A 115,343-nucleotide genomic window follows, 5' to 3' on the forward strand; every position below is an offset into this window, starting at 1 on the left:
GCTTTTCCAGCCACTTGTCATAAGGGGAGAGGGAAAAGGTTTTTTTCATCGTCGGCGGGTCGACCTGCAGTAGTTGTTTGAACCACTGCCAGTTCAAGGGCGACATCCTTTTCCCTCCTCACCGGCATTCCTCAGCGGTAGTTTTTGAGCATGACCTTTCCTCCTATGCACCTTTCTTTTGGTCAAGCTTGCTCTCGAACCCTACGCGTCACCCGGGTATGAAAAAAGCAAAGATGAAAAAAAGAACACCGGCCCCCTTTTTCGTGGGACCGGTGTTGCCGTTGTTCGCTTGCATTCTTTTCGTTTGTATACCCCTATCAGCGCAAGATCGCTTAGCCGTTCTTCTGCATGAACGCCTTCATGAAGTCCGCCAATGCCTGGCAGCCTTCGCGGGGCAAGGCGTTGTAAGTGGAGGCGCGCATGCCGCCGACGGAGCGGTGGCCTTTCAGGCCGATGAGGCCGGCTTTCGTCGCTTCGCTGGCGAAGGCCTTCTCCAGGTCCTCGTTGGGCAGGCGGAAGGTGATGTTCATGGTGGAGCGGCTGTCCTTGTCGGCATGGCCTTTGTAGTAGCCGTTGCTACCGTCGATGACGTCATAGATCAGGGCCGCTTTTTCCACGTTTTGCTTTTCCATGGCCGCCAGGCCGCCCTGGGCCTTGAGCCAGCGGAGGACCAGGTTGACCATGTAGACGGAGAAGCTGGGCGGTGTGTTGTAGAGAGAGTTGTTCTTGGCATGGATGTCATAACGGAGCATGGAGGGCAGCTTGGTGGAGGCCTTCTCGATCATGTCCTGGCGGATGATGACGACGGTGACGCCGGAGGGGCCGAGGTTTTTCTGGGCGCCGGCGTAGATGAGGGCGAACTTGTTGGCGTCAAAGGGCTTGCAGAGGATGTCGCTGGACATGTCGGCGATGAGGGGGATGTCGCCGAAGTCGGGGAAGCTCTGCCACTGGGTGCCGAAGATGGTGTTGTTCGAGGTCAGGTGTATGTAGGCCGGCGCCTCGCTCAACTGGATCTCGTCAGCCTTGGGGATGCGGACGTAGTTGCCTTCCTGAGTGGTGGCGGCCACATGGGTCTGGCCAAACTTTTGCGCTTCTTTCAGCGCCTTTTCGGACCAACTGCCGGTGAGGATGTAGTCAGCCGTCTGGCCGGCGCCGAGAAAGCTCATGGGCACCATGGCGAATTGGGTGCTGGCTCCGCCTTGGAGGAAGAGGACCCGGTAGTTGTCGCCCAGGCCGAGCAGTTCCTTCATATTGGCTTCCGCTTCGTTGTTGATGGCTTCATATTCTTTGGACCGGTGGCTGATCTCCATGACCGACATGCCGGTCCCTTTGTAGTTCAGCATTTCTCGTTGGGCTTCTTCGAGTACGGCCAGGGGCAGGGTGGCGGGGCCTGCGTTGAAGTTGAAGACGCGCTCCATTGTGGGTTAGCTCCTCTCGCTATGTGAAATTGGGGATAAACATTTTTATCTATTATAGCGTGTCCGTCCGTGGTATACAATGTTTGCGACACAAAAACGTTTTCCGGTCGAGTAAAAAACTTGCAGCCCTCAACTGTTGCTTTGCCACTTACTAATGAAGCTGCTGTTGTAACGGAGGGGCTTCCCCGGCGCGGCGTTTCGGTGATCACGATATGGGCTGAAACCGCTGATGCGATGGCCGCAACCGTTGAGACGCAATAAAAAACCCGCCCTGCGGATGGTCCGCAGAAACGGGAGGGAACAGGTTACGCCTTGCTTTGAACGGGCTCTCGCGCTGTCTCGACAAAGCGCAGGCTCGCGGCGTTCCATTCGAAGCGGACCTTTTCCTTCTCTACACTTTCCAGGTTGTACTGGGTGGGCATCTTCTTCGGATCGCCGGGGACTTTGTAGCGGGAGACGGTCCGGTCTACGACGATCACCCCTGGCCCCGGAACGGAGAAATGGTTTTCTTCCTTGACACGATGCCAGTAGATGCCGTCCGGCCGGTCCCAGGCGTCATGCCAGAAGTACTCGCTTTTCTGTACATGGGAAAAGACCTGCTGGAAGGCGTTGTTTTTATCGAGGCGGAAGATGCGTTTCCAGGTCGTCTCTTCGAAGCCGCCGGTCCGGTTATCATAGTATTCTTCTACGGAGATCCCCTTTTGGGCGATTCCGGGCAGGTCGACTGCCGACAGCCGGGTTACTGATGCAAGATCTTTGGATAGGCCGATCAGACGCCCGTCAGCTTTTTGCAGGCCTGCCAAGAATCCTTTGTTTTTGCCGGCGTTGATGCCGAGGATGATCTCCTCTCCGTCGAGGGGGGAGGCGTCGATCTCCAGTCGCAGGACACTGGTTGGGGTGAGTGTTTCCCAGCCTTTGGCCTGCAGGGCTCGCCGCACCAGTTCCCCTTCGTCGGGAAGCTGCTGAAAGTTGAAGGCCGGCAGGCTCGGTGCGTTGAGGAAGATATAGACGGCGGCGACGAGCAGGGTGACCAGGCCGAAAAACAGGGAGGACTTGCGGCGCAAGGCTATCACCTCCTTGAAAGTCCCTGTATATTATGCAGGCCCTTCAAAAGGGTGATTGCGCCAGCAGGGAGTCGCTTTGAAGTCCCATTGCAATTTTGGTAAAATGGTCTTGGCGTCCAGCCTGTCGCCGGCAGGGCGAGGGTGGGCGGAAAACTGGAAGGAGTATCATCATGCTTGTCGATTATCATGTTCACGCCATGGGCCATGGCACATCACGGCATACGGTTGAGGAGATTTCGGCCTATCTGGAGACGGCCCGGATGCGTGGCGTTGCTCAGGTGGGTTTTGCCGACCATGACCGCTACCTCGACGAATACGACGTCGACGCCATCCGTGAAGCAGCCCTGCAGTATCCGGACGTGCAGGTGCGGCTGGGGGTGGAGATCGATTATATCCGGAACGCCGATGCCGAGCTTCAGGCGATGACGTCTCGCTATCCCTTTGATTACGTCATTGGCTCGGTCCACAAGATCGAGGACTGGGATTTCGACTGCGTCGAGTTCATGGACCGCTATGACCGGTGGGAAATGGACGATCTCTACCGTACATACTTTGACCATGTGCGGGAAGTGGCAGAAAAGGGGCTCTTCAGCTTTATCGGGCACATGGATCTGATCAAGATCTTCAATTTCCGCAACAAACGTCCCATCGTGGAACTGGCCGAGGAGGCGCTCCAGGCGATTCGCAAGGCGGGACTGCCTTGCGAGATCAACACGAACGGCCTGAACAAGCCGGTCGCCGAGATGTATCCCCAGCGCGTCCTGCTGGAGCGCTGTTTTGAATTGGGCATCCCAATCATCCTCAGTTCAGACGCCCACTTCGCCCATGAGGTGGGCAGGGACCTGGACAAGGCCCGCGACCTGGCTTGGTCTGTGGGGTACCGGCAGGTGGCCACTTTCCACCGCCGCAAGTGTGTCATGGAGAACCTTTAATAAGGGAGAGCCTGCGAAGGTCGAAGGCTTATTAGACATTTGACATTCGGTTATTTCGCAAATAAACTGGCAGCCCCGATGACGCCTTTTTATGATATCGACGCAGCGCCGCATAACAACCGAAACCGGATGTCGTAAGGGAAATTCGACATAGGCGAGGTGGGGTACGTGCGCGTCTACATATCGGCCGATCTGGAAGGGGTGGCCGGGGTCGTATCGCCGGCCCAGTTGGTATCCGGACCAGCGTATGAGGAGGCCCGCCGCTGGATGACGGCCGAGGTGGCGGCGGCTGTCCGGGGCGCCCAGAGGGCCGGCGCTCGGCAGGTGGTTGTCAACGACGCCCATGAGGCGATGACCAACCTCCGCCTGGAGGACCTGCCGCCCGGCGTCGAGGTGATCAGCGGCAAGCCCAAGGCCCTGGGCATGATGTGCGCCATCGATGCAGGCTGGGATCTGGCCTTTTTGACCGGCTGCCATGCCCGGCAGGGCAGCGGCGGCCTGTTGAGCCATTCCTACAGCGCCTCCACAATCGCCCGATTGTGCCTGAACGGTCGCGAGGTGGGCGAGTTGGGCTTGAACATCTCCCTGGCCCTTGCCTGTAACGTGCCGGTGGGGCTGGTGACGGGTGATGCGGCGGCTGTGGCGGAGGCGCTGGAACTGTTCCCGGGGCTGCGGACTGTCGCCGTCAAGACAGCCTATGGACGCCAGGCGGCCCGCACGTTGACTCCAGGCGAGGCATGCTCACGCATTGAGGCGGCGGCGGGGGAAGCGGTGGCGGCGCCCTGTCAGTCTGATGAGATACGGCACTGGCAGCCGCAACCGCCCTATACGTTGGCGGTGGATTTTGCCTCCCCCGTCATGGCCGATGCCGTATCCTACATGCCCTTGACCCGGCGGGAGAGCCCCTGCCGGATCACGATGGAACAGGCTGAACTGCCGGCGCTGTTTCGCGCTTTTCAGGCCATGCTAACAATCGCCGGCGCCGTCGCGCGCTAATCATGTACAATCAATGGGGCGACGGAAGCGAGGTGCAACGGTGGAAGACCATATGATTCAACGGTTGCCGGCCGATGTGCTCGCCATCGGCGCCCATCCCGATGATGTGGAGTTGGGCGCCGGTGGGGCGGTGGCGCTGGCTGCCAGCCAGGGTTTGCAGGTGGTCATCGTCGACCTGACAGAGGGGGAAATGGCGTCGAGGGGAACAGTGGCGGAACGGCGCGCCGAGGCGAAGCAGGCGGCGGCAATCCTGGGCGTCCGCGAGCGCATCAACTGCCGTTGGGAAGACGGCGGCCTCGGCGATCCGGCCCAGTGGCAAAAACGGGTGGAAGAACTGGCTCATCTGGTCCGTCGTTTCCGGCCGAGGCTGGTGCTGGCGCCGGAGGGGCCGGACCGTCATCCCGACCACGAGGCGGCAGGACGTCTGGCGCGGGAGGCTGTCTTTTACAGCGGTCTCCAGAAGTACGGCGACCCGGACCTTGCGCCCTGGCGGCCCCGGCGTTTTCTGGCCTACCGCATCAATGGCTCTTTTGACGGCGCGGCTTCCTTCGGCGTTGACGTGAGCGCCCTCTATGACAGGAAACGGGCGGCCCTCGCAGCCTACCGGAGCCAGTTTTTCCGGGAACAGCCGGAAGCGCGCCAGGCCTTGCATATACCTGACCTTCCGGCCCTTCTGGAGGCGCGGGACCGATACCTGGGCGGGTTGCTCGGTGTTGCTTTCGCGGAGCCCTTTTACGGGGAAGGCCCCATCCGGATCGGGCGCATGGACGCCTTGTGGGAGTGAGGAAGCCATGAACATCGGCATCGTCTGTTACCCTTCCTATGGCGGCAGCGGCGTCGTCGCCTCGGAACTGGCCCGCCAACTGGGCCGGCGGGGCCACCGCGTCCATGTGTTTTCCTACGAGACGCCCTTTCGCCTGTCCCACTTCGAGGCGAACGTCTTCTTTCATGAGGTGGAGGCGCCCGATTACCCGCTCTTCCGCTTTCCGCCCTACCTGCTGGCGCTGTCTTCCAAGATCGTCGAGGTGGCCCGTGAGGCGGACTTGCAGGTGATTCACGCCCACTACGCCGTGCCTCATACGGCGGCAGCCTACCTGGCCAAGCAGATGCTGGCTGGCGAGCGCCGACTGCCGGTGCTGACGACAATGCACGGCACCGACATCACCCTCGTCGGCAACGATCCCCAGTTTTATGAGATCACCCGCTTTTCCCTGGAGGCGAGCGACGGTGTGACCGCTGTGTCGCGGAGCCTGGCCGAGGAATCGGCCGAGACCTTCCGTTTGCGCCGCCTTCCCCGGGTGATCCCCAATTTCGTCGACGCTGAGGAGTACCGTCCCCGCAACAACCCGGCCCTGCGCGCCCGCTTCGCCCGCCCCGATGAGAAGATCCTCCTGCACATCTCCAACATGCGGCCGGTCAAGCGGGTGGAGGATGTCATCCGCATTTTTGCCCGGGTCAATGGGCAGGCGCCGTGCCGGCTGCTCCTGGCCGGCGACGGTCCCGAACGGCTTGCTGCGTCCCACCTGGCCGAAGCGCTGGGCTTGCAGGAGCGCGTCTGCTTTTTGGGCCGCCAGGACAATGTGGCCGAGATCTTCCCCCTGGCCGACCTGTTCCTGCTGCCGTCGGCCAAGGAATCCTTCGGCCTGGTGGCCTTGGAGGCGATGGCCTGCCAGGTGCCGGTCATCGCCAGCGATACGGGCGGCCTGCCTGAGGTGATCGAAAAGGGTGTGACCGGCTACTTGGCGCCGGTGGGCGATGTGGAGACGATGGCGGGCTACGCCATCAGCCTGCTGACGGATGAACGGGAATATGCCGTCATGGCGCGGCAAGCCCGTGAAAGGGCGGTGAACCGTTTTCGGGCCGATCCGATCATCGATGCATACGAGGCCTATTACGGGGAAATCTTGAATACGCCTTGACAAGCTACCAAAAGCGAGTTAGGATAGATTCATACATAATAGTAATCATTACTGAAAATGGAGGTGACAACATGGCGATTTACAAATGCGCGAAGTGCGGCGAGGTCGTCGACAAGCGCTGCAAGCCTGGCAAATGCCCCAAGTGCGGCGCCCCCAAAGATGAACTGATCAAACAGGAAGGCCAGGCGTCGGGCGGGAAATGCTGCGGTTGATAAAAGACTCGTCCCGGAGGACAAGCGTTCATCCGGCGCAGGCACTACGCTTGTGCTTGATTGGACCAGCATCCCTTGGGTATACTTGAATAGTGAAGCAAGAGAAAAAGCAGGGAGTGTACCCTGCTTTTCTCATGAGGAGGGACCGGGAAATGGCAAAGGTTTATTTTGTCTCGCCGCGGGCCAAAGCAGGAAAAGGGCTCGTTGACAAGCTGCGCCGGTTGATCAAGGCGGCGGGAACGGTCGACTGCGCCGAAAAGGGTGACTTGGTGGCCGTCAAGATGCACTTCGGGGAGCGGGGAAACACGGCCACGATCAGGCCGCCTTTCGTCGGCGCCGTCGTGGAAGAGATCCGGCGCAAGGAAGCCCGCCCCTTTTTGACCGATTCGAACACCCTCTACCGGGGTTCGCGATCGAACGCTGTCGACCATATGGATACGGCCATGGAAAACGGCTATTCCTACGCGACGGTGAAGGCGCCTGTCATCATCGCCGACGGTTTGAACGGGAAAGAGTTCCGCAACGTTCCCATCCAGGGCAAACGCCTCAAGGAGGCCAAGATCGCCGCCATCCCCCTTGACGCTGACGCCATGATCGTGCTGAGCCACTTCAAGGGCCATGAGATGACCGGCTTCGGCGGCGCTATCAAGAACCTGGCCATGGGACTGGCCTCCCGCTCGGGCAAACTAGTGCAGCACCAGGACGTAAAGCCAGAGGTCAATGACAAGTGTAAGGTCTGCGGCAAGTGTGTCCACTGGTGCCCTGTCGACGCCATCACCCTCGGGGAACGGGCTGTCATCGCCGGGGAACGCTGCATCGGCTGCGGCGAGTGCACTGTCACCTGTCCCCATAAGGCCATCGCTGTCAACTGGAAGACCGACGTGGGCCTGTTGCAGGAGAAGATGGCCGAATACGCCTACGCCTCGGTGAAAGAAAAGCGGGAAAAAGGCAAGGTGACCTTCATCAACTTCGTTCTCGACGTGTCCCCGGAGTGTGACTGCTGCTCCTGGAGCGACGCGCCCATCGTGCCCGACATCGGCATCCTCGCCTCGGATGATCCCGTCGCCCTTGACCAGGCCTGCTACGATCTGGTCAACGAGGCGCCGGGCCTGCGCGATGGCCGGCTCGGCGACGCGGGGCAGGGCGAACCGGCCGCCGGTGTGGACAAGTTCCGCATCGTCCATCCCTCTGTCGATGGGACGATCCAACTCCGCCACGCCGAGGAGATGGGCTTGGGCAGCCGAACCTATGAACTGGTCCGGCTGGGGGAATAGGCGGTTGACAGTTGCGCCCCCTTTCGATATGATAATAGTAATAGATATCGAGATTGTTCTTACGTCCTCTTTCGAAGGGTGGGAATTGCCATGGGCGCCATCGGACCCCGTATGACACGACAAAAATCGCTCGTTTTGGAGATCGTTCAAGGCACGACCTGTCATCCGACTGCCGATTGGGTCTACCAGGAGGCGCGCCAGCAGATCCCTGACATCAGCCTCGGGACGGTGTACCGGAACCTCAACGCCCTGGTCCAGCAAGGTCTGATCCGTGAGATGACCTATGCCGGCGCCAGTTCCCGCTATGACGGCAATGTGGAGAATCATTATCACTTCGTCTGCGAGAACTGCCACCGCGTCTTTGATGTCTTCATGGATCCGCCGGAGCAATGGGCGCGGCGGGCCGAGGAGATCAGCGGCCATGAGATCAAGGGCCACCGGATGGAGTTTTTCGGACGCTGCGCCGAGTGCCGCAAATCGGCCGGCATGTGATGTCAATGAATTGTATAAAAACCGCCGGAGGATGCCCTCCGGCGGTTTTTTTCGCTTTTTCTGATATCTTCACTCATGCCAGGGCAATCCCTTGCTATAATGGAAAATGGTGATTTCAATCCATTGTGAGGAGGAAGATGCGATGGTCACGAGTCTGCCGGATCGGTACGGCGAGGACTATATCGGTGTGCTGGTCCGCGATCCCTACCACATCTTCATCTACTGGGAACTGACAGAAAACATGCGCAAACGAGTTTTACATAACTGGGGTCTTGGGGAGGATACGCCTTGCCGCTTGCGGATCGAGCGGGAGGACGGCAACCGCTGGGAGACAGCGTACACGGCCGAGCTGCCGCCAGGCGCTGAAAGTTGGTATGTGAACGGGGTAACCCCCGGGGAGATCTATCGAGCCCAGATCGGCCTGAAGGCCCCGGAGGGACAGTTTGTCGTCATCCTCGCCTCCACGGCTATTCACGTTCCGCCTGCGGGGCCGGCGAAAGGGCTTCCCGGCCGCGCCCTCGCCATCTCCGGCGGCATCCGGCCTGTTGCCTTAGAAGACATGGCGGAGGAGCAGGCAGATGGGCAGGACCGGGAAGACGGTCACGAGCAGGAGCGGGCGCCGCTCAGTTCCTTCTCCCTCTACCGGGGAGATAGCGAAAGGGGGCAATCGAGTGTCCGTTAAAGGGTATTGGGCGCTGGTCCTTCACGCTCACCTCCCCTATGTGCGGCATCCCGAAAAGCCGGAATACATGGAGGAGCGCTGGCTTTTCGAGGCCTTGACCGAGTGCTATCTGCCGCTCACTGAATCGTGGCTGCGCCTCCGCCGGGAGGAAGTCCCCTTTCAGGTGACCTTGTCGGTGACGCCCTCTCTGGCGGCCATGCTGACAGACAGCCTGCTGCAGGAGCGGTACTTGCGTTATCTCGGAAAAATGCTCGCCCTCGCCGATCAGGAGTTAGAGCGGACCCGGGATGGTCAGGACTTTGCGCCCCTATCCGCCATGTACAAGGAAAAACTGGAGGCCTGCCAGCGCCTCTTTCGCGATGAATGGAACTGCCGGATCACCGATGCCTGGAAGTCGCTGGCCCAGTCTGGCCATCTCGACCTGTGGACCTCGGCGGCCACCCACGCTTTCCTGCCTTACGCGTCGGAAGGGAGCTGGCGGCCCCAGATCCGGACGGGGGTTGAGCAGCACAAGGCCATCTTCGGTATGGCGCCTCACGGCTTCTGGCTGCCTGAGTGCGCCTACGCTCCCGGTGTGGAAAAAGTGCTTGCCCAGGAGGGGATCGGCTGCTTCGTCGTCGACAACGGCACCTTCCGGCGGGCGTTGCCTGAGCCGGCGGGCTTTTACCAGCCGCTGCAGATCGGCCATCAGGTGTCGGCCTTCGCCCGCGATCCAGAGACCTCTCACCAGGTCTGGGACAAAAAAAGCGGCTATCCCGGAGACTACGACTACCGCGAATTTTACCGTGACATCGGTTACGACCTGCCTTTTGAGGCGGTGGCGCCATACCTGGATACGGATGTGCCGTCTGATACGGGCTTCAAGTATTACCGCATCACCGGAAATACTGATCACAAGGAACCCTACCGGCGCGACTGGGCGATGGGCAAGGTCAACCTGCACGCCAGCAACTTCGTCCAAAACCGCTGCGCCCAGGTGGAGCACCTGAGCGGCGCGATGGCGGAACCGCCCATCGTCGTCTCCCCCTATGACGCCGAGCTTTTCGGCCACTGGTGGTACGAGGGCCCCGATTTTCTGGAGGCGGTGCTACGCCGGATGGCCTCGCCCGATTCCCCAGCGGCCGCCTCTACGCCGCGCCGCTACCGGGAGGCCCATGGCGCCGGACCGGCGGGGCGCATCGCCTTCAGCACCTGGGGCGAGGACGGCTTCGGCAAGGTGTGGCTCAGTGTGGGGAACGACTGGGTCTACCGGCACCTGCACCGGGCCGAAAAAGAGATGGTCGCACTGGCCCAGGCTTTTCCCAAAGCTGAAGGCGACATAGGGCGCGCCTTGAACCAGGCGGCGAGGGAACTGATGCTTGCCCAGTCGAGTGACTGGCCCTTCATCATGTATACAGGCACGACGGTGGAATACGTCACCCGCCGGTTCGAGGAGCACCTCCAACTGTTCTGGTCCTTGGCCCGCTCCCTTAGAGAGGGCAAGGTCGATCAGTCAGCCCTTGCCGAGGCGGAGTGGAAGCACCCGCTCTTCGGCGACATCGATTATCTTGATTATGTCAGCTTTAACCGTCCCCTCGCCGAGGCAGCCTCCGCCCAGGCAGTTCCTTTCATCAAGGGAGAACCGGTATGGATGTTGACCTGGGAATACCCGCCGCGGGTGGTGGGCGGACTGGGACGGGCCGTGGCCGACCTGAGCAAGGCCCTCGTCGCCCAGGGTGTGCCCGTAACCGTATTTACCTGCGCCGTCCCCGGTTGCGCCGACCGTGAAATCGTCGACGGCGTGACGATCATCCGCCTGCCTGTTCCAGGAGCGCCCCAGGAAGCCGGTTTCCTTGATTGGGTCTATCGCTTCAACATGGCACTCCTAGCCGGGGTGACGGCGGAAGCAAGTTCAGGACTGCCTTCGATCATCCACGCCCATGACTGGCTGGTCGGCCTAGCGGCCCGGGAGATCCGCAGTAAAACCAACGTTCCCCTGGCCGTCACGATCCACGCGACAGAGCACGGGCGCCAGCGCGGCCTCTGGAACGACTTGCAGCGCAGCATCCACCGGGCCGAAGCGGAACTGGTGTCCGCCGCCGACGGCCTGATCGCCTGTTCCGACTACATGACCCGCGAGGTCTCCCTCCTCTTCGACGCCCCTTGGACGGAGATCAGCACCATCGCCAACGGCGTCGATCCGGCCAATGTGGCGCCCCTTCCCGGCGAAGGCAAGCCCATCGAGGCCTTTTGCCAGCCCGGTGAAGAGCTTATCTTCCACGTGGGACGCCTGGTGACGGAAAAAGGCTCGCCGGTCCTGGTGGAGGCGATGCCGTCGGTGTTGCGTCGTCGCCCGCAGGCGCGCCTGGTCATCGCCGGCAAAGGCCCCTTGCTGGAGACCTTAAAGGAGCGGGCGGCTGAGTTGGGTGTCGGCGAAAAGATCACCTTTGCCGGTTTTGTCGATGACAGCACCCGCAACCGACTGCTCACTTCAGCCGATGTGGCTGTCTTCCCCAGCCTCTACGAACCCTTCGGCATCGTGGCGCTCGAAGCGATGGCGGCGGGAACGCCGGTCATCGTCGGCGATGCCGGCGGGCTCGGGGAGATCATCCGCCACGGTCAGAACGGTCTCAAGGTTCCGCCAGGCGACGCCGAGGCCTTGGCTGACGCCATCGTTCAGGTTCTTGCTGATCGCGATGGGGCAGCGGCCATGGTCCGCGAGGCCTTGCGGGAGGTCGACGAGCTCTACGGATGGGATACCATCGCCGAACAGACGGCTGCTCTCTACCGGCGAGCCACCGTCAAGCGGCTAACCTCCGGCGCTGTCAGTGAGGCAGAGGGCTAGGATTCCCGCGCCTTTCCAGAGGATTTCCGCCGCTCTGTGTCTAACTGGATGATACCGAGGGTCCCTTTATCATCGTAGGGGAAAGGCGGGTTCATGCCCGGTGGCCATTGGCGGCAATCGCAAAAAAAGCAACCCCTGGGGGGACAGGCCCCCCTTGGGGTCGGACATATTGGAACAATTACGGCAAGAGCGATCACCGGCGACCGAGGGAGCGCGCGCCATCGGCGCACCCCCCGGAACGCCTGAGTCAGCCATATCTGGCGATGCGGCATCCCCGGCGATCAGCCGCCGCAGGATGTTTTGGGGCGCCTTTGCGGCGGTGACCGCCGGCCTGGCAGGCTGGTTCGGCAGCCGCCAACTGAACGCCGAAAAACCGGTTCCTGTCGTGCTGCCAGCTGCGACGTTGCCGGAACGGCGGCTCGACCTCGGACGGATGCGCAGCCATGTGGTGCTGCTGGCGCAACCGGATTGGCAGGGACGCCTTGCCGGCGGCCGGGGTGCCCTTCAGGCCGGCGAGTATGTAGCCCAACTGTGGGAAAAGTGGGGAATCGAGCCAAGAGGGGAAGGGGGAACCTATTTCCAAACCTTCCCCGTTCCGTCGTTTTCCTTGTCGAATGTGAACGGCCGCATGCGCCTCCTGCCCCGGACCGGGGACGGGGGGACGGCCGATAACCTGATCGGGTTCATCCCCGGGCGGGATCCCCGGCTGCGCAACAAAGTCGTGGCCCTTTCGGCCCATTATGACCACCTGGGGGCCTGGGATGGGGCGCTGTACCCCGGCGCCAACGACAACGCCTCTGGGGTGGCCGTCTTGCTGGAGATCGCCTGCGCCGCCGTACAGACGCCGCCACGCTGCAGCCTCGCTTTTTTCTTGTTCTCCGGCGAAGAGGGCGGGCTGCTGGGGTCAAAACACTATGCGGAACACCCGACGATTCCGCTGGAGGATATGATCGGCCTGATCAACCTGGACACGGTCGGCAACGGCGATGAGCGCGATTTCATCTGTTGGATGCCTGATCAGTATCCCTGGCTGTCTTGCCTGGATGAAGCGGGTAAGGCGGCCGGGGTGCGGCTTTATCCCCAGGATCATGGCGGTCACAACAGCGATCACCAGCCCTTTGTCGACAAGGGGGTGGCTGCGATCACTGTGCTGTCGGCCACCTGGTTGGAGGGGAATCACACGCCCCAGGATGGTCTCAGCCTGATCCGTCCGGAGAAGTTGGCGCGGATCGCCGAGTGGAGTTGGCGGGCGATATACACTTTGGCCGAGACAGCGGGGAAAAGGGGCGGATAATAAATGGAACGCTATATGAAACAGATTCGCTTCGGCGCCTTCGGGGAAGCGGGGCAGCGTCGATTGGGCCAGTCGACGGCGCTGGTCGCCGGCGTGGGCGCCCTGGGGACTCATCTCGCCAACACCCTCGCCAGGGCCGGTGTGGGAAAACTGGTGCTGGTCGATCGCGATTTCGTCGAATTGTCGAACCTGCAGCGCCAGATCCTCTACGATGAAGCTGATGCAGCGGCCATGGTTCCCAAAGCGGTGGCGGCCAAGCAGAAGTTGCAAGCCATCAACAGTGAGATCCGGGTCGAAGCCATCGTGGCCGACATCCACTGGGCCAATCTGCCGCAACTGCTGGACGGGGTGGACCTTGTCCTCGACGGCAGCGACAATTTTGACCTGCGCTATCTGCTCAATGACGCCTGTGTGCAGGCAGGCATCCCCTGGATTTACGGCGGAGTAACGGGCGCCCACGGTATGGCCATGGTCGTCCGTCCCGGACGGGGGCCGTGCCTGCGCTGCTTAATCCCTTCACCGCCGCCGCCCGGATCGGCGCCCACCTGTGACATGGCCGGTATCCTGGCGCCGGCGATCCAGATGATCACGGCCTTTCAGGCCGTCGAGGCGATGAAGCTCCTGGCCGGACGGGAGGACGAACTCGCTGGCGGGCTCTTTTCCGTCGACCTCTGGAACAACCGCTATGACCTGATCGACCTGGCTGCGGCGCGCCGGGACGACTGCCCGGCCTGCGGCCGCGGGGATTTTCCCTTCCTCGCCGGCCGGGAGGAGATGCAGGCGACCCCGCTCTGCGGTTCCAATGCCGTCCAGATCACGCCGGCCCGGCCGGCCGAACTGGACCTGGAGATTATGTCGGAGCGCCTCTCGGGCGCCGGGAAGGTCGAGGTCACGCCCTACCTGCTCCGGTTTTCCTCGGCTGAAGGCGAGATGGTGCTCTTTCGCGACGGACGGGCGATGATCCGGGGGACGCAGGATCCGGTCAAGGCGAAGGCTGTTTACACGCGTTTCACCGGCGCGTAACCGTGGGCCGCGACAGCGCATATGGCATCGGCTCCGAACAAATCCGATGAATCACGGGTTGAAACGTAGGAATCATTTGCAACAAAGAATCAATCGCAAGCGACGGGGGAATGACGGTATTGGACTGGATTGTGGGGATCACGGGAGCAAGCGGCTCCATTTACGGCCTGCGGCTGATCGAGACGATGCAGGAATTAGGGATGTGTCCCCACCTCGTCGTTTCCGAGGCCGGTGAGCGCGTCCTGCGGGAAGAGACAGGCAAGTCCCTGGCCGAGGTCGCTGCGGGGTGCCGCCTTCATGACGTGCGAGATGTAGGGGCCGCCATCGCCTCCGGTTCCTTCCCGGCGGCAGGCATGATCGTCATCCCCTGTTCGATGCACACAGTGGCGGCCATGGCCCTCGGTCTCGCCGACAACCTGCTTACCCGTGCCGCTGATGTGACGCTGAAAGAGGGACGGCCGCTGATTGTCGTCCCCCGGGAGACGCCGCTGCACCTGATCCACCTGGAAAACCTGAGGCGCCTCGCCCAAGCGGGGGCGAGGATCGTTCCGGCCATGCCGGCTTTCTATCACCGGCCAACGACGATGATCGAATTGGTGGACTTCGTGGTGGGGAAGGTTCTGGATCAGGCTGGCATCACACACCAGTTATTCAAGCGATGGGGGGAGACGGAATAATCCCCCAAAATGCATAGGACTTGAGGGACCCCGGGCACAGGACCGGGGTCCTTTTTTCATCTTTACCCTAAATTTTTCCTCAAACAAGGCAGGAAAACCGGGCGATGCGTGGAATGAAGTGGTGTGCAGTGGTAGAAAAGTGGTTTAAAGTGGTGGGACACGCCGATGTTCATGGGGGAATACCAGCATGCCATCGATCCGAAAGGCCGGTTGTTTATGCCGGCCCGCTTGCGGGAGTCCCTGGGCGAGGCCTTTGTGGCCACCAAGGGGCTTGATGGTTGTTTGTTCGTATACCCCAAGGAAGAGTGGAAACGGCTCGAAGAAAAGCTGAAGGCGCTCCCCTTCACGCGGGCCGACGCCCGGGCTTTTCAACGGTTCTTCTTCTCCGGCGCCGGCGAATGTGAAGTGGACAAGCAGGGCAGAATACTGGTTCCCGCTCACCTGCGCGAACATGCGGCCTTGGAAAAAGACGTCGTCATTATCGGCGCCGGCGCTCGCGTGGAGATCTGGAGCCAGGAGCGCTGGAGAGAGTATAACGAGAAAGCGGCGCCATCCTATGAAGAGGTGGCGGAGAAACTGATCGACTTTGACCTGTAGGTTGACCGGGCCGGTTTTCGGCGACGGGTCGCCGATCACTGGACGGAGGTTGCCCTATGGTTTTTCATCACATCCCCGTGTTGTTGCATCAGGTGCTGGAGGTGTTGCAACCGCGCCCCGAGGGTGTCTACTTGGACGGAACGGTGGGTGGCGGCGGTCACAGCGCGGCAATATTGGAAAAGATATCGGGACGAGGGAGGTTGATCGGACTTGATCAGGACCCGACAGCCCTTGCGGCGGCCGGGCGCAACCTAGCCTCTTTCGGTGACCGGGTGACGCTGGTGCGGTCCAATTTCCGCCGCATCGGCGCTGTCGTCGCTGAACTGGGCCTCATGGGGAAGATCGACGGAATCCTGCTCGATATCGGCGTCTCCTCTCACCAACTGGATGAGGCGGAACGAGGGTTTACCTACCGGATGGATGCTCCCCTCGACATGCGGATGAACCCCGAGAGCGCGCTGACAGCGGCCAAATTGCTCAATGAAGCGCCAGAAGGGGAGATCGCTCGCATCCTCCGCGATTACGGCGAAGAGCGGTGGGCGAAACGGATCGCCCAGTTTATCGTGAAGCGCCGTGCCGAACAAGCCCTGGAGCGGACGGGCGAACTGGTCGATATCATCCGCGCCGCCATCCCGGCGGCGGCCCGCCAGGAAGGAGGGCACCCGGCGAAGCGGACCTTTCAGGCCCTGCGGATCGCTGTCAACGATGAACTCGGGGCGCTGGAAGAGGCGCTGCCTGCGGCTTTGGAGGCCCTTGCCCCGGGCGGCAGGTTGGCCGTGATCAGCTTCCACTCCCTGGAAGATCGGATCGTCAAGAACTTTTTTGCGGAACAGGCGAGAGGTTGCCTCTGTCCGCCGGACTTCCCTGTCTGCGCCTGTGGAAATCGGCCGAAGGTGAAGATCATCACCAGAAAACCGCTGGTCGGTTCCGACGAGGAGATGCAAGCAAACCCCCGCGCTCAGAGCGCCAAGCTGAGGGCGGCCGAGAAAATAGGATAAGAGGGTCTTCTAGAGGACGAGGAGGTTGCATAGGTTGAAACAAGCCACCGCCCGTGTGCTCGACCATTTCGAGGATGTACGGCCGGCATCGCCTCCGCCTGAAGCGCCGAAAGTCGTCCCGAAAGTGAAGGTCAGCGGAAAAAACAAGCGGCAGGTCATCACCGCCGCATTCTTGGTGATGGCCTGCGGGATCACTGTCGTTTCGCAGTATGCCGCCGTGGCCTTTGAGGCCAAGACGGTGAACCAGTTGCGCTCCGATCTGACGAAAGAGAAAAACGCCTTGGACCACCTGCGGGTAGATGTGAACCGGCTTAAATCGCTGGAGCGCGTGGAAACGGTGGCAATAAGTAAAATGGGCATGCAGAGGCCGAAATATGAAAAGGTGCTCGCCATCTCCGGAGCGACCGGGGCTGCCAAGGCGGGCGCGGCCGGGGCGACGCTCGCAGCGGCTAGCGTAAGCCAGGGGGCCGAGAAAACCGGTGAGGACAGAACACAAACTGCAGCGGCCGATCCGGAACAGGCGCCTGTCGGCGATAATCCCTTCGCTGCCGCCGTCACGCGCTTCTTTCAACGCATCACCTTTGGTATGCTCTGATCCGAGGCTCGAAAGCCCCCTTGCCCTTGGTGAGAAATTGATCCTATAATGGTAGGCGTGGAAGGTCGGGCCCGTGTGTCCAGGCGATTCCTCCCGGGATTGGCCTGGGAGGTTTTGGTTTTTATGGGAATAAGGGGAGGATAATGTGTTCGCCACACCGGTACAGGTGCGTAAACGAACGACACAGGTTTTCCTGTTTTTCACCGTACTGGTCGGCATCCTGATCCTGCGTCTCTTTTGGGTTCAGGTCGTCAACGGCGCCTTCTACTCAGCCAAGGCCGAGGAGGTTCGTCTGCGCGATCTGCCGGTGGAAGCAAAACGGGGAACCATTTACGATCGCAACATGAATTCGCTCGCCGTGTCGGTGAGCGTTGATTCTGTCGTCGCCAACCCGCGAGAGGTAAACGGCTCAGAACGGGGGAGGGAGATTGCCGCCGAACTGGCTCGCGTCCTCGAAATGGATCAGGAACGGGTGTTCAAGCTGATCACGCAGCCGGACGTGGGCTTTGTCTGGGTCAAACGGAAAGTCGAACCCGATAAGATCGAGCAACTGCGCAACTCGCCAGTCAAGCTGACAGGCATCGGCTACATCCCGGAAAGCAAGCGTTATTACGAAAAGGGCAAACTGGCCTCGCACATCCTGGGGATCACCGATACGGACGCCCGGGGCCTGGAAGGGCTTGAAATGCTCTTTGACCAAGACCTGCGCGGTCTGCCGGGCAAGCTGGTGGCCGAGTATGACGCCCGCAACCGCGAGATGCCCCAGGCCGAACACGCCTTCATTCGCCCCGTCGACGGGCACAGCCTCGTGCTGACCATCGATGAGACGGTCCAGTACATCGTAGAACGGGAACTGGATAAGCTCGAACGGGAACGAAAGCCCAAAGGCGCCACCGTCATCGTCATGGACGTGAAGACCGGCCGCATCCTGGGCATGTCGAACCGTCCCACCTATGATCCCAACGACCGGGGCAAGTATCCTGACGCCGCCCGCCGCAGCCGGGCGATCAGCGACGCCTATGAGCCTGGGTCCACCTTCAAGATTGTCACCGCCAGCGCCGCCCTGGAAGAGGGCGCTGTCAAGGAATCGGACCGCTTTTTTGACCCCGGATACGCGATCGTCGGCGACCGCCGCGTGCGCTGTTGGAAAGACGGCGGCCACGGCGCCCAGACCTTTACCGAGGTGGTTCAAAACTCCTGCAACCCAGGCTTCATTCAGATCGGCATGAATCTCGGCCTCCCCAAGTTTTACAACTACCTGAAGGCTTTCGGCTTCGGTCAGCCGACAGGGATCACCCTGAACGGGGAGGCGGCGGGCATCCTGGTGCCGGAGAAGACGGCCAAGCCGATCGACCTGGCCACCATGTCCATCGGTCAGGCTAACGCCGTCACACCGATCCAACTGATCACCGCTGTGTCGGCGGTGGCCAACGGCGGGAAACTGATGAAGCCCCAACTGGTCGAAAAGATACTCGACGCCCAGGGTTCGGTGATCAAGACCTTCGAGCCTGAGGTCGTCCGTCAGGTCGTATCCAAGGAGACGGCCGAAAAGGTCAACCTGATCCTGGAGAAGGTCGTATCCAAAGGGACGGGCATCAACGCCTATATTGAGGGTCACCGGGTGGGCGGCAAAACAGGCACGGCTCAGAAGATCAAGCCCGGCGGCGGCTACATGGAAGGCGAGTATGTGGCGTCTTTTGTCGGCATCGCCCCGGCCAATGATCCGGCCATCGCCTGTCTCGTTGTTGTCGATGCGCCGCAGGGAGAGCCCCATTTCGGTGGCCTGGTGGCGGCGCCCATCTTCAAGGCCGTCGTGGCCGATGTGCTGCGCCACCTGGGGATTCAACCTCAGGTCCTTCCCGCCGAGGTTCCGGCGGTCACTACAGACGGCGTGAAGGAAATCGCAGTCCCGCAGGTGACCGGTCTCAGCGAAGAGGAAGCGGAGCAGCGGGTGATGCGCGTCGGGCTGAGCGTAGCGACAGAAGGCTTCGGCGTCCGTGTCGTCAATCAGTCTCCCAAACCTGGCGAAAAGGTGGCGCCCCAGACCGCGGTAATTCTTTACCTGGGCGACGATGAAAAAGCTGCCCGGGCAGCGCCAGGAGAAGAAGTGATCTGCCCCGACGTGACGGGAAAAGGGATCAAACAGGCCGGCGATCTGTTGGCCAAAGCGGGTCTCTCCTTTGAACCGGTCGGGAGCGGTCTCGCGAAAGGGCAGAGCGTCAAGGGCGGCCGCAAGGTGCCGGTGGGCACGGTGGTTCGCGTCGAATTTGCGCCCGTCGACGAAAGCGGTCCCTAAGGGGTAGTCAGCGCGGAAACCCCTATGTATCAAAGGGCGCCGCGGTTGAAAATAAACTGTAATGGTAATGATTATTAACAACGAACAGAAATTGCATGACTTTCCGCCGGCCTTTCGCCGGCGGGAAGCTCTGTCGGTTGACGCTGATGGGCGTAAGGAGGGGAGCCCCCTTGGAACTGATACACTTGCTTGCAGATATTGAAGTATGCGACATTCGCCCTTCTGGGAACAGTGCAGCTGCGCCGCTCGCCGGCGCAGCTGGCGGCAATCCGTTTTTCGGACAGAAAATCTCGGGGCTCGCCTATGACTCCCGGCGGGTGCAGCCGGGTTTTCTCTTTTTTTGTGTACCCGGTCAAAAGACGGACGGCCACCGCTTTGCCGCTGATGCTGTCGGTCGCGGCGCTGCGGCCCTGGTGGTGGAACGCTATGTTGACGTCGATGCGCCCCAGATCCGTGTACCTTCGACGCGGAAAAGCATGGCTCAGGCTGCGCGTGTTTTTTATGGCAACCCGTCGGGCCGGATGCTGATGGTTGGGGTGACCGGCACGAACGGCAAGACGACGACGACCCACCTTGTGGAGGCGATTCTCACCGCCCAGGGGCGCCGGGTCGGATTGATCGGCACAAACGGCAACCGCCTGGGCGACAAGTCCTGGCCGGCGGAACATACGACGCCTGAATCGCTCGATCTGCAGGCTTTGCTGGCGGAGATGGCCGGCGAGGGCGCCGATGCGGCCGTCATGGAGGTATCCTCCCATGCCCTCGACCAACTGCGGGTGCTGGGCGTCGACTTCGATCTAGCCCTCTTCACCAATCTGACGCAGGACCACCTCGATTACCACGAGACACTGGAGCGGTACCGGGACGCGAAGGGGATCCTTTTTCGCGAACTTACAGGCGTGATGAAGGGCGCCAAAGAGGCGAATTCTTCGGGAGCGACTCCTGAAGCGACACCCCTGCAAGGGGGGCCGAAAAGGGCGATCATCAACGCTGATGATCCCAACGCCGGCTTTTTCATCGCTGCCAGCGCGGCGCCGGTGATCACCTATGGCATCGACGCTGATGCCATGATCAAAGGGCGCGACTGGACGGTCACACCGCAAGGCCTGACCTGTGATGTCCTTTACCCAGGCGGGGAGGTTCGCCTGAACCTGCAACTGACGGGACGATTCAACCTTTCGAATGCCCTGGCTGCTTTCGCTGCCGGCTGGGCCGCCGGGATCGACCCGGAGGCGATCGCCGCCGCTCTGGGCACGGTGACAGGCGTGGCAGGGCGGTTCGAGCGGATCGACCTGGGACAGCCTTTCAGTGTCATCGTCGACTACGCCCATACGCCTGACGGTTTGGAAAATGTGCTTGTTACCGCCCGGGCGCTGGCCCAAGGACGGGTGATCACCGTCTTCGGCTGCGGCGGAGACCGGGACCGGACAAAGCGCCCGAAGATGGGGGCGGTTGTGGCCCGCCTCAGCGATGTGGCGATCGTCACCTCTGACAACCCGCGCACAGAAGACCCCCAGCGGATCATCGAGGATATCCTGCCGGGCTTGGCGGATGGTGTTGATGTCCATGTCGAACCGGACCGGTCATCGGCCATCGCTCTGGCGCTGTCGCTGGCCCAGCCGGGTGATCTGGTGATGATCGCCGGCAAGGGTCATGAGACCTACCAGATCGTTGGCGCAAAAGTGCTCCCTTTCGATGATCGCCAGATCGCCCGCGAGCGGCTGAGGGGGATGGGCTATGATCGGCGTTGACCTTTCTCTCCTGGCTGAGTGGATGCTGGGAAAAGTCGAGGGCGAGGGAACAGCCCTCATCTCCGGCACAGCCGTTGTGGACAGCCGGAAGGTGGCGCCCGGGGATGTCTTTTTCGCCCTCCCTGGAGAAAAGGTCGACGGCCATGACTTTGTTCCGGCTGCTTTGGCGGCTGGCGCCGCCTGCGCCGTCGTCCGCCGAATGGACGATGGCTGGAAGGCGGCCCTCCGGCCGGGTCAGGGGCTGATCCTTGTCGACGACGGCTTGCAGGCGCTGCAGGACTGCGCCCGCCACTACCGAACGCAACTGGCCATCCCTGTCATCGCCGTCACCGGATCGACAGGCAAGACATCGACGAAGGACCTGCTGGCGGCGGCTGTCGGCGCACAATTGGATGTGATGAAAAGCCCCGGCAATTTTAATAATGAAATCGGTCTTCCGCTGACCCTGTTGGGGGTTCAGGAACACCACCAAGCGCTGATCGTGGAGATGGGGATGCGTGGCGAGGGGCAGATCGCCGCGCTCTGCCGCATCGCCCGCCCCGATGTGGGCCTTTTGACGAATATCGGCCCTGTTCACATGGAACTGCTCGGGAGCATGGAGGCCATTGGCCGCGCCAAGGGGGAATTGCTGCAGTCGCTTCCCGAAAAGGGGAAGGCGGTTGTTAACGGCGAGGATCGGCGGGTTGTGGCCGAGACACTGTCCAGCCGCTGCCCTGTCGTCTATGCCGGGACATCCCCGGAGGCGTTGGCCGATGGGCTCATCGCAGGCGGCCTGAATCCCGCCGAGCCGGTGCAGGCGATCTGGGCGACGGAGGTGGAACCCCTCGGCGAACAGGGTTCACGCGTGGCCGGCGCTTTCGGCGCCTTTATCCCTGAACAGGCTGCTGGGAATGGGGAGTCGACCTTTGAGTTTTTGCTGCCCCTGCCGGGGCGGCATCAGGTGTCTAACGCCCTCCTGGCGTTGGCCGCCGCCAGGGCCGTCGGGGTAGATCCTGCGGCGGCAGCCGGCGGATTGGCACAAGCCCGGCTCTCTTCGCTGCGCTGGGAGACGCGCCGTTTTGATTGCGCAGTCACCTTGATCAACGACGCCTACAACGCCAACCCTGCGGCCATGACGGCTGCTCTGACGACAGCCGCTGAATTGGCCGGACCGGGTCGCCTTGTCGCCGTACTGGGGGACATGTATGAACTGGGTCCCGAGGCGGCTGAATACCACCGGCAGGTGGGGCGCCAAGCTGCCAAACTGGGCGTAGGCCTGCTGGTTTCGGTGGGAACCCTCGGCGCCTGCATCACTGACGGCGCCATCGAAGCCGGCATGACGCCGGAACGGATTCGTCGCTTCGCCGACGCTGAAACAGCGGCTGCAGCGTTGCCGGGACAAGTGGAAGAAGACGATGTGATCCTGATCAAGGCATCCCGAGGCATGCGTTTGGAGCGAGTGGCCCATGCCCTCGCAGATACACTGGCGAATCGGCGCCGCTGAGGAGAACGTGAACCATGCAGAAAATGGTATGGGCCTTTATTGTCGCCGGCGCGGCCGGATTGTTGCTCGGTCCCTGGCTGATCCCCTACCTTCGCCGGCTGAAGTTCGGCCAGAGCATACGTGAGGAGGGGCCGAAAGGACATCAGCGCAAGGCGGGAACACCCACCATGGGGGGCGTCCTCTTTCTGATCGCCGTCCCTGTGGCCGTCCTTGCGACGGCCGGATTCACGCCTCTATCGGGAGTCCTCTTGCTGGGCCTGCTCGGCTTCGGGCTTATCGGTTTTATTGACGATTACATTAAAGTGGTGAAAAAGCGAAACCTCGGCTTGCGGGCTTGGCAGAAATTCACCGGCCAAATTATCTTGTCTCTGATTTTAATCTACAGCGTCGTCCATGGGATTGATCGGGGAACATCCCTGTACATACCGGGATTCGATGTCTGGTGGGATGCCGGGGCGCTCTACTACCCGCTGGCATTGCTCTTGATTGTGGGAACGACAAACGCCGTCAACCTGGCAGACGGTCTCGACGGGCTGGCGGCCGGCATGACCTTCTGGGTGGCCCTTGCCTTTGCTGCCATCGCATCGGCGGGGACATCCGATGTCACAGCCGCCTTCGCCGCCGCCCTCGCCGGCGGCTGCATCGGATTTTTGTTCTTCAACCACCATCCCGCCCGTATGTTTATGGGTGACACAGGCTCACTGGCCTTAGGCGGCGCCGTCGCCACACTGGCCCTGCTGACCCGGACAGAACTGATCCTCCCCGTACTCGGCGCCGTCTTCGTCGCCGAAACCCTCTCCGTGATCCTGCAGGTGGCCTCCTTCAAGCTAACAGGCAAACGCATCTTCCGGATGAGCCCCCTGCATCACCACTTCGAACTGGGCGGCTGGCACGAAACGAGCGTCGTCTACACCTTCTGGGCCGCCTCCCTCATCTCCGCCTTCCTCGGGGTACTGCTCGCGATGCCTATTCGTTTCTAAAAATCACCGCAAATGTTTCGTAGGGGTTGTTTGCTCCGTGAGCGGTTTGAGCGGAGCGGGATTAATAGTGTACCCCCAACCGCAATATCAAAAAACGATGTAGAACAAACCTTAAAGACGGTAACCCAGCAAAGCAACGAATCATCGCAAATGTTTCGTAGGGGTTGTTTGCTCTGTGAGCGGTTTGAGCGGAGCGGCGAAAAGTGAGCGAAGCCCGCGAAGCGTTAAGGGGCGCCACGGTTCACATGCAGAACAGCCCAGAGGTTTGGCGCCCCAGCGTAGCGGGCGTAGCGAACCGCCGCGCAGCTCTTAGCGAACGGAGCAAACAACCCCGAAGAGAAAGGATTGACACCCTTGACCAACCGCTGGCAAGACGGACGCAAAACACTGGTCGTAGGCGCCGGCAAAAGCGGCATCGCGGCCGCCCGCACACTGGCCCGTCTGGGCGCCTCCGTCACCCTTTGCGATACAAAAGCACTGGAAGACCTGTCATGTCGGAAAGAACTGGAGGCAGCCGGCGTGGCCCTTCACGGCGGCGGTTATCCGTCCCTTCGGGAAGGGGGCTACTGTGAAGTCGTCATGAGTCCCGGCGTTCCCCTGATCGTGCCCCCGGCGCGGGAAGCGCAGGAGCGGGGGATCGCCGTCACGGGGGAACTGGAGATCGCCTACCTTTTGTCTCCGGCGCCTTTCATCGCCATCACAGGCACCAACGGCAAGACGACGACAACCTCACTGGTGGGCGCCATCCTTAAGGCAGCAGGCTGGAACCCCTTTGTCGGGGGGAACATCGGCCAGCCGCTCGTGGAAGAGGCGCAGAACCTCACTGCTGATCGCTGGGTCGTGGCTGAGGTCTCCTCCTTCCAATTGGAGACGACCGATCAGTTTCATCCCCGCGCTTCCATGATCCTGAACATCACCCCTGACCATCTCGACCGTCACGGCGACATGGAAAACTACCGCGCCATCAAAGCGCGCATTTTCCGAAACCAGGGCGGCGACCGGGGGAACGAGGACATCACCGTCCTCAACTACGATGATCCACTGGTGCGAACACTGGCAGCCGACTGTCGGAGCCGGGTCCTTTGCTTCAGCCGGCTGCAGAAGATGGAGCATGGCGCTTACGTTGACGGCGGGATGATCCGTTTTGCTGGACCGGAGGGCGACATCCCCGTTGTCGCCGTCGACCGATTGCAGATCAAAGGCGCCCACAACGTGGAAAACGCCTTGGCCGCCTGCGCCGTCACCGTAGGCCTCGGCATTGCTCCCGCTGTGGTCGCCCAGGCGATGATTGATTTTCAGCCGGTCGAACACCGCATGGAGCCTGCCGGAACGGTGGCCGGCGTAGCCTATGTGAACGACTCGAAAGGGACGAATCCTGACGCTTCCATCAAAGCGATTGAATCGTACGACAGGCCGGTGATCCTGATCGCCGGAGGAAAGAACAAGGGCAGCGATTTCAGCGAACTGGCGGAGATCATCAAAAAACGGGTGAAGGCGGTTGTCCTTGTCGGCCAGGCAGCGCCGGTACTTGAAGCCGCTCTCCGGAAGGTCGGCGTCGAATCGATCAAGCCTGTAGACACCTTTGAAGCCACTGTTCTTGAAGCTGCGCGGATGGCCGAACCGGGGGATGTGGTCCTCTTGAGTCCGGCCTGCGCCAGTCTCGATATGTTCCCAAACTATGAGGTGCGGGGACAGGTATTTAAGGACCTTGTCCGGCAATTGGCCCAAGATCATGGGGACGAAAAGGATCAGCCGCCCTGCTGAAACAAAGCGGTGAGGCCGAAGCGGGCCGGCAGAATCTTGGTGATCGCCATTGAGGGGAGGAGAAAGCATGCGTCTAAAACCGAGGGCTCCCGATTTCACCATTTTTTTGGCCGTGATTCTCCTGCTCACATTCGGCATGATCATGGTGTTGAGCGCCAGTTCTGTCCGCGCCGCCTATGCCACCAACAATCCCTTTTACTTTTTCCAGCGGCAGGTCCTGTGGGCGCTGGCCGGGATTGTGGTCATGTTCGTGGTGGCGCGCATCGATTACCGGAGATTGGCGCCCTACAGCAAGCATTTCCTCATCTTCAGCATCCTCCTTTCTCTGGCCGTGTTCATTCCTGGCGTGGGGAAAAAGGTTCTGGGGGCGACTCGCTGGATAAACCTAGGGCCAGCCTCCTTTCAACCCTCCGAATTGTTGAAACTGTCGGTTATCATCTTTCTGTCACACAAGCTGTCCCAGAATCCGCATAAACTAGAAGACCTGAAAAGGGGTTTAGGGCCATATCTGCTCCTGATCGGGTTGATCGCTGGGCTGCTTCTCTTACAGCGCGATTTGGGAACGGCCATCGCCATCTGCGGCGCTATTTATTTGATGCTCTATGTGGGCGGCGCCAAGCCGCAACATATGCTTAGCCTGGGCTTCGCCGGCGTACTCGGGATCCTTGCCGCCGCCATCCTGGAACCCTACCGGATGCGACGACTCACTGGGTTTATCGATCCCTGGGCCGACCCGCTGGATTCAGGCTTTCACACCCTCCAGTCCCTCTTCGCCCTTGGATCGGGCGGGCTCTTCGGGGCGGGCATGGGTCAGAGCAAACAGAAGTATTTCTACCTGCCTGAACAACATACGGACTTCATTTTCGCGATTTTAGGCGAGGAATTGGGCTGGGTCGGCGTCGTCTGCGTGATCCTGCTCTTCTTCCTCCTCATCTGGCGCGGGATCCGGACGGCGGTGTCCTGTCCGGACGCTTTTGGCAGCCTCCTGGCCCTGGGTCTGACCGTCCAGGTGGGGCTGCAGGCGATCATCAACATGGGCGTCGTCAGCGGGCTCCTGCCAGTAACGGGCATCACACTGCCCTTCATCTCCTACGGTGGATCCTCCCTCGTCTTTTCCTTGATCGGCATCGGACTGTTGATCAACGTATCACGCTTTAGTCGATAACGGTGGTGGCAACATGAAGAATCAGGGGATGCATCGAAGAAAAAGAGTGTTTGTCGTCACCGGCGGGGGAACGGGAGGTCATATCTACCCGGCGCTGGCAATCGCCAGGGGCCTCCAGGAACGGTTTCCCGGTTCGACCATCCACTATGTCGGTGGAAAACGCGGATTGGAGAATACCATCGTTCCCCGGGAGGGCCTTCCCCTGACGACGGTACACTGCCGCGGCCTGGAACGCAGCCTCAGTTTGAGCAACCTGGCGGCCATCGGCGATACGGCCAGGGGGCTGGCCCAGTCGTACCGGTTGCTCCGGCGCCTCGGGGCTGATGCGGTCATCGGCACAGGCGGCTTTGTGGCCTTTCCGGTGGTCATGGCGGCCACCCTGGCCGGGATCCCGGCGCTGATTCATGAACAAAACGCCTTTCCCGGCGTGACGAACCGGCTCTTGGCGCCGCGAGCGGCTTCAGTCATGCTGACCTTTCCGGAGGCCGAAAAACGCCTGAAGGCAAAAAAGACGGTCGTTACCGGTCTTCCGATCCGGCCGGACATCCTTTCGGCGAAGCGGGAAGAAGGTCGCCGCTATTTCGGGCTGCCGGAGAGGTCGCAGGTTTTGCTGGCCGTGGGCGGCAGCCGGGGCGCCAAACGGTTGAACGAAGCCATGGTCTCCCTGGCTCGCCGGTGGGCCGGCGATCCCCGGCGGCAGGTCATCCACGTCACGGGGGAGGTCAATTACGAAGAGACGGTCGCCCAACTCAAGGCGGCCGGAATAAACTTGGATAAATGTGGAAACATTAATGTAATGCCATACCTGGATCGCATGGACTACGGGCTGGCCGCCTGCGACCTCTGCGTCGGCCGCGCCGGCGCCGCCTTCATCTCTGAGGTGACCGCCCGCGGTCTGCCGTCCATCCTGGTTCCCTATCCTCATGCGGCGGAAAACCATCAGGAGGCCAACGCCCGCAGTCTGGAAGCCGTCGGCGCCGCGCGGGTGATCATGGATCGCGAACTGGACGGCCAACGCCTGAGTGATACGGTGCAGGAGCTCTTGGAACAGCCGGACCGGATCGCGCAGATGGCAAAAGCGGCCAAAGGCGCCGGCAGGCCTGAGGCGTTAACGATGATACTCGATGAGATTTCGCGGGTGGTCATGTCCCGGAAGTAACCGGGACTTCTTTTTCACTCTTCATACGGACAAGCTCAGGAGCACTAGCGGGCAGGCTGCCATACTATGAAGCAGTCCCAGCCTGGCGGAAATACGGCAGCGATCAAGGTACAGTATTATCCCGGAAAGGAGCTGACAGATTGGTGTTGGCGAAGGGAACATGGTTGCATTTCATCGGCGTCGGCGGAACGGGCATGAGCGGCCTGGCCAGGGTGATGCTTCAACAGGGCTATAAGGTGAGCGGTTCTGATCTGGCCGATACAGCCGTCACACAGCGGCTTGTCAGCCAGGGCGCCAAGGTTTTTCAGGGACACCGGGAGGAGCACCTCCAACCGGGCGTCGATGTGGTCGTTGTGTCGACGGCGGTCAAAGCTGACAACCCGGAACTGCGCCTGGCAAGGGAGCGGAATCTGACGATCTGGCACAGGGCGGACCTGCTCGCCTGGTTGATGGAGCAAAAAAAGGGGATCGCCGTCGCTGGCGCCCACGGCAAAACGACGACGAGCGCCATGATCGGGCTGATGTTGGAACAGTGCGGTCTCGATCCAGCCATCATCGTCGGGGGAGAGATCCGGGAGATCGAGGGCAATGCCAAATGGGGTCAGGGCGATTTCATGGCCGCTGAGGCCGATGAGAGCGACCGTTCCTTCCTCAAGCTTTCCCCGTGGATGGCGGTGATCACCAACATTGAGGCGGACCATCTGGACCACTATCAATCCTTTGAGGCGATTGTGGAAGCTTTCTACCAGTTTACGGAGCGGGTGTCCGGCGACGGCATCCTGCTGCTCTGCGCCGATGACCCCCTCTTGCAGGAAATGGCGGAGAGGGTGACCACTCGCCGGGTGGTCACGTATGGTATGAAAGCAAGGGCCGATTATCGGGTTGTCGATCTGATTTGCACACCCGAAGGTTCGCAGGCGGACATCTTCCGCGGCGAAGAGCGGTTGGGCCGGCTTTTGCTTTCCGTTCCTGGGGAACACAACATCAGCAACGCCTTGGCGGCGGTGGCTTGCGCCGATCTGATCGGGGTTCCCTTTGCAGCCGCAGCCGCTGCTCTATCCCGTTTCGGGGGTGTTGGACGACGGTTCCAACGGATGGGGGAAGCCAAGGGTATTTCTGTCGTCGACGACTATGCCCACCATCCCACCGAGGTAAAGGCTACGCTGGCGGCGGCAAGGCAGACGCAACCGGGGCGGCTCGTCGCTGTTTTCCAGCCCCACCGGTATACACGCACGCGCGATCTCTACCGCGAGTTCGGCGAGGCTTTTGACGCCGCCGATGTAGTCGTCCTCAACGAGATCTATCCGGCCGGAGAAGCGCCCATTCCCGGTGTCTCATCTGGACTGATCATGGATGTCTATGAAAACCGATGCGGGCGCAAAGCCGTTTACGCGGCCGACAAGGAGGAACTCCTTCGCCGTCTGCAGGATCTTGTCAAGCCGGGTGATCTTGTGTTGACCATGGGGGCGGGCAACATCTGGATGGCCGGGCGTCAACTCCTAGAGGCACTGGAAGCCCGGCAGAGCGAGCAGGGGTAGAGGAAATGGGGCTGGAGGAAGGGACGATGGGGAACAGACAGGGCGCTTTGACCGATATGACGCAAATCACCAGAGACTTTCGCGGTCAATGGATGCAAAAGGAACCCATGTCCCGCCATACGACCTGGAAGATCGGCGGTCCGGCCGACCTGTTTGCCATGCCCGCCGATGAAGCCGATCTGGCCGGGTTGATCCGTGGTTGCCGCGAAAGGGAGATCCCATGGATGGTTGTGGGGAGCGGTTCCAACCTGCTCGTCGCCGACAATGGGATCCGGGGTGTTGTCATTCACCTGGGTCGCGCTTTTTCTGACAGACGTTTGGACGATTGCCGGTTGACGGCGGGGGGCGGCTGCGCGCTGTCTGGGCTGGCCCGGCTTGCCGTCAAAGCGGGTTTGCAGGGGTTGGAGTTTGCCTGCGGCATCCCGGCCTCTCTCGGCGGCGCTGTGGCGATGAACGCCGGCGCTCACGGCGGATCGATGGAGAACATCGTCCGGTGGGCCGACGTGATCGACGATGAGGGCCGGATTCGCCGGTATCAGGGGGAGGAAATGGACTTTGCCTACCGCCATTCCCGCCTGCAAGGGGAAAAGGCCATCGTGGTTCGCGTGGGAATGGAACTGCGATGGGGAGACCAGGAAGCCTTGGAGCGATGGATGGAGGAAAAGCTCACGCTGCGGAGGAAGTCGCAACCGCTCGACTTCCCCAATGCCGGCAGCGTCTTTCTCAATCCTCCCGGCAGCCTTTCGGCGGGCCGGTTGATCGATGAGGCCGGCATGAAGGGTTTCGCCATCGGAGGAGCTCAGGTGTCGGAGCGGCACGCCAATTTTATCGTCAATCGAGGGGGAGCGACGGCAGCCGATGTGCTCGCCCTGATCGATACCGTTCGTGCGAGAGTACTGGCAACCTGCGGCATCGAACTGAAATCAGAAGTTCGTGTCATCGGAGATTCGGGGGGGCAGGTTGATGGTTGGGGAACCGAGGATTCGCATCAAAGGGGGTAAGCCGCTTTTCGGAGAGGTGGCGATCAGCGGGGCAAAAAACGCTGTGCTGCCCATCCTGGCGGCTTCATTAATGTCGACGGGGGAGTGCCGGATCAAGGACGTGCCCCGGTTGACCGATGTGCAGATGATGATCGAGGTCCTAATCACGCTAGGCGCCCAGGTGTCCTGGGAAGGCGAAAGCCTGATCGTCGACGCGTCAGCAGTCGAGATTCGCGAGGTGTCCGCCGACCTGATGCGGCGCATGCGGGCCTCCAACCTCGTTCTGGGCCCGTTGCTCAGCCGTTTTCGAAAAGTGCGGATTTCTCATCCCGGCGGCTGTTCCATCGGCAGTCGCCCCATGGATCTGCACCTGAAAGGGTTGCAGAAGATGGGCGCCCGCTATCAGGAACGGCACGGGTTTTTTGAGGTGGAGACGGAACGGTTGCAGGGAACGGAGATCCATCTTGACTTTCCCAGTGTCGGCGCCACAGAGAACCTGATGATGGCTGCGTCCCTTGCAGAAGGGACGACGATCATCCGCAACGCGGCCAAAGAACCGGAGATCGTGGACCTGCAGAATTTCCTCAACGCCATGGGCGCCAGGGTCCGCGGCGCCGGTTTGGATATCATCCGCATCGACGGCGTGGAGCGCCTGGGTGGATGCGCGCACCAACTCATTCCCGACCGCATTGAGGCCGGAACCTTTATGGTGGCCGCCACCATCACCGGCGGCGATGTGACATTGACGAATGTGATCCCTGAGCATCTCGAACCAGTGACAGCGAAACTGCGGGAGACGGGCGCCCAGGTGATCGAGGAGGATGACCGGATCCGCGTCATCGCGCCCCGCCGCTGCCAGGCGGTAGACATCAAGACGTTGCCTTATCCCGGCTTTCCAACTGACATGCAGGCCCAGATGATGGCCCTGATGGCCGTCAGCGAGGGGACTTCGGTCATCTCGGAGACCATCTTTGAAAACCGCTTCAAGCATGTGGACGAATTGCGCCGCATGGGGGCGAATATCCGTCTCGAAGGGCGTGTGGGCATCGTCAAGGGTGTTCCCGGCCTGAGCGGCGCTGTCGTGGAATGCACCGATCTGCGGGCTGGGGCCGCTCTGGTCCTGGCCGGTCTCGCCGCCGAAAACGGGACAACGGTGGAAAAGATCTTTCACGTCGACCGGGGATACGATCGGTTGGTGGAGAAACTGTCGGGCCTGGGCGCAAGGATCACGCGGGAAGAGGGTTGACCAATGGCCCCGGTTTCTGCCGGGGCTTTTTCGTTTTTTCGTGAATAGGCCTTTGGACCTTGGACAGATGCAACGATTTTTGTTATAATGGTTTTATGGTAGTTTTTCCCACGGAGGGGGCTGACGAATGCGCCGGCAACGGGCCAGCGTGCTTGGATTCTTTTTTATTTCACTCTTCTTGCTGGCCGCTTACTATTTCCTGCACTCCCCCTACTTCGGTGTCTCCCAGGTGACGGTGACAGGCGTCAGCCTGCTCAAGGAAGAAGAGATCATCCGGTTGTCAGGAATCCAACCAGGGGAGAGCATCCTGCGCATTGACCGTGACCGCGTCCGCGAGCAGTTGCGTTTTCACCCTCAGGTGGAGGACGCGACCATTCAACGGAACTTGCCGTCGACGGTGCGGATCGAGATCCAGGAACGCAAGCCTGTCGCCGTGATCGGGCAGGCGGGAAGCTTCGCGTTGCTCGACCGGCAGGGGATCCTGCTGCGGAAGTTGGACAGCCTCTATGGCATCCCACTGCCGGTGATCACCGGCGTTCAGGCGCCCCTGAACGTGGGCCCGGGGCAGGTGGTAAACGCCGATGGTCTGGCATCGGGGCTGAAATTGTGTCAAGAGGTGCCGTCCACCCTTTTGGCGCGTATCGGCGAAATCCATGTGGCCAACAGCAGTCGTCTGATCTTATACACGACCGACAGCATTGAGGTTCGTTTCGGTCCCCCCGAGGAGATCGCCGCCAAGAGTCAGGTCTTGCTGGACATCCTGGATCAGTGGATGAAGAACGGCAGCGTGCCGAAACTCCACTATATCGACATCTCATCGGCAAAATCGCCTGTCGTCAAACCGAAAGAGGAGACGAAAAGTCCAGCAGGCGCCGTCAATTCGGCTGGCGCCCGTCCGGCAACGCGGTCTTCCGGAAAAACGGGAAACGCGGGCAACGTGCATTAACGGTCGAAGCGGTAAAATGTTTTAGAACTCTTTGGATGTAATAAAAAAAGCATGGCTAAAAAGAGGGAATCAAGGGTTTTTAGCGAAGATCTAGCGTCGATAAGATTAAATGCCAATATGTTAAGCAATACATAATGCTCGATTTCACTTAACTGTTACCGTACCCATATTTTCATACAAGCCTGCTTGAAGGAGGAACTCCCTGTGTTCGAACTGGATGTGGACTTGAATCCGCTTGCTGTGATTCGGGTCGTCGGTGTAGGTGGAGGCGGCAACAACGCCGTGAATCGAATGATCTCCCATGGGGTACGGGGTGTACAGTTTGTTTCCGTCAATACGGATGCCCAGGCGTTGCATCTTTCCCGGGCCGAAACGAAGATGCAGATCGGCTTGAAATTAACGAAAGGGCTTGGCGCCGGCGCCAATCCCGATATCGGCAAAAAGGCGGCTGAGGAAAGCCGGGAGGAACTGATCCATGCATTGAAGGGCGCCGACATGGTCTTTGTCACCGCAGGCATGGGCGGCGGCACAGGAACCGGCGCGGCCCCGGTGGTGGCCGAAGTGGCGCGTGAACTGGGCGCATTGACCGTCGGCGTCGTCACCCGTCCCTTCACCTTTGAGGGCCGCAAACGGGCCATGCAGGCCGAACGGGGCATCTCCGAACTCCGGGCGGCTGTGGACACCCTCATCGTCATCCCTAACGATCGGTTGCTGCAGGTTGTGGACAAGCATACGCCAATGAATGAAGCCTTCCGTTTGGCTGATGATATCCTGCGCCAAGGTGTTCAAGGGATCTCCGACCTGATCGCCGTGCCCGGCCTGATCAACCTGGACTTCGCCGATGTGAAGACGATCATGTCTGACACCGGGTCGGCATTGATGGGTGTGGGCTATGCTTCGGGAGAACACCGCGCCATTGACGCGGTCAAGAAGGCCATTTCGAGCCCCCTGCTGGAGACCTCCATCGAGGGCGCAAAGGGTGTTCTGATGAACATCACCGGCGGTATCAACCTGGGGATGCTCGAAGTCAACGAAGCGGCGGAGATCGTCACCGAAGTGGCTGATCCCGAAGCCAACATCATCTTCGGCGCTGTCATCGATGAATCGATGGAAGATGAGGTGCGGGTCACCGTCATCGCCACCGGGTTCGACCACCGCCATGCCCAACCGGCGCCCAAAGAGACCGCGCGGGTGACAGCTCCGGTGAAGGATAGATACACCCAACCAGTAGTTCAACAACCGACCATGGAAGTGAAACCGGTTCCGCTCGGCGATGACGTGGATATCCCCGTCTTCCTGCGCAAGTACCGCGGATAACCGATTATACGGGATAACGATTGAATTAGAGGATCCGGAAAGGCAGATAAGACCGCAACCCCTGCAGCATTACGCTGTGGGGGTTATTTTTTTGTCAATTGAGGTTCATAACGCAAAAAGTGACATTATTTGTTAAATGAATTCGTTATAATGGATTTGTGGTTTCCGAAACGGTGGTGGAAGCGGCGATGGGCGAACGGTTGATCATCTATTGGGATGTTCTCTGGCTGATCAATTTTGTCATGGATGTGATCCTCTTGGCAGTCTGCGGGACCGTCTTGCGGCTGCCAATTCACCCCCTCCGTCTGGCTGGCGCCGCCGCCTTCGGCGCCGCGCTTCCCCTCGGATTTTTGTGGATTTCCGCCGGACCGCTCATGGCATGGGTCGTCAAAACCGCTCTCGGCTGGCTGATGGTCCGGGCGGCTTTTCCGCTCAAGGGATGGCGCCAGACGTTCCAGGCCTGGTTGATCTTTTATCTGGGCGCTTGGCTGGCCGGCGGCATCATCTATTCGCTGGCGCCGCCCGGCGAGCCGACCGGCGCAGCCCCTTTTTGGATTCTGTTGCTGCTGGCCGGAGGGATGACGGCGGTCACCTTGTCCCTTTGGCGGCGAGCCCGTCAACAGGGCGCTTGGCAGGTCGAACTGACTGTATCCCTGCCGGGGGGGGTAGCCCGGATCCCAGCCCTCGTCGACAGCGGCAACCGGCTTGTCGATCCCCTCTCTCGTTCGCCGGTGATCGTCGTCGAGGAGGAGAGTGTCATCCCCCTTTTGCCGGAAGGATGGCAGGAGGGGGCTGTGGGAGCGGATTCCGGCCTTTGCCCGCGTTATATCCCCTTTGTGTCGGTCGGTAAAGCCGACGGGATGCTCCTGGGCATCCGTCCGCTGTCCGTGGAGGCGCGAAGGGATGACGGCAGAATCATCGCCTGTTCAGGGGCGATCATCGGTTTAACCCGGCAGCAGCTGGATCCGGCAGGTCGATACCGAGCGCTCGTTCCAGCTGCCTGGGATTGGTGAACAAGGGAGGGTATGGGATTGTGAGAGAATCTGCGGCCACAAGTTTTTCCGTCAAATCGGTGAAGCTCTTTTTTGAGACGGAACTGAGAAAGCTCCTGGAGCGGCTCAATCTCGTCCAGGAGGTTCATTACATCGGCTCCAGCGAGACCTTGCCGCCGCCGCTTTCCAATGATGAGGAGTACCGCCTCCTGGAGCAGTTGGAACAGGGCGATCTGACGGTCAAGTCCATTCTCATTGAACGAAACCTGCGCCTGGTGGTGTACATCGCCCGCAAGTTCGAGAATACGGGCGTAGGGATCGAGGACCTCGTCTCCATCGGCACCATCGGCCTGATCAAGGCCGTCAACACCTTCGATCCCCTGAAGAAGATCAAACTGGCCACCTACGCCTCGCGATGCATTGAAAACGAAATCCTCATGTACCTACGCCGCAACAACAAAACCCGCTCAGAGGTCTCCTTCGACGAACCGCTGAACATCGACTGGGACGGCAATGAATTGCTCTTGTCCGATGTGCTCGGAACGGAAAACGACATCATTTATAAGTCGATTGAAGAAGAGGTTGACCGCAAGCTGCTGCAGGCGGCCATGAGCAAGCTGACATCGCGGGAGCGGCGCATCGTGGAACTGCGTTTCGGCCTCCGGGACAGCCGGGAAAAGACCCAGAAGGAGGTCGCCGATATGCTCGGCATCTCCCAATCTTACATATCGCGCCTCGAAAAACGGATCATCAAGCGGCTGCGCAAAGAGATGAACCGGATGGAGTAAAGAAATCACCTCATGGAATTAAGGGGGTTGGGTAATCAGGGCGACAGTATAACCCGATAGGTGGGGGCAATACTAGAGAGGAAATATGCCGCCGTCGGGAGGGTTGCCCATGATGGTCAACAAGGTGGAAATCTGCGGCGTAAACACCTCCAAGCTGCCGGTGCTCACCAACGCCGAGATGCGAACCTTGTTTCAGGCCATGCAATCCGGTGAAACGTCTGCCCGGGAAAAACTGATCAGTGGCAATTTGCGTCTCGTGCTCAGTGTCATCCAACGTTTCACCAACCGTGGGGAATACGTGGATGACCTTTTTCAAGTCGGCTGTATCGGTTTGATGAAGGCGATTGACAACTTCGATCTGGGCCAGAACGTGAAATTCTCCACCTATGCCGTACCGATGATTATCGGTGAAATCCGCCGTTACCTCCGTGACAACAACCCCATCCGGGTCAGCCGGTCCCTGCGCGATATCGCCTACAAGGCGCTGCAGGTGCGGGATCATCTCGTCAATGAGCTCTCCCGGGAGCCGACGGTCACCGAGATCGCCGACGCCCTCGGCTTTCCGCGCGAAGAGGTCGTCTTTGCCCTGGACGCGATTCAGGAGCCCATCTCCCTCTTTGAACCGATCTACCATGACGGGGGCGACCCCATCTTTGTCATGGACCAGATCGGCGACGAGAAGAATCAGGACGCCCAGTGGCTGGAAGGGATCGCCGTCCGCGAGGCCTTGCGCCGGCTCAACGACCGGGAAAAACTGATCCTGACGCTGCGGTTTTTCGAGGGCAAGACCCAGATGGAGGTGGCCGACGAGATCGGCATCTCCCAGGCCCAGGTGTCACGGTTGGAAAAAGCGGCGCTGACACACATGCGCAAGCACGTCTGAAATATTCCTGGCGATTGGTGGAAAAAAGGTCACAGAAGGACCGCCTCCCTCATAGTATGTAGCACGAAAAGGGAGGTGGCAGACTGTGATCAAAATCTCGGACCTGCGCCTGCGGGATATCGTCAATATCCACGATGGGCGCCGGCTGGGAGTGATCAAGGATATCGACATCGATCCCGAGATGGGGAAGGTGAAGGCCATCGTGCTCCCGGGCCAGGGGCGCTTTATGAGCTTCTTCGGCCGCGGCGACGACATGGTTGTTCCCTGGGACCGGATCAAGAAGATCGGCGTCGATGTGATCCTTGTCGATGTCAGCCAGTTCGGGGATGGGCATTCGGAGTATGTCTAGCGGGGCAGCGTTCCACAGACAGTCCTATTGTGCAAGCGGGAGGTCGGAGCCGGAGGAGGTTCCGGCCTTTCGCTTTTCCCACGCTTGTCGGCAAATCGGGGTGTATTGGCTCCGGTCGCTAAGGGCTGCGCGGCTGTTCGCTGGGTCGCTGCGCGGGCGCGCCAAAGGCTCTGGGGTTTTTCTGCATGTCGATGGCGCGCTTATCCGCTTCGCGACCTGCGCTCACTACGCCGCTCCGCCCAAATCGCTCCCTGCGCCAATACACCCGGATTTACCCTTCGGCATACTGCGATAGCCATAAATGGGGGTGTAGCGCGGATCTTTATAAAAAACCCCAAGATCCTCTACGGCGAAGGGCTTTTGGAGCCCTTTTGCGTTTTTTATCGATTTAACTCCTTTGCTTTTTGCCGACTTTGGCGCTACAATAGGGCTCGCTGTCGAAGCAGGTGGAATTAGGAAACAACGCCCAAGCGCTGCTTTCGAAAGAAAAGACCTAAGGAATTATCTTGTCGAAAATAGGACCGATGCCCCACAAATCTGGAAAAATATACCTTGACCATACATATCTAGGGGTTCTATAATAAAACTGCTCCTAGATCTAGTGTCAGACGGGAGGGTGGATCATGCGGTGTTGCTACTGCGGCCATGGCGAATCGAAGGTTTTGGAGACGCGCAGCGCCGAGGAAGGCCGGGTGATTCGCCGCCGCCGGGAATGCATGGAGTGCAACCGGCGCTTCACCACCCTGGAACGGATCGAGGAGACGCCGCTGATCGTGCGCAAAAAGGGCGGTTCCCTTGAAGCCTTTGATCGCAACAAACTCCTGTCAGGGTTGTTGAAAGCCTGTGAGAAGCGGTCCATCCCCCTCGATACGCTGGAAGAACTGGTCACTACGGTGGAACGGGACCTGCGCAGCCAATATGACCGGGAGGTCCCAAGCCGGGAGATCGGGGAAATGCTGATGGCGCGCCTGCGCAACATTGATGAGGTCGCCTATGTGCGTTTTGCCTCCGTGTACCGCCAGTTCACCGATGTGGGCCGGTTCCTGGAGGAACTGGAAGGGCTGTTGAAGCGAAAGACCTGATGCGCAGACATAAGGGACAGTTGCCGTCCCTTTTAATACTAATAACACTGTGTCAATAGGGTTAAATCGGCGATTTCGATCTGGGAAAAAGTGTATGTTTCATGTGATCTGTTGAGGAGGAATCGGAATTGTTCAGCCAGATTCGCAAGCGTGACGGTCGTGTCGTAGAGTTTCATGAATCGAAGATCACCGACGCCATCTTCCGCGCCGCCAAGGCCGTGGGCGGGGAAGATAAGCAGATGGCCATGGAGTTGACCCTTGCCGTGCTGAAGGCGCTCAAGGGACGCTACAACGGCAACGTCTTCTCCGTGGAAGATGTCCAGGACATGGTGGAGAAGGTGCTCATCGAGAGCGGCCATGCCCGGACAGCGAAAGCGTACATAATCTATCGCAGTTCGCGGACCCGGATCCGCGATGCCAAGTCTGACCTGATGGACGCTGTTCAGGAGATCCTCAAGGAGACCAACCGGGAAAACGCCAACGTCTCCAACAGCCCCTCGGCCAAGGTGTTACAGATTTCCGAGGTGGCCTCGGTCAACTACTACCTGAACCGGGTCATCCCCGAGGATGAGGCGCTGGCCCATCGCGAGGGTGACATCTATATCCACGACCTGGCCTGGTACGGAAAGACGCTGACCTGCCTGCAGATCCCCCTTGGCCGGTTGCTTTCCGAGGGCTTTGACAACGGCCACGGCCACATCCGCTCCCCCAAGAGCATCAAAACGGCGGCGGCGCTGGCCGCCATCATCCTTCAGTCAAACCAGAACGATATGCACGGCGGCCAGTCCTTCGCCTATTTTGACCGCGACATGGCGCCCTATGTCAAGGCGGAGTACGCCCGCCAGGAAAAAGACCTGCGAGCCGCCCTAGCCGCGCTGGGTATCGAAGTGGACGAGGAGAAGCTGCAAGCGCTGGTCATGGAGCGCGTGGAGAACGAGACCTACCAGGCCATGGAGGGCTTTATCTACAACTTGAATACGATGCACAGCCGCGCCGGCGCTCAGGTGCCCTTTTCCTCGATCAACTTCGGCACCGACACCTCCTGGCAGGGCCGGATGATCACCCGCACCTTCCTGCTGGCCTACGAAAAGGGGCTGGGCAAGGGCGAAGCGCCCATCTTCCCCAACGTCTGTTTCAAGATCAAAAAAGGGATCAACTACGAGGCGGGCGATCCTAACTACGATCTTTTCCAACTGTCCATGCAGGTGGCCTGCAAGCGCCTTTTCCCCAATTTCGCCTTCCAGGACGCCTCCTTCAACCGGCCCTACAACGAACAGGGCGAGGAAGTGGCCTACATGGGCTGCCGCACCCGCGTCATGGGCAACATCAACGGCCCCGAGGTGACCGACGGCCGGGGAAACTTGTCTTTCACCAGCGTCAACCTGCCCCGTTTGGGCCTGCGCGCCGCCGGGAATGTGGACGCTTTCTGGCAAATCCTCGATGAGACCATCGATCTGGTTATCAAGCAGTTGCTCACCCGTTACGACGTGCAGAAGAACCTGCGCGTCAAGGACTTCCCTTTCCTCATGGGGCAGCGGTTGTACCTGGACAGCGAGAACCTGAACTGGAACGACCGGATCGAGCCGGTGATCAAACATGGCACCCTCTCCATGGGCTTCATCGGTCTGGCCGAGTGCCTTATCGCCTTGACCGGCAAGCACCACGGCGAATCGCCGGAGGCGCAGGACCTGGGCCTCAAAATCGTCCGTCACATGCGCCACCGGATGGAAGAGGCTTCTGCCAAGCATGGGCTGAACTTCTCCCTGCTGGCCACGCCGGCGGAAGGCCTTTCCGGCAAGTTTACGAAAAAGGACCGGGACAAGTTCGGCCTCATCGAAGGCGTCAACGACCGGGACTGGTACACCAACTCCTTCCACGTCCCCGTCGAGTACAAGATCAACGCCTTCGAGAAGATCGCCATCGAAGGCCCCTACCACCAGTACACCAACGCCGGCCACATCTCCTATGTGGAGCTGCCGTCGGCGCCGCAGCACAACCTGCAAGCCTTTGAAGCCCTCGTCAAGGCCATGTACGAGGCGGACATGGGCTACGCCGCCGTCAACTTCCCCGTTGATATCTGCAAGTCCTGTGGCTTTAACGGCGTCATCGACCGCGACAAGTGCCCAAAGTGCGGCAGCGACCGCATCTCCCGGGTGCGCCGCATCACCGGCTATCTTTCCACGCTGGACCATTTCAACGATGCCAAGAAGGCGGAGGAGTCGAACCGGCGGGTCCACTACTATCCGAAGTCGGATTGCTGCCATTGAGCAGCTGACCCATAGCGAACGCTAAACCTAAAACGCCGAGGCGACATAAGCCTTGGCGTTTTAGGTTTAGCGCGATGATGAACTTTGAATCAATCCGCTGATTTGATAATGAATGGGCGCCTGAGCAGTGCCGGGTGCGTGAGAAAAGGTGGGGGAATTATGCTGTTTAGAAAATATGGAAAGACCAACGAAATGGTATCTGTTTTGGGATTTGGGTGTATGCGGTTGCCGATTATCGACGGTGATCCAACGAAGATCGATGAATCTAAGGCATTACCGATGATGCGGTATGCAATTGATTCCGGGGTGAATTATGTCGATACGGCATATCCCTATCATGGAACTGGTTTCGCTCACGGTGGGTTACCGAGAACATCAGGGTGGCCCGAGAAGCCGAGGCGAATTCCTTAACGTCAAAAGAACGAGCAATCGTTGACGCAGTGAAGAAATCTTTCAAAGAAAAAGTAAAAATCAACTGTACGGCATGCGCGTACTGTTAAAGAACGTCAGTGAACAGTTTGAATAATCATAGGAAAGAACAAAGGCGGAGGCGCTAGTGAAAAGCGCTTCCGCCAAAATACACGTAATCGGTTCCTGTTTTCGTTTGTGGGTGAGGTCTGTAAACCAGCAAAGATGCGCTCCAGGGGAGTGGTGTATTCAAATAACCTAAAAGTCTGACCTCATTGTCGGAGGCGCAGGCAACCCCCCGAAGGGCGCCCCTGGCGCTGGTGTACCCGGACCCGCGTAGGGCGTCGGGGTGGGGAAACTGGTTAAGGGCAGATAGGTATTCCCGTCGAGCGGAATCAGCGCCTGGAGCGGCGGGCGGCCGCCGACCAGGCCGACGGCATAGACGGTCAGGAAGCGGTTGGGCAGCAGCCGCACATTGGGCACGGTCAGGACGACCTGGGTCGAACCGGCGGGGCGCACCTGCAGGGTATAGGTGCCGGGCGGAACAGGGATGTAGTCGGTGACTTGGCGGAAGGAGACGTTTCGGAACAGCACTGTGCCGTTGGGCAGAGTGATGTCCACAGCGGGGGCGTCGGGAGACAGGTGGCCGAAGCGGATATAGACCGTGTCGGGCCGGCGGGGCAGCCTCGGGTCGGCGATGGGCAGGAGGCTGAGGTTGGGGAGGACACCGACGGCGGCAGCGGTAATGATGGCGCGATCCGGGATATCGACGACGGCGCCGATGACCGGCGTCGTCCGGGTCCCTGTCGGAAAGACCTCGATCCGGTAACGACCGGGCAGGACAGGGAAGTACTGGGTGAAGCGACTGTAGGGGAGTCTCCGGATGATCAGGACGTCATTGGCATAGATGTCGACAGGCGGCGCGTTGGGAGCGGCATGGAGCACCCGGAGGTAGGCCCGGCCGTCGACCGACGCAGAGAATCCGTCGTGGGGGGATTGAAACGGATCATCATACACGTGTATGTCACCCTTTCCACCGATATGCGCGCATTCTATACTCATAGCCGTATGCGACGGTGGTGGAGAGGGTGAATTGCTTTGCGCGCCAGTTGCTTGCCGGTTGTGCAGCAGATTGCGCTAGCTGTGTACCTGGTTACGCGCCTGTTGTGTGTCGCCGGATCTCCTCTAAAAAGGCGTCGCCATACCGCTCCAACTTGGTCTCGCCGACGCCGCTGATGGCGCGCAGGGACATGCGGTCGAGGGGGAGCCGCTGGGACATCTCCCGAAGGGTGCTGTCGGGAAAGACGATGTAGGGCGGGACGCCGTCGCGGTCTGCGATCGTTTTGCGCAGGCGGCGGAGATGTTCGAAGAGGTCGCTGTCCGCCTCCAGCCGGCTGGCCCGCTTGCGCACCTTGAGGAAGACCTTTTCGCGGCCTTTCAAGACCGGGACGGCCTTTTCCAAGAGGCGCACCACAGGGAAGGCGCCTTCGGTCACGAAGAGGTAGCCCTCGGCGGTGAGGATGTTGATCATGTCGGTGATTTCTTTGATGGTGTACTCTTTCATCAGGCCGTAGGTGGACAGGCGTTCGAAACCGGTCTGGGCCAGCTTTTTGCTTTTCGACCCTTTGAGGACCTCGGCGACCAGGTTCATGCCGAAGCGCTCCTGCATGCGGACGATGCAGGAAAAAATCTTCTGGGCTTCTGTGGTGATGTCGACCGGTTCGGCATCGTCGGCGCAGGTGCTGCAGTTGCCGCATTCTTCCGGCGCTTCTTCCCCGAAGTAGTGGAGGATATGGCTGCGCAGGCAGCGCGGCGTGTGGCAGTAATCGATCATCGACTGGAGTTTTCGGTGCTCCATCGACTTGCGCTCCGGCGTCGCCTGGTTTTGTTCGATGAGGAACTTCTGGGTGTTGATGTCGCGGGCGCTGAATAGCAGGATGCACTCTGCCGGCTCGCCATCCCGCCCCGCCCGACCCGCCTCCTGGTAGTAGGATTCCATGTTCTTCGGCATGTTGTAGTGGATGACGAAGCGCACGTTCGATTTGTCGATGCCCATCCCGAAGGCGTTGGTGGCCACCATGATCCGGGTGTTGTCATAGAGGAAGGCGTCCTGGGCGCGCGCCCGTTCCATGTCCTCCAGCCCGGCGTGATACCGCCCGGCGCGAAAACCCTTGCGGACGAGGTATTCCTGGAGTTGGTCCGCTTCGCGGCGCGTGGCCGTATAGACAATGCCTGCTCTCTCCCGGTTCGCTTCTAGGTAGCGGATGAGGAAATCTTTTTTGTTTTCACCCCGGATGACGCGAAAAGAGAGGTTGGGGCGGTCGAAACCGGTGGCGAAGATCTGAGCCGCCTGCAGCCCCAGGTGCCGGATGATATCCTCTGTGACATATTCCGTGGCTGTGGCGGTAAAGGCCGCCACCCTCGGCCGGCGGGGATAGTCAGCGACCAGGGAGGCGATGGTGAGGTAACTGGGACGGAAGTCATGCCCCCATTGGGAAACGCAGTGGGCCTCATCGACGGCGATCAGAGAGACGGGCAGCCGCTGCAGCAGGTGGCGAAAGTGGGGGGATTCGAGCCGTTCCGGCGCCAGGTAGATCAGTTTGAAGTCGCCCCGGTTCATCCGCTGGATGCGCAGGTCTGCTTCATCGCTGTCGAGGGAACTGTTGATGAAGGTGGCGGCGATGCCAAGGTTCTGGAGGTTGTCCACCTGATCCTTCATCAGCGCGATCAGCGGAGAAATGACGACGGTCAGGCCCGGCAACAGCAGCGCCGGGATCTGGTAACAGATCGACTTGCCGCCGCCTGTCGGCATGATGCCCACCGTGTCACGACCGGCGAGCAGGCTCTCGATGATCTTTTCCTGGCCGGGCCGGAAGGCGTCATATCCGAAATGCCGCTTCAGCAATGTCCGGGCCTGTTGCAACATGCGAGTCACTCCATATCGGTGAGTGTCCATTAAAGGACATTCGTCTTTTTTCATGAACCTTTCATGAACCTTTATCGTTCTCTTTTTCGACACGATAGGCAGGTGCTCCTGCTTTCTGGAAATGAATGGGAAGAAGGAGTCTTGACGTTCCTCTCCCCCCATACTACACTTAAAGATATTTCCGAACCCTTGTGAAAAAGCGATGACGGAGTCTCTTCATCGGCTTTAAAAAAGGGCCTGGGTTTGCGGATGACAAAATGGAGTCGGTCAACATGCAGATTATCTTCGTCCGTCACGGGCAAACGGACGAAAACATCATACCGCTCGGGGCGCGCTTCACCATCGATACCTTTAATGCCATGATGGCCGGTTCCCCGTCGACGGTGCGGCTCAACGCGACAGGGATTCATCAGGTCGAGGCGGTGGCTCGCCGGCTGAAGCCGGTCCCGGTATTGGTGGCGAGTCATTTTCAGCGCGCCCAGGAGACGGCGGCCATCCTGGCAAAGTCCTGGGGCGCTGAGGTCGTCACCCTGGAAAGCCTGGGCGAGATCGTCCTGGCCAAATTCCCGGGGCGGGGCGCTCGACGTGAGATTCCTTTCTGGCTGCTCATCGCCATGACCGTCTGGCGTCACGCCTGGCCCTTTACAGAGGGAGAGGAGACGTTGTACCAGGCTTTCCGGCGCGCCCGGACTGCCTGGGCGCAGCTGCTGGAACTCGCGTCAGAGCGGGGTCCTATCGTCGTGATCTCCCACCAGGGCTTTTTGCGGATCCTCCTGTGGTATCTCCGGTTTCAACGCGGTTGCCGGGTGCGAAAAAAAGACCTGTCTAATGGAGGCGTCTCCATTGTGGAGGTGGAGGAAACGGCCAGGGGCGCAGGCAGCGACAGGGCATTTGAACCGGCAGGGGCAGGAACGATGCAAGGGCGTCGCTTCATGTTGCCGCAAGAGGAAGAACCGGCCGATGAAGCCGCTGCCGCGGTGGAAAACGTCGCGACGGTGGAAGCCATCGCTGTATTGGGCAGGGACCTGAGATGAACAGTTTGGCGGTGGCTGTGGGCGGTTTTCTGGGCGCGATGGCCCGCTTTTTGATGGGAACCTGGCTGACGCCCTTGACCGAACAGACCGGTTTCCCCTGGGGCACTTTGACGATCAACCTGTTGGGCGCTTTCGCGCTCGCCTTTTTTTTGACCCTGGCCCTGGAGCGGGTGAAGGTCAATCCGGCGATGCGAATCGGTTTTTCAACGGGGTTCCTTGGCGCTTTTACGACTTTTTCCACCTTCGCTTTGGAGAGCCTTCGCTTGCTGGAGGCGGGGCAAGCGCTTCTGGCAGCCGTCTACTTGCTGTCCAGCCTCACTTTGGGATTGAGCGTCACCGCGCTCGGCGTGCGCATCGCGCGCGCCGTCAAGGTGAAGGGGGCGGCTGCGCTGGAGGTGGAGCGATGACGATTTGGGCGTTCCTTTCGATCGGCGCCGGCGGCGCGCTCGGGGCGCTGGCGCGTTACGGCGTCGGGGTGGCCGTATCTAGACGGTCTTCGCTGGCCTATCCGCCGTCCACCTTCTTCATCAACATCGCTGGGGCCTTTTTGCTCGGACTGTCGGCGGCCCACGCGGCGCATAGCCCCGGCTCGGCTTGGGTCGAAAAATACGTCTTTCAGATCGGCTTTCTGGGCGCTTTCACCACCTTTTCCACCTTCACATTGGAGGCCTTCCGGATGATCGAGGACGGTGAATGGTTCCGTTGCGGCCTCTATGTCGGCGGCAGCGCCGTCATCGGGTTACTAGCCTGCGCTTTGGGCTATTACGCCCTATGACGAAGTGTTTTTAGCCCCGTCAGGTCCCGTTGATATTCTTTTGCAACAACTATCTTTACAGGCCGCCATTTCGCGATTAAGATAATAAGCGCAACCACTCAATTACATAGTCACGTTCACAGGTGCCCGTGAGGGAGAATAGGGAACCGGGTGAGAATCCCGGGCGGTCCCGCCGCTGTATGGGGGAGCCTGCTGCAAGATGCCACTTCGCGAGAGGGAAGGCGCAGCCGGTGAGGAACCCGAGCCAGAAGACCTGCCTGTGAACGGTCAAGGGTCTCTTTCCCGGCAAAGGAGACTCTTCGTGGGATGATGGCAAAGTCCCCGGATCCGTCTATGGATCCGGGGACTTTTTTTCTTGCCGGGCAGCCGGTGACGGCGAAGAAAAAAGGAGGCTGAACGGAGTGGAACTTACCCAGCGTGAAGCGGCCCTGCGGGGCCTGATCACACCGGCCATGGCCGAAGCGGCCGAGCGGGAGCAGGTGGAGGCCGAGGTGATCCGCCGCGGGCTGGCGGAGGGGACCATCGTCTTGCCCTTCAACCGCAGGCGGGCCGAGGGACGGCAGGCCGTCGCCTTTGGCAAGGGATTGCGCACCAAGGTCAGCGCGTCCATCGGGCTCCCCCTCGACGGCGGGTCGGAGTCGGAAGAGCGCAAGAAATTGGAGGTCGTGCTGGCAGCAGGGGCCGACGCGGTGCTCGACCTGTCCATCGGGGCCGGCGCCGACCGGGTGCGGGAACCGGATGCCCATCTGAGCGATTATTTGGCCCTCTTCCGTCGGCACGTGCTGTCCACCTCGACGAAACCTGTCGGGACGCTGCCCCAGTACGAGGTGTTCGCTTGCCGGCGCGGCGGAAAGGGAGGCGGCATCCTGGCGACGACCGTAGATGAAATGTTCGAAGCGATGGAGCGTCACGCCGCCGACGGCGTCGACTTCTTCGGCTTGCACTCGGCCATGACCTTGAAGGCGCTGGACCTGGCGCGGCGGCAGGGGCGCCTGACCCACATGGTCAGTTGGGCCGGCGCTTCTTTGGCCGGTTGGATGCTTTACCACGAACAGGAAAATCCCTTCTACCGCCACTTCGACCGGGTGCTGGACATCTGCCGGCGCTATGACGTGACCCTCAGCCTGGCTGACGGGCTGAGACCCGGCTCAGGGCACGATTCCCTCGACCGGGCGCAGGTGCAGGAGATGGTAATCCTAGGCGAGCAGGTCCGGGCGGCCCGTGACGCCGGTGTGCAGGTGATGGTCAAAGGCCCCGGCCATGCGCCCCTCCATCACTGCCGCGCGACGGTGCAGTTGCAGAAACAAATCTGCGAGGGAGCGCCTTACTTCATCTTCGGCCCCCTGGCCACCGACGCCGCCCCCGGATACGACCACATCACCTGCGCCATCGGCGCCGCCTTGGCCGCCTCCGCCGGCGCCGACTTGATCTGCTATGTCACACCGGCAGAACACGTCCGCTTCCCCACCGTCGAAGACGTCCGCACCGGCGTCATCGCCGCCCGCATCGCCGCCCATGCCGCCGACGTAGCAAAGGGGATCCCCGCCGCCGTCGAACGCGACGCCGCCCTTTCCCGAGCGCGAGGGTTGCGGGACCGGGTGACGGAGCGGAAGCTGGCGCTAGATCCGGATGCCCTGACGTCCACCGGCAGTGTTGACGCGGTGGACGCTCCTATCTCGGAGGAAGGCATTGAAGACGGAAAGGCTCCGAAGCAAGAGAGTGGCTGTCACGCTTGCGGTGATGGCTGTTCCCGCCGAGTGCTGGCGGAGTACTTCGGTGCTCCGATTGAGTACTGCTAGGCACATAAAGGATGCGAACAAAAAATGAGGGTATCTGAAAAAGGCTGACTGATAAAAAAGTCGACTGAAAAAAAGCGATTTGCCTGAGTGCTATTGCCATTTCACGAATAGGTAAGTCCTGGGTGTATTGGCGCAGCGAGCGGTTTGGGCGGAGCGGCGTGATGAGCGCAGGTTGCGGAGCGGAAAAGCGCGCCATGGACATGCAGAAAAGCCCTAGAGGTTTGGCGCGCCCGCGCAGCAACCCAGCGAACAGCCGCGGAGCCCTTAGCGAGCGGAGCCAATACACCCCGACTTACCGCAAATGCAACGTTGCGACTAACTTTTAGCAGCGACACTTCAATAGGCGATGTTAGCAAACCCAAGCCGAACATAACGAAGGAGGAACCCCCCATGACCAAACTGACCCAAGCCGAATTCGCCCGCAACGGCATCATCACCGCCCAGATGGAATACGTCGCCCGCCGCGAAAACGTCTCCCCCGAAACGATCCGCCGTGCTATCGCTGAAGGAACCATGGTCATCCTGGCCAACAACAGCCGCCCCAACGTGGATCCCGTCGCCATCGGCAAGGGCATCCGCACCAAGGTCAACGCATCGGTCGGCTCCTCGCCGGACCTGATGGAGAGCGAAGGCGAACTGGATAAGCTACGCGCCGCCGAGAAGGCCGGCGCCGACACGATCATGGACCTCTCCTCGGGCGGCGACATCGACGGTTTCCTGCGCCGCACCCTCGCCAGCACCCGCCTGCCTGTGGGCACCGTGCCCTTGTACCAGGTCGCCAAGGAAGCCATCGAGCGCTACGGCTCCGTCGTGGCCTTGACGGAGGAAGATATCTTCACTGCCATCGAAAAACACGCCGAGGCCGGTGTCGATTTCATGGCCTTGCACTGCGCCCTGAACATGGATGTCATCGAACGTTTGCGCCGCCAGGGGCGGGTGACGGACATCGTCTCCCGGGGAGGCGCCTTCATGACCGGGTGGATGCTCCACCATGGCAAGGAAAACCCGCTCTACGCCCGCTTCGACCGCGTGCTGGAGATCGCCAAACGCTATGACATCACCCTCTCCATCGGCGACGCCATCCGGCCCGGCGCCATCGCCGACTCCCTCGACCGCGCTCAGATCCAGGGACTGATCTTGGTAGGGGAACTGGTCCAACGAGCGCTGGAGGCCGGCGTCCAGGTGATGGTCGAAGGACCCGGACATGTGCCGGCCCACCATATCGCGACAACGATCCAGATGCAGAAACAACTCTGCCATCAGGTCCCTTACTTCGTCCTGGGCACACTGGTGACGGACATCGCCGCCGGCTACGACCATATCTCCTCTGCCATCGGAGCGACAATGGCCACCATGGCCGGCGCAGATTTTATCTGCTATGTCACCCCGGCGGAACACCTGCGGCTGCCGACGGCGGAGGATGTCCACCAGGGCGTCATCGCCGCCCGCATCGCCACCCATGCCGGCGACATCGCCAAGGGAATTCCCGGCGCCGCCGAATGGGATCTGGAAATGTCACGCGCCCGCAAGGCCCTGGACTGGCGCCGGCAGATCGAACTGTCGATCGATCCGGAACATGCCCGTCAGGTCCGTTCGGCCCGCAATGCTGATGACGCACCGGCCTGTTCCATGTGTGGCGAGCTCTGCGCCATGAAGGTGGTTAGCCAGTACCTGGGGAGCGATGCCGTCGAGGGCTGTTAACAAGAACGGGGAGGATTCGGGGCAAACCTGTCGAATAATCGCAAGATATCTATTTCACGATACTACATGAGGAGTGCTGATGATGTTCGAACAGGCAAAACCGATCCGCAACCGACGTATCCGCATGCTAACGGTGGCGCTGGCCGCGCTATTCACCCTTCAGGCGCTGTTGATCACCGGCTGTGGCAAATCAGGGAATCCCCAGGCGGCGCCGGGACCGAATGGAGCGCAGGCCCCTTCCGTCGCAGCAGCCGGTCCCGTCAAACTGGGCATCCTGCCCATTGAAGACAACCTGCCCTTTTACGTGGCTGAACAGGAAGGCCTCTTCAAGGCCCGCGGTGTCGATGTGACCCTGGTGCCCTTCAGTTCGGCCCAGGAACGGGACGCGGCCATGCAGGCCGGCCAGATCGACGGTGAGGTGGCCGACCTGGTGGCGGTGGCGCTGTTGCAGAAGAGTGGCACACCGGTCAAAGTGGCCGCTGTCGGACTCGGCGTCAACGCCAAAGAAGGCCGATTCGCCCTGCTGGCCTCGCCGAAGTCGGCTGTCCGGCAGGTGTCTGACCTGAAAAACGCCCAGGTGGCCATCTCTGAAAACAGCATCATCGAGTTTGTGGGCGATCAGATCCTGGCCGAGGGCGGTTTACGGCCTGCCGATGTCAAGAAAATGGCGATTCCGAAGATCCCCGTGCGCCTGCAGATGCTCTTGAGCGACCAGATCACCGCCGCCATCCTGCCCGACCCGCTGGCCTTCCTGGCCGAGCGGCAGGGGGCGAAACTGATCGCCGATGATACGCAAAAGAACATCTCTCAGACGGTCCTGCTCTTCCGCAAGGACAGTGTGGAGAAAAACCGCGAGGCCATCCAAAAGGTGGTCGCCGTCTACGGCGAAGCCGGCCAGGCGCTCACAGCCGATCCGGCCAAATTCCGCCCCCTCGTCGTCGCCAAAGCGAACATCCCCAAAGAGATCCAGGACAGCTATCAGTCGCCGACCTTCTCCAAGCCCGTTCCTCCCAGCCGGGAAGACCTGGCGCGGGTGATGGACTGGATGGCGGCGAAGAAGCTCCTGGAGAAGCCCTATGCCTATGAGGATCTGGTCGATCCGTCGCTGGCGCCATGATCGTCGCCAGGGACCTCCGGTTGGCCTACCGCCAGCCGGGGAACACTGTAACCGTTTTGGAGGGCTTTGACCTGACCGTTCCCAAGGGGGAGCGCTGTGTCCTCATCGGGCCTTCAGGCTGCGGGAAGAGCAGCCTGCTCTTGCTGCTGGCCGGGCTGCTCAAGCTAAGCGGCGGCGTCCGACACGCGAGCGGTGGCAGCGAGGCGGGCGGCCGGCTGCATGTGGGCGGCCAACCCCTCGAGGGGCCCCGCCCGCAAACATCGCTGATCCTACAGGACTTCGGCCTTTTTCCCTGGAAAACGGTCGAAGAGAACATCGCCCTGGGCCTGCGCTTGAAAGGGGTGGGGGAGAGGGAGGCGGCTGAACGGGTGCGTCCTGTCGTAGAACGTCTCGGCTTGGCCGGGACGGAGCGCCGCCACCCCCGCCAACTCTCCGGCGGCCAGCGGCAGCGGGTCGCTGTGGGGCGGGCGTTAGCGACGGAACCGGACCTGCTGCTCATGGATGAACCCTTTTCCTCCCTGGACGCGCTCACGCGGGAGTCCCTCCAGGACCTGATCCTGGAGATCGCCCGCCGCGACCCCTTGACCATCGTCCTGGTCACCCACAGCATCGAGGAGGCGGCTTTTCTTGGCCAACGCATCCTCATCCTCGACGGCCCTCCCTTGCGGATCATCGGCCAAGTGGACAACAGCGGCGCCGGCGCCTCAGATTACCGCCGGCAAAAAGGTTTTCACGCCGCCTGTGACGAGATCCGCCGCCTCATGGTGAAGGCCTCCGAGAGGGGGAGCTTGCGATGAGACGGTTTCGCAACGGCCTCGCCATGGCCGGCGCCGCCCTGCTGTTGATCATGCTCTGGCAGGTGGCGGCGATGGCTGTGGACAACCCCATGCTGCCGTCGCCGATGGAGGCGTTCCGTGCTTTTGGCGAATCTTTTTCCGGCAGGCTGCCGGCCCACCTCTGGGCCAGCGCCTTTCGCGTCCTGGTCAGTGTTATCCTGTCGATCCTGCTGGCTGTTCCCCTCGGTCTTTTCCTGGGTAGAAACCGGCAGGCGGATCGCTGGATCGCGCCGGTCATCTTCCTCACCTATCCCATCCCGAAAATCGTCTTTCTGCCGCTGGTGCTGCTCTTTCTCGGCATCGGCGACGCTTCGAAAGTCTTTTTGATCACGCTGATCGTCTTTTACCAGATCGTCGTGACGACGCGAGACGCCGCCCGGAGCGTGCGCGAGTATGATCTGCTTTCCCTTCGTTCGCTGGGTGGAAACGGCTGGGACCTCTACCGCCACGTGATCATCCCCGCCTGTGTGCCCGACATCCTCACCTCCCTGCGCATCAGCATGGGAACGGCGGTGGCCGTCCTCTTCCTGGTGGAATCCTTTGCGACGACAGAGGGTCTCGGCTACTTCATCATGGACGCCTGGAGCCGGGCCGCTTCTGCCGAGATGTTTGCAGGGATCATCGCCATGGGGTTGCTCGGTTTTGGCCTCATCCTGCTCGTCGACTTGGCCGAGGCGTGGTTGTGCCAGTGGCAGGCGGCTGAACAGAAAATGGAATAAAATGGATGTCGGATTGACAATACTTTTTGCTTTCGGCTAAAATATTGGATGTACAGCCATTGCTCCGCTCCATGTTCAGCGAAGGGAAAGGAAAGGTGAATCCATGTTCTTTACCCCCTATGACGTGATCGTGCTGCCCTTCTTTTTCCTGGCTTTGTATGCCCAGTACAAGGTGTCCAGAACCTTCAGCAAGTACGCCGAGGTGCCGGCTCGAGGCGGCAACACGGGCGCACGGGTGGCGAGAGGGCTGCTCGACGCCAACGGTCTCCATCATGTGCCGGTCGAGATGGTCCATGGCAAGCTCTCCGACCATTACGACCCCCGGGTGCGTGCCGTTCGACTCTCTCCCGATGTCTATCACGGTTACTCCGTCGCGTCGCTCGGCGTCGCCGCCCACGAGGTGGGTCACGCCATCCAGCACTCCAGCGGATATGCCCCGTTGGCGCTCCGACACGCTTTTGTCCCTGTCGCCAATATCGGATCCATGGCGGCTTTTCCGCTTTTCTTTCTCGGGTTCCTGATGAAGTGGAGCGGGCTGATCCTTCTCGGGATCATCCTCTTTAGCGCCGCCGTGCTCTTCCAATTGATCACACTGCCGGTCGAGTTCAACGCCTCGAACCGGGCTATGCAGATGCTCGCCCACTACAACTACGTAGGCCGCGACGAGGTCGGCCAGGTGAAAAAGGTTCTTGGCGCGGCAGCCCTGACCTATGTGGCCTCGGCGCTCGTGTCGGCGGCTGAACTGGTTAAATATGTGTTAATCTTTTCATCTTCCAGCAGAGATGAGTAGAAAAGACGAGTTTCGCAAGCCCTCCGCCGCCGGCGGGGGGCTTTTCACTCCCTGCGCCTTCCCCTATAATTGAAACGGGCGCTCCCATGGATGTCGATAGTCGGACTCGACCTATCGGCGAACAATCCTGAACATAAGGAACCGATGCCGTCAACATTCGAATATGGGAATCTATGAAACATAAACCACAGGTGGGATAGACGATGAAAATTCGCCTGGCTGGTATCGTCACGGACAGCTTCGTCGACGGCCCCGGAATCCGCGCCACCCTCTTCGCCCAGGGCTGCCCCCACGGGTGTTCTGGGTGTCACAATCGCCATACCCACGATCGTCTCGGGGGCGTGGAAATGGAACTGGAGGAGGTCCTGGCTGAGATCAGCAGGGCGCGCCATATCCAGGGGGTGACCTTTTCCGGCGGTGAACCCTTCGAACAGGCGCAAGCCTTCGCCGAACTGGCCCGCCGTTTGAAAGCGAAGGATACACACCTGGTCATTTATTCGGGGTACACCTTTGAAACCTTGTACGCCCGTAGCCGGGGCGACGGCGACGTTTTCGACCTCCTTTCCCTGGCCGATTGGCTCGTCGATGGCCCCTACGTCGAGTCACTGCGGGATCTGTCACTGCCCTTCCGGGGATCGAGGAACCAGCGGATCCTGTTGTGCAAAGAATCGATGGCCGCAGGCCGCGCCTTGCAAGCTATGGAATAGCTTGATTTTTTTTATACGGAGGGGGATGCCAATGGCGAAGCCTGCCCGTTGGGAACTGATAGATGATGGAACAACAGCCTACTACCGGTTCAACTGGCCCACCGGCGCGGTCCACGCCTTTTCCGGTCGACTGGGCGGCTTCAGCGACCCGCCTTATGACGGGTTGAACGTGGCCCTCCACGTGGGCGATGACGCCGGGCGGGTCCGGCAAAACCGCCAGGCCTTGTCCCGAACGCTGGGGCTGCCGGCAGGCGACTGGGCATGTGTCAATCAGGTGCACAGCGACCGGATCGTCTGGGTCGGTCCGGGGGAGGATATGGACGAGGACTCTCCGACAGGGGTCATCCATGCCGACGGTTTGGCCACCGACCTGGCCGGCGTTCCCCTCGCCGTCTTCGGCGCCGACTGCGGCTTGCTGCTCTACTACGACCCGCAGGCGCGGCGCATCGGCGCTGTCCATGCCGGATGGCGGGGAACGGCAGCCGGTCTGCCCCAAAAGATGGTGGAGGCCTTCATCGCCCGGGGCAGCCGCCCCGGCGATATCCGGGTGGCGCTTGGCCCTCAGATCGGCCCGTGCTGTTACCCTGTCGGCGAGGATGTGGCCGCGGTCTTCCGCCAACGGTGGCCTTTTGCCGAAGCGGTCCTTGGCCCAAGCAGCGCCGAGGGCAAGCGGACCCTCAACCTTGCCTTGGCCCAGCGGTTGCAATTGGAGATGGCCGGTATCGCCGGCGAGCATATCGGCGAATTGGGCCTGTGCACGTCTTGTACGGAGGCGCTTTTTTCCTACCGCCGCGACGGCGGGCGGACCGGTCGCCAGGCAGCAGTCATCATGTTGAAAATTGAGGCTCACCGATAAGGAGGATATATGGCGAAGATCCTGGTAGTGGAAGATGATCAACACATTTTGGAACTGGTCCGCTTCAACCTGGAAAAAGAGGGACACGCCGTCCAGGCGGCCGTTGACGGAGAGGCTGCCCTGGCCTGCCTTCAGGAGGAGCTTCCGGACCTGATTATCCTCGATCTGATGCTGCCGCGTCTGGACGGCCTCGAACTGTGCCGGCGCGTCCGGTCGCGGAACCACTCTTCCCATCTGCCCATCCTCATGTTGACGGCCAAAGGGGAAGAGGTGGACAAGGTGATCGGCCTGGAGATGGGCGCTGATGACTACATGACCAAACCCTTCAGCCCCCGCGAACTGGTCGCTCGCATCAAGGCCTTGTTGCGCCGCACCACCCGCAGCGATGCCCGCCCCGGCGGTCCCATGCAGGTGGGCGAGTTGACCATCGACGCTGAACGCTATGAGATCCGCGTGGGCGGTGTCAAACAGGACCTGACGCCGAAGGAATTTGAGTTGCTGCGCTGGCTCGCTTCCCATCCGGGTAAGGTCTTCACCCGCGAGTTCCTCTTGGAGCGCATCTGGGGATACGACTTTTTCGGCGACAGCCGGACCGTAGACGTCCATATCCGCCACCTGCGGCAAAAGGTCGAAAAGGACCCGGGAAACCCTCGTTACATTGAGACGGTTCGCGGCGTCGGTTACAAGTTTCGCGATCCGGAGGCCTGATCATGGTCAACAACCGGGAGGCGGAACACCGTCCATCAGGCCTGGCGAGTCTGCTGGCGGTGCGACACAGCCTACAGTGGCGGATCACCGCCGCCTTTGTCGTCCTTGTGTTGTTGCCGCTCGGCTGGCTCTATTTCTTTACGCTCGATGTGCTGAAGACCCATCCGGGCCTGCTCGCCACCCTCTTTTTCTTCTTCGCCTTTTCCACAGGCGTTGTCTTCCACTGGTCGGGGCAGCTTGCCAAAACGCTGGAGGAATACACCCGCGTCGTCCACCGGCTGGAAGCAGGCCATGGCGCCGGCCACTACCTGATGGACCAGCCCGATGAATTGGGCCGGCTGGCCAAGGCGATCCATCAGACCGTCGAGACCGTTCGGACCAAGATTCACCAACTGAGCCAGGACAAAACCAAGTTCGAGACAATCCTGGAATCGATGGTCGAGGGGGTCGTCGGCTTCGATCACATGGGCCGCATCCTGCTGATGAACAGCGCCGCCGAGCAGATGCTGCGCGTCCAGTCGGACCGCGTCCGGGGCAAACTTCTCCTGGAGGCCTTCCGCCATCGCGAACTGGAGGGCTTGTTGACACAGGCCTTGAACACGGGGGAAGCGCAGAAAAAGCAAATGCAGATCTGGCCGAACAGGCCGCAGACCTTCCGGGTGCAGGTCGTTCCCGTCTGGACCGAGCACCGGCGGCTCCTCGGCGCGGCTATGGTCATCGACGATGTGACCGAGGTGCGCCGACTGGAACAGATGCGCACGGAGTTTGTGGCCAACGTCTCCCATGAGTTGCGAACGCCCCTCACGTCGATCAAAGGCTTTGTGGAGACGCTGCTGGACGGCGCCCTCGATGACACCAAGGTGGCGAGGCGGTTCCTCTCCATCATCAACGAGGAGACCCAGAGACTGCAGCGCCTGATCGAAGACCTGTTGCAACTGTCGCGGATCGAGAGCCAGTTGGGACGGGTCGTTGAGGGTCAGTCCTACCTCGAACCGGAGATCCAGCGGGTGCGCAACCTCCTGGAGCCCATCGCTGCCGACAAGCGGATCACGCTGCAGGTGAATGTGGACACAAACCTGCCCCTGCTGCCGCTCTCGTCGGACAACCTTAAGCAGGTGCTCGTCAACCTGACGGAAAACGCGATCAAATACACCCCCGAGGGCGGGCGGGTGAATGTCCGGGCGACCCGCGAGGGCGACGGCGTCACCCTGGAGGTGCAGGATACGGGCATCGGTATCCCGGAGGAGAGCCTCCCGCGGATCTTTGAGCGCTTCTATCGCGTCGACAAGGCCCGTTCGCGGGAGTTGGGCGGCACCGGACTGGGGCTGGCCATCGTCAAGCACATTATTGAACGGAGCGGCGGGCGGGTGACGGTGCGATCCAAAGTCGGCGCCGGATCCACCTTCACCGTCTACTTCCCGGCGGCGCAGGAATAATGGGAACAATCACAATATATCAATTAACAATAAGATAACACGGCCTTTATCTGTTGATAAAACAGAGATCTTACTCTTCTTCTAAGGGAGTAAGATTTCTTTTTTTATACGCCGCCAATCGATCAAATGAACATGAAATGGAATGTTTCTCAGGCTGCTTTGTGAAACACCATGAAAGGGAGAAACGAGGGTTAGGACAATGCAATCCACGGTAGCGGAAAAAGAACTCTCGGTGACCCGCTCGATCGCCGCCTTGCCCATCGGCCGGTTCGCCGAACCGGTGCAGATGATGGAGCAGCATCTGAAGACACGCTTTGTAGCCGATTTTTTTGAAAAATCGCCCCACAGCCATTGTGTGGTCATCGTCGAGGGGAACCGGCCTGTCGGCCTGTTGATGAAGGACAAGTTTTTTGCCCACCTGGGCAAGCGGTACGGCGTCTCCGTCTATTATGACCGTCCCGTCCGTCTGATCATGGAAAAAGCGTTCACCGCCGTTGATGCGGCCATGAAGGTCGAAAGTGTTTGCAAACTGGCGACGCAGCGATCAGCCGACAACCTCTATGACAGCATGGTCATCACCGAGCGGGGAAACTGTGTGGGCATCGTCACGATCAAGACGCTCCTCGATCTGACGACGGGGAATCAGGTGGAACTGGCCCGCGGCCAGGCTGACGTGCTGGCGAAAACGTCGGAGATGATCGCGAACATCGCCGATATGGCCCAGGAGATCGAGGTAAACACCGGTCATGCCCGGGAAAACGCGCAGAAGATGCGCCTCTCCGTCGTCGACGGTCGCCAGGCCATCGACGAGACGGTCGAGGTGATGGCAACCATCGGCCAGGCGGTGACCTGCCAGACCGAGATCATCCAGACGCTGGAGACCTATTCGCGGCGCATAGCGCCCATCTCTCGGGTCATCGGCAAGCTGGCGGAACAGACGAATCTCCTGGCCTTGAACGCCTCGATTGAGGCTGCCCGGGCCGGCGAGTACGGCCTGGGATTTGCCGTCGTCGCCGAAGAGGTGAAAAAACTGGCTGACGAGACGAACGAATCGGCCAGGAACATTTCGGCGTTGATCGGCCGCATGCTGCCGGTGATCGCCGACGCCGTGCGCATGGCCAACGACTCCAGAGAACGGACGGAACAGGGCATGGCCGTGGCAGGCCGCGCCGGCGAACAGCTAAATGAAATTTTTGCAGCCATCGACAACACAGGCGAGCATGTGGAGAGTTTTTACGACCTCTCCGGCGAAATCTCAGCCAGTTCGGCCCACCTGCTGCGGGTCATCCAGTTTTTGGCCCAACAGGCGAAAGCCACAGCCGGCCTGGAAAGCGACGTTGAAAACAGCGCCGCCGCAATGCCGCCGCGCCGTCACGAAGCGAGCAGGAGGGGGAACCCATGGGCCCCATCAATATGTTAGAGGGTTGGCTGAAAGGACTTGGTCATCCATTTTCCCAAGAGGTCACTTTCTACCCCTCCACTGTCTCTAGCGCCGAGGTTCTCAAGCAGATCGAGCGCGGATTGGAAAACGAAAACGGCATCGGCCTCGTCTTTCTCGATATCGCCGGCTTTACCGCCATTGAACAGAGCTATGGCTTTTTCGTCTGCAAACAGGTGCTGACCAGCCTGAGCAAGGCGATCATGGAAGCAAAGCCGGTCCTCGGCGCAGGACGCGGTTTGTTCGTACATAACCTCAACGGCGACGATTTTGCCGTCTACTACGCCCTGCCGCCAGGGGATATCGGCAGGGTCCTCGACTTCCTGGAGGGTTTGGCCGAGGACCTGCGCTACCGCGTGCTCGCAGCGGTGAACAAGCCCCTGAGCGGTCTCCTGCGGGAACCCCTCAACCTGCACCTGGGCTGGGCCATCCTGCGGCCCACCTCCGGCTTGAGCCTGGAAAGCCTCGTCTACAACGCCCTGAAGGAAGCGACGGCGATGGCCAAGGGGCACAGCGACGCCAAATGGTCGCGCCGGGTCTGGGAGTTGAAGGAAGCTATGGCCTTGCGCCGGTTCCGCGTCGTCTACCAGCCGCTGATGAACCTGGAAAAGGGGGAGATCATCGGGTACGAAGCCCTCTGCCGCGGCCCCGCCGACAGCCATTTCGCCTCGCCCGGCGTCCTTTTCCCGCTGGCGGAAAAAGCGGGCCTGCTCTATCCCCTGGAACGGCAAATCCGGCAAAAGGCCGTCGCCGAATGCGGTGAACTGCTGCGGAATCAACTGCTTTTTCTCAATATCAGCCCGTCGGTGGTGAAAGACCCCGAGTTCGCTCAGGGCAACACACGCCGCCTGATCGCCGAGTACGGCCTGCGGCCCCAGAATATCGTCTTTGAGATCACCGAGCGCACCGCCATCCAGGACTTCAGCAGCTTCCGGCGCACCCTCCAGCATTACCGCGAACAGGGGTTCCGGGTGGCTGTCGATGACGCCGGCGCCGGTTATTCGAGCTTGCAGGCCATCGCCGAACTGCAACCGGATTTTATCAAGATCGACATGTCCCTCGTCCGGGACATCGACACATCATCGATCAAACAGGCGCTCATGGAGACCTTTGTCACCTTCGGGCGCAAGATCGGCGCCAAAATCGTGGCCGAGGGCATTGAAACGGAGAAAGAACTGCGCTTTTTATGCCAGATCGGCGTGGACATCGGGCAGGGCTTTTTTATCGGCCGACCGGCGCCCAAAGGGGAGGGACCGAGCCCCGAGTCCATCGCTGTCCTGTCGGAAAAAAAGATCCGCGGGAGGGCGGAACCGTTGCACGCCGTCACCGTCGGCAGCCTTGTGGAGGAGTATCAAGCCTTGCAAAAGGACCGGCCGACCCGGGAAGCGATGAAGCACTTCCAGCGCCACCCCGACTGCAACAGCCTGGTCATCGTCGACGGGGAAATGCCGGTGGGATTGGTCATGCGGGACAAGATGTACTCCCACCTGGCCAACCAGTACGGTGTGGCCCTTTATTCCGACCGTCCCGTGTCCCTCGTCATGGATCAGGATCCCCTGATTGTCGACAGCGCCACCCGCTTGGAAAAGGTGTCCCAGATGGCCACCTCCCGCCAACTGCAGCGCCTCTACGATCATATCATCGTCACCCATGAGAACGGCTGTCTCGGCCTCGTCTCCATACGGACGTTGCTTGATCACATGACCCGGATCCAGATGGAGTTCGCCTTGGCGGCTAACCCATTGACGGGATTGCCGGGGAACCCCCGCATCGAGCAGGACATCCTGCGGCGGTTTGAGTGGAATCAGGCCTTTACGGTCATCTACATCGATCTGGACAATTTTAAAGCCTTCAACGACTGCTACGGCTTCGAGCGGGGCGATCAGGCGATCAAACTGCTGGCTCGCATCGCCGGTGACGCTGTCCATGCCTGTGGTCGCAGCGATGATCTGCTGGGCCACATCGGCGGCGACGATTTCATCATCCTGACAGGCAACCCCCATGAGCCCATCTGCAAAGAGATCATCGCCGCCTTCGACCGCGAGATCGGCGACCTCTACACCCAAGAGGACAGGCAGCGCCGCTGCATCCAGTCAAAAGACCGCCAGGGAAACGCCTGCGCCTTCCCGATCATGTCCGTCTCCCTGGCGGTGGTGGCGTGCTGGCCGGGACGATTCGACCACCCGATGGAGCTTGGTGAAGTCGCAGCGGAGGTGAAAAAAGAGGCCAAGCGCCACAGCGGCAGCGTATACGTCGTCGACGAAAGAAAACCGCCCTGTTAACAGAATCTTAATCGTGGCGTAATTCTCGTCTAACATACAAACCGTATAGTTTCACCTGTAACGGCGGACATGCTCCGGCATGACGCAAAAATTCGAGGAGGTATCATCACTTCATGAACTCGCTGAAGAAGTTCTCCAAGGTTGTGGCCCTGGCCGCTGTTGTTGGCCTGCTGGGCACTGTAGCCGTGGGCTGCGGGAGCGCTCCCAAACAGGACGGCGCCAAACCTGCCGCTGACGCCGGTGTGAAAGGCTCCATCCAGGTGAAAGGTTCCGACACCATCGTCAACCTGAGCCAGGCCATGGCGGAAGAATTCATGAAGAAGAACAAAGACGCCAGCATCGCTGTCACCGGTGGCGGTTCCGGCACCGGCATCAAAGCCCTGATCAACGGCACCACCGATCTGGCCAACGCCTCTCGTGAAATGAAAGCGGAAGAAAAAGCCCAAGTCAAAGAAAAAACCCAGAAAGACGCCAAAGAGATCATCATCGCCAATGACGGCATCGGCTTCATCGTGAACAAGGACAACCCTGTCAAGGAACTGACCATGGCACAACTGGCTGACATCTACACCGGCAAGGTCAGCAATTGGAAAGAACTCGGCGGCAATGACGAGAAGATCGTCGTCTATGCCCGTGAAACCTCTTCCGGCACCCACGTGTTCGTCAAAGAGCATGTCATGAAAGATAAGGAATACCGCAGCGACGCCCTGCTGCAAAACTCCAACGCCGCCATCGTCAAAGAAGTGGAAGGCAACAAAGGCGCTATCGGTTACGTCGGTCTCGGCTACCTGAAAGACTCCATCAAGACCCTCGGTGTCAAGAAAGACGCCAACGCCGCCGCTGTGATGCCCTCCGAAGCCACCGTCAAAGACAAGAGCTACCCCGTCGCTCGTCCGCTTTTTGTCTACGCTGCCGGCGAACCCCAAGGCGCCGCCAAGGCCTTCGTCGACTTCATGCTGAGCAGTGAAGGCCAGGCTATCGTCAAGAAAATGGACTTTGTGCCTGTCAAGTAACTGACAAAACAACTCGTAGGCAGGAATAATCTAAAGAGTAGAGTTGGGCAGAGTCTCTGAGTGCTCTGCCCATTTTTCCTGCAATGACAGAACCCGGACCAAGGGGGGGCGACATGTGAGTCCGAACGGTGAAAATACAGCCATCACGAATGAAATCATTATGTGCAAAGAATCGCTGAGCAAAAGCGCTTCAAAAAAGAGAAGAATCTGGGACATTACCGAAAAAATGACCGAGGGTCTTTTGTTTCTCAGCGCCTTTATCGGCGTCGTCACGATCATCCTCATCTTCCTGTTTCTTTTTAAGGAAGCGATTCCGTTGATGGCCGATCCGGCCGCGAATACACTGACTTCGAAAAACTGGTATCCCATCTCTAACCCGCCTGTTTTCGGCCTGCTGCCGCTGATCGCCGGTTCCATCATCGTCACCTTCGGCGCCATTGTCATCAGCGTGCCCTTAGGTGTCGGCGCCGCTATCTACCTCGCCATGGTGGCCAGCCCCGTTGTGCGGGAAACGCTAAAGCCGGCCATTGAGGTCCTCGCCGGCATCCCGTCGGTCGTGGTCGGGTTTTTCGGCCTCGCCGTCCTGGCGCCTTTGATCAAGGACATCTTCAACCTGCCGACAGGCCTGACGGCGCTGACAGGCGCCATCACCCTGGCGCTGATGGCCTTGCCTACGATCACCTCCATCTCGGAAGACGCCATCTCCTCGGTGCCTCGGCGCTACATGGAAGCGTCCCTCAGCCTAGGCGCCACCCGCTGGCAGGCGATTAAGACCGTCATCGTGCCGGCGGCGCTGTCCGGCATCACGGCGGCGATCATGCTGGGCATCGGCCGCGCCATCGGCGAGACGATGACCGTGTTGATGGTTACCGGCAACGCCGGCATCATTCCCGACACCTTCCTCGTCCCTGTCCGGACCATGACGGCCACCATCGCCGCCGAAATGGGCGAAGTGGCCCGCGGCAGCGACCATTACTACGCCCTGTTCGTCGTCGGCGCGGTGCTCTTCTTGATGACCTTTGTGATCAACCTCGTGGCCGACATCGTCAGCCGTCGCATGAAGGAGGTGGAGTAAGTGTCTCCGAAGGTTGCTGAAAAAGTCGCCTTCCATGTCCTGCGGGCGATGGCGGCGTTTATCGTGCTGGTCCTCATCATCGTCCTATGGGACCTCTTTTCAAAAGGCTTCCCGGCTTTGACCTGGGAATTCATCACTGAAAACCCGCGCAAGGGGATGACGGAAGGGGGCATCTTTCCCGCCATCGTGGGCACCTTCTACCTTGTCCTGGCCACGATCCTCTTTGCCTTGCCTATCGGTGTGATGACAGCCGTCTACCTCGTCGAGTATGCCCGTGAATCCTGGGCGACGCGCATCATCCGCCTTGCCGTCGTCAACCTGGCCGGCGTTCCCTCCGTCGTCTTCGGCCTCTTCGGACTCGGTTTCTTCGTGCTCTTTTTGGACTTCGGTGTTTCCATCCTTTCCGGTTCGCTGACCCTGGCGTTGATGATCCTGCCGGTAATCATCACCACCTCGGAGGAAGCGTTGCGAGCGGTTCCCAACGGCTACCGGGAGGCCAGCCTCGCCCTCGGCGCCACGAAACTGCAGACGATCCTCTTCATCGTATTGCCCAACGCCATGCCGGGGATTTTGACGGGCTCCATCCTGGGTGTCGCCCGGGCAGCCGGCGAGACGGCGCCCATCTTGCTGACGGCGGCCGCCTTTTTCCTGCCCCGTCTGCCCGACAGCGTCTTTGACCAGGTGATGGCCTTGCCCTACCACCTCTACGTGATCGCGACCCAGGTGCCCAACGCCGATCCGAAGATCCCCTACGGAACGGCGGCGGTATTGATGATCCTCGTGCTTGGCCTGAACCTGGCGGCCGTTCTGTTGCGTTCGTACTTCCGCCGCATGCGAAGAGTGTAGGAGGAAAACATGGCAAAGACAAAAATTCTCGCAGAAAACGTAAATCTCTACTATGGTGACTTTCAAGCCCTCAAAAACATCGCCATCACCATCGGCGAGCGGGACGTGACCGCCCTGATCGGTCCCTCAGGCTGCGGCAAGTCGACCTTCTTGCGCTGCCTCAACCGGATGAACGACATCATCCCCAGCTGCCGCGTCGAAGGCAAGCTGATGTTCGAAGAAACCGACATTTACCACCCGGACACGGATGTGGTGGCCTTGCGCAAGCGGGTTGGCATGGTTTTTCAAGCGCCCAACCCCTTCCCGAAGACGGTCTACGAAAACGTGGCCTATGCGCCCAAGCTGCATGGCCTCAAAGATAAACGCAAGCTCGACGAGATCGTGGAGACGTCGCTGCGCCAGTCGGCGCTGTGGGATGAAGTGAAGGACCGCCTGCATAAACCGGCCCTCGGACTCTCGGGCGGGCAGCAGCAGCGTCTCTGCATCGCCCGCGCCCTGGCCATTCAGCCGGAGGTCCTGCTGATGGACGAACCCACATCGGCCCTTGACCCCATCTCAACCTTGAAGATCGAAGAACTGATCCGGGAACTGAAGCAGCACTACACCATCGTCATCGTCACTCACAACATGCAACAGGCGGCGCGCGTCTCCGACAAGACGGCCTTCTTCCTCGTCGGCGATCTCGTGGAGTTCGATGACACGGAGGTCATCTTCACCAATCCGAAAGACCAGCGCACAGAGGACTACATTACGGGACGCTTCGGCTAAGGCTGTCCCTTAAAAATTTTGAAGGACATGGGAAGGGGCGGATGGCTCATGACGACGCGTTCGGTATTTGATGTGTCATTGAAAAATTTGCAACAGGATCTGCTTCGCATGGGCGCACTGGTGGAAGAACAGATCGAAAAAGGGATCCAGGCGCTGTCCCGGCAGGATGCCGCCCTCGCTGATCGCGTCGTCGCCAACGACGATGAGATCGATCGCATGCAGTTGGAGATTGAAGACCGTTGCATGAAACTAATCGCCATGCAGCAGCCGATGGCCAAGGACCTGCGGCGGATCAGCGCAGCCTGGCGGATCTCCATCGACCTGGAGCGGATGAGCGACAACATCGTCGACATCGCCAAAGCCGTCCGCCGTTTGACCCGGGAAGGCGGTTTTAAACCGATGGCCATCATCCCAAAGATGGCCCAGATCTGCCAACGCATGGTCAAAGACGGTCTGGACGCTTATGTGTACGAGGATCAGGAATTAGCCATTCGCATGAGCGAATTCGATCATCAGGTTGACGCCCTTTATAAAGAAGTCTTGCAGGAACTGACGGCCACCATGCTGAAGGACCAGCATCAGATCACCCAATCGACACACCTGCTTTTCGTGGCCCGTCACCTGGAGCGCTTCGGCGATCATGCCACCAACATCGCAGAAACGGTCGTCTATCTCGTATCGGGGGAACGGAAGGACCTAAACGAGTAGGATTTGACAGAATCGTCATCAGATGGTATCAGGAAGGGCGGACCCATATGAGACAAACAGGGGCTCCCGGCAGTTGGCTGGGAGCTTGTTTGCATTTTCCCTCATGGTCTGAGGCGGCTGCGGAGAGGCTAAAAAAGCGAGAATCTCCAGAAGAGGTTGGCCGGAGGGTTTGAAAAAGACCCGCCTTTTGCTATCATGAGAAAAGAGGGCAGAAAAATAGAATAAAAGACGCAAAACGAGGAGAGACACGCATCATGAAACGAGAGATCCACGTCGATGAACGACTGCCGCTGCTGCAAACGATTCCGCTCAGTCTCCAACACCTCTTCGCCATGTTTGGCGCAACCGTCTTTGTCCCCATTATGTTTGATGTCAACCCCGCCACCATTCTCCTTTTCAACGGTATTGGCACGTTGCTCTACCTGTTGCTCTGCCGGGGCAAGATTCCAGCCTATCTGGGTTCCAGTTTCGCCTTCATCTCGCCGGTCTTGATGGTTCTTCCCAAATACGGCTATGAAGCCGCTTTGGGCGGTTTTATCGTCGTCGGCCTGATCTTCACTATCGTTGCCTTGATCATCAAGGTGACCGGCACCGGTTGGCTCGATGTGATCTTCCCGCCGGCGGCCATGGGCGCCATCGTCGCTGTCATCGGCTTGGAATTGGCGCCGGTTGCCGCCGGGATGGCGGGACTTGTTCCCGATCCGACAGGCGCAGCGCCCCTTAACGTCAAGGCGATCACCGTCTCCCTCTTCACCTTAGCGGTAACCCTGATCGGCTCCGTCGTCTTCCGCGGCTTCCTGGCCATCATCCCCATCCTCTTCGGCGTGCTCGCCGGCTACGCATTGGCCGGCTTTATGGGCATGGTCGACTGGGCGAAAGTAGTGGAGGCATCCTGGGTGGCCGCTCCGAAATTATACTCCCCGCGCTTTGACTGGGGCGCCATCGCCATCATCGCCCCGGCGGCGCTGGTCGTCATCGCCGAGCATGTGGGCCACCTGATCGTGACCGGCAATATCGTCGGCAAAGACCTCTCGCGCGATCCCGGCCTGGACCGTTCTCTCCTTGGCAACGGTTTGTCGACGATGCTCTCCGGCTTTTTCGGGTCGACGCCAAACACGACCTACGGGGAAAATATCGGCGTCTTGGCCATCACAAAGGTGTACTCCACCTGGGTGCTCGGCATTGCGGCCATCATTGCCATCTGTCTCTCCTTTGTGGGCAAGCTCTCCGCCGCCATCCAGGCCATCCCCTCACCGGTCATGGGCGGCGTCTCGCTGCTGCTCTTCGGCGTCATCGCCGCCTCGGGGGTGCGCATGCTCGTCGAGTCGAAGGTCGATTACTCGAAGGCCAGCAATTTGATTTTGACCTCCGTTGTTCTGACCATCGGCGTCAGCGGCGCCCAGATCCAGTGGGGCGCCATCGCCTTGAAAGGCATGGCCCTGGCGACGGTGGTGGCGATTCTCTTGAGCCTGCTCTTCAAGTTCTTCGAAGTTACGGGGCTGTCCAATGAAGCGCCTGCGGAAAAGCGGCGGGAGTCTCACTAAAAGCTACCTGGTTTTACAGATTCGCTGGGTCTGCGCAGACCCATGGGTTTGGTTTTAAATCTTGTTAGGCGCTAGGGGGAAAATGGCATGTCCCGGCTGACGATGGTTCCGGTGGGAAAAGAGGCATTGCGGCAGCGGAGACGGCAGGCTCTCCTGCGCCTGGCGGCGCTTGCGCTGTTGCTGGCTGTCGCAGCGGCCGGTCTCTGGTGGATGAAAGACAGGATCACCGGCTATCTCGTCAAGGTCACTGTGGAACTGCAGGCAGCCAAGATGGGACAAATGGCGGAGACGCGCGAACTGCCTGGATGGGTGATCCGTGACGAGCGGGTTGTCCATGCGTCGATGGCTGGTCACGTGCAGCGGCTGGTTAAGGATGGCGATCGCGTCCGCGTCGGCGCGCCTGTCGTCCGGCTGAAAGGCTTAAGCCCAGTCGGGGAAGAGATGGGCAACCAGCAAGACCTGCCCTCGCCGAGAGCCGGCTTGATCGTCTACCGGCTAGACGGTCTGGAAGAGGTGCTCGATCCCCGGGCGCTCGACGAACTGAGCACAGAACAGTTGAATACCCTGGCGGAGAGACCTTACGAAATTCCACCCGATGGACTGGCCCAGGCGGGGCAGGGGCTGTTCAAGGTCATCGACAATGTGGAGAAAGCCCACTTCCTGACTCATTACGATGTGAAAGACCTGGGTGGACCGCTGGTGCCTTCGCGGCGGCTGACGCTGACCCTCAACGCGGCAGGCCCGAATTTTTACGGCAAGGTCCTGCAGGTCCGCGGGACCGACGATGTCTGGGCCGTCATCCAGTTGGTCAACCCGCCGGCAGAGGTGTTCAAAACGCGCCGGTTGCCCCTGCGGATCGTGGACAAGACCCATAAGGGCATCCTCCTGTCCAAGGACACGCTGGTCGACCGAAACGGCGAAAAAGGGGTTTGGCTGGCGGTGAAAAACCGGGCCGAATGGCGGCCCGTTCAGGTGAAAGCGGCCATCGGCGATCAGGTGATCATCGATGGGGTTGCCGAAGGGGAATTGGTTGTTCAAAACCCGGCTCTCCTCCGGGAAGGGCAGGAAATTAAATAAAAAACCTGGCAATAGGTAAGAATTCAAGGTAAGAGTAGCAGGATTTCCCTGCCGAACGGCGAAATACGAAGCGTGGTGAAGGGATTGAGCGATCATGGGCCATTTGCAGGAAAATTTGGGCCGTGTGCGCCAACGAATCCGTGAAGCCGCCATGCGCGCCGGTCGCGAACCGGAATCGATCCGGTTGCTGGCGGTGACCAAGACGGTGCCGGTGGAGCGGATCCAAGAGGTTGTTGACGCCGGTGTCGACCTGCTGGGGGAGAACCGGGTGCAGGAACTGTTGGATAAGCATCCCCAGGTGCGTGGTCCGGTCCGCTGGCATATGATCGGCACGCTGCAGACGAATAAAGTAAAATACATCTACGACAAAGTGGCGTTGATCCATTCGCTGGACAGGCTGTCCCTGGCCCAGGCGATCGACCGCCAGGCCGCTCGGTTGGGTCGTCCCATCGACTGCCTGGTGGAGGTCAACGTGGCGGGGGAGGAGAGCAAACACGGCGTCGACAGGCGCGAATTGATCTCCTTTATCCGCAACGTAACGGCCTTCGAGGGCATACATATCTGCGGATTGATGACGATGGCGCCTTACGTGGACGATCCAGAGGAGGCGCGACCCGTTTTCCGCGATCTGTATCAACTTTCTCGCGAAGTGGATGAATTAGGGCTACAAAGGGTAGAGATGAGGCATCTTTCCATGGGCATGTCCAACGATTTTGAAGTCGCAGTCGAAGAAGGAGCGACCATCGTCCGAATCGGCTCCAGCCTGTTCGGCGGTCGCTCGTAAGAGGGGAGGATTTTTTTCGATGGCCAAACTGGTTGAGAAGTTTTACAACATCATGGGGCTTGGCGATGAGATCGAGGAAATGGATGATGCCCCGGCGGCGACCCACTCCAATGAGGAACGGGAATCGGCTTTTTCCCGGCGGAGCGCAGAACGGGCTGAGCGGGCCGAACGGCCGGCGGCTCCTGTTGTCAGTCTGGTGACAGAACGGCAAAAGAAGGAGTTGAAGGTTGTGGTTTGCGAACCAAAGACCTTTGATGAGGCGAGGGCCATTGCCGACCACCTGAAAAACCGGCGGCAGGTGATCCTCAATCTCGAAAAAGCCGATCGGGAGATGGCCCAGCGGGTCATCGACTTCATCAGCGGCACCACCTATGCCTTGAACGGATCCATGCAGAAGGTGGGCGCCAACATCTTCGTCTTTGCGCCGAGCAATGTGGATATCTCCGGCGAGGTGGCCAGCGACGACCTGTCTTCTGTCCGTTCTCCCTTGGCATGGGCCAATAAAGGCTAGGAGGTCTGGCATCATTGAAGGTTTCCCAACTGGAAGGGCGCCGGATCGGGTTCATCGGCGGCGGGGCCATGGCCGAAGCGCTGTTGCGCGGCCTCCTCGCCAATGTCCCGGCTGATCGCCTGACCGTTTCTGATGTATCGCAGGCGCGCCTCGATTCGCTCCATGCGCAACTGGGCGTCAACGTCACGCCTGACAATGTGGAAGTCTGCCGTCGTTCCGACATCCTGGTGCTGGCCGTCAAGCCCCAGGTGTTGCCGGCCGTGCTGGCGCCGCTCATAGCGGCAAAGGCGATCCTCTTCCATCACCTGGTCATCTCGATCGCCGCCGGGATCACCCTGGCCCAACTGGAGCACTGGCTCTCACCGGAGATCCCCATCGTGCGGGTGATGCCGAACACACCGGCCCTTGTCGGCATGGGCGCGTCGGCCTTGTCCGGCGGCCGGGGCACTTCGGAGACAGATGTGGAGACGGCGCGCCAACTCCTGGAGGCCGTCGGCCTGGCCGAGGTGCTGCCGGAGTCGTATCTGGACGCCGTGACGGGCTTAAGCGGGAGCGGCCCGGCTTATGTGTACCTCTTCATCGAGGCATTGATCGACGCCGGGGTCAAAGAAGGGCTGTCGCGCGACCTGGCTCGCCGGTTGGCGCTGCAGACCGTCGCCGGTTCGGCCGAGATGATCCGCCGGACAGGCAACCATCCTGCTGTGGAGCGCGATAAGGTGACTTCGCCCGGCGGCACCACCATCGCCGGCGTCCAGGCGCTGGAGGATGGCGGACTCCGTTCCTCTGTCTTCGCCGCTGTTCACGCGGCTACCCGCCGCGCCCGCGAACTGTCAGGTTCCCGATGAAACGACCCGGCCCTTCCGCCGGGTTCTTGCGTGAAATGGAGGTTGACTAGTTGGGAATCGGCGAGACCTATCAGATCATCAACATTGCCTTTGAGGTGCTGAAGTTTCTCATCGTCATCCGGGTGATCCTCTCCTACTTCCCCCACAACCCGGACGGGACGATCATCCGCTTCATCTACGACCTCACCGAACCGATCCTGTCGCCGCTGCGACGGATCATCCCTGTGCCGGCCTCGCTCCCCCTCGATTTTTCCCCCATCGTCGCCTATATCCTGCTGGAGGTCCTGGAGCGGGTGTTGCTCCAACTGATCTTCTAGATGGACTCTGCCCGTGAACGACGATTCTCGCACCTGCCGCCGGGGGAGGGACGGGAAAAGCTGGCCCGGATCGCCGATCAGGCGGAGCAGTGCCGGCGGACGCACCGCCAGCAGGTGACCGATTTTCTGGAGCCCTACCTGCGCAAGGCGGCTCAGGATCTGCTCCGCGGAACTGGCGGGGTTCCCCATGCCGCCGACGGGGGCTATGAGGGCGCCGAGCGCCAGCGGCTGGTGCTCTTGCCTGACGAAGAGGACTGGCCCGACAGCCGCATCTGCTGGATCCTGGCAGAGCCGGTCGGGAAAGGGGAGAAGATCGGCCACCGCGACTACCTTGGCGCCTTGCTCGGGTTGGGGATCCGCCGGGAAAAGGTGGGCGATCTGAAACTGACCGAGCGGGGCTGCGCCGTCGTGCTCGACTGTGACGTTGCCCGCTATGTAGAGGCCCAGTGGCGCCAGGTCCGCCAGTCCGACCTGACGATCCGCGTCATCGACGACGGGGCGGTCCCCGCCTTTATCGATGAGGGGGAGGAGCGGACGATCACCGTCGCCTCCCTGCGATTGGATGCGCTGATTGCCGCTATCTGGCATCTGTCACGTTCGCGGGCCGATGAGGCCATCGGACGGGGATTGTTGAAGGTGAACGGCCTCGAGGTGACCGACGGGAGCAAAAGCGCCGACGAGGGGGACATCCTCTCGCTGCGCGGTTTTGGACGAGCCATCCTGCGCATTGTCGGCGGCGAGACGAAGAAAGGACGCATCCGGCTCACGGTCTGGCAACCGGCCGATCGTTAAGGGCGGACTGTTGAAGAGGTTGACCATTGAAGGGGCCTCAGGTGAAGTGGTTGACTGGTAAGGGGCCGCCGGTAAAAGGGGCCTGCCGGTGAAGGAGGATACTGATGCTGACACCGCTTGATATCCACCAGAAGGAGTTTCGCAAGGGCGCCTGGGGCTACAAGACGGAAGAGGTGGACGAGTTCCAGCGCCAGGTCGCCCAGTCATTCGAAGAATTGTACAAGGAGAACATCCTCTTGAAGGAACAGGTGGCCCGTTGCGAGGAAAACCTGCTCCGTTACCGTCACCTGGAGGAGACCTTGAACAATACGCTGGTGCTGGCCCAGAAGACAGCCGACGAACAGCGGGCTTCGGCCGAGCGTGAAGCCGAGTTGCGGTTGAAGGAGGCCCGGCTCCAGGCAGAACAGATCGTCGCGGCGGCGTGGGCGAAACAGCAGGAGATGGAGCGCCAGTACGAACACATGCGCAACCAGTTCCGCCAGTTCCGGGTCCAGTTCAGGGCCATGCTGCTGTCCCAACTGGAGACGGTCAAAGGAGAGGACTGGGAAGAGATGGCCGGCATGAATGAGCCCTTTGCCGACGCCAGGCCCTGGTCCCATGCCACTGTGTCGAACCGGGAGGGTCAGGCCGGCTGATGTTCTGGATTCAGGAACAGCGCGGCGGCTGTATTCGTTTCAAGATCCGGGTGCAGCCGCGGGCGTCGAAAAACGAGGTCTGCGGTCTCCTGGACGATGCCCTGAAGGTCCGCCTGACGGCGCCGCCCGTCGACGGCGAGGCGAACGCCGCCTGCCTGCAGTTTTTTGCGAAGACCCTCGGCCTCTCTCGCAGCCAGGTGCGCCTGGTGGCGGGGGAGACATCGCGCCTGAAGACACTTGAGGTGGAGGGAATCAGTGCAGAGGATTTGCGCAAGAGGTTTGACATCTGAACCTGTCTTTCGGTATAATATTTTTGCGCATTTTTGCGTCAGAAATCATCGATCATCAGGGACCGTTGATGCGAAAAACGGTTGATCGTTGACACATTCAAACAGCGTTGAACGGGACAGGTGCGTGTAGACCGACTTGACAGCGAACCTGGGAGGGTGGAAGCCAGGGCAAGGGCGCTACCCGCATATCCCCCGGGAGCTGCGCCGCTGAACAAGAGTAAGCGGCGCCGGCAGCGACCGTTATGCGCATACAAGAGGTGTCCGCCCGGCAGGAACGCTGATTTTTAAAGCCTTAGAGCGCTTTAGCGAGTAGCTTTATGGCCGAAACGCAGCTGCTTAACACGCCGGAGCGGAACGATCAAGGGTGGCACCGCGAGGGAACTCTCGCCCCTTACCAGATAAGGGGAGAGGGTTTTTTAGTTTTAAATGAGGTGAGAAACAAGTGAACGGGAAGGAAAGCCCCGACTACAGCAAGACGCTCAACCTGCCCCAGACGGAGTTTCCCATGCGGGCGAACCTGCCGAAACGGGAGCCGGATATCGTCAAGTTTTGGGAGGAGATCGACCTTTACCAGGAGGTGGCCAAGGCCAACGCCGGCAAGCCGAAGTTCATCCTCCACGACGGCCCGCCCTACGCCAACGGCGAGATCCACCTGGGCCATACGCTGAACAAGGTGCTCAAGGACTTCATCGTCAAGTTCCACTCCATGGACGGCTATGACGCCCCTTATGTGCCCGGCTGGGACACCCACGGCTTGCCTATCGAGCAGCAGGCCATCAAGGCTCTGGGCTTGAACCGCCACGCCGTCTCCACTGTCGAGTTCCGCCGCCGCTGCCAGGAGTACGCCCTGAAGTATGTCGACATCCAGCGAAAGGGTTTCAAACGGCTCGGCGTGCGCGGCGACTGGGAGAACCCCTATATCACGCTGAAGCCGGATTTTGAGGCCGCCCAGATCGGCGTCTTCGGAGAGATGGCCAAAAAAGGCTACATCTACAAGGGCTTGAAGCCGGTCTACTGGTGCGCGTCCTGTGAGACCGCCCTGGCTGAGGCGGAGGTGGAGTACGCCGACAAGGAATCGCCCTCCATCTATGTCAAGTTCCCTGTCAAGGATTCGAAAGGCCTCTTTGACGTCAAAGACGCCTATGTGGTCATCTGGACGACGACGCCCTGGACGCTGCCGGCCAACGTGGCCATCACCTTGCACCCCGAATTCACCTATGTCCTCGTCCGCTTCGGCGGCGACCGGCTGATCGTGGCGAAGGAACTGCTGGCCAAGTTCATGGCTGACACCGGTCTGGAAGGCGGCCAGGTGGAGCAGGAGTTCACCGGCAAAGACCTGGAGCGCCTCGTCTGCCAGCATCCCTTCTTTGAGCGCGACTCCCTGCTGATCCTGGGCGAGCATGTCACCCTGGAACAGGGCACCGGTTGCGTCCATACGGCGCCCGGCCATGGCGTCGAGGACTTTCAGGTCGGCAAGGTGTACGGCTTGGAGGTTATCTCGCCCGTTGACAACCGGGGCAAGTTCACCGCCGAGGGCGGCATGTTCGCCGGCATGACGACGACCCAGGCCAACCCTGCCGTCATCGAAGAACTGAAGCAGCGGGGCCTCTTGATCCGGGCCGGCAAGATCAAGCACCAGTACCCCCACTGCTGGCGCTGCAAACACCCCATCCTCTTCCGGGCCACGGAGCAGTGGTTCGCCTCCATCGACGGCTTCCGCAAGCAGGCCTTGGAAGCGATCGACAATGTGCGCTGGATCCCGGCCTGGGGCCGCGACCGCATCTACAACATGGTCGCCGATCGGGGCGACTGGTGCATCTCGCGCCAGCGCACCTGGGGCGTGCCGATCCCCATCTTCTACTGCGCTGACTGCGGCAAGGAGATCATTAACGACGAGACGATCAGCCATGTGCAGAACCTCTTCCGCGAGCACGGCTCTGACGTCTGGTTCGCCCGTGAGGCCGACGAACTCGTCCCGCCGGGCTTGACCTGCGGCCACTGCGGCCATGGCAAGTTCCGCAAAGAGACGGACATCATGGATGTCTGGTTTGACTCCGGCTCGTCCCATGCGGCCGTGCTGGAGACGCACAAGGACCTGCATTTCCCCGCCGACCTCTACCTGGAAGGCTCGGACCAGCACCGGGGCTGGTTCAACTCGTCCCTCTCCACGTCGGTGGCCACCAAAGGGACGGCGCCCTACAAGGCCGTCCTCACCCACGGCTTCCTCGTCGACGAGCAGGGTCGCAAGATGTCCAAATCCCTTGGCAACGGCGTCGAGCCCCAGGACGTGATCAAAGACATGGGCGCCGACATCCTGCGCCTCTGGGTCGCCTCCGTCGACTACCGGACTGATGTAGCCGCCTCGCCGAACATCATGCGCCAGACGGCCGACGGTTACCGCAAGATCCGCAACACCTTCCGCTACTTCCTGGGCAACCTCTACGACTTCGACCCGAAGGCGGATGCCGTGGCCTACGAAGATATGACCGAACTGGACCGCTGGGCTATGATGCTGCTGCACAAATTGATCCAGCGCGTCAGTGCCGCTTGCCGCAACTATGAGTTCCATGTGGTCTACCACGCCGTTCACAACTTCTGCGCCGTCGACATGAGCGCCATCTACCTCGATATCATCAAAGACCGCCTTTACGCCTCGCCGGCCAAGTCGCAGGCGCGCCGGTCGGCCCAGACGGTCCTCTACCATACGGCTGACGCCCTCGTGCGGATGCTGGCCCCCTTTATCAGCTTCACCGCCGAAGAAGTCTGGGGCTACCTGCCCGGCGCCAAGGAACGGGCCAAGACAGTCCAGACGGCCGGTTGGCCGGAAGCCGACAGCCGCTACATCGACGCCGCTCTGGCCGACAAGCTGGAGCGACTCCTCGATATCCGCGCCGTCGTCTCGAAAGCCCTCGAAACGGCCCGCCAGGCCAAGGTCATCGGCCATTCCCTGGAAGCCCAGGTGCGGTTGTACGTCGACGCCGACCTACGTAGCTTCCTGGAAGGGGAAGACCTGGCCACCTTCTTCATCGTTTCCTCGGTCGAACTGGCTGGCGCGCCTGATGCGGCGCCTGCCGGAGCCTTCCGTGAGGCCGACGTGGCCGGATTGGCCGTCGAGGTCGTCAAAGCGCCTGGCCAGAAGTGCGAGCGCTGCTGGATTTACAGCGAAGAGGTGGGCGCTTCGGAAGAACGTCCGACCATCTGCTCGCGCTGCGCCGCTGCGTTGGAAGGGTAAATTCCACAAGCTACCGCCCCGGTGAACTCATAGCGACTGCCCGCCCCCGGTCATCCTACAGGATGGAGGATGATGACAGAAGGGGCTGAGGCCTTTGTTCGATGCAGCAAAAAAAGAGGTCACCGTGGGCGTCTCCAACCGGCACCTGCACTTGTCTGAGGCGGACCTGGTCCGGCTCTTCGGCGAAGGATACCAGCCCGAACGGATGAAAGATCTGTCCCAGCCGGGGCAATACGCCGCCCGAGAAACATTGACCCTGATGGGGCCCAAGGGACTGATCGAGGGCGTTCGATTGCTCATGCCGCTGCGCAAACAGTCCCAGGTTGAGGTGTCGGTGACGGACTGCTATAAACTGGGGATCCCGCCCGTCATCCGCGACTCAGGCGATCTGGCCGAGACGCCGGGGATCACCCTGGTGGGGCCGCAAGGGCAGGTGTCCCTCAAGGAAGGGGCCATCGTGGCGGCCCGCCACATCCACTTCAGCACCGGCGAGGCGGCGCGATTGGGCCTGAAAGACAAAGACCGCATCGCCGTTGAGGTGGGCGGCTCCCGGGGGTTGCGCTTCGACCATGTGTTGATCCGCGTCCACGAAACCTTTGCCGCCGAGATGCACGTGGACACTGACGAGGCCAACGCGGCGGTGATCAAGAACGGGCAGATCGTCAAAATGCTGATTTAAAATCGGTTAGTGCCAAAATGGGCAGTGCCGGATAGCGGCGGTGAAAGAGATGCTTCTTTCACGCCGCTATTCGCAATTCGACAAAAATAGACATTAGGCAGGAGATGACGGCGCCGCCCCGAATAATAAGGAAATACCTCGAAATGGGTATTCCCGGGGGCGGCGCCCCTGATTTGCAAGGAGTGGAAAAATCATGCCAGAGAAAAAGGACAACCGTGTCATCGTCACGGTCATCGGCGCGGACCGGGTGGGGATCATCGCCAGCGTCGCCACCATCATCGCCGACGCCGGCGCGAATATCCTCGATATCAGCCAGACGATCCTGCAAGGCGAATTTTTCACGATGATCATGGTCATCGACATGAACGACGCCAAAGCCAGCTTTGAACAACTCCGCAAGTCGCTCGAAGAGAAGGGCAAGGAACTGGGCGTCCAGATCATGGCCCAACATGAGGATATCTTCAAATTCATGCATCGCATCTGATTTTTTTATTTAACCGGTCGGGAGGGTTTTGCTCATGCCCCTTTCCATATCACCCCAGGAAATTATGGAGACGATCCGCATGGTCCAGATGGAGAATCTGGACATCCGCACCATCACCATGGGGATCTCCCTGCGTGACTGTTGCCGCACCGATGCGGCGTCGACGGCCAAGGCTGTCTATGACAAGGTGACTCGCATGGCCGGCGACCTGGTTAAGACCGGGGAAGAGATCGAAGGCCGCTACGGCATTCCCATCATCAACAAGCGCATCTCCGTCACCCCCATCTCCTTGATCGCAGAGAGCATGGGCCTGGACGGGTATGTCACTGTTGCCAAAGCCCTCGATGATGCTGCCAAGACGGTGGGTGTGAACTTCATCGGCGGCTACTCTGCCCTCGTTCATAAGGGAATGACCCCTGGCGACCGGGCGCTGATCGAGTCGCTCCCGGAAGCCTTGGCCGTCACCGAGCGCGTCTGCGCCTCGATCAACATCGCCACCACCAAGGCCGGCATCAACATGGATGCGGTGGCGCTCATGGGCCGCATCGTCAAGGCTACCGCCGAGGCGACGGCCGACCGAGACGGTCTGGGCTGCGCCAAGTTGGTCGTCTTCTGCAACGTCCCTGAGGACAACCCCTTCATGGCGGGCGCATTCCACGGCGTCGGCGAACCGGAGTGTGTCATCAACGTGGGTGTCAGCGGCCCCGGCGTCGTCTTGAACGCCGTCCGCAAAAAGCCGGGCTGTGACTTCGGCGAATTGGCCACGATCATCAAGCAGACGGCCTTCAAGATCACCCGCATGGGAGAACTGGTCGGCCGGGCGGCTTCGGAACGGCTCGGCGTGCCCTTCGGCATCGTCGACCTCTCCCTGGCGCCGACGCCGGCCATCGGCGACAGCGTCGCCGACATCCTAGAAGCGATGGGGCTGGAGCGCTGCGGCACCCACGGCACGACGGCCGCCCTGGCCTTGTTGAACGACGCCGTGAAAAAGGGCGGCGCCATGGCCTCCTCCTACGTGGGCGGCTTGTCGGGCGCCTTCATCCCTGTCAGCGAAGATGCCGGTATGATCGCCGCCGTCGAGGCGGGTGCGCTGACCCTGGACAAGCTCGAAGCGATGACCTGTGTCTGCTCTGTCGGCCTCGACATGATCGCCGTCCCCGGCGACACGCCGGCCGAGACGATCTCGGCCATCATCGCCGACGAAGCGGCCATCGGCATGATCAACCGCAAGACGACAGCCGTCCGCATCATCCCTGTGCCCGGCAAAAAGGTGGGCGACCATGTGGAGTTCGGCGGACTCCTCGGCCACGCGCCGGTCATGCCGGTTCACGGCTTCAGCGCCGCTTCCTTTGTGGCGAGGGGCGGGAGGATTCCGGCGCCGTTGCAGGCGTTGAACAACTAAAGTGTATTCTCCATAAATTCCTAATTCTGAGATCGCTAATTCCAATTAACTTAGCTGGCTGCCTTTCAACGAGAGAGGCAGCTTTTTTATTTCTGGACTGGTCGTTATGCACCCCATGTAGCTTCCTTTTGCTCAGTAGCCCAAATTTTTTGGAGATTTTTCAATACCGGGCTGGAAGAGCGAGAGGTTTTAAGCTTATTAGCAATGACCTGTTAAAAAAACCCGGTATACGGTCTTGTTACGCTGGCAATCTGGGTCGGACTAAACTTTTTAATGAAATCACTCCCGACGTTGCCAATGTAGCCTTCCCGGCGTCTCAAGGGTTGGTGCTCCTCTTGCAAAGGAGCACCAACCCAAAACCATTGGCCTTTCATGAGCAGTAAAATCTTGGCACATACTATCCCCAGGCAGGTGGGCAAAATGGAAAGAGAAGAACCGCAGGTCGACAGGCGGCTCGTCGAATCGCTCAACGAGCGGATCGCCATGCTGGCCGTCGACATGGAAAAGATCCGCGTGGCTGAGTACGTCGACCTCTTTAACGACCCGAAACGTCTCTTATACCTGAACTTTCTGGCTGGACTGGCGCGCGGCCTGGGCATGACTGTCGGCTTTACGGTCCTCGGCGCGGTGGCCGTGCTGATCCTGCGCGAATTGGTGGTGCTTAACCTGCCGCTCATCGGCGGGTTCATCGCCGAGGTGGTCCGCATGGTCCAGACCCAATTGGGCATGTAAATAAGGATCCAACACTGAGGCAAATGGGCCGCACAGGCAGTTTGCCCTTTTTCAAATGAAAATGAATAGGGGAAAGAGGGGATACCGATGCCGGACAGCCATGAGGCCGCCTGGTGGCGGCTCAATGCGATGGAGACGGACATCCGGGACCAACTGACCCACATGACCCAGGACGCCCTGGGGGAATCGATGGGCGAATCGATCCAGGAATTGAGCCTCTATGACAACCACCCCGCCGATGTGGGCAGCGAGGTCTACGAGCGGGGCAAGGACCTAGGGACGCGGGACCGCTACAGCCGGGAACTGGACGAGATCGCCAACGCCAAGCGGCGCATCAGCGAGGGCATCTACGGGATCTGCGAAAAATGCCATCAAAGAATCCCTGATGAGCGGATGGAGGCCGTGCCGACGGCGACGCTCTGCATCGAATGCCAGAGCCATGAAGAGGAGTTGCACCCGGATCGCCATCCCCGTCCCATTGAAGAGGACGTGGCCCCCTACCCTTGGGGAGGGAACTCGGACAACCTCTTTTCCATTGGTGAGCATGGGACGGACCGCGACGAAAACGACCCGACTATGTTCGATGGCGAGGACACCTGGCAGATCCTGGCCCAGTATGGCAGTTCCGACACGCCGAGCGATATTGAGTTCACGCCCGAGTACCCCAAGATCGCGCCCAACCACTTCGAGCGGGTCGGAGGGACCGAAGCCATCGAGATGATCCCTGTCGAAAAGGGGAAAGATGGTGTCTTTTATCAGGACATGGATGGCGTCGATGACGAAGAGGGACCCCATCGCCTGTAGGCCGGCCTTGCGCCGGCTTTTATGTTTTTAAAATCATCCCAGCGCTGTCACGGCATGGGCGGCGCGGCAAGGTCTATGGATTTTAACAGGAGCTTCATAATATGAAGAGGCCTCTGATGAGACATTCTATGCCTAGACCAGCACGGGAGGAGGTGAAGAACAAGAATGCCGAACCGGAACAAAGCCGTATTCCCTGGGGCGCAAGGCGCGCTGGACCGCTTCAAGTATGAAGTGGCCGCCGAAATCGGCCTGGCCAACAAGGTTCAAAGCGCCGGCTGGGAAAACATGACCACTCGTGAGGTTGGTTCCATCGGTGGTTTCATGACCAAGAAGATGGTCCAACTGGCCGAGCAACAACTGGCCCAGAGCAACGGCGTTTCCGCTACCCTGGCCCGTTCTGCCGGATCCGACGCCCAACAAGGCGCGCTTCAAGATTCCGGCCGATAGGTTTTACCATACAGAGGTCAGCCGCAAGGCTGGCCTTTGTCGCGTCGGTTGCGCCCCCGGCCCCTGCGTGCTAAAATGTTTCAGATTGGGCACTCTGGAAAAGGAGGGACTGGGCCATGAGCCACGGGGCGTCTAGACGGATCGGGAACAGTGTTTTCTGGATGATCCTGCTATCGACGATCGCCGTCGACCAATTGACCAAAGTCATCGTGCAGGCAAAGATGGCGGAGCATGAATCGATTCCGCTCATCCCCAACATATTTCACCTGACCTACGTCCTCAATCCCGGCGCCGCCTTCGGCATGCTGGCCAACAAGACCGTCTTTTTTATCGCCGTCACACTGGTCGTCGTCGGCGGCATTTTGTATTTTTATCGCCGCGTGCCGGAGGATCAGATCTGGATGCGCCTGGGTCTGGCCCTGCAAGCCGGCGGCGCTGTGGGCAACCTGATCGACCGGATCCGCACGGGCCTGGTCATCGATTTTTTTGACTTTCGCGTCTGGCCTGTCTTCAATGTGGCCGATACGGCCATCTCTATCGGCGTGGGGCTGATCATGCTCAGCCTGTTGCTTGCGCCGGATGAGGAGAAAAAGCCTGTGCCGTCCAGCGAGTCGACAGGCTCCGGCGAATAATTTAGAAAAAACGGTTGAGTTTCGCGCCATTGATAAGATGCTGACTCGAGTTGCGCTAGGGAGCGCTGGATTCTGTAGGAATGGAGCCAGAACGCCATGCCTTTTAAAAGGATAGAATCCCCAAATAGCCAGGCCCCAAATGCCCCTGACTTGGCGACAGAGGAATTGGACCTTGAGGTTGATTTGGAGGGGGGCGAACCCGGCAACCCCCAACGGCCCGAACTGGTCCGTCTGTCCGTCACGCCGGCAGAGGCCGACAGTCGCGTTGATGTCTGGCTGGTGCAGAAGGGGCTTGTGCCCTCGCGCTCCCACGGCCAGAACTGGATCAAAGAGGGCCTCGTCACCCTGGACGGGGGGCCATTGAAAGCCAACTACCGCCTGCGTCCCGGCGATGTGATCGAGGTGGCGCCGCCTGCGCCGGAAGCAGTGGAGATCCTCCCGGAGGACATCCCGCTGGAGATTGTCTTCCAGGACGCCGACATCGCCGTGATCAACAAACCGGCCGGCCTCGTCGTCCACCCGTCTGAGGGTCACTGGCAGGGCACACTCGTCAATGCGCTGCTCTACCACATCAAAGACCTGTCAGGGATCAACGGCGAACTGCGGCCCGGTATCGTCCATCGTATCGACAAGGATACCTCCGGCCTGCTGGTGGTCGCGAAAAACGATCGCGCCCACATCCACCTGACAGAGCAGGTGAAGGACCACCGGGTGCGCCGCGAGTACCTTGCCATCGTTCACGGTGTCATCGGCGCGGAAACGGGCCGGGTCGAGGCGCCCATCGGCCGCGATCCGAAAGACCGCCAGCGCATGGCCGTCATCGCCGGCGGAAAAAGCGCCGTCACCCATTTTCGCGTTCTGGCCCGCTACCCCGAACAGGGCTTTAGCCTGCTCCACTGCCGTTTAGAGACGGGACGGACCCACCAGATCCGCGTCCACCTCGCCCATATCGGTCACCCCGTCGCCGGCGACCCCAAGTACGGCCCTCGCAAGGTGGCTTTTGGTCTCACCGGGCAGGCGCTCCACGCTTGGAAGCTCGAATTCGTCCATCCTCGCAGCGGAGAACCCGCGCAATTTCAGGCAGACCCGCCGGCATCTTTCGTACAGGTGCTCGAAGCGCTTCAGACAAACCAAACAAATCAAAGGGACCAAGTAAATCAATCGGACCAAACGAATCTAGCGACTCAGGCGACCCACAAGGACTCACCGTTGACAAAATTCGACCTTTCAAGGTATACTAATCAGGAACAGGAACCCCCCTTTAATTCGGTCCCGTGAGGCCGGCAAGGTTGGGAATCGTGAGTGTAGGACATACGTGCGCGCTTCGCTTGCAGGCAGGTTTTGCCTCGGGTAAAAGGCGCTTCCTTGCATGAGACGATAAGCCTATCTTTGCCGGTGACGGTGGGGATAGGCTTTTTTGCTTTCCCCCGACGCGAAAGGAGGACCCAGGATGAAGCTCCTCAACAAAGCCCTGCTGATGGATGACGACGCTATCCGTCGCGCCATCACCCGCATCGCCCATGAGATCCTGGAAAAGAACGAGGGCATCGAAAACCTGGCCCTTGTCGGCATCCGGCGGCGCGGCGTCCCGCTGGCCAAACGGCTGCAGGAGAAAATCCAGGAGATTGAGGGGACAACAGTGCCCCTTGGCGCGCTGGACATCACCCTCTACCGGGACGACCTGACGACCCTCGATGTGCAACCCGTCATTCATAAGACTGAGGTTCCTTTCTCTCTCAACGGCAAAAAGGTCGTCCTCGTCGACGACGTGCTCTATACGGGCCGCACCGTGCGGGCCGCCCTGGACGCTCTGATCGACATCGGCCGTCCCCAGGTGATCCAACTGGCCGTCCTGATCGACCGGGGCCACCGGGAACTGCCCATCCGGGCCGACTATGTGGGCAAGAACGTGCCCACCTCCAAAAGAGAAGTGATCTCTGTCCGCGTCATGGAAGTGGATGGAGAGGACGGCGTTTCCATCCAAGACATGGTCGATTGATGGATCGCCGGTCGCCTCGCGGCATACACCGGGGGGCTTTTTTGCGGACATTTTCGCGGACAACCTATGCAACCAACTACGGACGAGGGGGACGAGGCATTCATGGCATGGCAGCACAAAGACCTGCTGGGCTTGCGCGGCTTATCGAAGCAGGAGATCGAGCTGATTCTGGACACGGCGGCGCCGATGAAAGACATCATCGGTCGCGACATCAAGAAGGTCCCCACACTGCGCGGAAAATCCGTTGTCTGCCTCTTTTACGAGGCATCCACACGGACCCGCACCTCCTTTGAACTGTCCGGCAAGTTCATGAGCGCCGACACGGTGAACATCGCCGCCTCCAGCTCTTCTGTCGTCAAAGGGGAGTCGCTCATCGATACGGGCAAAACCCTCGACGCCATGGGCACTGACATCATCGTCATCCGCCACGCCGCCTCGGGGGCGCCCCATCTGCTGGCCAAGCATGTGAAGGCCCGCGTCATCAACGCCGGCGACGGCGCCCATGAGCACCCCACCCAAGGGTTGCTCGACATGTACACCATCAAGGAACGCAAAGGCCGCCTGGAAGGCCTGACGGTGACCATCCTGGGCGATGTGCTCCACTCGCGGGTGGCCCGCTCGAACATCTGGGGACTGCGGACGATGGGCGCCGAGGTGCGCGTCTGTGGACCCTCGACCCTGCTGCCGCCGGAACTGGCGGCCACCGGGGTACAGGCCTTCACGTGCATCGAGGAGGCTCTCGAAGGCGCTGATGTGGTCAACGTGCTGCGCCTGCAACTGGAGCGGCAGAAGAAGGGGCTCTTCCCGACGATCCGCGAGTATGCCCGCCAATTCGGCCTCAACCAGGAGCGGCTCAAGCGCTGCAAATCAGATGTGCTCGTGCTCCATCCGGGACCGATGAACCGGGGCGTCGAAATCGCCGACGATGTGGCTGACGCCGATTTCGCGGCCATTGAGGAGCAGGTGACCAACGGGGTGGCTGTGCGCATGGCCATACTGTACCTGATGATGGGAGGAAGCGGCAGTGGCGCTGTACATTAAAGGCGGGCGGGTCATCGACCCGGCCAACGGCATCAATAAAATCGCTGACATCAAAATCGAAGAGGGCGTCATCGCCGGCATCGATGATTTCGCGGGCGCGATCACCGCAGCGGACGAGGTCATCGACGCGGCAGGCAAACTGGTCGTCCCCGGCCTGATCGATATCCACTGCCACCTGAGAGAGCCGGGCCTGGAGGCGAAAGAGACCATCGCTACAGGCACCCGGGCGGCGGCCCGCGGCGGCTTCACCGCCGTCTGCGCCATGCCGAACACGAAACCGGTCTGCGATTCCCAGACGGGCGTGGAGTTCATCTACAATCGGGCCAAGGCGACGGGCCTTGTCCGTGTCTACCCCATCGGCGCCATCACCAAGGGCTCGGACGGCCAGGAACTGGCCGAGATGGCCGACATGGCCGCCTGCGGCGCTGTGGCCTTCTCCGACGACGGCAAACCGGTGCCCCGCTCCGACATCATGCGGCTGGGTTTGCAATACGCCCAGATGGTCGGCAAGGTGATCATCAGCCACTGCGAAGACCCGGAACTGGCGAAAGACGGCGTTATGCACGAAGGCTACTGGTCAACGGTGCTCGGCCTGCGCGGCATCCCGGCGGCGGCCGAGGCGATCATGGTCGCCCGTGACATCCTCCTGGCCGAGAGTGTCGGCGCCAAGCTGCACATCGCCCACGTCTCGACGGCCCGCTCGGTGGAACTGATCCGCCAGGCCCAGTGGCGCGGCGTCAACGTGACCGGCGAGGTCTGCCCCCATCACCTGGCCCTCACCGACGCCGATGTGGAAGGCTTCAACACGGCGACGAAGGTCAACCCGCCGTTGCGGACCGACAAGGACCGCGAGGCCCTTCGCTCGGCCCTGAACGACGGCACCCTGACCATCCTGGCCACAGACCATGCGCCTCATACGGCCGAAGAAAAGGCCTGCGAATACAACTACGCCCCCTTCGGCATCTCGGGCCTGGAGACGGCTTGGCCGCTCTTCTGGCGCGAACTGGTCGAACCGGGCGTGATGACCCTGCCGTCCTTCGTAGCCGCCATGACGGTGGCCCCGGCCAAGCGCCTCGGCCTGCCTGGCGGCACCCTCTCGACGGGCGCGGCGGCTGATGTGACCATCATCGACCCTGAATACACCGAAACGGTCACCCTGGAGAACTGGCAGTCGAAAGGGAAGAACACGCCCTTTGTCGGCCAGACCCTGCGCTCCTGGCCGGTGGCGACGATCGTCGGCGGGCGCGTGGTCATGCGGGACCGCCAAGTGATCGGTTAAACACTACACTTCACCGGGCCGGCCTCACCGGCCTTACGCCAACGCGGCGGCAATACAGGAGGTTTTTATGGAAAAGGGTTATCTCATCCTGGAGGACGGCTCTGTCTGGGAAGGCGAGGCGTTTGGCGCAACGGGGCAGCGACCCGGCGAGGTCGTTTTTAATACGGGCATGACCGGTTATCAGGAACTGCTCACCGACCCCTCCTACTGCGGGCAGATCGTCGTCATGACCTACCCGCTGATCGGCAACTACGGCATCAACGAAGAGGACTTTGAATCGCGCCAGCCCTTTTTGCGTGGCTTCATCGTCCGCGAATGGGCGGAGATCCCCTCCAACTGGCGCAGCCGGGACACCATCAACGAATACCTCAAAAATGCCGGCGTCGTCGGACTCGCCGGCGTGGACACGCGCGCCCTCACCCGGCGCCTGCGCAGCCACGGCACGATGCGCGGCATCATCGCCACCGGTGATGTCGACACGGCAGCGCTGGCCCTCCAGGCCCAGCAGGCGCCTCACATCTCCGGCCAGCCCCTCGTCGATGAGGTGACGGTGAAGGAACGCAACGTCATGGAAAATGACGGCTTTCATGTGGCCCTTCTTGACTACGGCGCCAAGGACAACATCGCCCGGTCGCTGCACCTGCGCGGCTGCAAGGTGACGATCCTGCCGGCCCGCACGACGGCCGCCGAGGTCCTCGCCCTCAACCCGGACGGGATCATGCTCTCCAACGGACCGGGGGACCCCCGGGACGTGCCCTACGCCGTCGAGGCGGTCAAGGAACTGCTCGGCAAAAAGCCGCTCTTCGGCATCTGCCTGGGCCACCAGATCATCGGCCTGGCCGTGGGCGCGAAAGCCTATAAGCTGCCCTTCGGCCACCGCGGCTCCAACCACCCCGTCAAGGACCTGGCAACAGGCCGCGTCTACATCACCAGCCAGAACCACGGTTTCGTCATCGACGGCGACAGCGTCCCCGCCGGTGTGGCCGTCTCCCATATCAACATGAATGACGGCTCTGTCGAGGGCCTCGCTTTTACCGATATCCCCGCCTTTTCCGTTCAGTACCACCCCGAGGCGTGCCCCGGTCCCGACGATTCGGGCTACCTCTTTGACCGGTTCATCGACCTCATAAAGCAAACGGAAGGGAGGGCCTAAGCATGCCGAAGGATCCCACACTGCGCCGGGTCATGGTCATCGGTTCCGGCCCCATCGTCATCGGCCAGGCGGCCGAGTTTGACTACGCCGGCACCCAGGCTTGCGGCGCCCTCAGAGAAGAAGGAATGGAAGTCATCCTGGTGAACTCCAACCCGGCCACGATCATGACCGACGCCAACATCGCCGACCGGGTCTACATTGAGCCCCTGACGCCGGAATTCGTCACCCGCATCCTGCGCAAGGAGCGGCCGGACGGCCTGCTGCCGACCCTCGGCGGCCAGGTGGGCCTCAACATCGCCCGTTCCCTCGCCAAGAGCGGCGTCCTCGACGAATTGGGCGTCCGCCTCCTCGGTACGCCCCTGTCGGCTATTGAAAAGGCCGAGGACCGGGAACTGTTCAAGGACATGATGGAGCAGATCGGCGAGCCCGTGCCCGAATCGACCATCGTCGAGTCGGTCGAGGACGCCCTGGCCTTCGGCGAAAAAGTCGGCTTCCCGCTGATCATCCGCCCCGCCTACACCCTCGGCGGCACCGGCGGCGGCATCGCCACCGACATGGAGTCCTTGAAGACCTTCGCCATCAAGGGCCTCAAGCACTCGGCCATCCACCAGATCCTTGTCGAGCGCAGCGTCGCCGGCTGGAAGGAGATCGAGTACGAGGTTATCCGCGACGGCGCCAACAACTGCATCACCATCTGCAACATGGAAAACATCGACCCTGTCGGCATCCATACAGGCGACTCCATCGTCGTCGCCCCCTCGCAGACCCTCTCGGACAAGGAGTACCAGATGCTGCGGGCGGCTTCCTTGAAGATCATCCGCGCCCTGGGCATCGAAGGCGGCTGTAACGTCCAGTACGCCTTGAACCCCAAGTCCTACGAATACATCGTCATCGAGGTCAACCCGCGCGTCAGCCGCTCGTCGGCGCTGGCTTCCAAGGCAACCGGCTACCCCATCGCCAAAGTGGCCGCCAAGATCGCCATCGGCAAGACCCTCGACGAGATCAAAAACGCCGTCACCGGCAAGACCTACGCCTGCTTCGAGCCGGCCCTCGACTACTGCGTCCTTAAGATCCCCCGCTGGCCCTTCGACAAGTTCGCCGACGCCAAGCGCACCCTGGGCACCCAGATGAAAGCCACCGGCGAGGTCATGGCTATCGACCGCGCCTTCGAACCTGCGTTGATGAAGGCCATTCGCTCGATGGAAATGGGCGTCGTCGGCCTCTGGCACAAGGACATCGCCGACTGGAACGACGCCGATCTGGAAACAGGGCTCGTCGAAGCCGACGACCGGAGGCTCTTCGTCGTCGCTGAGGCGATGCGCCGCGGCTGGTCTCTTGAGCGCCTCCACGACCTCACCAAAATCGATATGTTCTTCCTCGTCAAGATCGCCAACCTCGTCCGTATGGAACAGGAACTGAGCCGCTTCGCCGGCCAGGGACTGGACAAGCTGCCCACCGACCTGCTGAAAAAAGCGAAGCGGATGGGCTTCGCCGACGCCGACCTCTTCCGCATCACTGGCATCGCCGAGATGGACCTGCGCGCTCACCGTTTCGACGCCGGCATCAAGCCCGTCTACAAGATGGTCGACACCTGCGCCGCCGAGTTCGAAGCCGAAACGCCCTACTTCTACTCCTCCTATGACCAGGAAGACGAGGCGGCGCCGACGCCGCGGCCCAAGATCGCCGTCATCGGCTCCGGCCCGATCCGCATCGGCCAGGGCATCGAGTTCGACTACTGCTCCGTCCACTCCGTCTGGGCGATCCGCGACGCCGATTACGAGTCGGTAATCATCAACAACAACCCTGAGACGGTTTCCACCGACTTTGACACGGCCGACCGCCTCTACTTTGAACCGCTCCTGCCGGAAGACGTCGTCCACGTCCTGGCGAAGGAAAAGCCCCAGGGCGTCATCGTCCAGTTCGGCGGCCAGACGGCCATCAACCTGGCCGGTCCCCTGCAAAAAGCCGGGTTCAACATTATGGGCACCTCTGTCGATGATATCGACCGGGCCGAGGACCGGGACCGCTTCGACCAGGTGCTGATCGAACTGGGCATCACCAAACCGGCCGGCCGCACCGCCACCTCCGTCGAGGGCGCCCTCGAAGTGGCCCGCGAGATCGGCTATCCGGTTCTCGTCCGCCCCTCCTACGTCCTTGGCGGCCGGGCCATGGAGATCGTCTACAACGACGAAGACCTGGAATCGTACATGGCCAACGCCGTCAAGGTCAACCCCGACCACCCGGTCCTCGTTGACAAGTACCTCATCGGCACCGAGATCGAGGTCGACGCCATCGCCGACGGCGAGCAGGTGCTCATCCCGGGGATCATGGAGCATGTGGAGCGCGCCGGCGTCCACTCGGGCGACTCGACGGCCGTCTTCCCGGCCCAGGGGCTGACGAAAGAGCAGACCGACACGATTATCGATTACACGACCCGCCTGGCCTTGCACCTCAACGTCCGGGGCGTTGTCAACATCCAGTATGTCATGCATGAGGGGCAGATCTACGTCATCGAGGTCAACCCCCGCTCCAGCCGCACCGTGCCCTACCTCTCCAAGGTGACGGGCATCCCCATCATCAAGATCGCCACCCGCATCATCCTCGGCGATACCCTGGCTGCCCAGGGCTACCAAGGCGGACTCGCCCCGGCCCCGGCCTACACGGCCGTCAAGGCGCCTGTCTTCTCCTTTGGCAAGCTCCTCGACGTGGAAACCTCCCTCGGCCCCGAGATGAAATCGACGGGCGAGGTCATGGGCGTCGACGCGGACTTCCATAAAGCCTTCTACAAGGCCCTCGTGGCGGCGGGGATGGACATTCCGACCAAGGGGACCATCCTGGCCACCATCGCCGACAAGGACAAGGAAGAGGCCATCCCCCTCTTAAAAGAGTTCTCCGACCTGGGCTACAGCCTGGTGGCCACATCAGGCACGGCCGACGCCCTGCAAGCGGCCGGCGTCAACGCCCAGCGGGTCAACAAGATCGGCGAGGGCTCGCCCCACCTGATCGACCTGGTCCGGGAGGACAAGGTGCAACTGATCATCAACACCCTCACCAAGGGCAAGCTGCCTGAGCGGGACGGCTTCCGCATCCGCCGGGCGGCGGTGGAACACTCCATCCCCTGCCTGACCTCCCTCGACACGGCCCGGGTCATCCTTCAGACCTTGCGCACCATTCACGGTGGCGGCGACTTCGACATGGTGCCGCTGCAAGAATATCTCGCCTAAGAGCGGAGGGAGTGAAGAAGGTGCAAAAAACTTCCTCTATAAACAGTTCTGCCGTGCTGGCTGATGCGGCTATCTTATCTCAAGAAGAACTGAAACCGGGCTTTTTCCGCCTCGTCCTCTCAGCGCCGGAACTGGCCCGGCGCTGTCAGCCCGGCCAGTTTGTCCAGGTTCGCGTCAGCGACGGCGTCGCCCCGCTGCTGCCCCGTCCGATCAGCATCCACGGTTTTGACGGGGAGCAGGGGACCCTCTCGCTGCTCTACCATGTGGCTGGACAGGGGACAGGGAAGCTGTCCCGACTAGCCGTCGGGGAATCGCTGAAGATCTGGGGACCGCTCGGGAATGGGTGGATCATGCCCGAAAACCTAACTGGCGGGTCTAAAAACCTTGTCAGCGACTCCGAAGTTAGCGACTCCCAAAACTTTGTCGGCGGCTCCGAAAAAATTCCGACGGACGCTCCTGTTGATGCAGATAAAATCTTGCCCCTCTTCGTCGCCGGCGGCATCGGCGTCGCGCCGCTGCCGCCGCTGGCCAAGGCTTGGCGCGACCTGGGGGCGGAAGCGATCCTGCTCTACGGCGCCCGTTCTGCCGACCAGATCGTCACCGCTGACGAGTTCACCGCCATGGGCGTCGATGTGCGCATCGCCACGGAAGACGGCTCAGAGGGCGTGACCGGCCGGGTGACGGAACTGCTCAAAGACCTCAATACCGGCGACAAACTGCCGCTCCTCTACGTGTGCGGTCCCAAGCCCATGCTGAAGGCGGTGGCTCAACTGGCCGATGATCAGGGCTGGCTCTGCCAAGTCTCTCTGGAAGAGCGCATGTGCTGCGGCCTCGGCGCCTGCCTCTCCTGCGTCTGCAAGACAAAGACCGGTGATGAAAAAGTGGGCGGCAAAGGCTGGACCCATGCCAAGGTCTGCACCGACGGCCCCGTTTTCTGGAGCAGGGAGGTGGTCTGGAATGGGTAACCTGAACTTGCAGGTCAACCTGGGCGGACTGGCCATGAAAAACCCGGTCACCACCGCGTCAGGCACCTTCGGCTTTGGCCTCGAATTCGCGCCCTTTATCGATCTCAACCGCCTCGGGGCGATCGTTGTCAAGGGGACGACCCTGGAGCCGCGGGAGGGGAACCCGACGCCGCGCATGGCCGAGACGCCGGCGGGCATGCTCAACGCCATCGGTCTGCAAAACCCCGGCGTTGAGGCTTTTATCCGCGACTACCTGCCGCCGCTCCGGCAGATCGACACGCCGGTGATCGTCAACCTCAGCGGCAACAGCGTGGAGGACTACGGCCGGCTGGCATCCATCCTGGACGGGGCTGACGGCGTAGCCGCCCTGGAGGTCAACATCTCCTGCCCCAACGTCAAACAGGGGGGCATCCAGTTCGGCACCTTGCCCGCTTCAGCCGCCGCCGTGACCCGGGCGGTGCGGGAGAACACGCAAAAACCCGTCATCGTCAAGTTATCGCCCAATGTGACCGACATCACCGAGATGGCCCGGGCTGTCGTAGACGCCGGCGCCGACGCCCTGGCCCTGATCAACACGCTGCTGGGCATGGACATCGACATCCGCACCCGCCGGCCCGTGCTGGCCAACATCTTCGGCGGCCTCTCCGGTCCTGCCGTGAAACCGGTGGCGTTGCGCATGATCTACCAGGTGTACAAAGCCGTCAATGTTCCCATCCTTGGAATGGGCGGTATTATGAACGGACAGGACGCCATCGCCTTTATGCTGGCCGGCGCAACGGCCATCGCCGTGGGGACGGCCAACTTCACCAATCCCCGGGCCACCTTGGACATCCTCGACGGGATCGAGGAGTATTGCGATCGCGAAGGCGTGCGAGACGTCAACGAACTGATCGGCGCCGCTCATTAACATTTGACCGGGTGACTTTCCTGTCAAGGCAGCGTTATTCTTTGTCATTCGAGCCACCGTCACAAGCCCCCAGATTCTTTCGACAAATCACCTTCCCATTTACGACAGCGTTCTTTTCGGATATCATATAGCTGTGTGTCTCACCGATAACCAATCTCGTTTGCCCTTTTCAATGCAGCAGGAGGTGGGGAGCAGTGCGCCGGAAGAAAGTGATCATGTTTATCATCGATTCCTTGCATCCGAAGGTATTCGATGATGTGACCCAGGACGGTTCCGCGCCTGTCCTCGCTTTTTTGCGCAAAAAGGGCATCAGCCACTCGCGGGTCGTCTCGGCTTTTCCGACCATGACCCCCACCGCCTTGAGTTCAATCGCCACCGGGGCCTATGCGGACAAGCACAAGGTTCCCGGTTTCATTTGGTTTTCCGAGATGAGCCAGCGGCTCGTCAACTACGGCGCCACGCCGGGGGCCATCCTCAAATTGGGCGTCTTTCAGACCGTCAAAAACCTGCTCTACAACCTCAACCAGGAACATATCAACCCCCGCATCGAGACCTTCCATGAGATCCTGGAAGACCGGGGGTACACGTCAGGCAACATCAATTTCTTCATCTACCGGGGGCGCAAAAAAAGGGAGCCGCACCTGCCGCTGCTGATCCGCCTAGCCGCATGGCTGCGCTTGCGCGGTCCCGTCTTCGGCCCTGAGAACCTGGTCCTCGGTGAGTGCTGTCTCTCACCGAGCCTGCAAGGCTTTCGCGGTCCCGCCGGCCCCTTCAACAAGTTTGGCTTCAATGACCGCTACTCGTGCCTGGCTGCATCGGAGTTGATCCGCCGGGGAAAGCAGCCTGACTTTATGATGGTCTACCTGCCCGACAATGACGGCTACTCCCACCGGATGGGACCCCTCAACGCCCATCCCTGTGTCCGCAAGGCCGACCGGATGATCCAGACGGTGCTCAACGCCTTCCCCTCCTGGGAACATGCCTTGGAGGAAAACGCCTTCCTGGTCGCCGGCGACCATTCCCAGTGCCCCGTCGGCCCCAATCACACGACAGTGCTGCTTGACAAGATGCTCGCCCAATTCCGGCGGATGGAGATGCTCTCCTGGGGCGCGGCGCGGCGCTACGACATCACCATCTGTCCCAACGAACGGATGGCCATCGTCTATGTTCTGCGCAACCAGGAGTCGGTGCTGCCGGGTGTCGTCGACACCTTGTCCGGTGATGAGCGCATCGCTCAGATCATGTGGCGGGAAGGGGAACGCATCCGCGTCATTCAGGGCGGTTCGCGCAAATCCCTCACCTTCTGGCGCGAAGAAACCTATAAAGATACCTTCGGCGTCCATTGGAATTTCAACGGCGATCTATCCGTTGTGGACGGCGAGGTCCGCAACGGTATCCTCCACTTTGGCGAATACCCGGACGCTTTCTCCCGCATCGCCTCGGCCTTGGAAAGCCAGGTGACGCCCCGGGTGCTCCTCTCCGCCCGTCCCGGCTTTGAGTTTTACGCCGATGACTCGCCCATCTACCCCGGCGGCGGCAGCCACGGATCGCTCCATGAGAGCGACTCCATCGTTCCCGCCGTGCTGGCCGGCACTGATCATGACCTGCCCAACCTGCGCGTAAGCGACTTCTTCCACTGGCTGATGGAACTGCTGCCGGCGCCGTCGCGGTAAAGGGCGAACTATACAATTCGCTCCATCCTATTATGAATAGTGAAAGACTAAAAAAGGTCGTCTCTTCGAGGTCAACTCGAGAAACGACCTTTTTTCATTGTACGAATCATAATCGTCGTACTGATCACAAGTAATGGGGGGAAGATTCGACGCAACGAATCATGTCGGAAAGAGCGCTGCTGGTATCAGTCAAAAATGCCGCACGCTCTCTGGCGATGCGCCCTTCTTCTTTTCTGAATTCAGGGTCGTGGGTCCATCTTTTTATAAATTCTTCGATCTGAGCAAAATCGCGAATGTGATACCGTGTTCCGGCGTTCTGCGCCACATCACCGATGGGAAAGGTAAATACGGGAAGTCCCTGATGAAGCGCCTCAACGGCCGAAGCGCCTCCGCCTGTGCGAATGGGATTCAAAAAACCGTCGCAAAGGGAATAAAAGGCGAGAATATCTTTTTGAAATCCCACAAAAGCCGTCTGCCGCTGGAGACTGTCATGGGCCAAACGGAATTGTTCGTAGCCCTCAAATCGCCCGGCGAAGGCCACAAAGACGTGGGGATTGGCATCGAGAAAGGCGGATAATTGTCCTGTAAACTCCGGAGTCATCTCTTCACCCAGACGAACACCGACGACGGCGAGGACATAATCGCCTTCGGGAAGCCCCAAATCCCTTCTGGAGAGCCCTGTTTTTTGGGACGGTATGGAATAGGTAAAGCAACTTTCTATGATTCTATCCCTGTGAATTTGACATTTCTCTAAAATCGTTTGATCGCTCTCATGGAGGGAACGCCATAAGACGAGCAGTTGCCCCTCTGTGACAGGAATGCTGTTGACACAGGCCTGGGTTGCGACGGGGACGATTTTCCTGCATATATCAGCGGTAAAGTTATTTCCTCCGATCGAAAAAACGAAGGATGGGCGATTATCTGCCACAAATTCCAGGATCCGAATGATCTCAGCAACGTTCGGCATCGTACTATCGCACTGGTAACAGGGAAAAGCAATGTCCTCATGATGGAATTCGCTGGCGCCCTTATGTTTGTCGATGTAGGAAGCGATTAAGGGATTATACACGGGCATCAGCATCTTCGTCGGCATCTCGGCCGAATTGATAAGAAAGACCTTTTTGTTCAGTTTTTTCTGGAGTACGGAAATTCGGTCTAAAACGGTTTGGGTGGGTCCATGACCTGGTCCCAATAGTTGATTCGTTATTAGAACAACAATGTCTTTGTTTCTCTTTTCTGCTGGGATCCAATCGAAGGTGTCCGGAATCATCTTTTCCAAATGTTCCAATATGCTTGAATGGAGCCTGCGAAAACGGTAGTCTTCGTCAACGCCGCACAGGTAGGGGTGGATAAACTGTTTTCTGGCGATTTGCCAGTAGAGAAAATGCCGAAGATGGAAGGGGACATCGAGAGATTCGGCGACCAAATACATTCGATCCAAGTACGACTTGTCTTTTGTTGCATCGAGCAAAAATGATTGGTTGAAAAGCCATAGCAATGGATCACTGGTCGTTAACGCATCTTCGGTGATTTCTGCGATTTCGCTCATCGTTGCTGTATCCAGGGATATAAGTATGTCGTGGAGCTTTTTATATTTATCGTTGCATCTTATGATTTTTTGTTCTAGCCCAATCGTATCATCGTTCAGCGTCGCGACGGCCTGATCCAGGAGTTGTGCGTAGTTCAATAGGCTGTTTCTTCCTTCATTGACAACAGGGGTGCCCAGGGACATGACAAAGATCTCCTCCATCCTGGTGAAAAACAAGGGTCAGCCGGAAGCAATGACTCTTTTTTCCAACATTTTTTGACAATGATTTGCCAATCCCTTCAACGAGGGAAATATCGCCAGTCTCAGGGAAAGGGTAGGATCATAGGGTAACGATAATGGTGTTGGGAGCCAGACAAGGAATCGAGGAAAAGAGGGAGAGAAGCAATGACGATGACACCTGCGCAGACGTGGCTAACCAGGATTTGCCGTCCCCTCGCCGATGTCTGGAGCGACTGGGCCGAGGGACGGGAGCGGGTGACCCAAGGATGGCTGGGCAGCGCGGTGGAGTGTTTGGAACAGGAGCAATACCAGCCGGGATGGCGCAAGGTTCGCCTTCCCGACCAGAAGGGGTACGAGGGCTGGATGCAGGCGGAAGACCTGAGTCTTATTCAGTTCCTTCGGCATGAACCGTTGCTTGAAACGTTGCGTGAACCATGGGTGGTCATCGTCGAGCCAGTTGTAAAGCTCCGTCAAAGCGGGTGCGCCCACTGTCATCTCCCCGATTCCGAAAGCGGTCTTTCACTCGCAGAGGGTGAATTGTGGCTTCCCATGGGGGCCCGTTTTCCCCTGCTCGAAAGAAGAGGGGGAGAAGTGGCGCTGCGGTTGCCCGGGGGCTCCCTTTCTGACGGCGCCCTCTGCTGGGCGCCTGAAGATGCGGTTCGCCTTTGCCAGGACCAATGCAACCGCCAACAAGCGGAAGAAGCCCTTCATCTCGCCGCTAAGTTTTCCGGTCGCCCTTACCTCTGGGGCGGTATGGGCTGGCCGGGCATCGACTGCTCCGGCCTCGTTTTCATCGCCTTTTGGACCCTGGGGTTTGGGCTGCCACGGGACGCCCAGGACCAGTGGGCGGCCACAGCGGCAATTGCGGAAGGCGATGCCTGTCCCGGTGATCTCATCTTCTTCTCCAGCCACCCGCCGCAGTTGGATCATGTGGGCATGGTGGCCGGGGAGAGGCGGTTTCTCCATGCATCAGGCAGCCTGGGCGGAGTTTGCTATAGCGAATGGCGGGAAAGCCGATGGAGGGATACGCTGGCTGGTTTCCGGCGAGTCCTCCGGTAGTAATAAAAATAACTGTCTCCAAAGGATTTACTTCGGTATATTCTGACAATGCGATATGGTAATATATGAATATCACAATGAGTAAACGATAAGGCGCAGGGGTGGGATATGGCATATCATTTTGATTTTGAAGGTCATACCGTGAATGTCCAATTAGAGGGAAACTTTACGTTTATGACCGCCATCCAATTTAAAAATGAAGTCTTACAACTGATCGACGAGGGAAGGCACTTCGTCACGATCGACATGAGCGGTGTCGACCTCATCGACAGCCTGGCCCTCGGTTCATTGGTGTCGGTGCTGAAACGCACCCACAGCCACGGCGGCAACGTGCGCATTCAAAACCCGCAGGGCATTGTCCGTGAGGCCTTGGCGATCACAAAGTTGAATCAGGTATTTGTGATCGATTGAAAGAACTTTCAAGCGTTTTCTGCCAATGCGATCTTGAATCGAACCATGAAGGTGCTTCCCAGGGGGCTTGACTTTACATCGATGGCGGCATTGTGTCTTGCGGCAATGCGGTAGCAGACGGCGAGCCCCAGGCCGGTGCCGTAATCTTTCGTCGTGAAAAAAGGGATGCCCAAATTGTCGAGCACATCTTGCGCCATTCCGCTTCCTTCATCGCGGATAGATAGGATGACCTTGTCATCCTCGCGCTCCGTTCGGATCGCCAGTTCTCCCCCTGGCGCCATCGCTTCTAAGCCGTTACGGGTCAGATTGAGCAACAGTTGGCGGATCTCCTTTTCATCCAGGGCCAGCGGCGGCAGATCATCGGCCAGTTCGAGACGCAGTTGCATGTTCATCGTGAAGGCGTCCGATTGAATCAGCGGATAGAGGTTTTGGATGATGGCGTTGATATCGTGATGGGCGAGCGGGAGATCGCCCTGCTTGCGCAGGGACAAAAATTCGGTGACGATCTGGTTGGCCCTATCCAGTTCCTCGATCATCAGGTTGAAGTATTGTGTTAGGTGACCGTTCTCCGGTTTGCTGTTCAGGTATTGTAGGTAGCCGCGCACTGTTGTCAGCGGGTTGCGGATCTCATGGCCGAAACCGGCGGCCATCTGTCCGATCAGGTTGAGCCGCTCCAGACGGGCCATTTCCTTCTGGTAGTTCTTTTGTTCGGTAATATCGACGCTGATCATGCAGCGGACCCAGCGACCGTCAGACCACTTGATCCGGTTGTAGGTGCAATGATACCAACGGTTGGTCTTTTCGTCACAGGTCTCCCAGGAATGGGGGCCGTTTGTCTTTTTTCTATCTTGGGTGAGGCACTCGGGGCAGCGATGTGAAACCCCGCGGGTCGCTTCGTAGCACCGGCGCCCGCTCGGATCGCCGATCCTGTGGGTGAAGGATTTATTGACAAAAAGGATGCGGTCGTCATCGGGGTTGACGACATGGATATAGGCGTCCATGCTGTCAAAGATGGCCAGCAACTGGTTGTGCTTTTGCAGCAACTCCTCTTCGGCGATCTTCTGTTGTGTAATATCCATGATCGTGCCGAAAATATATTTTTCATCGTCCAGCATGGTGACGACGGCGGAAAAGAGGCCGAAACGGATGTCTCCGTTTTTGGCATTGTAGGTCATCTCGCAGTCGCGCGCGACTTCATCGTCTCTGAGCTTTTGCCAGAGCGCTTCGGCAAGGGAACTGTCAGTCCATAAGCGAAGGTCGAAGGAAGAGCGGCCGATAATCTCGTCACGGCGGTAGCCGAAGACCTCCTCAAACCGTTTATTCACGTCAATCACGCGCCGGTCCTTGAGGCGATGGATGATCATCAGCCGTTCACCGACCTCACAGGATTTGAAGAAAAGGCGCAGCCGGGGATTGGCGTAAAATTGTTCCCGGATCCGCTGATAGCTATCGCCGGATGACATGGGTTTGTTACCTCGCTCTCTCTGAAAAAAACAAGGCGTAGCGAAGCACTACGCCTTTCGGTGCAAGAATAGTATACTGCGTTCTTGATATGTAACAGCAGGTGTGCCTGAAAGAACATCACCGTTAGATAGTATGGTTATACGACAGCGCATGACCATAAGACAGCAAATGGATGATTAATAAGAAACTTTGTAGTATTTTACCATATGATGACTGGTAATTTCAATACTTTCATGCTTAATCACAGTAGATATCGACGAATGCCACGTTTTCACAAGAGGAAACCGAACATAAGCGGCGAAGTAAGTAATTGCTCTCCCAAACACAATGAAAGGAGTGTGAGTCCGATGGCTTATCGGATCAGCGCTGATGACTGCATCGCCTGCGGCGCCTGTGAAGGCGGTTGCCCGGTTTCCTGCATCTCGGAGAAGGAAGATGGAAAGCGCGTGATTGACGAGAGCGCCTGCATCGACTGTGGCGCTTGCGCCGATGCCTGTCCTGTCGCCTGCATTCATCAGGTGTAATGGCACGATCACCCGCCGGATTCTCGGCGGGTGATTTTGTGTTTCCAACCAGGTGATTACGAATCATAATGAGGACAATGCCAGGAATATTAGCTTGATGTTATCGGATTCGGGGATGCTTTCTTTCGGGGGCGCGGGGCAATCCTTCGGTTCATAGGATACTCCATCAGCGCGCGTGGAGGGAGTATCATGGATTACGCGGATTTCTTTTCAGCGACAGAGGTTCAGCCCATGCCGGGCATCATCCTGGACGTTCGGTTTGGAGACGTCAATGGCGATCGGATCCCTGATCGGGTCTACCTCACCGGCCACAGACCTGATCCCCAGAGCCCCTTTGTCGACAGAATCACTTTGATGATCCAAGACGGGCGGACGATGGGGACGTATCCCATTCCCTTGCGGACCAACGCCGGTTACAACCCGACACTGTTCTTGGGCGACTTTACCGGAGACGGTGTCATGGATATCCAGGTGAGCATCGATTCGGGAGGCTCCGGCGCGCTGACCTTTGAATATATCTATTCTTTTCTAAACAACCGTCCGCGGCTCCTGTTTGACGATGAGCAGTTCAATCAGTTTTTTCAATATGACGTGAATTACCGGGACATGTACAAGGTGGATGTGGTCAGCAAAAGCCTGCAAAAAACGTTTACGATTGACATCCGGTATAAAGGTCCCGAATACCTCGCTGAAATCTATAATCCTGACGGCACGCTGAAGGCGCCGATCGAAGGGTTTGTGGTCGGGATCAGCGGCCTGTATCCGGTTGACTTTGACCGCAACGGTGTCTACGAGTTGCTGGCCTTTCAAGGGATTGCCGGACGGTACAATGCGGACAGGATCGGCTATGTGCTGACCGCGCTCAAGTGGGATGGCAGCCGGTTTGCAGTCATGAATCAGTGGGTGGCGATTTTTGGGGGTTAGTCAGGAGAATTCAGTTGCTGTTCCCGCCACGCTTTCTGTCTCTCTTCTCTGCCCGCTTGCCACTGTTCCCGCTGCTCCGGCGTCAACGTTTTGCCTGTGCCTTGCCAGGGGGGAGGAGTGACCTGCCCTTGCCCCTGACCCTGGCCTTGACCCTGCCCCCGGCCCGAGCCTGGCCCTTGGCCGGCGCTTTGGCCTTGTTCAGCACCTTGGCCCTGGGCCGCACCCTGGCCTTGACTCGTTCCCTGCCCTTGACCGGCGCCATTCCGTTGCCCCTGCCCGTTGCCAGACCCGTTGCCTCGCCCTTTTCCCTGGCCTTGAGGGTTCTGCAGGTCGTTTTTGCCAAAACCTGCGTTCCCATTGTCCGATGATGGGGCTTCCTGTGCGGCAGGTTGAGTGGGGAGGGTGCCAGTGGGCGTTGCGGCGCACCCGGAGAGAAGGGACAGCATGAACATCGCTGCGACGGGAATGACGATCCTTTTTAAGCCTTTCATTGGAAACACATCCTTCTTCATGAAAATGTTTGCCCTATTATCTCACGGAAAAGTTGCAATAGATTGACAGACAAGTGACAGTTTTGTTACAACTTTGCTGTTGCTTCGTTCAGATTCACAAAATGTTCTCCCTTGGCGCTTTTTCCGTAAAATGGATGTTGCAGGGCGCTCGTGGAACGCCGGATGATCAGAAGCCGGCTTTTCGCGATAGGGTCATCACCCAGGTGCTGGAACGGGCGAAGCAGCCCGATGGCGCCTACCTGGATCGCTTCCAGCGGATCAATGTATCCGCTTGGAAGTAAAGCACATGCATCCTGAACCTCGCATGATAAAAAACCCCCGATGACACGCCGCAAATCGAAGTGTCGTCGGGGGTTTTGACTTGTTCGCCACGTTTTTTTACCTTCGCCTGGAGGCAGCGGCTATCGGAGCGGGACGGTCAACAGGTCGGACAATTGGCTGTAGGGGATTGTAAACTCAGGAAACCCATAGGCGTAGGCGGTCAGTTCGTACAGTTGGTAGTAGACGACGATTCCGTCGGGACGCAGGTAAAAGGGCTGCTTGGCGTCGATTGAAGTGAAGGGCGAAAACAGGTAGATGTCCCTGTCCTTGATCTGCTGCTTCACCTGCCCGCTGATGCGGTCGATGTAGTCCGATGAGGCGAAGAGATCCTTCAGTTCGTAGACTTTGCCGTCAGTAGTGTCGAAGGTGAGGGAAGAGGCGTAGGACATGCCGTGGGCGCCGCCCAGGTAGTTGTAATCGATGAAGCGGAGGCTGACCAGGTTGTTGGCGTTGTATTTGACTTCATAGTTGCTGACGACAGAAAAGACGCGCGGGGGAAGCCCCGCTTCCGCGAATTGGGCATGGCACTCTTCGGCTTCGGCCAGGGTCGCCTGTTTGAACTGGGTCACCTGTTCACGGATCTGGCGGTTGATCCGCTCCTGAGCGGCAGCGTCCTTCATGCCGTCGATCTGCGGATATTGAATATCGATGATCATCTTTTCATCTTCTGAATACTCTTTGACCGTTTTGAAGGTGACGGCATTTTCTGTGATCCGGCTGAGATTCACCGTCTTGGCCGCCGCGTCCCAGGCGACCTTGACGGAAAGGTTTTCGGAGACGAAGCGAAGGGGCACATAGACTGCGTCGCCGATGAGTTGCGGCGGCGAGTCCAATGAGACGCGATGGTCGCCGACGGTCGCCTTGTAGTCGTCCACCTGCATGGTGATCGTCCGGCTGGGGCCGTTGAGTGTCACCATCTGGTTTTCAGCCTTCCAGGCAGGTTCGAGCCCCAGCGCCTCACTGACGCCCCGCAGGGGGACGAGGGTTCGTTCCTCTACGATCCGGCCGGAGAAGGGGAGGAGCGTGCCGTTGAGGGTGATGGAGACGGCGGCGGTGTTGCCGGCGGTGGCGGCGTCGCCTGCGGTGGCGCTGGCGCTGGCGTAGGCGGCGTTACCGGGGAGGGATGTGACACTAGCGTAGGCGGTGGTGCCGGCGTTGGCAGTGACCTGTGCGACAGTGAGCGTCAGCAGCGCAGCAGCGGTGAGCAAAAGGGGTTTTTTCATGATCTCTCATCCTCTCTGCCAAAATGTGCCCTTTTATGATAGGGGAAGTGTGTATTCAGAAGAATTGTCTATCAGTGTCAGTGTATCATATCTTCTACGGGATACAGCCGAATTTCTGCGAGAACGAGGGCGGTCGGGCAACCGGATTAACTAAAAAATAACTGTTATTTACTCAATTCTTGTTATAATTACATTATGGCGAATAAAGTCGAAAAAGTCGAAATGAAACGCCTGCGGATCGATGGTTTCCAATGGATCGATTCGACAAGTCTTTTTTTGACCCTCCGCACTTGACAGAACAATAACTTACTTAAGGGAGGACATTCAATGTCACAAAAAAGCTTCTTCTCATTCAACAGTATTGCGGCCAGAACGATCCTATCGATCCTGCCGTTAACCATCGTCGCCTTGGTGGCTTTATCATCAGTCAGTTTTTACTACGCCAAGCAGATCATCCACCGAGGCGTAGACGACGAAATGAGTCAGCAACGCAACTATGTCATCCGGGACATCGGCGCCCGCTTGACGGCCCACGCGAAACTCGCCGATGTTACAGCCCGCAATGTGGAAGCGTACGGTGAGACACTCAGCAAGGACTTATATGAACAACAAATGATCAACACGGTGACGACCAACGAGGAGACCTTTGGATTAGGCGTCTTTTTTGAGCCGAACCGGTACAAGCCGGGCCTGAAGTATTTTGGACCCTATGCTTATCGGAATAAGGACAAGATTGTCCCCACCTGGGATTACAGCAATGATACATATGACTACTTCCAGTATGATTGGTATAAAAGCGGCGCCAACACCAAGCTGAGGTACGTGTGGAGCGATCCCTACGCTGATTCTGTGACCGGCGTGGTCATGGTGACGACGACGGCCCCCTTTTACGACAAGCAGAAGCGGTTCATGGGTGTTACGACAGCCGACATTGATCTGACCAGTTTGCAAAAACTGATGAGAGAAACCAAGGTCGGGGAACAGGGCTGGGCCTTCTTGTTGGACAAGCACGGGACGTACATCTCCACCAACGATGAGAAGAAAAACATGAAAGTGAAAATGGCGGAGGAGGAAAACAGCACGCTTGTCGCCCTGTACAAAGATATGGAGACCCAGAAACAGGGCAGCGGTGTCTTTCGAGAAGGGGGATCCACCTACCGCGTTTATTACGATGTTGTTCCCGAAGTCGGTTGGACCGTCGGCCTCATCATTCCCGAAGAAGAATTGGCGGCATCGTTAAATGCCTTGATGAGTAAAATCGTAATCATTGCCGCTGTGTCTATCCTGTTTGTCTGCCTCGTCGTCTATTACTTCAGTCGCTCGATTACCGGCAATATCAAGAAAATCCATCAACTTTCCGAGCAGATGGCAGCCGGCGATTTTACGGGAACGGTAAAAGTGACATCCCGTGATGAGATCGGGCAGTTGGCCGACAACATCAATACGATGGCCGAAGCGGTGCGAACGATTGTTCACAAGATCAGCCTAAGCGCCAAAGATGTGCATACGTCCGCGGAGAGCCTCCGCAGCGGAGCGGAGCAGAGCGGAAAAGCGGCGGAGACGATCAGCGCGTCGATTCAACAGATCTCCAGCGGCATCGATCAACAGGCGGCAAACATCAACCTCAATAACCAGACGGTCGCCGAAATCTCGGCGCAGATCGGGACGGTCAGCGGCACTATGGTGTCTATCGCCGGCGCTGCGGAAAAAACGTTGGACCAGGCAAACGGCGGCAATGAGGCCGTCAAAGCAGCGATTCAGCAAATTAACCGGATCGATGAAAAGGTAAATAGCATAGCCGGCGTGGTCAACGCGCTTGGCGATAAATCAAAAGAAATCGGCCAAATCGTGTCCCTGATCACCAGCATTGCCGATCAGACCAACCTGTTGGCCTTAAACGCCGCCATCGAAGCAGCCAGGGCGGGGGAAAACGGTCGGGGCTTTGCCGTTGTTGCCGATGAGGTCCGTAAATTGGCGGAGCAATCGGGACAAGCGGCGGGGCGAATCAGTCAGTTGGTCGGTGAAATACAAGGGGAAACGGCCAACGCGGTCGAGTCGACGCAAGACGGAACGGTTGCGGTTCAGGAAGGAATCGTCATGGTGAACAAGGCTGGCGGCGCTTTTCACGAAATCGTCGACGCCGTGCATCTGTTATCCCAGCAAGTGAAGGACGCCGCTGCCGTGATCGGCGAGATCAATGAAGGCGCCGTCACCATGGTGGATTCAATGGATCAGGTGACGAAGATCGACCGTGAATCGGCCAAAAGCCTCGAAGACGTGGCCGCGGCCACGGAGGAGCAGGCTGCTACAGCCGAGTCGGTGACCTTTGCCGCCCAACAAATGGCTGGCATGTCTGTCGAATTGGACCAGTCGGTAAAAATGTTCAACGTATGATGAGGGATTCGAGACAAGTCGTATCATGTATGTTATCGACAAGTCCTACGATTTTGACCTGGTCTTCTCCAATGCGGCCCTCCATGATGTGATGCTTTCGGGGGGTTAGTTGTTTCCTTGCCGGTGGCATTGGTTTACAGGTCTAGAAAGACGATTACGGCAGCATGATCACCTGTAGGGAGGGGATTGTGTTGCCAGGCTGAAGCGAAAAGTGCAAATCGAAGTTGCGGGATTGCATCTGAAATGAGGAATGGTTGTGGTTCACGTTGTCGCTGCGATATTAGTGCGCGATCAGCGCATCTTTATCGCCCAACGTCCTGCCGATGATGCATTAGAGTTCAAGTGGGAGTTTCCCGGCGGGAAAATCGAAGCGGGGGAAAGTCCGGAAGCATCCCTCCGCCGGGAGATGATAGAGGAATTTCAGATGGACATCGCCGTGGGCGACTTTTTCGGTGAGAGTCTGTACACCTATCCGAAAGGGACTGTCCGCCTGCTGGCCTACTGGGCAACGTGGATACAGGGAGAGCCCCAATTGTTGGCCCATGCCGATTGTCGTTGGGTGACGGTCGACGAACTGAACCAATATGAGTTTGCGCCGGCTGATATTCCCTTTGTGGAGCGACTGAAAGAATCTGGCTCCTTACCTCGATCACAACAATAAACGCATGATCCCCAAAGAGAAAACCCTTGATGACACGGTGCAAATGAAGTGTCGTCAAGGGTTATTCTTTTTCTCTATTTTTTACCTTCGCCCTTTGGAAGGTGGTAAGGCATATTATGGTATGATAATATTTGCATTGTAGGCAGAGAGCTAACATTGAAGTGAAATGAATCGGAGGATTTCCGATGTTTCAACGAGGGCTTGTCGCGCGGATAGTCGCGTGGGGAATAGGAGGGTATGTGATGCTGAAAGACCGGTGGCATGGTGTGTTGAGCATTGGGTTGATCGGGCTGGCCTTTGTCCTGGGATTCGTCGCCCTCTTGCCCTACTCGTCATCGATCGCGTTCGGTTACCTCTTGGTGCTGGTGCTCGCCGTTCCGGTGATTGTCTTTTCCTATTGTTCGAAGTGCCTGTGCAGGGTGTATGCCTGCGGCCATGTATTTCCGGGGAAATTGACACTCTGGTTGCCGGAACGAAAGTCGGATGCGTACGGGTTAGCAGACTATACAGGGGTCATCGTTCCGCTGTTGCTGATGGTTGGGATTCCCCAGTACTGGCTCTGGAAGCATACATACTTGTTCAGCGCCTTTTGGGTATTGCTGGCGATCGCGGTGGCGGAAATCCGGGCGTTTGTATGCAAGGGATGCGGAAATGAGCATTGCCCGCTGTTGACAAAGTGAAGTAGGATTAAGCTCCACGCTGCGCGGCGCGCTCGGGATGATCTTTCGCCGGATCGCCTGCATTCAACGAGCCGAATCCTGTGACGGGTGCATGTTTGCCCTTCGCTGTCCCTATGCCTATGTGTTTGAGACGCCGTCGATCGTGTTAGAGGGGGAAATCAATCATCAGAAAGCGCCGCACCCCTTTGTCATGGAGCCCCCTTTGGACGCACGACCCGGTTTGCCGCAGGGGACAAGCTTTCCTTTGATGTGGTGCTGATCGGGCGCGGGATCGAATACTTGCCCTACTTTATCAAGGCCTTTGATGACGCCTTGGCCTATGGGCTGGGCGCAAAGCGGACCCCCTTTCGGCTCGAACGCATCGATCAGGTGCTTGCCGACGGAGACCGCCCGATCTGGCGCGGCGGCGCGCAGATGCTGGCGCTGCCACGGATCGAGGATATAGATTCTCACGCGAAGTAATAGCAATTTTTGTAGTCGACACAAAGATGAAGAGTGATATCGAAAATAAAATGAATGACTTTGCGAATCAGATTCAGTTTGTTATCTCCCACATAGTTTGTATGCACTAAGGGATTAGAACATCATTATCCGTCACCCTCGGTCTCACCCACACCGTCTGCTGGTGATCATAAATCACAAACCCCGGCTTCGCCCCCGAGGGCTTGCGCACATGCCGCCGCTCCGTATAGTCGACGGGCACCTTGTCCGCCTCGCGGGCGCGGCTAAAGTGGGCGGCGTAGGAGGCCGCCAGTTCCAGCACCGAATCGGGGAGGGGGCGCTGGTCCCGGATGGGGATGACGACGTGGGAGCCGGGGATGTCCTTCGTGTGCAACCAGATGTCTTTTTCGCGGGCCATCTTCATCGTCAGGTAGTCGTTCTGGCGGTTGTTGCGGCCGATCCAGATTGTCCAGCCATCATCCGTCGTCACCGTCAGCGGCTTCGGCGGTCCTTCCGCGTCGGCGGCGCCGCTCTTGCCGCCTTTGTTGCCCTTCCCACCGGCACCTTTTCCGCCCTTGCCACCCTTAGAACCCGCTTTCCCAGCCTTTCCGCCGGCGCCGGCGCCGGCGCCGCCATAGCCGCCTTTTCCAGCCTTTCCCTTGCCGCCCTCATCCGGCAAATACCCGCTCGTCACCAACTCCTGGCGGATCTCCTCCAGATCTCCCGGCGTCTCCGCCTGTTCCAGGGCAATCAGCACCGTATCCAGGTAGGCGACCTCCTGGGCGGTGTTTTCTTTTTGCTCCGTCGCCAGCAACACCGTCTGGCGGGCTTTGTTGTAGCGGCTGTAGAAGGCTTGCACGTTCTCCGACGGCGACAGGGAGGGTTCCAGTTCGATCACATGGGTTTTTTCAGGGTCGGTCAGATCGGCTACGGTGATCGCGGCGTCGCCCGGCTGGACGCGGTAGAGGTTGGCCAGGAGCAGGTCGCCCCAGGTGCGGCAGACGAGGTCTTTTTCCGCCGAGGCGATGTCTTTTTCCTGGCTCGTCTTGCGCCGCTGCGCCCGGTCCCATTCGGCGGCGATGCGCTTGACCAGGGCGGCCCGTTTGGCCGCCAGTTTTTCCAGGTCGTCTTTGCTGTGGTAGAAGCGGTCGGCGGCCTCGTTGACGCTGTCCATCTTTTCCCGCCGCAGGGCCGCATCCAGGTGGGTCAGCGGCCAGGGGGCGAAGGTCTTCGGCGCGCCTGTGCCCGCTTGCCAGACGATCTCCGGCGTCGGTTCCTGGCGTTCCACCAGGGACACCAGATCCCGCAAAGCCAGGGCGAGGCGACTGAATTCGTAGCGGCCGCATTCGCCGACCACGGCGTCCCGGCCCAAGCCGGCGCGGTGGCAGATCTCGCGCGCCGTTTCCGGGCTGACGCCCATCAGGTTTTGCTGGAGCGCTTTTTCCACGGGCGTGTTTTCGTCGTGTTTCCAGATCAGTTCCGCCAGGGTCTCGTCGGTCACCGCCGACGGGGCTTTTTTATTCGGATCAGGCGGGGCGATGTAGGTCCGGCCGGGGAGGACCTCCCGGTGGCGGCTCACGGCGTGGCTGTAGCGGCGGATGCCGTCGATGATCGTCTCCGTTGCGTCGTCGACGAGAATCAGGTTCGAGTGTTTGCCCATGATCTCCAGGATCAGGCTCTTTTCCGTCCGGCCGCCCAGTTCGTCGCTGGCGTCAAAGCGCAATCGGACGACCCGCTCCCAGGGCGATTGCTCGACGGCGCGGACGCGCCCGCCCTCTAAGTGCTTGCGCAGGACCATGCAGTAGAGGGGCGGCTGGGTCGGGTTGGGCTTGTTTTTTTTCGTCAGGTGGATGCGCCCGGTCACGGGGTGGGCCGAAAGCAAGAGGCGCCAGTTTGTGTGGCCGGTGCGGCCGATCAGGTGTATCTCTTCCGGCAGGGGCTGGACGATGCGGTCGATCCGCCCGCCCAGGAGCGCCGGTCTCAGTTCATCGGTGATGGTGGTCAAGGTGAGTCCGTCGAGTGCCATTGGGTATGCCCTCCTTATCACGTTCGCCCCTCATCATAGCATGGCGGCCCCGTTGGCGGCAATTGGAAGGAGAGGCATTGACAGACCTTTCCAATCATAGAAATAGGACAAGGGGGGAGCCCGTCCATTTCCGGGGGTGGCCCGCGAATCCAGCATGCCGGCGCGGCATGCAATTACAAGGAAACGGGGGAACGCAGATGAAACGTAAAGGCCATGGTCGTTCGGGGCCGGAGACGGTCGCCGCCCCGGACAAGCCCTGGCACCAGCTCACCTATGAGGAGTTGTGCCGGGCGCTGATCGCCGGCCCGCAGGGGCTCAATGAACGCGAGGCGGAAGAGCGGTTGGGGCGCGTCGGGCCGAACGCCCTCCGGGAGGCCGAGGCCGTGCCCTTGTGGCGGCGGCTTTTGGCGCAGTTCACCGACTTTATGATCCTGGTCCTCCTGGCGGCGACGGCCATTTCCGCTTTTTTGGGCGAGATGGCCGACGCCATCACCATCCTGGTCATCGTGGTCATGAACGCCGTTCTCGGCTTCGTCCAGGAGTACCGGGCCGAACAGTCTTTGGAGGCCTTGAAAAAACTGACGGCCCCGGAGGCGCGGGTGCTCCGCGAGAACCGCGAGATGCGCGTGGCAGCCCACACGATTGTCCCCGGCGATGTGGTGCTCTTGGAGGCGGGCGACCGGGTGCCGGCCGATCTGCGCCTTCTGGAGGTCCACGACCTGGAAATCGATGAGTCGCCCCTCACCGGCGAGTCCTTGCCGGTCTGCAAGCAGCCCGATCCGATCACCGCCGCCGGCGTGGGCATCGGCGACATGGACAACATGGCCTTTTCGGGGACAAGCGTCACCCGCGGCCGCGGGCGCGGCCTCGTCGTGGCGACGGGGATGCAGACGGAGATGGGCCGCATCGCCCACCTGATCGAGTCGGTTGGCGACGACATGACGCCCTTGCAGCGCCGCCTCGATGAACTGGGCAAGATCCTGGTCGTCCTCTGCCTGGCCATCTGCCTCGTCGTCGTCGCCATCGGCCTCTACCAGGGCGAGCCGGTCTACCGCATGGTCCTCACCGGCGTCAGCCTGGCCGTGGCGGCCATCCCCGAGGGATTGCCGGCCATCGTCACCATTGTCCTCGCCATCGGCGTGCAGCGGATGATCCGCAGCCGCGCCATCATCCGCAAACTGCCCGCCGTGGAGACCTTGGGTTGCGCCACGGCCATCTGCTCTGATAAGACGGGCACCTTGACCCAGAATCAGATGACGGTCCGCCAGGTCTGGGTCTCCGGGGAGCGCGTCGATGTGAGCGGCCAGGGGATCGAGCCGGTGGGCGAGTTTTTCGCGGAGCGGCATGACTTGGCGGTTGGGGCGGAAGGCGCGGGCGTTGGATTTGCCGGCGGGACTGGTTTTGCTGGAGGTGCCGGAGCCTCACGAGTCGCCGGAGTCGCTGTTTTGACCGGGGGGGCTAACCAATTGCGAAATTCTACGGGGCCCGGAGACGCCGCAACCGGGACAGGCTGGGCCGATCTGGACGATTTGCTTCGAGCTTCCGTGCTCTGCAACAACGCCCGACTCACCGGCGGCGAGCCCTCCCGCTCGCGCAAGGGTGCTTCCTTCTGGGGCAGCCGCAAGAAGAACGGGGGGGAAGCGCCGGCGGGTGACTGGGCGCTCATGGGCGATCCCACCGAAGGGGCGCTCCTGGTCCTGGCAGCCAAAGGAGGATTTCTCCATCAGGATGTCGAAGCTGAGTTTGATCGTGTCGAGGAACTGCCTTTTGACTCTGACCGCAAGCGGATGACCGTTATCGTGCGGGATGGGAAGGGGCAGATGATGGCCTTTGTGAAGGGCGCCCCGGAGACGGTCCTTTCCCGTTGCGCCTTCGCCCGCTGGAACGGTTCGGAAGCGCCCCTTGATGACGACCGCCGCCGCCGCATCCTCGATGAAAACGAGCGCATGGCCGATGAGGCCTTGCGGGTGCTGGCCATCGCCTGCCGGCCCCTCCCGGCGGGGATGCCCGTCGATAAATTGATGGAGATCGCCGAGGAGGATCTGACCTTCCTCGGGTTGGCCGGCATGATGGACCCGCCCCGGCCCGGCGTCCGCCAGGCGGTGGAGCGCTGCGGCCAGGCCGGCATCCGCACGATCATGATTACCGGCGACCATCCGGTGACGGCCTTGGCCGTCGCCCGCGAACTGGGCATCAGCAGCCGTTCCGACGAGGTGCTCACCGGCGCCTGTCTCGATGAACTCGACGACAGGCAACTGGAGGAAAAAGTGCCCCGCGTCGCTGTTTACGCCCGCGTCTCGCCGGCCCACAAATTGCGCATCGTCCGCGCCTTGAAGTCGCGGGGCCATGTGGTGGCCATGACGGGTGACGGCGTTAACGACGCCCCGGCCGTCAAAGAGGCCGATATTGGCGTCGCCATGGGCAAGGCCGGCACGGATGTGACGAAAGAGGCCTCCTCCATGGTCCTCTCCGATGACAACTTCGTCACCATCGTCACCGCCGTTGAGCAGGGCCGCGCCATCTACGACAACATCCGCAAGTTTATCCGCTATCTGTTGTCCTGCAACGCCGGCGAGGTGCTGGTGATGTTCCTGGCCAGCCTCATGGCCTTGCCCTTGCCGTTGTTGCCCGTTCAATTGCTCTGGGTCAACCTGGTCACGGACGGTCTGCCGGCCATGGCCCTCGGCGTGGATACGCCCGATCCAGATGTGATGCGGCGGCCGCCGCGCCACCCGAAAGAGAGCATTCTCGCCGGCGGCCTGGGACGAAATATCCTGATCTGGGGAACCTATTGCGGGTTGGCGACCTTGGCCGTCTTCGCCTGGGGGATATACTTAGGCGACTTGCCCCTGGCCCGGACGATGGCCTTTTGCACCCTGACTTTTTTCCAACTCTTTTACGTCTTTGACTGCCGGTCGGATCGCTACTCCGTCTTTGAACTGGGCTGGTTCACCAACCCCAGCCTGATCGGGGCCGTCTGCCTGTCCGGCCTGATGCAGTTGGCTGTTGTCTACCTGCCGCCGTTGCAGCGGATCTTCCAGACCGTTCCCCTGGAGCCGACCCACTGGCTCGTCATCCTCTTCTTCTCCGGCGGCTGGCTGCTGCTGGCCGGGCTTCGCCACTTCATCCTGCGGCCCTTTGGCCAGCGCGGGAGAGGGCGGGCGCTGTACGGGCAGTAACACTATATAAGGAAAAGATTGAATCCCGGAAAGGTGGCATCGTCGATGGAATTCGTAAAAATGCACGGCCTCGGCAATGACTTCATCATTGTCAACGCCATGGAACCGCCCCTGTTGGACCGCACGGACTGGGAGGAGATCGCCGTCCGCATGTGTGACCGCCACTACGGTATCGGCGGCGACGGCCTGATCCTCGTCTTCCCCTCCGACAAGGCCGATATCCGCTGGCGCATCCTCAACTCCGACGGCTCCGAGCCGGAGATGTGCGGCAACGGCATCCGCTGCCTGGCCCGCTACGTCTACGAGCGGGGCATCGTCGCCAAGCGCCGCATCGAGGTGGACACCCTGGCCGGGATCATCATCCCCGAAATCATCACCGACGAGGCGGGCGCTGTCACCGGCGTCTGTGTCGACATGGGCGAACCGCGCTTGCAGCGCCACCAGATCCCCATGGTCGGGCCGGAAGGCCCCGCTGTCAATCAGGAACTGGCTGTCGGCGATGAGGCGGTCCGGGTGACGGCCGTATCCATGGGCAACCCCCACTGCCTCATCTATGTCAATGACATCGACCAGGCTCCGGTCACGACGCTTGGTCCCAAGGTGGAAGTCCATCCGGCTTTTCCGGCAAAGACGAACGTGGAATTCGTCCAGGTCGTCTCCCCCGATGAGGTGCAGATGCGGGTCTGGGAACGCGGCGCCGGCCCCACGCTGGCCTGCGGCACCGGCGCTTGCGCCACCGTCGTCGGCTCTGTCCTTAACGGCTACACGGACCGCAAGGTGACGGTCCACCTGGCCGGCGGTCCGCTGCACATCGAGTGGCGCGAAGAGAACAACCGTGTCTACATGACCGGCCCGGCGGTGGAAGTCTTCCGGGGCGATTTTCCCCTGTAACGATCAGCTGTTTGCATGGCAGTAGCTGCGAGGCGCATCGGGCTGTTCCCTCATGGGGAGTATTGCTGACCACTGAGGTGTTCCCGGCGAGTATGCGCGCCCGCTGTGAAGTATCGGCACCGCCCCCTCTGGGTAGGCTATTGCCGCATCGCCTGTCTTTTAACCCTGAAAAAACCCTGCGGGGCCGGGCGACCGGCCCCTTTTTTTCGATCAGAAAAAGGAATTGACGGAACAAAGTCGAAGTAATCACGCGAAAATGATGGCGCGGCGACGATTGTCAGGCCTAATCGCCTGTAACCAATCCCCGGTAACCGCGCAAAGGAAGATGCATCGTGATCAAGAGCATGACCGGCTATGGCCGGGGAGAGGCCTGTGGGGCGGGGAAGCGCGTCACCGTCGAGGCGAAGGCGGTCAACCACCGCTACTCGGAAGTGGTCGTTCGCTTGCCCAAAACCTATATGGTCCTGGAAGATGCGATCAAGAAGATCTTTTTCCAGGGCATCTCCCGGGGGAGGGTCGATGTGTTCGTCAACTTGGAAACCGACGGGGAAGTCACCCGGCAGGTAAAGGTTGACAAACAATTGGCCCTTCGATATTATAAATCGTTGAGAGACTTGGCGCAGGAGCTGGAATTGCCTTGTGATGTGGGCCTAAACGCCCTCTACAGCCTTCCGGAAGTGATCACCCTCGATGAGCCGGAAGAGGATATGGATGAGGTGGCCCGCGTCGTCGATGCGGCGGCGCGGCAGGCCCTGGACGGGTTGATGGGCATGCGCATCCAGGAAGGGAACTCCCTGGCTGAGGATCTCTTTTTGCGCTTGACGGCGCTGCGCCACCGGATCAAGGCCGTGGAGGAGCGCTCGCCTTTCGTCGCCGAAGACTACTTACACCGGCTGCAGGAGCGGATCAAGGAACTGCTCGGACAGACGCCTGTCGACGAGCAGCGCTTGGCCATGGAAGTAGCCCTTTTTGCCGACCGTTCCAACATCACTGAGGAACTCGTCCGCCTCAACAGCCACCTGGAACAGTTTCAAAAGGCGCTGGCCTCTTCCGAACCGGTGGGACGGAAGCTCGACTTTCTCGTTCAGGAGATGAACCGCGAAGTCAATACGATCGGCTCGAAGAGCAACGACCTGGAAGTCTCCCGCCATGTGGTCGATTTGAAGAGCGAAATGGAAAAAATACGTGAACAGGTGCAAAACGTAGAATAAGTCGTGCCTGCAACCTTAGGAGGATCATTGATGGCGGTTCCCATGCTCACAGAGGAACAGAAATCGGAAGCCCTGAAAAAAGCCCATGCGGTGCGCAGCCAGCGCACCCAACTGCGCAACCAGTTAAAGGCCGGCGCCGTCTCTGTCGACGCCGTCTTGAACCGGATGGACGACGAGGTCGTCCGGGGGATGAAGGTCCTTTACCTGCTCGAATCGCTGCCCAAGGTCGGCAAGCGGACGGCCCGCCGCATCATGGCCGACATCGGCATCGACGAGTCGCGGCGCCTGCAGGGGCTGGGCAGCCGGCAACGGGACGCGCTGGTGGCGAAACTGACGTAGGAGGAACCAGGATATGGATATCAAACTGATCAATATCGGTTTTGGCAACATCGTTTCTGCCAGCCGGATTGTCGCCATCGTCAGTCCTGAGTCAGCGCCGATTAAGCGCATCATTCAGGAAGCCCGGGATCGGGGTATGCTGATCGACGCCACCTACGGGCGGCGCACCCGGGCCGTTATCATTACCGACAGCGATCACGTCATCTTGTCGGCCGTCCAGCCGGAAACGGTGGCGCACCGCCTGTCGGCCAAGGAGTCGGTCCATCATGGAGACGAGGCAGCCGAATAAAGGCGTTCAGATCCTCCAATCCTACCTGGCTCGCATGGGCCGCGGCGTCCTGCTGGTCATGTCCGGCCCCTCTGGGGCGGGCAAAGGGACCCTCAGCCGCCGCCTCTTAAACGAACTGCCGCAACTGACCTTATCCATATCCGCCACGACCCGCAAACCCCGCGAGGGCGAGCGGGAGGGTGTTCATTATTATTTTCTGGGCAAAGAGGACTTTGAACGGCAAATCGAGGAAAACCGTTTCCTCGAATTCGCCCAAGTCTATGACAACTACTACGGGACGCCCCTGGGGCCGGTGCAGGCATCGCTGGCTTCCGGGAAGGATGTCCTGTTGGAGATCGATATCCAGGGGGCGCTGCAGGTCAAGGAGCGCTACCCCGAAGCGGCGCTGATCTTCATCGCGCCGCCCTCGCTGGAGGAGTTGGCCCGGCGGATCTACGGCCGAGGCACCGACAGCCAGGAGGTCATTGAAAAACGGCTAAGCCTGGCTACGCAGGAGTTGGAGTTCATCAACCGCTACGACTACTGTGTCATCAACGACGACGTGGACCGGGCGATCACCCGCCTGCGGGCGATTGTGGAGGCCGAGAAGTCGCGCATCTACCGTAAGCTGGAATAACCCCTTCAGCTTTCTCAACGTTTTGGGGAGGTGTGAAGACCATGAACCAACCGTCTCTGGACAAATTGATGGAAAAAGTGGACAGCAAGTACACCCTGGTGGTGCTGGCGGCCAAACGCGCCCGCGCGCTCGTAGAAAAGCAGGATCCCCTCGTCGGCGCGGCCAAGTCCGCCAAGCCGGTCAGCGTCGCCTTGCACGAGATCGTCGACGGCAAGGTATCCTACCGGCAAGCGAAGGGCGGCATCAAGTGAAATCGACGCAAGCGGGACATTCTAATGAAAGCATCCTAAAGGGCAAGTTCATCGCCGTCGGCGTCTCCGGCGGCATCGCCGCCTACAAGGCCTGTGATCTGGTGAGCCGCCTCGTCAAGGCCGGCGCTCAGGTGCAGGTGATCCTGACGGCTTCGGCGACCCGTTTTGTGGGCCCTTTGACCTTTCAAACCCTTTCGGGCCGGCCCGTCATCACCGAGATGTTTGACGAGCCGAAGCAGTGGAACGTCGCTCATGTGTCTGTCGCCGACGCGGCAGACCTTTTTGTCTTGGCGCCGGCGACGGCCAACATCATCGGCAAGCTCCGCTGCGGCATCGCCGACGATTTTCTCTCGACGACGTTGCTGGCCATCCGCGCGCCCCTGGTCATCGCGCCAGCCATGAACGTGAATATGTTCAACCACCCAGCGGTGCAGGAGAACCTGGCCGTCCTACAGTCGCGCGGCGCCGTCATCGTCGAGCCTGACGAGGGTCGACTCGCCTGCGGCGTCACGGGGAAAGGGCGGCTCGCTGAGGTTGAGCGGATCCTGGCGGCGATCGAGGAGATGCTGGCGGGGCGGGAAAGGACATCGACAGAGGTTGCCCCCTGTAGACAAGGCGATCCCGAAACAGCCGCTAACGCAGGCAAGTCGATTGAGACTGGAGCCGGTTGCTCTGAACTTGCCGGCTGCCGTGTCCTGATCACCGCCGGCGGAACCCGCGAGCCCATCGACCCGGTTCGTTACATCAGCAACCGCTCCTCGGGCAAGATGGGCTACGCCCTGGCCCGCGAGGCGCTTCGGCGGGGGGCAGAGGTGATCCTGGTGACAACGCCGACAGGGCTGCCCCTTCCGGAGGGCGCTGAGGTGGTTCCCGTCGAGTCCGCCGAGGAGATGTATGAGGCGGTGACGTCCCGCTTCGACGCCGTCGGTGTGGTCATCAAGGCCGCCGCCGTCGCCGATTACCGTCCCGCCGCGCCGGCGGAGCAGAAGATGAAAAAACAGGCCGACCGCCTCTTTCTCGAACTCGTCCGGACGCCCGACATCCTGGCGGAACTGGGCCGGCGCAAACAGGGACAGGTGCTCGTCGGTTTTGCCGCCGAGACAAACGACCTGGAGACCCATGCCCTGGACAAGCTGCGGCGCAAGAATTTGGACCTCATGGTGGCTAACGATGTAACCCAGCCGGGGGCCGGTTTTGGCGTCGACACGAATATTGTCACCCTTTTCGACAGTCTGGGCGGCAAAGAGAAGCTGGATCTCATGACGAAAGAAGAAGTGGCTTGTCGAATATTTGATCGGGTTATTCAAATCTTATCGAACAGTTGTGATTAATGCCCTTGTTTTTCTCCACCGTCCTTGATAATCTAGGAAGGAAAGCCAATCAGGGGCATTATCGCCCAGACTCAAACATTTTTCAGCGAAAGCCGCGAAGGAGGAAACAGATTTGAGCCGTAAACGTCTCTTTACGTCGGAATCTGTCACCGAAGGCCATCCCGATAAGGTGGCTGACCAGATTTCGGACTCCGTACTTGACGCCATCCTTGCACAAGACCCCATGGCGCGGGTGGCCTGTGAAACGTCGGTGACGACCGGCCTGGTGCTGGTTGCCGGCGAGATCACCACCAAGTGCTATGTCGATATTCCCAAAGTCGTGCGCCAAACGATCCGCGAGATCGGCTATACCCGCGCGAAGTTTGGTTTTGACTGTGAAACCTGCGCCGTCCTCACCTCCATTGACGAGCAGTCCGCCGACATCGCCATGGGCGTCGACAAGGCCCTCGAAGCCCGGACCGGCGAAATGAGCGAAAGCGAAATCGAAGCCACCGGCGCCGGTGACCAGGGCATGATGTTCGGTTACGCCACCAACGAGACCGAAGAGTACATGCCCATGACCGTCTCCCTGGCCCACAAGCTGTCCCGCCGCCTTTCCGAAGTCCGCAAGACGGCGGAACTGGAATACCTCCGTCCCGACGGCAAGACCCAGGTCACCGTCGAGTATGACGGCGACAAGCCGGTCCGTGTCGACACCGTCGTCATCTCGGCCCAGCACTCGCCGGAAGTATCCCTCGACACCATCAAAACCGACCTGATCGAGCGTGTCATCCTGCCCATCATCCCGCAGAACCTGCTCGATGACAAGACCCGCTACTTCATCAACCCCACCGGCCGTTTCGTCATCGGCGGACCCCAGGGCGACGCCGGTCTGACGGGCCGCAAGATCATCGTCGACACCTACGGCGGCATGGCTCGCCATGGCGGCGGCGCTTTCTCCGGCAAGGACCCCACAAAGGTGGACCGCTCCGCTGCTTACGCGGCTCGTCACGTGGCTAAGAACGTCGTCGCCGCCGGTCTGGCCGACCGTTGCGAGATCCAGTTGGCCTACGCCATCGGCGTCGCCCATCCCGTCTCGGTCATGGTCGAGACCTTCGGCACCGCCAAGGTGGACGAAGCCAACATTGAAAAGTGGATCAAAGAGGTCTTCGACCTTCGTCCCGCCGGTATCATCAAGGAACTGCAACTGCGCCGTCCCATCTACCGCCAGACGGCGGCCTACGGCCACTTCGGCCGCACCGACCTGGACCTCCCCTGGGAGCGCCTCGACAAGGTGGAAGCGCTGAAGAAACTGGCCGGCCTGTAAGCCCTGACATGGAAGCCCGGAGCCAAAGCTCCGGGCTTTTTTAATTCACCGGGAGCCTCTTGCATCCCTTGGTATAATGGAGAGAGCGATGACACGTATCGGAAAGCAGTAAAACGGCAGCGGCAGGGGGGTGCAACGGCATGGAAGCG

Annotated in this window: 108 protein-coding genes, 1 pseudogene and 1 riboswitch (2 of these 110 running past the window's edge); of the genes and pseudogenes, 100 read left to right on the top strand and 9 right to left on the bottom strand. The window is 60.0% G+C overall.

Translation table 11 applies throughout. The features are described from left to right. The 3 genes from GTO91_RS04335 to GTO91_RS04345 form a co-directional block, all read right to left on the bottom strand. Positions 1-106 carry the start of a spore germination protein gene (locus GTO91_RS04335; RefSeq protein WP_161255405.1) on the bottom strand. Its footprint begins 1,808 nt before the window's first position, so the window shows 106 of its 1,914 coding nt (coding positions 1-106); it begins with the start codon at positions 104-106; its stop codon lies beyond the left edge, outside the window. A gap of 226 nt (positions 107-332) precedes the next feature. Beyond that, positions 333-1,418 carry a 3-phosphoserine/phosphohydroxythreonine transaminase gene (gene serC / locus GTO91_RS04340; protein ID WP_161255410.1) on the bottom strand — a complete coding sequence of 362 codons (1,086 nt, stop codon included), beginning with the start codon at positions 1,416-1,418 and terminating at the stop codon, positions 333-335. A 305-nt stretch (positions 1,419-1,723) separates the two neighbouring features. Next, positions 1,724-2,482 carry a hypothetical protein gene (locus GTO91_RS04345; RefSeq protein ID WP_161255413.1) on the bottom strand — a complete coding sequence of 253 codons (759 nt, stop codon included), beginning with the start codon at positions 2,480-2,482 and terminating at the stop codon, positions 1,724-1,726. 170 nt (positions 2,483-2,652) lie between these two features. Here GTO91_RS04345 and GTO91_RS04350 point away from each other — a divergent pair, with 170 nt between their 5' ends. From GTO91_RS04350 to GTO91_RS04515, 34 genes and pseudogenes are all read left to right on the top strand, one after another. Continuing rightward, positions 2,653-3,414 (top strand): histidinol-phosphatase HisJ family protein, encoded by a 762-nt coding sequence (locus GTO91_RS04350; RefSeq protein WP_161255416.1) that lies wholly within the window; start codon positions 2,653-2,655, stop codon positions 3,412-3,414. A gap of 168 nt (positions 3,415-3,582) precedes the next feature. Then, positions 3,583-4,410 carry a M55 family metallopeptidase gene (locus GTO91_RS04355; RefSeq protein WP_161255419.1) on the top strand — a complete coding sequence of 276 codons (828 nt, stop codon included), beginning with the start codon at positions 3,583-3,585 and terminating at the stop codon, positions 4,408-4,410. A 40-nt stretch (positions 4,411-4,450) separates the two neighbouring features. Then, positions 4,451-5,194, top strand: a complete 744-nt coding sequence (bshB1, locus tag GTO91_RS04360) for a bacillithiol biosynthesis deacetylase BshB1 (protein ID WP_161255422.1) — start codon at positions 4,451-4,453, stop codon at positions 5,192-5,194. A gap of 7 nt (positions 5,195-5,201) precedes the next feature. After that, positions 5,202-6,329 (top strand): N-acetyl-alpha-D-glucosaminyl L-malate synthase BshA, encoded by a 1,128-nt coding sequence (gene bshA, locus GTO91_RS04365; RefSeq protein WP_161255425.1) that lies wholly within the window; start codon positions 5,202-5,204, stop codon positions 6,327-6,329. Positions 6,330-6,400: 71 nt separating this feature from the next. After that, positions 6,401-6,541 carry an RCKP-type rubredoxin-like domain-containing protein gene (locus GTO91_RS04370; RefSeq protein ID WP_161255428.1) on the top strand — a complete coding sequence of 47 codons (141 nt, stop codon included), beginning with the start codon at positions 6,401-6,403 and terminating at the stop codon, positions 6,539-6,541. Between the two features lie 152 nt (positions 6,542-6,693). After that, positions 6,694-7,815, top strand: a complete 1,122-nt coding sequence (locus GTO91_RS04375; RefSeq protein WP_161255431.1) for a DUF362 domain-containing protein — start codon at positions 6,694-6,696, stop codon at positions 7,813-7,815. Positions 7,816-7,905: 90 nt separating this feature from the next. Beyond that, positions 7,906-8,307, top strand: a complete 402-nt coding sequence (locus GTO91_RS04380; protein ID WP_161255434.1) for a Fur family transcriptional regulator — start codon at positions 7,906-7,908, stop codon at positions 8,305-8,307. A 142-nt stretch (positions 8,308-8,449) separates the two neighbouring features. Beyond that, entirely contained in the window at positions 8,450-8,989 is a 540-nt protein-coding gene (locus GTO91_RS04385) for a DUF4912 domain-containing protein (RefSeq protein ID WP_161255438.1), read from the top strand. Next, positions 8,979-11,813, top strand: coding sequence for a 1,4-alpha-glucan branching protein domain-containing protein (locus tag GTO91_RS04390; RefSeq protein WP_161255441.1), 2,835 nt, complete (start codon positions 8,979-8,981; stop codon positions 11,811-11,813). The genes GTO91_RS04385 and GTO91_RS04390 overlap by 11 nt, the downstream gene beginning before the upstream one ends. A 169-nt stretch (positions 11,814-11,982) precedes the next feature. Beyond that, a complete protein-coding gene (locus tag GTO91_RS04395; RefSeq protein ID WP_161255444.1) occupies positions 11,983-13,107 on the top strand; it encodes a M28 family metallopeptidase in 1,125 nt (374 codons plus the stop codon). A gap of 3 nt (positions 13,108-13,110) precedes the next feature. Continuing rightward, the gene (locus tag GTO91_RS04400) at positions 13,111-14,130 is read left to right on the top strand and encodes a ThiF family adenylyltransferase (protein WP_161255447.1); all 1,020 of its coding nucleotides are present in this window, start codon (positions 13,111-13,113) and stop codon (positions 14,128-14,130) included. A 110-nt stretch (positions 14,131-14,240) separates the two neighbouring features. After that, positions 14,241-14,807, top strand: a complete 567-nt coding sequence (locus GTO91_RS04405; RefSeq protein ID WP_161255450.1) for a UbiX family flavin prenyltransferase — start codon at positions 14,241-14,243, stop codon at positions 14,805-14,807. A 165-nt stretch (positions 14,808-14,972) separates the two neighbouring features. Continuing rightward, positions 14,973-15,404 (top strand): division/cell wall cluster transcriptional repressor MraZ, encoded by a 432-nt coding sequence (gene mraZ / locus GTO91_RS04410; protein WP_161255452.1) that lies wholly within the window; start codon positions 14,973-14,975, stop codon positions 15,402-15,404. Between the two features lie 56 nt (positions 15,405-15,460). Beyond that, positions 15,461-16,402: a 16S rRNA (cytosine(1402)-N(4))-methyltransferase RsmH gene (gene rsmH, locus GTO91_RS04415; protein WP_161255455.1), complete on the top strand. Its 942-nt coding sequence runs from the start codon at positions 15,461-15,463 to the stop codon at positions 16,400-16,402. A 34-nt stretch (positions 16,403-16,436) separates the two neighbouring features. Further along, positions 16,437-16,997, top strand: a complete 561-nt coding sequence (locus tag GTO91_RS04420) for an FtsB/FtsL family cell division protein (protein WP_161255458.1) — start codon at positions 16,437-16,439, stop codon at positions 16,995-16,997. A 145-nt stretch (positions 16,998-17,142) separates the two neighbouring features. Beyond that, positions 17,143-19,293 (top strand): stage V sporulation protein D, encoded by a 2,151-nt coding sequence (locus tag GTO91_RS04425; protein WP_161255461.1) that lies wholly within the window; start codon positions 17,143-17,145, stop codon positions 19,291-19,293. Between the two features lie 170 nt (positions 19,294-19,463). Next, the gene (locus GTO91_RS04430) at positions 19,464-21,044 is read left to right on the top strand and encodes a UDP-N-acetylmuramoyl-L-alanyl-D-glutamate--2,6-diaminopimelate ligase (RefSeq protein ID WP_235919104.1); all 1,581 of its coding nucleotides are present in this window, start codon (positions 19,464-19,466) and stop codon (positions 21,042-21,044) included. Next, positions 21,031-22,527 (top strand): UDP-N-acetylmuramoyl-tripeptide--D-alanyl-D-alanine ligase, encoded by a 1,497-nt coding sequence (locus GTO91_RS04435; RefSeq protein ID WP_161255463.1) that lies wholly within the window; start codon positions 21,031-21,033, stop codon positions 22,525-22,527. The genes GTO91_RS04430 and GTO91_RS04435 overlap by 14 nt, the downstream gene beginning before the upstream one ends. A gap of 14 nt (positions 22,528-22,541) precedes the next feature. Further along, on the top strand, positions 22,542-23,507 hold the full coding sequence (gene mraY, locus GTO91_RS04440; RefSeq protein WP_161255466.1) for a phospho-N-acetylmuramoyl-pentapeptide-transferase: 966 nt from the start codon (positions 22,542-22,544) through the stop codon (positions 23,505-23,507). A 354-nt stretch (positions 23,508-23,861) separates the two neighbouring features. Then, complete coding sequence (gene murD / locus GTO91_RS04445) at positions 23,862-25,271, top strand: UDP-N-acetylmuramoyl-L-alanine--D-glutamate ligase (protein ID WP_161255468.1); 1,410 nt, start codon at positions 23,862-23,864, stop codon at positions 25,269-25,271. Between the two features lie 67 nt (positions 25,272-25,338). Continuing rightward, positions 25,339-26,436, top strand: a complete 1,098-nt coding sequence (gene ftsW, locus GTO91_RS04450; protein WP_161255471.1) for a putative lipid II flippase FtsW — start codon at positions 25,339-25,341, stop codon at positions 26,434-26,436. A gap of 13 nt (positions 26,437-26,449) precedes the next feature. Continuing rightward, complete coding sequence (murG, locus tag GTO91_RS04455; protein ID WP_235919105.1) at positions 26,450-27,595, top strand: undecaprenyldiphospho-muramoylpentapeptide beta-N-acetylglucosaminyltransferase; 1,146 nt, start codon at positions 26,450-26,452, stop codon at positions 27,593-27,595. A gap of 143 nt (positions 27,596-27,738) precedes the next feature. Then, a complete protein-coding gene (gene murC / locus GTO91_RS04460) occupies positions 27,739-29,133 on the top strand; it encodes a UDP-N-acetylmuramate--L-alanine ligase (protein WP_161255897.1) in 1,395 nt (464 codons plus the stop codon). Between the two features lie 26 nt (positions 29,134-29,159). Further along, entirely contained in the window at positions 29,160-30,134 is a 975-nt protein-coding gene (gene murB / locus GTO91_RS04465) for a UDP-N-acetylmuramate dehydrogenase (protein ID WP_207708966.1), read from the top strand. Next, complete coding sequence (gene murA / locus GTO91_RS04470; RefSeq protein ID WP_170294090.1) at positions 30,097-31,359, top strand: UDP-N-acetylglucosamine 1-carboxyvinyltransferase; 1,263 nt, start codon at positions 30,097-30,099, stop codon at positions 31,357-31,359. Before murB ends, murA begins: the two co-directional genes overlap by 38 nt. A gap of 127 nt (positions 31,360-31,486) precedes the next feature. Continuing rightward, a complete protein-coding gene (locus GTO91_RS04475) occupies positions 31,487-32,305 on the top strand; it encodes a cell division protein FtsQ/DivIB (protein WP_161255475.1) in 819 nt (272 codons plus the stop codon). 204 nt (positions 32,306-32,509) lie between these two features. Beyond that, complete coding sequence (gene ftsZ / locus GTO91_RS04480) at positions 32,510-33,622, top strand: cell division protein FtsZ (RefSeq protein ID WP_161255478.1); 1,113 nt, start codon at positions 32,510-32,512, stop codon at positions 33,620-33,622. Between the two features lie 158 nt (positions 33,623-33,780). Next, on the top strand, positions 33,781-34,635 hold the full coding sequence (locus tag GTO91_RS04485; RefSeq protein WP_161255481.1) for a sigma-E processing peptidase SpoIIGA: 855 nt from the start codon (positions 33,781-33,783) through the stop codon (positions 34,633-34,635). Between the two features lie 59 nt (positions 34,636-34,694). Beyond that, a complete protein-coding gene (gene sigE / locus GTO91_RS04490; RefSeq protein ID WP_161255905.1) occupies positions 34,695-35,402 on the top strand; it encodes an RNA polymerase sporulation sigma factor SigE in 708 nt (235 codons plus the stop codon). 109 nt (positions 35,403-35,511) lie between these two features. Beyond that, on the top strand, positions 35,512-36,285 hold the full coding sequence (gene sigG / locus GTO91_RS04495) for an RNA polymerase sporulation sigma factor SigG (RefSeq protein WP_161255484.1): 774 nt from the start codon (positions 35,512-35,514) through the stop codon (positions 36,283-36,285). An 85-nt stretch (positions 36,286-36,370) separates the two neighbouring features. Beyond that, positions 36,371-36,634: a YlmC/YmxH family sporulation protein gene (locus GTO91_RS04500; protein WP_012283125.1), complete on the top strand. Its 264-nt coding sequence runs from the start codon at positions 36,371-36,373 to the stop codon at positions 36,632-36,634. Positions 36,635-37,257: 623 nt separating this feature from the next. Beyond that, positions 37,258-37,716: a transcriptional regulator NrdR gene (nrdR, locus tag GTO91_RS04505; RefSeq protein WP_161255487.1), complete on the top strand. Its 459-nt coding sequence runs from the start codon at positions 37,258-37,260 to the stop codon at positions 37,714-37,716. Between the two features lie 128 nt (positions 37,717-37,844). After that, a complete protein-coding gene (locus GTO91_RS04510; RefSeq protein ID WP_161255489.1) occupies positions 37,845-39,983 on the top strand; it encodes an anaerobic ribonucleoside triphosphate reductase in 2,139 nt (712 codons plus the stop codon). Between the two features lie 159 nt (positions 39,984-40,142). Next, positions 40,143-40,346: pseudogene (locus tag GTO91_RS04515) on the top strand (aldo/keto reductase); the annotation flags it as partial. Positions 40,347-40,649: 303 nt separating this feature from the next. Here GTO91_RS04515 and GTO91_RS04520 read toward each other — a convergent pair. Together GTO91_RS04520 and recQ are read right to left on the bottom strand one after the other, a co-directional pair. Then, positions 40,650-41,408, bottom strand: coding sequence for a DUF4397 domain-containing protein (locus GTO91_RS04520; protein WP_328793725.1), 759 nt, complete (start codon positions 41,406-41,408; stop codon positions 40,650-40,652). A 136-nt stretch (positions 41,409-41,544) separates the two neighbouring features. Continuing rightward, positions 41,545-43,317 carry a DNA helicase RecQ gene (recQ, locus tag GTO91_RS04525; protein WP_161255494.1) on the bottom strand — a complete coding sequence of 591 codons (1,773 nt, stop codon included), beginning with the start codon at positions 43,315-43,317 and terminating at the stop codon, positions 41,545-41,547. Positions 43,318-43,589: 272 nt separating this feature from the next. Between recQ and GTO91_RS04530 the strand changes: the two genes are divergently transcribed. The 46 genes from GTO91_RS04530 to GTO91_RS04755 all read left to right on the top strand — a co-directional run bounded on the left by GTO91_RS04530 (position 43,590) and on the right by GTO91_RS04755 (position 91,373). After that, a complete protein-coding gene (locus GTO91_RS04530; protein WP_161255497.1) occupies positions 43,590-44,351 on the top strand; it encodes a histidine phosphatase family protein in 762 nt (253 codons plus the stop codon). Beyond that, on the top strand, positions 44,348-44,758 hold the full coding sequence (crcB, locus tag GTO91_RS04535; protein WP_161255500.1) for a fluoride efflux transporter CrcB: 411 nt from the start codon (positions 44,348-44,350) through the stop codon (positions 44,756-44,758). Before GTO91_RS04530 ends, crcB begins: the two co-directional genes overlap by 4 nt. Then, positions 44,755-45,126 carry a fluoride efflux transporter FluC gene (locus tag GTO91_RS04540; protein ID WP_161255503.1) on the top strand — a complete coding sequence of 124 codons (372 nt, stop codon included), beginning with the start codon at positions 44,755-44,757 and terminating at the stop codon, positions 45,124-45,126. The genes crcB and GTO91_RS04540 overlap by 4 nt, the downstream gene beginning before the upstream one ends. A gap of 103 nt (positions 45,127-45,229) precedes the next feature. After that, positions 45,230-45,401: riboswitch (cobalamin riboswitch) on the top strand. A gap of 126 nt (positions 45,402-45,527) precedes the next feature. Next, positions 45,528-46,925 (top strand): phosphomethylpyrimidine synthase ThiC, encoded by a 1,398-nt coding sequence (gene thiC / locus GTO91_RS04545; RefSeq protein WP_161255506.1) that lies wholly within the window; start codon positions 45,528-45,530, stop codon positions 46,923-46,925. A 390-nt stretch (positions 46,926-47,315) separates the two neighbouring features. Then, positions 47,316-48,626, top strand: coding sequence for a B12 lower ligand biosynthesis ThiC-like protein BzaB (bzaB, locus tag GTO91_RS04550; RefSeq protein ID WP_161255509.1), 1,311 nt, complete (start codon positions 47,316-47,318; stop codon positions 48,624-48,626). Between the two features lie 82 nt (positions 48,627-48,708). Then, positions 48,709-49,743 carry an ABC transporter substrate-binding protein gene (locus GTO91_RS04555; RefSeq protein ID WP_235919114.1) on the top strand — a complete coding sequence of 345 codons (1,035 nt, stop codon included), beginning with the start codon at positions 48,709-48,711 and terminating at the stop codon, positions 49,741-49,743. Then, entirely contained in the window at positions 49,740-50,540 is an 801-nt protein-coding gene (locus tag GTO91_RS04560; RefSeq protein WP_161255512.1) for an ABC transporter ATP-binding protein, read from the top strand. Before GTO91_RS04555 ends, GTO91_RS04560 begins: the two co-directional genes overlap by 4 nt. After that, on the top strand, positions 50,537-51,298 hold the full coding sequence (locus GTO91_RS04565; protein WP_161255515.1) for an ABC transporter permease: 762 nt from the start codon (positions 50,537-50,539) through the stop codon (positions 51,296-51,298). Before GTO91_RS04560 ends, GTO91_RS04565 begins: the two co-directional genes overlap by 4 nt. 103 nt (positions 51,299-51,401) lie before the next feature. After that, positions 51,402-52,088: a zinc metallopeptidase gene (locus tag GTO91_RS04570; RefSeq protein WP_161255518.1), complete on the top strand. Its 687-nt coding sequence runs from the start codon at positions 51,402-51,404 to the stop codon at positions 52,086-52,088. Positions 52,089-52,291: 203 nt separating this feature from the next. Next, the gene (gene nrdG / locus GTO91_RS04575) at positions 52,292-52,795 is read left to right on the top strand and encodes an anaerobic ribonucleoside-triphosphate reductase activating protein (protein ID WP_161255521.1); all 504 of its coding nucleotides are present in this window, start codon (positions 52,292-52,294) and stop codon (positions 52,793-52,795) included. 31 nt (positions 52,796-52,826) lie between these two features. After that, entirely contained in the window at positions 52,827-53,651 is an 825-nt protein-coding gene (gene pgeF / locus GTO91_RS04580; RefSeq protein WP_161255524.1) for a peptidoglycan editing factor PgeF, read from the top strand. A 9-nt stretch (positions 53,652-53,660) separates the two neighbouring features. After that, positions 53,661-54,359 (top strand): response regulator transcription factor, encoded by a 699-nt coding sequence (locus tag GTO91_RS04585; RefSeq protein WP_161255527.1) that lies wholly within the window; start codon positions 53,661-53,663, stop codon positions 54,357-54,359. A 2-nt stretch (positions 54,360-54,361) separates the two neighbouring features. Next, on the top strand, positions 54,362-55,795 hold the full coding sequence (gene pnpS, locus GTO91_RS04590; protein WP_161255530.1) for a two-component system histidine kinase PnpS: 1,434 nt from the start codon (positions 54,362-54,364) through the stop codon (positions 55,793-55,795). A gap of 199 nt (positions 55,796-55,994) precedes the next feature. Continuing rightward, positions 55,995-57,215: a methyl-accepting chemotaxis protein gene (locus GTO91_RS04595; RefSeq protein ID WP_161255533.1), complete on the top strand. Its 1,221-nt coding sequence runs from the start codon at positions 55,995-55,997 to the stop codon at positions 57,213-57,215. After that, positions 57,194-59,515, top strand: coding sequence for an EAL domain-containing protein (locus GTO91_RS04600; RefSeq protein ID WP_161255536.1), 2,322 nt, complete (start codon positions 57,194-57,196; stop codon positions 59,513-59,515). Before GTO91_RS04595 ends, GTO91_RS04600 begins: the two co-directional genes overlap by 22 nt. A gap of 113 nt (positions 59,516-59,628) precedes the next feature. Next, the gene (locus tag GTO91_RS04605; RefSeq protein ID WP_161255539.1) at positions 59,629-60,528 is read left to right on the top strand and encodes a phosphate ABC transporter substrate-binding protein; all 900 of its coding nucleotides are present in this window, start codon (positions 59,629-59,631) and stop codon (positions 60,526-60,528) included. Between the two features lie 115 nt (positions 60,529-60,643). Beyond that, positions 60,644-61,603 carry a phosphate ABC transporter permease subunit PstC gene (pstC, locus tag GTO91_RS04610; RefSeq protein WP_328793726.1) on the top strand — a complete coding sequence of 320 codons (960 nt, stop codon included), beginning with the start codon at positions 60,644-60,646 and terminating at the stop codon, positions 61,601-61,603. Next, entirely contained in the window at positions 61,604-62,449 is an 846-nt protein-coding gene (gene pstA, locus GTO91_RS04615; protein ID WP_161255542.1) for a phosphate ABC transporter permease PstA, read from the top strand. Between the two features lie 9 nt (positions 62,450-62,458). Beyond that, positions 62,459-63,217: a phosphate ABC transporter ATP-binding protein PstB gene (gene pstB / locus GTO91_RS04620; protein ID WP_161255546.1), complete on the top strand. Its 759-nt coding sequence runs from the start codon at positions 62,459-62,461 to the stop codon at positions 63,215-63,217. Positions 63,218-63,265: 48 nt separating this feature from the next. Next, the gene (gene phoU / locus GTO91_RS04625; protein WP_161255549.1) at positions 63,266-63,925 is read left to right on the top strand and encodes a phosphate signaling complex protein PhoU; all 660 of its coding nucleotides are present in this window, start codon (positions 63,266-63,268) and stop codon (positions 63,923-63,925) included. A gap of 254 nt (positions 63,926-64,179) precedes the next feature. Further along, a complete protein-coding gene (uraA, locus tag GTO91_RS04630; RefSeq protein ID WP_170294093.1) occupies positions 64,180-65,469 on the top strand; it encodes a uracil permease in 1,290 nt (429 codons plus the stop codon). An 87-nt stretch (positions 65,470-65,556) separates the two neighbouring features. Next, positions 65,557-66,546 carry an HlyD family efflux transporter periplasmic adaptor subunit gene (locus GTO91_RS04635; RefSeq protein ID WP_161255552.1) on the top strand — a complete coding sequence of 330 codons (990 nt, stop codon included), beginning with the start codon at positions 65,557-65,559 and terminating at the stop codon, positions 66,544-66,546. Positions 66,547-66,640: 94 nt separating this feature from the next. Further along, a complete protein-coding gene (locus GTO91_RS04640; RefSeq protein WP_161255555.1) occupies positions 66,641-67,330 on the top strand; it encodes a YggS family pyridoxal phosphate-dependent enzyme in 690 nt (229 codons plus the stop codon). Positions 67,331-67,349: 19 nt separating this feature from the next. Then, on the top strand, positions 67,350-67,841 hold the full coding sequence (locus tag GTO91_RS04645) for a cell division protein SepF (RefSeq protein WP_161255558.1): 492 nt from the start codon (positions 67,350-67,352) through the stop codon (positions 67,839-67,841). Between the two features lie 14 nt (positions 67,842-67,855). Further along, a complete protein-coding gene (gene proC, locus GTO91_RS04650) occupies positions 67,856-68,686 on the top strand; it encodes a pyrroline-5-carboxylate reductase (protein ID WP_161255560.1) in 831 nt (276 codons plus the stop codon). A 50-nt stretch (positions 68,687-68,736) separates the two neighbouring features. Further along, the gene (locus GTO91_RS04655; RefSeq protein WP_161255563.1) at positions 68,737-69,003 is read left to right on the top strand and encodes a YggT family protein; all 267 of its coding nucleotides are present in this window, start codon (positions 68,737-68,739) and stop codon (positions 69,001-69,003) included. Further along, the gene (locus tag GTO91_RS04660; protein WP_161255566.1) at positions 69,004-69,795 is read left to right on the top strand and encodes a YlmH family RNA-binding protein; all 792 of its coding nucleotides are present in this window, start codon (positions 69,004-69,006) and stop codon (positions 69,793-69,795) included. A 104-nt stretch (positions 69,796-69,899) separates the two neighbouring features. Continuing rightward, positions 69,900-70,430 carry a DivIVA domain-containing protein gene (locus tag GTO91_RS04665; RefSeq protein WP_161255569.1) on the top strand — a complete coding sequence of 177 codons (531 nt, stop codon included), beginning with the start codon at positions 69,900-69,902 and terminating at the stop codon, positions 70,428-70,430. Then, positions 70,430-70,720, top strand: coding sequence for a DUF167 domain-containing protein (locus GTO91_RS04670; RefSeq protein WP_161255572.1), 291 nt, complete (start codon positions 70,430-70,432; stop codon positions 70,718-70,720). Before GTO91_RS04665 ends, GTO91_RS04670 begins: the two co-directional genes overlap by 1 nt. A gap of 505 nt (positions 70,721-71,225) precedes the next feature. Next, positions 71,226-73,952, top strand: a complete 2,727-nt coding sequence (gene ileS, locus GTO91_RS04675) for an isoleucine--tRNA ligase (protein ID WP_235919170.1) — start codon at positions 71,226-71,228, stop codon at positions 73,950-73,952. Between the two features lie 94 nt (positions 73,953-74,046). Then, the gene (locus GTO91_RS04680; protein WP_207708967.1) at positions 74,047-74,631 is read left to right on the top strand and encodes a phosphate propanoyltransferase; all 585 of its coding nucleotides are present in this window, start codon (positions 74,047-74,049) and stop codon (positions 74,629-74,631) included. A gap of 193 nt (positions 74,632-74,824) precedes the next feature. After that, positions 74,825-75,115 carry an ACT domain-containing protein gene (locus GTO91_RS04685; RefSeq protein ID WP_161255579.1) on the top strand — a complete coding sequence of 97 codons (291 nt, stop codon included), beginning with the start codon at positions 74,825-74,827 and terminating at the stop codon, positions 75,113-75,115. A gap of 34 nt (positions 75,116-75,149) precedes the next feature. After that, positions 75,150-76,517, top strand: a complete 1,368-nt coding sequence (locus tag GTO91_RS04690) for a PFL family protein (RefSeq protein ID WP_161255581.1) — start codon at positions 75,150-75,152, stop codon at positions 76,515-76,517. 420 nt (positions 76,518-76,937) lie between these two features. Beyond that, positions 76,938-77,249: a DUF5665 domain-containing protein gene (locus tag GTO91_RS04695; RefSeq protein WP_161255584.1), complete on the top strand. Its 312-nt coding sequence runs from the start codon at positions 76,938-76,940 to the stop codon at positions 77,247-77,249. An 87-nt stretch (positions 77,250-77,336) separates the two neighbouring features. Beyond that, on the top strand, positions 77,337-78,053 hold the full coding sequence (locus tag GTO91_RS04700) for a TraR/DksA C4-type zinc finger protein (protein ID WP_161255587.1): 717 nt from the start codon (positions 77,337-77,339) through the stop codon (positions 78,051-78,053). A gap of 165 nt (positions 78,054-78,218) precedes the next feature. Beyond that, complete coding sequence (locus GTO91_RS04705) at positions 78,219-78,500, top strand: alpha/beta-type small acid-soluble spore protein (RefSeq protein ID WP_161255590.1); 282 nt, start codon at positions 78,219-78,221, stop codon at positions 78,498-78,500. A 116-nt stretch (positions 78,501-78,616) separates the two neighbouring features. Next, complete coding sequence (gene lspA, locus GTO91_RS04710) at positions 78,617-79,132, top strand: signal peptidase II (protein ID WP_161255593.1); 516 nt, start codon at positions 78,617-78,619, stop codon at positions 79,130-79,132. A 165-nt stretch (positions 79,133-79,297) separates the two neighbouring features. Next, on the top strand, positions 79,298-80,410 hold the full coding sequence (locus GTO91_RS04715) for an RluA family pseudouridine synthase (protein WP_235919116.1): 1,113 nt from the start codon (positions 79,298-79,300) through the stop codon (positions 80,408-80,410). A gap of 172 nt (positions 80,411-80,582) precedes the next feature. Beyond that, the gene (gene pyrR / locus GTO91_RS04720; RefSeq protein WP_161255599.1) at positions 80,583-81,131 is read left to right on the top strand and encodes a bifunctional pyr operon transcriptional regulator/uracil phosphoribosyltransferase PyrR; all 549 of its coding nucleotides are present in this window, start codon (positions 80,583-80,585) and stop codon (positions 81,129-81,131) included. Positions 81,132-81,233: 102 nt separating this feature from the next. Next, positions 81,234-82,172, top strand: coding sequence for an aspartate carbamoyltransferase catalytic subunit (locus GTO91_RS04725; protein ID WP_161255601.1), 939 nt, complete (start codon positions 81,234-81,236; stop codon positions 82,170-82,172). Beyond that, positions 82,156-83,451 carry a dihydroorotase gene (locus GTO91_RS04730; protein WP_161255604.1) on the top strand — a complete coding sequence of 432 codons (1,296 nt, stop codon included), beginning with the start codon at positions 82,156-82,158 and terminating at the stop codon, positions 83,449-83,451. Before GTO91_RS04725 ends, GTO91_RS04730 begins: the two co-directional genes overlap by 17 nt. 67 nt (positions 83,452-83,518) lie before the next feature. Next, positions 83,519-84,604: a glutamine-hydrolyzing carbamoyl-phosphate synthase small subunit gene (gene carA, locus GTO91_RS04735; protein ID WP_161255607.1), complete on the top strand. Its 1,086-nt coding sequence runs from the start codon at positions 83,519-83,521 to the stop codon at positions 84,602-84,604. Between the two features lie 2 nt (positions 84,605-84,606). Beyond that, positions 84,607-87,828 (top strand): carbamoyl-phosphate synthase large subunit, encoded by a 3,222-nt coding sequence (gene carB, locus GTO91_RS04740; RefSeq protein ID WP_161255610.1) that lies wholly within the window; start codon positions 84,607-84,609, stop codon positions 87,826-87,828. Positions 87,829-87,848: 20 nt separating this feature from the next. Next, complete coding sequence (locus GTO91_RS04745) at positions 87,849-88,793, top strand: dihydroorotate dehydrogenase electron transfer subunit (protein ID WP_161255612.1); 945 nt, start codon at positions 87,849-87,851, stop codon at positions 88,791-88,793. After that, positions 88,786-89,700, top strand: coding sequence for a dihydroorotate dehydrogenase (locus GTO91_RS04750; RefSeq protein ID WP_161255615.1), 915 nt, complete (start codon positions 88,786-88,788; stop codon positions 89,698-89,700). Before GTO91_RS04745 ends, GTO91_RS04750 begins: the two co-directional genes overlap by 8 nt. A gap of 194 nt (positions 89,701-89,894) precedes the next feature. Next, positions 89,895-91,373 carry an alkaline phosphatase family protein gene (locus GTO91_RS04755; RefSeq protein ID WP_161255618.1) on the top strand — a complete coding sequence of 493 codons (1,479 nt, stop codon included), beginning with the start codon at positions 89,895-89,897 and terminating at the stop codon, positions 91,371-91,373. 124 nt (positions 91,374-91,497) lie between these two features. On the opposite strand, the gene GTO91_RS04760 is transcribed toward GTO91_RS04755, so the two are convergent. Beyond that, positions 91,498-93,105 carry a glycosyltransferase gene (locus tag GTO91_RS04760; protein WP_161255621.1) on the bottom strand — a complete coding sequence of 536 codons (1,608 nt, stop codon included), beginning with the start codon at positions 93,103-93,105 and terminating at the stop codon, positions 91,498-91,500. 201 nt (positions 93,106-93,306) lie between these two features. On the opposite strand from GTO91_RS04760, the gene GTO91_RS04765 reads away from it, so the two are divergent. Both GTO91_RS04765 and GTO91_RS04770 read left to right on the top strand, forming a co-directional pair. Continuing rightward, positions 93,307-94,200: a C40 family peptidase gene (locus tag GTO91_RS04765; protein ID WP_161255624.1), complete on the top strand. Its 894-nt coding sequence runs from the start codon at positions 93,307-93,309 to the stop codon at positions 94,198-94,200. Positions 94,201-94,341: 141 nt separating this feature from the next. Continuing rightward, a complete protein-coding gene (locus GTO91_RS04770) occupies positions 94,342-94,611 on the top strand; it encodes an STAS domain-containing protein (protein WP_161255626.1) in 270 nt (89 codons plus the stop codon). A gap of 8 nt (positions 94,612-94,619) precedes the next feature. On the opposite strand, the gene GTO91_RS04775 is transcribed toward GTO91_RS04770, so the two are convergent. After that, positions 94,620-96,074, bottom strand: a complete 1,455-nt coding sequence (locus GTO91_RS04775; protein ID WP_161255629.1) for an ATP-binding protein — start codon at positions 96,072-96,074, stop codon at positions 94,620-94,622. A gap of 348 nt (positions 96,075-96,422) precedes the next feature. On the opposite strand from GTO91_RS04775, the gene GTO91_RS04780 reads away from it, so the two are divergent. From GTO91_RS04780 to GTO91_RS04795, 4 genes are all read left to right on the top strand, one after another. Beyond that, on the top strand, positions 96,423-96,599 hold the full coding sequence (locus GTO91_RS04780; RefSeq protein ID WP_161255632.1) for a 4Fe-4S binding protein: 177 nt from the start codon (positions 96,423-96,425) through the stop codon (positions 96,597-96,599). 189 nt (positions 96,600-96,788) lie between these two features. Beyond that, positions 96,789-97,523 (top strand): VCBS repeat-containing protein, encoded by a 735-nt coding sequence (locus GTO91_RS04785; RefSeq protein ID WP_235919117.1) that lies wholly within the window; start codon positions 96,789-96,791, stop codon positions 97,521-97,523. A 14-nt stretch (positions 97,524-97,537) separates the two neighbouring features. Continuing rightward, the gene (locus GTO91_RS04790) at positions 97,538-97,891 is read left to right on the top strand and encodes a hypothetical protein (protein ID WP_161255635.1); all 354 of its coding nucleotides are present in this window, start codon (positions 97,538-97,540) and stop codon (positions 97,889-97,891) included. 245 nt (positions 97,892-98,136) lie between these two features. After that, positions 98,137-98,316 (top strand): hypothetical protein, encoded by a 180-nt coding sequence (locus GTO91_RS04795; protein WP_161255638.1) that lies wholly within the window; start codon positions 98,137-98,139, stop codon positions 98,314-98,316. A gap of 120 nt (positions 98,317-98,436) precedes the next feature. On the opposite strand, the gene GTO91_RS04800 is transcribed toward GTO91_RS04795, so the two are convergent. Beyond that, the gene (locus tag GTO91_RS04800) at positions 98,437-99,579 is read right to left on the bottom strand and encodes a stalk domain-containing protein (RefSeq protein WP_161255640.1); all 1,143 of its coding nucleotides are present in this window, start codon (positions 99,577-99,579) and stop codon (positions 98,437-98,439) included. 327 nt (positions 99,580-99,906) lie between these two features. Between GTO91_RS04800 and GTO91_RS04805 the strand changes: the two genes are divergently transcribed. The 4 genes from GTO91_RS04805 (at position 99,907) to GTO91_RS04820 (ending at position 103,776) form a co-directional block, all read left to right on the top strand. Beyond that, positions 99,907-101,973, top strand: coding sequence for a methyl-accepting chemotaxis protein (locus GTO91_RS04805; protein WP_161255643.1), 2,067 nt, complete (start codon positions 99,907-99,909; stop codon positions 101,971-101,973). A 250-nt stretch (positions 101,974-102,223) separates the two neighbouring features. Then, the gene (locus GTO91_RS04810) at positions 102,224-102,634 is read left to right on the top strand and encodes a (deoxy)nucleoside triphosphate pyrophosphohydrolase (RefSeq protein WP_170294094.1); all 411 of its coding nucleotides are present in this window, start codon (positions 102,224-102,226) and stop codon (positions 102,632-102,634) included. Positions 102,635-102,876: 242 nt separating this feature from the next. Next, complete coding sequence (locus GTO91_RS04815) at positions 102,877-103,314, top strand: hypothetical protein (RefSeq protein ID WP_161255647.1); 438 nt, start codon at positions 102,877-102,879, stop codon at positions 103,312-103,314. A 279-nt stretch (positions 103,315-103,593) separates the two neighbouring features. After that, positions 103,594-103,776 (top strand): hypothetical protein, encoded by a 183-nt coding sequence (locus tag GTO91_RS04820; RefSeq protein ID WP_161255649.1) that lies wholly within the window; start codon positions 103,594-103,596, stop codon positions 103,774-103,776. 106 nt (positions 103,777-103,882) lie between these two features. Here GTO91_RS04820 and GTO91_RS17975 read toward each other — a convergent pair whose 3' ends face one another. Next, on the bottom strand, positions 103,883-105,781 hold the full coding sequence (locus GTO91_RS17975) for an Rqc2 family fibronectin-binding protein (RefSeq protein ID WP_161255652.1): 1,899 nt from the start codon (positions 105,779-105,781) through the stop codon (positions 103,883-103,885). A gap of 197 nt (positions 105,782-105,978) precedes the next feature. Between GTO91_RS17975 and GTO91_RS04830 the strand changes: the two genes are divergently transcribed. The 10 genes from GTO91_RS04830 to priA form a co-directional block, all read left to right on the top strand. Further along, positions 105,979-108,960, top strand: coding sequence for a cation-translocating P-type ATPase (locus GTO91_RS04830; RefSeq protein WP_235919119.1), 2,982 nt, complete (start codon positions 105,979-105,981; stop codon positions 108,958-108,960). A gap of 45 nt (positions 108,961-109,005) precedes the next feature. Further along, entirely contained in the window at positions 109,006-109,851 is an 846-nt protein-coding gene (dapF, locus tag GTO91_RS04835) for a diaminopimelate epimerase (protein ID WP_161255657.1), read from the top strand. A 332-nt stretch (positions 109,852-110,183) separates the two neighbouring features. Beyond that, the gene (locus GTO91_RS04840; protein WP_161255659.1) at positions 110,184-111,062 is read left to right on the top strand and encodes a YicC/YloC family endoribonuclease; all 879 of its coding nucleotides are present in this window, start codon (positions 110,184-110,186) and stop codon (positions 111,060-111,062) included. Positions 111,063-111,092: 30 nt separating this feature from the next. Beyond that, a complete protein-coding gene (mihF, locus tag GTO91_RS04845; protein WP_161255661.1) occupies positions 111,093-111,401 on the top strand; it encodes an integration host factor, actinobacterial type in 309 nt (102 codons plus the stop codon). Between the two features lie 13 nt (positions 111,402-111,414). Beyond that, positions 111,415-111,690: an extracellular matrix/biofilm regulator RemA gene (gene remA, locus GTO91_RS04850; RefSeq protein WP_161255664.1), complete on the top strand. Its 276-nt coding sequence runs from the start codon at positions 111,415-111,417 to the stop codon at positions 111,688-111,690. A 34-nt stretch (positions 111,691-111,724) separates the two neighbouring features. Then, complete coding sequence (gmk, locus tag GTO91_RS04855; protein WP_161255924.1) at positions 111,725-112,306, top strand: guanylate kinase; 582 nt, start codon at positions 111,725-111,727, stop codon at positions 112,304-112,306. Positions 112,307-112,347: 41 nt separating this feature from the next. Beyond that, positions 112,348-112,557, top strand: a complete 210-nt coding sequence (gene rpoZ / locus GTO91_RS04860) for a DNA-directed RNA polymerase subunit omega (RefSeq protein ID WP_161255667.1) — start codon at positions 112,348-112,350, stop codon at positions 112,555-112,557. Continuing rightward, complete coding sequence (coaBC, locus tag GTO91_RS04865) at positions 112,554-113,888, top strand: bifunctional phosphopantothenoylcysteine decarboxylase/phosphopantothenate--cysteine ligase CoaBC (protein ID WP_161255670.1); 1,335 nt, start codon at positions 112,554-112,556, stop codon at positions 113,886-113,888. The genes rpoZ and coaBC overlap by 4 nt, the downstream gene beginning before the upstream one ends. Positions 113,889-114,000: 112 nt before the next feature. Continuing rightward, the gene (gene metK / locus GTO91_RS04870) at positions 114,001-115,194 is read left to right on the top strand and encodes a methionine adenosyltransferase (RefSeq protein ID WP_161255673.1); all 1,194 of its coding nucleotides are present in this window, start codon (positions 114,001-114,003) and stop codon (positions 115,192-115,194) included. Between the two features lie 140 nt (positions 115,195-115,334). Continuing rightward, positions 115,335-115,343, top strand: partial view of a replication restart helicase PriA gene (gene priA / locus GTO91_RS04875; protein ID WP_161255676.1) — the start only. It continues 2,433 nt past the right edge of the window; only the first 9 of its 2,442 coding nucleotides appear in the window; it begins with the start codon at positions 115,335-115,337; the stop codon falls past the right edge of the window.

The sequence above is a fragment of the Heliomicrobium undosum genome (assembly GCF_009877425.1).
Lineage (GTDB): Bacteria > Bacillota > Desulfitobacteriia > Heliobacteriales > Heliobacteriaceae > Heliomicrobium > Heliomicrobium undosum.

Bases quoted from the DNA above. Each gene is read 5' to 3' on its own strand.
- serC (WP_161255410.1), bottom strand. From the start codon at position 1,418: ATGGAGCGCGTCTTCAACTTCAACGCAGGCCCCGCCACCCTGCCCCTG.
- GTO91_RS04350 (WP_161255416.1), top strand. From the start codon at position 2,653: ATGCTTGTCGATTATCATGTTCACGCCATGGGCCATGGCACATCACGG.
- bshA (WP_161255425.1), top strand. From the start codon at position 5,202: ATGAACATCGGCATCGTCTGTTACCCTTCCTATGGCGGCAGCGGCGTC.
- GTO91_RS04370 (WP_161255428.1), top strand. From the start codon at position 6,401: ATGGCGATTTACAAATGCGCGAAGTGCGGCGAGGTCGTCGACAAGCGC.
- GTO91_RS04375 (WP_161255431.1), top strand. From the start codon at position 6,694: ATGGCAAAGGTTTATTTTGTCTCGCCGCGGGCCAAAGCAGGAAAAGGG.
- GTO91_RS04380 (WP_161255434.1), top strand. From the start codon at position 7,906: ATGGGCGCCATCGGACCCCGTATGACACGACAAAAATCGCTCGTTTTG.
- GTO91_RS04385 (WP_161255438.1), top strand. From the start codon at position 8,450: ATGGTCACGAGTCTGCCGGATCGGTACGGCGAGGACTATATCGGTGTG.
- GTO91_RS04400 (WP_161255447.1), top strand. From the start codon at position 13,111: ATGGAACGCTATATGAAACAGATTCGCTTCGGCGCCTTCGGGGAAGCG.
- GTO91_RS04405 (WP_161255450.1), top strand. From the start codon at position 14,241: ATGACGGTATTGGACTGGATTGTGGGGATCACGGGAGCAAGCGGCTCC.
- mraZ (WP_161255452.1), top strand. From the start codon at position 14,973: ATGTTCATGGGGGAATACCAGCATGCCATCGATCCGAAAGGCCGGTTG.
- rsmH (WP_161255455.1), top strand. From the start codon at position 15,461: ATGGTTTTTCATCACATCCCCGTGTTGTTGCATCAGGTGCTGGAGGTG.
- GTO91_RS04435 (WP_161255463.1), top strand. From the start codon at position 21,031: ATGATCGGCGTTGACCTTTCTCTCCTGGCTGAGTGGATGCTGGGAAAA.
- mraY (WP_161255466.1), top strand. From the start codon at position 22,542: ATGCAGAAAATGGTATGGGCCTTTATTGTCGCCGGCGCGGCCGGATTG.
- ftsW (WP_161255471.1), top strand. From the start codon at position 25,339: ATGCGTCTAAAACCGAGGGCTCCCGATTTCACCATTTTTTTGGCCGTG.
- murG (WP_235919105.1), top strand. From the start codon at position 26,450: ATGAAGAATCAGGGGATGCATCGAAGAAAAAGAGTGTTTGTCGTCACC.
- murB (WP_207708966.1), top strand. From the start codon at position 29,160: ATGGGGAACAGACAGGGCGCTTTGACCGATATGACGCAAATCACCAGA.
- murA (WP_170294090.1), top strand. From the start codon at position 30,097: ATGGTTGGGGAACCGAGGATTCGCATCAAAGGGGGTAAGCCGCTTTTC.
- GTO91_RS04475 (WP_161255475.1), top strand. From the start codon at position 31,487: ATGCGCCGGCAACGGGCCAGCGTGCTTGGATTCTTTTTTATTTCACTC.
- sigG (WP_161255484.1), top strand. From the start codon at position 35,512: ATGATGGTCAACAAGGTGGAAATCTGCGGCGTAAACACCTCCAAGCTG.
- nrdR (WP_161255487.1), top strand. From the start codon at position 37,258: ATGCGGTGTTGCTACTGCGGCCATGGCGAATCGAAGGTTTTGGAGACG.
- recQ (WP_161255494.1), bottom strand. From the start codon at position 43,317: ATGTTGCAACAGGCCCGGACATTGCTGAAGCGGCATTTCGGATATGAC.
- GTO91_RS04530 (WP_161255497.1), top strand. From the start codon at position 43,590: ATGCAGATTATCTTCGTCCGTCACGGGCAAACGGACGAAAACATCATA.
- crcB (WP_161255500.1), top strand. From the start codon at position 44,348: ATGAACAGTTTGGCGGTGGCTGTGGGCGGTTTTCTGGGCGCGATGGCC.
- GTO91_RS04540 (WP_161255503.1), top strand. From the start codon at position 44,755: ATGACGATTTGGGCGTTCCTTTCGATCGGCGCCGGCGGCGCGCTCGGG.
- bzaB (WP_161255509.1), top strand. From the start codon at position 47,316: ATGACCAAACTGACCCAAGCCGAATTCGCCCGCAACGGCATCATCACC.
- GTO91_RS04555 (WP_235919114.1), top strand. From the start codon at position 48,709: ATGTTCGAACAGGCAAAACCGATCCGCAACCGACGTATCCGCATGCTA.
- GTO91_RS04560 (WP_161255512.1), top strand. From the start codon at position 49,740: ATGATCGTCGCCAGGGACCTCCGGTTGGCCTACCGCCAGCCGGGGAAC.
- GTO91_RS04565 (WP_161255515.1), top strand. From the start codon at position 50,537: ATGAGACGGTTTCGCAACGGCCTCGCCATGGCCGGCGCCGCCCTGCTG.
- GTO91_RS04570 (WP_161255518.1), top strand. From the start codon at position 51,402: ATGTTCTTTACCCCCTATGACGTGATCGTGCTGCCCTTCTTTTTCCTG.
- nrdG (WP_161255521.1), top strand. From the start codon at position 52,292: ATGAAAATTCGCCTGGCTGGTATCGTCACGGACAGCTTCGTCGACGGC.
- pgeF (WP_161255524.1), top strand. From the start codon at position 52,827: ATGGCGAAGCCTGCCCGTTGGGAACTGATAGATGATGGAACAACAGCC.
- GTO91_RS04585 (WP_161255527.1), top strand. From the start codon at position 53,661: ATGGCGAAGATCCTGGTAGTGGAAGATGATCAACACATTTTGGAACTG.
- pnpS (WP_161255530.1), top strand. From the start codon at position 54,362: ATGGTCAACAACCGGGAGGCGGAACACCGTCCATCAGGCCTGGCGAGT.
- GTO91_RS04595 (WP_161255533.1), top strand. From the start codon at position 55,995: ATGCAATCCACGGTAGCGGAAAAAGAACTCTCGGTGACCCGCTCGATC.
- GTO91_RS04600 (WP_161255536.1), top strand. From the start codon at position 57,194: ATGGGCCCCATCAATATGTTAGAGGGTTGGCTGAAAGGACTTGGTCAT.
- GTO91_RS04605 (WP_161255539.1), top strand. From the start codon at position 59,629: ATGAACTCGCTGAAGAAGTTCTCCAAGGTTGTGGCCCTGGCCGCTGTT.
- pstB (WP_161255546.1), top strand. From the start codon at position 62,459: ATGGCAAAGACAAAAATTCTCGCAGAAAACGTAAATCTCTACTATGGT.
- phoU (WP_161255549.1), top strand. From the start codon at position 63,266: ATGACGACGCGTTCGGTATTTGATGTGTCATTGAAAAATTTGCAACAG.
- uraA (WP_170294093.1), top strand. From the start codon at position 64,180: ATGAAACGAGAGATCCACGTCGATGAACGACTGCCGCTGCTGCAAACG.
- GTO91_RS04635 (WP_161255552.1), top strand. From the start codon at position 65,557: ATGTCCCGGCTGACGATGGTTCCGGTGGGAAAAGAGGCATTGCGGCAG.
- GTO91_RS04640 (WP_161255555.1), top strand. From the start codon at position 66,641: ATGGGCCATTTGCAGGAAAATTTGGGCCGTGTGCGCCAACGAATCCGT.
- GTO91_RS04645 (WP_161255558.1), top strand. From the start codon at position 67,350: ATGGCCAAACTGGTTGAGAAGTTTTACAACATCATGGGGCTTGGCGAT.
- GTO91_RS04660 (WP_161255566.1), top strand. From the start codon at position 69,004: ATGGACTCTGCCCGTGAACGACGATTCTCGCACCTGCCGCCGGGGGAG.
- GTO91_RS04665 (WP_161255569.1), top strand. From the start codon at position 69,900: ATGCTGACACCGCTTGATATCCACCAGAAGGAGTTTCGCAAGGGCGCC.
- GTO91_RS04670 (WP_161255572.1), top strand. From the start codon at position 70,430: ATGTTCTGGATTCAGGAACAGCGCGGCGGCTGTATTCGTTTCAAGATC.
- ileS (WP_235919170.1), top strand. From the start codon at position 71,226: ATGCGGGCGAACCTGCCGAAACGGGAGCCGGATATCGTCAAGTTTTGG.
- GTO91_RS04685 (WP_161255579.1), top strand. From the start codon at position 74,825: ATGCCAGAGAAAAAGGACAACCGTGTCATCGTCACGGTCATCGGCGCG.
- GTO91_RS04690 (WP_161255581.1), top strand. From the start codon at position 75,150: ATGCCCCTTTCCATATCACCCCAGGAAATTATGGAGACGATCCGCATG.
- GTO91_RS04695 (WP_161255584.1), top strand. From the start codon at position 76,938: ATGGAAAGAGAAGAACCGCAGGTCGACAGGCGGCTCGTCGAATCGCTC.
- GTO91_RS04700 (WP_161255587.1), top strand. From the start codon at position 77,337: ATGCCGGACAGCCATGAGGCCGCCTGGTGGCGGCTCAATGCGATGGAG.
- GTO91_RS04705 (WP_161255590.1), top strand. From the start codon at position 78,219: ATGCCGAACCGGAACAAAGCCGTATTCCCTGGGGCGCAAGGCGCGCTG.
- lspA (WP_161255593.1), top strand. From the start codon at position 78,617: ATGAGCCACGGGGCGTCTAGACGGATCGGGAACAGTGTTTTCTGGATG.
- pyrR (WP_161255599.1), top strand. From the start codon at position 80,583: ATGAAGCTCCTCAACAAAGCCCTGCTGATGGATGACGACGCTATCCGT.
- GTO91_RS04725 (WP_161255601.1), top strand. From the start codon at position 81,234: ATGGCATGGCAGCACAAAGACCTGCTGGGCTTGCGCGGCTTATCGAAG.
- carA (WP_161255607.1), top strand. From the start codon at position 83,519: ATGGAAAAGGGTTATCTCATCCTGGAGGACGGCTCTGTCTGGGAAGGC.
- carB (WP_161255610.1), top strand. From the start codon at position 84,607: ATGCCGAAGGATCCCACACTGCGCCGGGTCATGGTCATCGGTTCCGGC.
- GTO91_RS04750 (WP_161255615.1), top strand. From the start codon at position 88,786: ATGGGTAACCTGAACTTGCAGGTCAACCTGGGCGGACTGGCCATGAAA.
- GTO91_RS04760 (WP_161255621.1), bottom strand. From the start codon at position 93,105: ATGTCCCTGGGCACCCCTGTTGTCAATGAAGGAAGAAACAGCCTATTG.
- GTO91_RS04765 (WP_161255624.1), top strand. From the start codon at position 93,307: ATGACGATGACACCTGCGCAGACGTGGCTAACCAGGATTTGCCGTCCC.
- GTO91_RS04775 (WP_161255629.1), bottom strand. From the start codon at position 96,074: ATGTCATCCGGCGATAGCTATCAGCGGATCCGGGAACAATTTTACGCC.
- GTO91_RS04780 (WP_161255632.1), top strand. From the start codon at position 96,423: ATGGCTTATCGGATCAGCGCTGATGACTGCATCGCCTGCGGCGCCTGT.
- GTO91_RS04785 (WP_235919117.1), top strand. From the start codon at position 96,789: ATGGATTACGCGGATTTCTTTTCAGCGACAGAGGTTCAGCCCATGCCG.
- GTO91_RS04795 (WP_161255638.1), top strand. From the start codon at position 98,137: ATGTTCTCCCTTGGCGCTTTTTCCGTAAAATGGATGTTGCAGGGCGCT.
- GTO91_RS04800 (WP_161255640.1), bottom strand. From the start codon at position 99,579: ATGAAAAAACCCCTTTTGCTCACCGCTGCTGCGCTGCTGACGCTCACT.
- GTO91_RS04805 (WP_161255643.1), top strand. From the start codon at position 99,907: ATGTCACAAAAAAGCTTCTTCTCATTCAACAGTATTGCGGCCAGAACG.
- GTO91_RS04810 (WP_170294094.1), top strand. From the start codon at position 102,224: ATGGTTGTGGTTCACGTTGTCGCTGCGATATTAGTGCGCGATCAGCGC.
- GTO91_RS04815 (WP_161255647.1), top strand. From the start codon at position 102,877: ATGCTGAAAGACCGGTGGCATGGTGTGTTGAGCATTGGGTTGATCGGG.
- GTO91_RS17975 (WP_161255652.1), bottom strand. From the start codon at position 105,781: ATGGCACTCGACGGACTCACCTTGACCACCATCACCGATGAACTGAGA.
- GTO91_RS04830 (WP_235919119.1), top strand. From the start codon at position 105,979: ATGAAACGTAAAGGCCATGGTCGTTCGGGGCCGGAGACGGTCGCCGCC.
- dapF (WP_161255657.1), top strand. From the start codon at position 109,006: ATGGAATTCGTAAAAATGCACGGCCTCGGCAATGACTTCATCATTGTC.
- mihF (WP_161255661.1), top strand. From the start codon at position 111,093: ATGGCGGTTCCCATGCTCACAGAGGAACAGAAATCGGAAGCCCTGAAA.
- remA (WP_161255664.1), top strand. From the start codon at position 111,415: ATGGATATCAAACTGATCAATATCGGTTTTGGCAACATCGTTTCTGCC.
- gmk (WP_161255924.1), top strand. From the start codon at position 111,725: ATGGGCCGCGGCGTCCTGCTGGTCATGTCCGGCCCCTCTGGGGCGGGC.
- rpoZ (WP_161255667.1), top strand. From the start codon at position 112,348: ATGAACCAACCGTCTCTGGACAAATTGATGGAAAAAGTGGACAGCAAG.